This is a genomic window from Dechloromonas sp. CZR5 (assembly GCF_008711155.1).
In the GTDB taxonomy this organism is placed as follows: domain Bacteria; phylum Pseudomonadota; class Gammaproteobacteria; order Burkholderiales; family Rhodocyclaceae; genus Azonexus.
Map to the genome: position 1 here is coordinate 333,739 of NZ_VUYQ01000001.1, position 113,961 is coordinate 447,699.

Below are 113,961 nucleotides of genomic sequence, written 5' to 3' on the forward strand. Positions count from 1 at the left end.
TTGCTGTCGGGCCTGCTCGGCAACATCGGCTGCAAGTCGGACGAGTCCGGCTACTACCTCGGTGCCCGTGGTATCCGCTATTTGATCCACCCCTCGTCGCCGCTGCAGAAAAAGGCCGGCAAGTGGATCATAGCGGCTGAGATCACCGAGACGACGCGCCTGTTCGGTCGCTGCGTCGCCCGCATAGAAGATGGCTGGATCGAGAAAGTGGGCGCTCACCTTATCAAGCGCCAGTACTTCGACCCGCACTGGGAAAAGAAGGCCATGCAGGTCGCCGGCTGGGAGCGGACGACGCTCTATGGCATCGTGATCAACCCCAAGCGGCGCATCCACTACGGCCCGCTGGCGCCGGCCGAGGCGCGCGAGATTTTCATCCGCCAGGGGCTGGTCGCCGAGGAAATCGACGAGAGTTTCGCCAAGCGCTGGCCTTTCTTCCAGCACAACCAGAAGCAGATTCGCGACATCGAGAAGATCGAGCACAAGCAGCGCCGCCAGGACGTGTTGGTCGACGACGAGCTGATCTATGCCTTCTACGACCACCTGATTCCCGAAGGCATCCACAACGGCGCCACCTTCGACCACTGGCGCAAGACGGCCGAGCAGGAAAACCCCAAGCTGCTCTTCCTGGCCAAGGACGACCTGATGCGCCACTCGGCGGCCGGCGTGACGACCGAGGCTTTCCCGCATCACCTCAAGGTCGGCGGCGTCGATTACGCGCTGAGCTACCATTTCGAGCCGGGCTCTCCGAAGGACGGCGTGACGCTGACCCTGCCGCTGGCGCAGTTGAACCAGATTCCGGCGCTGCGCATGGAATGGTTGGTGCCGGGGTTGCTCAAGGAAAAGCTGGTGCAGCTGATCAAGACGCTGCCGCAGAAAATCCGCGCCAAGCTGGTGCCGGTGCCGGAATTCGTCGAGGAATTCATCGCCGCGACGGCAGGCAACGACCGCAAGATGAACGCCGGCCTGATCCCGCCGTTGATCGACTACATCCTCGAAGCGCGTGGCCTCAACGCCCGTGGCTGGGCCGTGACGCCGGACGCTTTCCGCCCCGACGCGCTGCCGTCGCACTTTTCGATGAACTACAAGCTGATCGACGAGCACGGCCGGCAACTGGACATGAACCGCAGCCTGGTCGCGCTGCGCGGCGAATGGGGCAAGGAGGCGAAGGAGGAGTTCGCCGAGCTGCACGAAACGCCATCCGAATACACGCAACTCACCGACTGGACTTTCGGCGAGCTGCCGGAGTTGATGGAGGTGCCGGTCGGCAAACAGACCGTGATCGGCTATCCCGGGCTGGTCGACGATGGCGAAACGGTCAGCCTGAAGGTTTTCGATTCAGCCGAGGAAGCCGCCGAAACGCACCGCAAGGGTCTGGCCCGTCTGTTCATGCTGCAGTTCAAGGAGCAGGTGAAGTACTTCGACAAGAACGTGCCGGGCATCACGCAGATGGGTATGCAGTACATGGCGCTGGGCACGACTGACGAACTGAAGCGGCAGATCGTCGACCTGACCTTCGAGCGCGCCTGCCTGACCGAGCCGCTACCAACCACGCCGGAAGCCTTCAAGGCGCGCTGCGGTGAGGCCAAGGCGCGGCTGGGTTTGATCATGCAGGAGGTTTGCCGCCTGGTCGGTACCATCCTGGCCGAATGGCAGGCGGTGACCAAGAAGCTGCCGGCCTTCAAGGCGCAGGCGGCGGTGGTGGCTGATATCGAGGCGCAGTTGAAGCGGCTGGTCGGCAAGCATTTCGTCGTCGATACGCCCTTCGAGCGTCTGCAGCATTTTCCGCGCTACCTGAAGGCGATCGGTGTCCGGCTCGACAAGCTGAAGGCGGCACCGGCGCGCGACGCCCAATCGATGGCCGACTACGCCAAGTTGTGGACGAACTACGAGCGGCGGGCGCTGCAACTGGCCAAGATGGGGACGGTCGATCCCCAGGTCGAGCAGTTCCGCTGGCTGCTGGAGGAATTGCGTGTCGGCCTCTACGCGCAGGAACTCCGGACACCGGTGCCGGTCTCGGTCAAGCGTCTGGAAAAACAATGGGAAGGAATCAAACATGGGTAATGCGATGCTCGCCCTGGCGCGCACCTTCGGTAACCTGCGCAGCAGAAAGGTTTGGCTCTATGTGCTGACGCCGGCCATCGTCTCGTTGCTGTTCGCCATCGGCCTTGCCGTTGGCACGCTCGGCTGGGTGGTCCAGCAGATGATGGAATTTCCACCGATGACCCTGCTGGTGGGCTGGGGGCTGGTCTGGCTGGCGCATATTCTCGCCTATCTCGGGGGCTGGATGGCGATCTTCGCCCTGGCCTATCTGGTGGCTTCGCTGCTCGCGGCCATTGTCATCATGCCGCTGATGCTGCGTCATCTGTCGCAAACCGAGTATCGCGACGTGGCGGCGATGGGGCGTGACAGCTTTGTCGCGGCGGCGCTGAACAGCGTCGGCGCCTCGCTGGTCTTCGTCGTCGCCTGGGTGGCAACCATTCCGCTGTGGCTCATTCCCGGTTTCTCGTTGCTGATTCCGCTGTTGCTGATGGGCTGGCTGAACCGTCGCACCTTCGCCTACGACGCGCTGTCGATGCACGCCACCGACAGCGAGTGGGCGAGCCTGCGGGAGGCGCACAAGGCACCGCTGTTCATGCTCGGCCTGACCATGGCGCTGCTGGCGCACATTCCGCTCCTTGGCCTGCTGGCGCCGGCGCTGGCGGCGCTGTCATTCGTCCATTACGGGCTGGAAGCCCTGCGCCGTTCGCGCGACGGCGCGGTCGTCACCATCGAGGGGGAACGTCTATGAGCCGTACCTTTGGCGCCGTGATCATCGGCGATGAAATCCTGTCGGGAAAGCGGCAGGACAAGCACTTTGCGAAAATTGCCGAACTGCTCGGGGCACGCGGCCTGCGCCTGTCCTGGGTCGAATACCTGGGCGATGACCGCCAGCGTCTGGCGGCAACGTTCAAGCGCACGATGGCGTCCGGCGATGTCGTCTTTTCCTGTGGCGGCATCGGCAATACGCCGGACGACCACACCCGACAGGCTGTCGCGGCGGCTCTCGGTGTGGGGCTGGAACTGCATCCAGAGGCTTTTGAGGAATTGAAGCTCCGCTTCGCCGGCGAGGAGATCACCGACCAGCGCAAGTTGCTGGTTACCTTTCCGGCCGGGGTGCGGATGATTCCCAACCCGTTCAACCGCATCGCCGGCTTCATGGCCAAGGAGCACTACTTTGTGCCCGGTTTCCCCCAGATGGCGCACCCGATGATCGAATGGGCACTCGATACCTTCTACAAGGCCGAATTTCAGCCGGTAACGGATACCGTGGAGAAGGCCTACCTGCTGACCGGGCCAGCTGCCTATGAGAGCGCGCTGCTCGACCTGATGGAGCGCATCGTCGCCGACTATCCGACGCTGCGCCTTTTCTCCCTGCCGTCGCTGGTCGGCAAGGAGCGTAAACACCTCGAGCTCGGGGTGGAAGGTGCTCCGGCCTTGGTCGACAAGGCGATGGCGGACATTCGAGCCGAGGTCGAACGACGCGGTATCAGCTGGAGTTGGCGGCCATGAAGCCGGCACAGCACCCGACAGCCCTGCGTACGCAGGGCTTGCTTGCCGATGCCGGTTTGCCGGTGCAGGTGGTCGAATTCGAACAGCCGACGCGGACCAGCGCCGAGGCGGCCGAAGCGATCGGCTGCTCGGTGGCGGAAATCGCCAAATCAGTCGTCTTTCGCAACAAGACGGCCGGTGGTGCGGTGGTGGTCGTCGCCAGCGGCGCCAACCGCGTCAGCGAAACCAAGGTAGCGGCTAGCCTGGGCGTCAAGCTGGGGCGGGCCGATGCCGATTTCGTCAGGGAGGCAACCGGCTATGTGATCGGCGGCGTGGCGCCACTCGGACATACCGGGCCGGTTCGGCTGCTGCTCGACCGCGATCTCCTGCAGTACGAGACGCTCTGGGCGGCGGCGGGAACGCCGTTCTCGGTGTTCCCGCTGGCACCGGCAGCCTTGCAGGCATTGACCGGGGCCGATTGGGCGGATATTCGCCAGGACTGATTCGACGGCGCTTCCGGCCACAAAAAGCCCGCGTCAGGCGCGGGCTTCGTCAAGCAAGGCGATTGGGCGCTTGCTTACTTGGCGGCTTTCTTCGCAGCAGCGGCAGTGGCGCTCTTCTTGGCCGGTGCGATGGCGGTAGCCTGGCTGGCAGCCTGGATGTTGGCTTCGGCAATGTCGGACAGCTGCTTGGCCATCGAGGTCATCTGGTCGAAAGCCTTGGTCGAGGCACCGAGCATCGACTGCATGGTGGCTGCAAACACATCGCCGCCGACCGGAGCGGAAGCCTTTGCCTTCTCGACGGCCGTTTCGGCGTTCTTCGTGAAGCTGCTGTACTGGGCTTCCATGACCGAGGTGATTTCCTTCTGCATTTCGGAAACCAGGTCATAGACGCTGCGCGAGTAGCTGACCAGCTTGTCGACGTTCGGCTGGGCCAGTTCGCTGTTCAGCTTGGCGACGGCGTTGGCATCCTTGGCGCCAAGCAGTTGCTGGGTGTTGGCAACCGTGGAGTTGAAGAATTCGCGGGAAGCCGCCATGTTGAGTGCGGTCAGGCGCTCGACGCCGTTGAAGGCGGTGCGCATCAGGGCCATCATGACTTCGGCGTTGGCTTTCTGGGCGGCGGTCAGTTGTTCGAAATTCGGGTTGCTCATCATCATCTCCAGTTTTTGAATGTGTGCTGCGGATGAAACGACAAACCCCCGCCGGAGCGGGGGTTTAAGAGGCAATTACTTCTTCTTGGAAGCGGCGGCGGTAGCGCCAACGGCCTTGACGGTGGCGTTGGTGGCGGCAGCAACGTTGGCTTCGGTGATTTCGGCAACTTGCTTGGCAGCCTTGTTCATGTTGTCGAAAGCGGAGTTGGCGGCAGCGATGGCGCTCTTGACGGCGGCGACGGCAACGTCGGAACCGGCCGGAGCGGACTTGGCAGCCTTGTCCAGCAGGCCGGCAACGGTCTTCTGGAAGTCGCCGAACTGGGCTTCGACCATCTTGGACAGTTCTTCCTGGGTCTGGGCGGAGATTTCGTAAACGCTACGCGAGTAGGCAACGGCCTTCTCGACGTTCGGCTGGGCCAGCGAAGCCTGGATGGACAGGGCTTCCTGGACGTCCTTGGCACCCATCAGGGCCTTGGCGCCGGAAACGGAATCTTCCATGACCGAACGGGCGGTGTTCAGGTTCAGGGCAGCGATGCGCTCGGCGGAAGCCAGGGCGGTGTTGGCCAGGGACAGCAGGGAATCGACGGTGGCCTTGTTGGCGGCAGCGAATTGCTCAGGGGTCGTGAACATGGGTTTATCTCCTCAGAAAAGTCATGTCGTACTACGAACTTTCGCAGCGTTGCCAACGGTTATATGTTGCGCTGCAGCATGAACTTAATTATAGGGATGATTATCCGCTTGTCAACAACAATTTTGTGCAGTGCACAATTGTTGATAAATCGATGTAAATCAGTCGCTTGAGGGTGGTGGTGAAATGCCTGTGTGGTGCTGCTGTTGCCTGCCTTGGGCGCCGGGATGGCCTATTGTTGCGGGGTGGTGGCGGAGAGGCCGCCGGAGCCCTTGAGCTGCAAGCGCTCGCCGCGGGCGGCCGGCTGTTCCGGTTCCGTATCCTTGTTCTTGGGCTGGATCACCGCGCGAACGCGTGGCGGTGCGGCACTCGGGTCGCGGGTCTCGCCGGCAGTGACCAGGTATTTTTCGTTGACGGCGTCGTACCAGATGTAATCGCCCTTTACCTGGTCTTCGCCGCTCTTGACCCAGGCGCGGTGGAACAGCTCGGCAATCTCGGTATTGGTGTTGTACTCGATCCGTTCGGCTTCGCCCTCGACGTATTCGTCCTTGCCTTCGCGCTTCTGGCGGAATCGTGCCAGGTTGCCCTTGCCGGCAAAGGCGGTGCCTTTCTGGAAGCCGTAGCGGTCTTCGGTAATGATCACGCGTTCCGCCTTGAGCACCATGGTGCCTTTGGTGATGACGACATCGCCCTCCAGGATCTGGATTTTCTTGGCATCGTCGATCGACACGCGGCTGGCCTCCAGCAGCATCGGTTTGTCGCGGTCGGCCTTTTCGGCAAGGGCGGGCAGGCTGGCCAGCAGGCAAAGAGTAAGCGTGACAAGGCGAACGGTCATGGCGTTGATCTCGGACGGATGTATTGTCCCTTGACCTGCGATTGCAGAACGAAGGTGGACTTGTTGTTGTCGATCTGGGCGCCGACGCCGGTGACCCAGGATTGGCCCTGGGTAATCTCGACGGGGCTGTTGGTGAAGGCGAAGCCGGCTTCGGTCTGGACCGTCAGGTCCGGCATGCGGGCCACCAGTTCCTGCTGCTCGGGCGTGGCGGCGCGGGTGACGCGTACGTCGTCCCACAAGTAGGCCACTTCCCCCTTCGAGGTGACTTTGGCAAATTTTGACGTCACGGTGATCTGCGGTGCATCCGGGCGATAGCTGATCAGGATCGGCGATTGCAACTCCGAGCTGTCGTCATCCGGGTAATGGACCATATAGGGGCCGGTCAGCCGATACTTGACCTGGCCGGTCTCGTCGAAGCGGCGGACGGTATAGTTTTCAGCGATCCCGTCCGGATCGTGGCGCAATTTGCCGTCATGCTTGTCGTTGCCAAGGTCGATGGCGCCTTGCAGCCAAAAGGTCAGCCCGGCCAGCACGGACAGGATGATGATCGGGAAGAGTTGGCTGGGCCAGTGCTTCATCAGGCTTCGAGGTAGGGGGCAAACGCTTCGTCGAGCTTGCCCTGGGCGCTGAGGATGAACTCGATGGCCTCGCGTACCGCGCCCTGCCCGCCGGCAGCCTCGGTAATGGTGTGCACGCGGTCCTTGACGATGGGACGGGCGTTGGCCGGGGCGATGGTGAGCCCGGCATGTGCCATGGCCGGCAGATCGATCAGGTCGTCGCCCATGAAGGCCAGCTCGGACCAGTCGAGGCAGAGTTTTTCAAGCAACTTGGCGGCGACATCGCGTTTGTTGCCGACGCCCTGAAAGACGTGGGAGACACCGAGGTCGGCGGCACGGTGCGAGACGACACCGGAATTGCGGCCGGTGATGATGGCCACCTCGATGCCGACGCGCTTGAGCAGCACGATGCCGAGGCCGTCCTGGACGTTGAAGGTCTTGAATTCGTGACCGTCGTCGGAATAGTGCAGGCCGCCGTCGGTCATCACGCCGTCGATGTCGAAGGCGACGAGTTTGATACGGGCGGCGCGGGTCTTGGCGTCCATCAGATGACCTTGGCGGTGAAGAGATCGTGCATGTTGAGGGCGCCGATGAGGCGGTTGTCGCCGTCGACCACGAGCAAGGCATTGATGCGCAGGCGCTCCATCATTTCGACGGCTTCGACGGCCAACTGGTCCGGGCCGATGGTGCGCGGATCGGGATGCATGACCGAGGCGATGTCGCCTTGTTGCAGGTCAAGCCGCTTTTCGAAGGCGCGGCGCAGGTCGCCGTCGGTGAAGATGCCGAGGATGGACTTGTCCGGTGCGGTGATGGCGACCAGGCCGAGGCCGCCGCGCGACATGGCGATGATGGCTTCCGTGATGCCGGTGGTCGGGGCCACGGCGGGAACGCGGTCGTCGGCGCGCATCACATCGCGAACGTGGGTGAGCAGGCGGCGACCGAGTGAGCCGCCGGGGTGCGAGCGGGCGAAGTCTTCCGGACCGAAGCCGCGGGCGTCGAGCAGGGCGACCGCCAGCGCATCGCCCAGTGCCAGTGCGGCGGTGGTGCTCGCCGTCGGGGCGAGGTTGTGCGGGCAGGCTTCCTGTGCGACGCCGGCATCGAGGTGAATGTCGGCTTCGCGCGCCAGCGTCGAGGTCGGTACGCCTGTCATGGCGATGATCCGGGCGCCCTGGCGCTTGAGGGCGGGCAGGATGCTCAGCAGTTCGCCGGATTCTCCCGAGTTGGAGAGCGCCAGCAACACGTCGTCGCGGGTGATCATGCCCAGGTCGCCGTGGCTGGCTTCGGCCGGATGGACGAAATAAGCCGGGGTGCCGGTGCTGGCCATGGTGGCGGCGATCTTGCGTGCGATATGTCCTGATTTGCCCATGCCGCTGACGATCAGGCGACCGTGGCAGTTGAGGATCAGTTCGACGGAACGGGAAAAATCGCCATCGAGTCGCCCCTGCAGGGCCTCCACGGCGGCCGCTTCGATGCTCAGGGTCTGGCGACCGAGTTCCAGAGCGCGTTCCGGCGAAAAGCGATGAGCGTTTAGGCTTGGGTTCATGGCAGGGCTGCGGTTAAGATGTGGGAAGTATACCTGAATCGCGAAAACGGCCCTTGAGCGCACTTTCCCTCGTCCTGTTGCTGCTTGGCGCCTCGGTCCTGGCCGTGGTCATCTTCCGGCGCTTCAACCTGCCGCCGGTGCTCGGCTACCTGTTTGTCGGCAGCGTGATCGGCCCGCATGCCCTGAACTTGATGAGCGAGATGCATAGCGCCGAGTATCTGGCGGAGTTCGGCGTCGTCTTCCTGATGTTCTCGATCGGCCTGGAGTTTTCGCTGCCCAAGCTCTATGCCATGAAGCGCATCGTGTTTGGCCTGGGCTTGCTGCAGGTTGTCGTCAGCATGGCCCTGATCGCCGGGCTGGTCATGCTGTTCGGCGTCAGTTGGCAGCTGGGCATTGCGCTCGGCGGGGTGTTCGCCATGTCGTCCACGGCGGTCATCACGAAGCTGCTGGCCGAGCGCATGCAGCTCGATTCCGCGCACGGTCGCGAAATCATGGGGGTGCTGCTGTTTCAGGATCTGGCGGTGGTTCCGTTGCTGGTCATCATCCCGTCGCTGACCCAGCCGCCGGAAAAACTCGCGGTCTTGCTCGGCATCGCCCTGCTGAAAGCGGTGGTCGTGCTGGCGGTCATCCTGGTGTTCGGGCAGCGCTTGATGCGCAAGTGGTTTCACTTTGTCGCCCGCGCCAAGTCCTCGGAGGTGTTCGTGCTCAACGTGCTGCTGATCACGCTGAGCCTGGCTACCCTCACCGAGCTGGCCGGCCTGTCGCTGGCGCTGGGGGCGTTTGTCGCCGGCATGCTGATTTCGGAAACCGAATACAAGCTGCAGGTGGAAGAGGACATCAAGCCCTTTCGCGACGTGTTGATGGGCCTGTTCTTCGTCACCATCGGCGTGAAGCTCGATCTGCATATTCTGGTCGGGCTGTGGTGGCAGGTGCTGCTTGCCGTCGTTGCGCTTCTGGTCATCAAGTCGCTGATCGTCGGCCTGCTGTCGTGGCGGCTCGGCGCTTCGCCCGGTAACGCCATTCGTTCAGCGCTCTGGCTGTGTGCTGGTGGCGAATTCGGTTTCGTGCTGCTGGGCGAAGTGATGCGTCTGCCCAGGGAAATCCAGCAGGTTGCGCTGACCACGCTGGTGCTGTCCATGCTCATCGCGCCGTTCGTCGTCCAGTACAGCGAGCGCATTGTCGTCCGCTTCGTGGCCAGCGAATGGCTGATGCGCTCGATGCAGCTGACCCGGATCGCCGCCCAGTCCATGGGCTCCGAAAAACACGCCATCCTATGCGGATTCGGGCGTAACGGCCAATACCTGGCGCGCTTTCTCGGGCAGGAAGACATCAATTATGTCGCCCTCGACCTCGATCCCGATCGGGTACGAGAGGCCTCGGCGGGTGGCGAGAGCGTCGTTTATGGCGACGCGGGACGCAAGGAGGCCTTGATGGCGGCCGGCCTGATGCGGGCCAGCGTGGTGATCGTCACCATCAGCGATACGGCGCTGGCCGAGAAGATTTTGCACCACGTGCAGGAGTTGCGGCACGATTTGCCGGTCATCGTGCGTACGGCGGATGAACGCGATATGGATCGCCTGACCCGTGCGGGGGCCGCCGAGGTCGTGCCGGAAGCGCTCGAGGCCAGTCTTATGTTGGCCTCGCACGCACTGGTTCTGGTTGGCGTGCCGATCAATCGGGTGCTCAAGCGCATCCGGCAGACCCGTTCGCAACGCTACAGCCTGCTGCGCGGCTTCTATCGCGGGATCACCGACCGCGACCACGATGAGGAAGATGAGCACCAGCCGCGCATGCACTCGGTGTTGCTGGCGGCCGGCGCCGCCGCCATCGGCAGGACGCTGGATGACCTCGATCTCGATAGCCTGAATTGCGAGGTCAGCGCCATTCGCCGCCGGGGGATACGGGCGCTGGAGCCGGCACCGGAAACGCGTCTGGAAGAGGGGGATGTGGTCGTCGTGCTTGGTTTGCCGGAGGCGGTTACCGCGGCTGAGGAGCGCCTGCTGCAGAAATGAAAAAGCCCGCCTAGGCGGGCTTAACTAAATTCTTGGTGCTAAGCATCAGAAGGCAAGACAGACAAGATAGCTTTTGCCGTCAGCGTATGCCTCGCCACTTTTCGTTGAATCGACAGTGGACTGTGCGCGGATGGTACCTTTGTCTCCTGCGCCATCGTCCAAGGTGGTATCCAATTGCTGGGCCAGCTTGCTGTTGATGCCCGACGAACAAATGTAATAGGTTCCATTCATGCCGCTAATTGGCGCGCTCATTTGAATGCCGACACTTCCACCTTCGGCGTTCGAGGGGAGGCTGGCGGTAGCTGCACTTGAAAAGTCGGTAGAGCCGGGGGCAAGCCCTGCCAAACGTACATGTTGCCAGAAGAGAACATTCTCGCTGGTTACGTCAGTGGAGTTCCAGGTGCCTTCAATTACGCCGTTGCCAGTAGCTTGGCCTGTGGCGCTGGCTTTCTTGCCTCCGGTGAAGCGTGTATCGGCATTGGGGTCATCTCCAGGAAGTCGTTTGAATTTATCCTGATAACCGTAAATGAAGACGGGAATGGTTCTAAAGTCATTGGCGAGGTTTTTAACCTTCGCACTGTTGATCAACTCCTGGCCCTTCAGCACACCGCCCAGCAACAGGCCAATAATGACCAGCACGATGGCGATTTCGACGAGGGTGAAGCCCTTTTGATGGTTTTTCATGGCATGCTCCGAATTTAACTCCTGTGCGGGTCATGCAATTTATGTGCCTATGACTTTGGGCCTAAAATTGACAATGGCTGGATGAATCTCGCCTGGGGGTGTCGAAAAGTGGACGGTGTGTCGAAAAGATGAACGCTGGATGGGGGCGGCAATTGATAAAACGGCTGGCGAACCGGCATCATCTGCTGCTGGCGGGGCATCTGTTGATGCTGCACGCCCTGGCCTTCGGTGGCTGGCAGGTGCCGGCCGTGCGTCTGCTGTGGCTGGTTGCCTTGGGGTTCTTCCTGCTCTGGCAGCCCTTCGTTGACGGTGAGCAACGTGTTAGCGGACGACAGGCCATCGCATTGTTTGGCGCAGCACTGGCCTCGACCTGGTTGCTTGGCCCCTGGCTACTCCTGATCTGGTCGGGGGCGCTTGCCGCTTCGATTGGCGGGCGGGTGATGGTGTCCGTGCAGAAGGGCGAGCGCGCAGGCTATCTGCTGGCTTTCGGGTATCTGGTTGCGCTGACCATGCTGGGGATCGTGCCGGAGATTTCCCCGGCGGCGCAGGTTGACTCCGCCCTGCGCGATGCGCTTGCCGTCTTCATGCCCTTGGCGTTGCCCCTCTTGCTGCTATTCCCGGCGCGAGCACCCCAGCGGAAATCAGGCGAGGCATTCGACTTGTTTTACGGCATGCTGGTTTTCCTCGTCCTGGCGGTGCTGGTGCTCGGGGCATTGGCCTACATTCCGATCGGCGGTACGGGGTATATCGAATCCCTGTTCAGGACCTCGATGACGGTGGCCGGCGCCTTGCTGGTGGTGGCTTGGGCATGGAATCCGCGGGGTGGCTTTTCCGGCGTCAGTTCGGCTATTTCGCGCTACCTCCTCTCTTTGGGGATGCCATTGGAGCAGTGGTTGGTGCATTTGTCACAAGAGAGCGAAAAGAACCACGACCCCGAAGTCTTCCTCGCAGCAGCGATGCAGCGATTGGCGGAAACTCCCTGGATTCTGGGTGTTTCCTGGCAGACGGGCACCGGGAAGGGAGGTGTCGGTGATACGTCGTTATTTACGCATGACTCGCACGCGGGTGATTTGAGACTGAGGGTTTTTTTCCGGAATTTTCCGTCGCCGGCCTTGCAGTGGCACGTCGACTGGCTGTTGCGCCTTGCCATCGAGTTCTATCTGGTCAAGCGCCAGAGTCAGCAGCTGCAACGGATGGGCTATGTGCAGGCCATTTACGAAACCGGGGCACGGGTGACGCACGATGTGAAAAACCTGCTGCAGTCTTTGCAGGCCTTGTGCTACGCGGCGAGCCAGCCCGGTGATCCGGCCGATGTGGCGAATCTGCTGCGCCGTCAGCTGCCTCTGGTTGCCGACCGCCTGAGGTCGACGCTCGACAAGCTGCAATCGCCGAGGCTCGAGGATGATGAGCGCCTGGATGCCCGGGCGTGGTGGTTGCGCTTGCAGGAGCGATACGCCCATGCCGACATCGAATGGCATGGGGAGCCGTATGCCGAGGAAGTGCTTCCCCGGGCCTTGTTCGACAGTGTTGCGGAGAATCTGCTGCAGAACGCGATCGCCAAGCGTCAGCGGGAGTCCGGGCTGTTCATCGATGTGACGTTTGGCGAAGAAGGACTGTCCGTTACTGACAATGGGTCGGCAATCCCGCCGGGCGTAGCCGAAGGTTTGCTGAATGCACCGGTGGCTTCCAATGACGGTCTTGGGGTCGGTCTGTACCACGCCGCCAAGCAGGCGGAGGCGATGGGCTATCGACTGTCTCTCGTGACCAACCAGAAGGGCTGCGTACTGTTCAGGCTGGCACCGCCGGTTCGGGTATCGTCGCCGACTCCTTGATTCCATTCAGGCGAAAAACCAGCGTATTTCCCTTGCCTTTTAGATAGAGATCGAGCGGTTCGGCGAATTCGAATTCGCTCTTCAGGCGCAGGTGGGTTGTGGCATCGACGTGGATCATGCCCGGTGTGCCTTCGCTGGTGATTCGGCTGGCGAGATTGACCGTGTCGCCCCACAGGTCGTAGATGAATTTCTTCTTGCCGACAACGCCAGCAACGACGGGGCCGGTGCCGATACCGATGCGTACCTCGAGGCGCATGTCGTTGACGGTGAAATCGCGATGCAGCAAGTCGCGCATGGCGATGGCCAATTCGGCGATGGCGCGCGTGTAGTTGCAGGATTCATTGTTCAGGCCGCCGGCAACCATGTAGGCGTCGCCGATGGTTTTGATTTTTTCCATGCCATAGCGTTCGGCCAGTTCGTCGAAGGAGGAGAAAACCCGGTTGAGCATGGAAAAAACCTGCTGCGGCGTCATCCCCTCGGCCAGGCGGGTAAAGTTGACGATATCCACGAACATGACCGTTACCTCGGAAAAACCGTCGGCGATGGCTTGGCTGTCATGTTTCAGTCGCTCGGCGATGGGGCCGGGCAGGATATTGAGCAACAGGCGCTCCGAGCGCCCCTGTTCCTCCTGAAGCAGGCGGTGGGTTTCCTCCAGGCTGGCTTGCAGCTTGCCCTTCTCGATGATGGCGTAGCGCAGCAGCAGATAGACGATGCTCGAGATGGCGGCAAAGTTCAGTGCGAAGAAGAAAACGCTGGTTTCGGTCGAGATTTTGTGGGCGTTGCTGACCGGGCTTCCTGCCAGGTAGTAGTCGAAAAAGCCGGAAAGGGCGGTCAGAAATATGTAGGCGATGAACCAGGCAATCGATTCCCGCGGGCCGCAGAACAGCACGGCGCCGATCGGCGCGAGCAGTCCCCATAGACTGGTGCCGCTGGCGGAAATGAAGTTGCCGATGCTCCACTGAACGACAAACGGGGCGAACAGGAAGAGCGACAACTGGGTGACACGGAACCACTCGAAATTGCCGCTGCGCAGGAAATAGAGCAGATTGGCGACGAGCAGCAACTGGAACATGAACGGCGCCGTGGCCGAGAACTGCGGGCCCATCTGTCCATAAAGGAAAAGCCAGAGCATCGAGCCTGTGCAGAAAAGACCGGTGGCGAAGACCAGCAACGATTTCTTCAGGCGCATCTCGGCATCGTCGGTCGGCAGGATGCCACCGGCACGCAGAGAGATGGAATGGGCGTGCGAACTCACGACGAAACTGTTCAGTCCGGTTTATTAGCTTGGGATAGGCAGTTTGTCAGTCGGGATAGGGCTGGTCAATAAGCTAGCGGGGGGGGCTAAGGCAGGCGGCCGGCGGCTACCATTCAACTCATCAAATTAAACAGTGGTATCCAAGTCACTTCGTCATCGTAAGTGCTGCTGTGCGTCCGGCTGACAAAATTGAAGTCCCCATTGGCATTTTCCAGTTCGTCCCCGGCGCTTCCAGGTAGTTGTGTGCCGTCTGTCCGATAACCGCCAAGCCCATTCTTACCGTGAGAGACGACAATGGCCGGAACTCCGGTTGCAATGTTTACGGCACCATCGGAAACAATGATGTTGCCGGAGGAGCAGAGAGCAAAGCTTGATTGGGTGGGGGCGGGCGACAATACGCACGGGGGGGTCGTGTTTAGCGGAATGGCATCGGAAAACTCAAGGCGAACCCGGTAGGTGAATCGTTGCCCCCATGGGTCGGTCTCCGGGAGGCCAAGCGTTCTCCAGGGAATAACACCACTTGTCCGACCCTCATCAAGCAAACCAGCAGTTGGATCGGTGTTGGCCTTTGTGGGGTCCGCCGGTGGCGGCAAACGGCCATTGGCGATGGTGTAGCCCAGGAGGGCCTCTCGAATGTCGGCCAATTGGCGACGTACCTCATTGGTACGCTGAATATCCTGCTGGGTGCCCAGGCTGATCATCATGCCGCCAGCCAAGAGCGCAAACACAATAAGCACGATAGCCATTTCGACCAGAGAAAAGCCTGAGGCCGAAAGACGGTGGATGGAGGATGAGCGAATTTTTGAATTCATGGCAGGGTAAGCACCTGTCCGTTGAGGGAAATGCTCCTGGCAATCCGATCATAGGTCACCAGCGGGAACCAGCCGTTATTCACCAAGCTGTCATACCACAAGTGAAATGGTGGAGATGCCGAGTACCAACTCGGCGATTGAATTGCGTAGAGAGGGTTTTTGTATGGAAAACCGCCAAGGTCTTGCCCGGAGTCGGAGAAGCCATCATTGTTTGTGTCAGCAAAAGGTGGGGGGGCGCTGCTGCTGGAGTAGGCGTACTGGATTTCGCCGAGAATGCGCTTTGCAATGCCGGAAAACAAGGCCGATGTAGTCAAAGGCAGTACTTTGTCGTTGAATTTTTCGCCCGATGCTCCGGAAAAATAGCTGTCATCACCATCGTTGTTGCTTGTAGTGGCGTTCCCGTCTTTATTGTCCAGATAGTCAATAACGCTATTACTGGGCCTGTTTTGCCCTGCAAGAGTAGCTCCCGGAGCAATAACAAGCGCTGCGATGCCGCCAATTCCATCTAGCGTTAGAGTCGATGTCGAATTGGTGTTGATGATGCCGCTGTCCTGGAAGGCGGGGGCGAGTACATACCAAAGGCGCTCACCCGAACTGTCCTGAAGGTCGTTCAAGCCCAGCGTTCGCCAAGGTAGCCAGCCGACAAAACTTGGGCATGGGGGCAAACCGGGAGCGTTGCCATCGCTGGTGAGTGCCGGGCAGGGCAGGCTGCCTGGCCGATTTACGTCGCTGATTGCGCGGGCTAGCAAAGCTTCCCTGGCTTGTTGAAGAATGGAAGCATCGACTGATTCCTGTGCTGACCTAGGGAAAAGGCGGTTACTTTGATTGATCAGGTAGAGCCCCGAAGCGAGTAGCAGCACGATCATCAAGCCAAGCAAGATGACACCTTTTTGCCGATATTGCAGATGGTTTGGCATCACCTGATAGTCAGTGTCCTGGCTTGACCACGATTCGCCCATTCCCAAGCAGCCCATCGCTCTGCCCGCTTTCCGGGTAATAGGTGTTACCGACAGGAACGCGTGGCGCGGGAATGCTGTTGTCCCAGTCGGCTGCGCCGTTGATCCAGCGCGTCCGGCGGCCGCTGCTGCTGCGTACCTCGCCGTTGAGCATCAGCCCGGCTTCTGTGGTGTCGGTGCTTTGCTGCCCGAACCACGGATTGCGCTGGCGTTGCTGGTCGAGGTAGGCGCGTTGCTGGGCGTCGTAGAAAAGTCGGCCCAGGGGAGGAGGCTCGGCGTTGGCGGTATTGGATAGTGCGAGCAAAAGGGGCAGGGCGAGGCGGCGCATCGTCAATTCCTTCCCGAAGGCGGGCGGGCGGTCAGCCAATCCATATCGCAATCAGCGTTCAAGGGAGCGAAGGATTCCTTGTGCTCGCCTGTGGGTGAGGCGAGTCGGCAGGTGCGCACGATGACCAGGGCGTGAGCCTCGCGCTGAATGCGCTCGACGGTACTGAGCAGGTCGCCTTCGTGCAGCAGGCGCATGCGGAGGCGTAGCGGGCTGTTGAACCAGGCATAGCCGGAGGCTGCAGTCTGGTTGAGGGGGGCTTGCGCCGCAAACTCGTATTGGAGGCCAGGGAGGCGCAGGTCGCGTTGCGTGGCGCGCAGTTGCTCCATCCAGTCGAGGCGACGCTCTTCACCAAGAATGCCGGCATCCTGAAGGCGCTTGAAAAGAAGGCTGCGCTCCTTGAGGTCGATTTCCTCGCTGCGAAATTGCCTTAGCCGTGCTTCGATTCGGGTTTTTCCTTCGGTGGCGCGATCGCGTTCCTGGGCGGCACCTCTCGTCTCGGTGTGGCTCCAGCAGGCCAGGATTCCGGCCGCTACCCAGAGTGCCAGTGTTGCGAGCAGGGGGAGCAGTAGTTTGCGGAGGTCTCGCTGCGTCAGCTTCACGAGGATTTTCTCCGCACGATTTCGATGGTGAACGGATGGGGTTTGGTACCTTCTTCGGCGCCATCGCCGCCGCGCAAGGCGCTGCCCGATTCGATATCGAGTGGCCTTTGCACGATTGAAATCGAAACCTCAGGCTGGGCGCGCAGGAGGTCTACGAAATTGTCGAATACGCCGAGCAGCTTGCGCGGATCGGTGTGCGCAATTGCGATTGAGCCGCGCACCACGGTGACCTCTTGTGCCGTCTTTTTCGTAGTGTCGTATGCAGTGTCATTCCGCCATTCGAGGCTTTCCAGTCGGATGGCCGGCATGCGTTCCAGTGCCTGGCCGAGCAGCCGGAAGGCCGGGTCGGGAAGGTTCCGTTGGCGAGCCAGTTCGGTGTATTGGTTGGTCAGCTGACGCAGGGTGTCGTTGTCGATCTCCAGTTGAGGCTGGGCGTTGGCCGTTTCCTGGTAGTGCCGGTTCAATTCGGCCTCCTTGCTCCGAAGCGTCAGCGCTTCTTCGCGGAGGGAATGGGCATCGTAGAACTGCTTGGCAGCGTACAGGCCGCTTGCCAAGAGCACGACGATACCCGTCGCCACCAATCCGTTGCGCAGTTGCGACAGACGGAAGTGGTGGCGGTGGTAGTCGTTGCCGAATTGCTGGCTTGGCGGTGCGATGGCCAGCAGTTGCATGAACAGCAGGTCGGCGCGATTGTCCTCGGGCAGGGTGTGGAGGGCGATCTTTGTCGCAGCCGTATGGTTGTCGACGATGCGGAAATTCAGCTGGCCCCGGTCGGGGCATGCCTTTTCGATGGCGGGCAGCGCCAGCGGGTGTGCCAGGATGAAGGCTGGAATGCTCTCGTCGCGGCCGATCTGGCGCTGACCGATCAGATATTGATGCAGCTTGCCTGACTCGGCGGCAAAGGCGCTGGCGATCCCGGCAATGCTGCTGTCCGACAAGGGGGCCATTCGGGAGAAGTGGGCTTGTCCATTGACCAGGTAACTGGAGCGTATCGAGTGATCTTGCTGGGTCAGCAAGAGGCAGCGGCTGCAGTTGAGTCCCAGTTTTTTCAGCAACGAACCGCCCAGTTGGGCAACGCTGTAGACCCCGGTAAGCGCAACTTCTGCTTCGGCCAGTCGTTGCAGCCAGGGCTCGAAATGGCCCGGGTTGGTCAGTGCCGACAAGAGCAGCTTCTCGTTTTTGCGCTGGGTTTTCTCGTAGCCAAGCGAGGTGGCGGTGGCCAGGGAGGTGCCCTGGAAGTGCTGGCCGATCTTGCGGGTAATCAAGGCCTGCCGGTCCGCTCCGTGCAGAAACGGAATGCTTTCGTGGGCATGTCCTTCCTCGGCAACGTTGGCCAGCAACGTGAAACGCCCCCGATTGTGCGTGGCGAGGTATTGCGCGAACAGGTTCAGGCCGTCGTCGTTGTTCTCGAAGACGCCCTCGGGCAGCAGGTTGCCCTGCTGCCAGGCAAAGGCAGAAAGACGGTGCGTATTGAGATAGAGGAGTCGGGTCTTCACGTCTTGATTTTACTGATCACATCATAGATGGGGCCAATGACCGAGAGCATGATCCAGCCCAGCAGGGCGCCCATGAAGAGCGTCAGCATCGGTTCGATGAGGGTCTGTGCCTTGCCGACCGATTCCTTGACGTCCCGGTTGTAGAAGTAGCTGACGTTGAGCAGGGCTTTATCCAGCCCCCCTGTGCTCTCGCCGATGCGCAGCATGCGGACGACCAGCGGCGGGAAAAGTCCGACATCATGAAAGGCGCTGGCGACATTGTGGCCTTCGCGAATCGATTGCTCGACGCGCTCCAGTCCGCGCCGGATAACGCCGTTGCCGACGATGTGCTGGGTGGTGCGGATCGACTCGAGGACCGGGATGCCGGAGGCGTAGAGCATGGCGAAGGTGCTGGCGAAACGCGACAGGACGATTTTTTTCAGGATGGGCCCGATGACCGGCAGGCGTAGCTTGATGCCGTCGAAACGCAGTCTCGCCAGCGGATTGGTGCGTACCATTTGCAGCCCGACGAGAAAGGCGACGATGGGGGTGGCGAGGAATAAGTACCAATAGTTGACCAGGAGGTCGGATACGAAAAACAGCAACTGGGTATGCGGAGGCAGGACATGGCCCATGTTGCGCACAAAAACCTTCAGCTGCGGCACCATGTAGATCATCAGGAAAAAGGTGGCGGCGAGCACGATGCTGGCGACGAAGGCCGGATACATCAGCAGCTTTTTGGTATGCGAAGCCAGTTCATCTTCCCATTTCAGCGATTCGCTGAGGCTGGCGAGCACATCAGGCAATTGGCCGCTCGATTCGCCAGCCCGGATCAGATTGCTGAACACCTCGCTGAAGATGCCCGGGTAGGCGGCCATCGCTTGCGACAGGGTCTGCCCCCCTTCGATGCTTTCGATCAGGCCGGCCATTACCTCGCGAAAACGCGGGTGTTCGATGGAGTCGCGCAAGTCGGCCAGTCCTTCGAGAATGGGAACGCCGGCACGGGTCAGTTGTTCGAGATGAAAGCAGAAATTGATCAACTCGGGGCGAGGCACGCCGCGGCTGCCGAACAGTGCACGCTGCTGGACGGGGTGGCCGGTCACCAGATCGAGATTCATGCGCTTGAGGCGCATCTCCAGGTCGATCAGGTTGATCGCATCAAGGCGCCCGTAGGTCATTCGACCTTCCGCGCTGACGGCCTTGTAGTCAAAGATCATCGCTACATCCGGTCGGTCAGGTCGACGACGCGGGCCAGTTCCTCCAGCGAGGTCACGCCGTCCAGGACGCGGTTCAGGCCGTCGTCGGCCAGGGTGGTGAAGCCCTGCAGCATCGCGCGGCTGCGGATCTCGTGCGTGGTGGCACGGCGGGCGATCAATTCATCGATTCCGGCATCGATACGCAGCAGTTCCATGATCGCCACCCGGCCGCGGTAGCCCTGGAAGTCGCACAACTCGCAACCGGTTGCCCGGAACAACACCGTGCGCGGTCCTTCTGCGAGCGGGCCAAGCAGTCGGATTTCGTGCGGCTCGGCGTGGTAGGGGGTCTTGCAGTGCTCGCACAGGCGGCGGATCAGGCGCTGGGCGACGATACCGATGATGTTGCCGGCCATGATGTCGGGCAGCACGCCGATATCAAGCAGGCGCGGCACGGCGCCGATGGCTGAGTTGGTGTGCAGGGTCGTGTACACTTGGTGGCCGGTCATGGCCGCACGGAAGGCCATCTCGGCGGTTTCGGCATCGCGCACCTCGCCAATCAGGATGACGTCCGGGTCCTGGCGCATCATCGAACGGATGCCGTTGGCGAAATCGAGCTTGGCGGCCTCGGCGACCGATGTCTGGCGGACCATGGCCATCGGGTATTCGACCGGGTCCTCAAGGGTCATGATATGGATGCCCTCGCTGTTGATGTGATTCAACACCGAGTACAGCGTCGTCGTCTTGCCGCTGCCGGTCGGGCCGGTGACCAGGATGATGCCCTCCGGCCGCGAGATCATCAGTTTCAGCTGGTGTAAGTGCTCTTCGGCCAGGCCCAGTTCTTCCAGCGGCACGATCCCCTTCTGGCGGTCAAGAATGCGCAGGACGATATTTTCGCCGTGGATGGTCGGCTGGCTGGCGACGCGGAAGTCGATCGGGCGCCCGGAGACGGTCAGGCCGATGCGGCCATCCTGCGGGGCGCGCATTTCGGCGATGTTCATGCCGGACAGCACCTTGATGCGTACCGTCATCGCCGGCCAGTAGGATTTATGCAGGGCGCGAATCTGGCGCAGCATGCCGTCAATGCGGTAGCGGATGCGCAGGAAGTTGGCTTCCGGTTCGAAGTGGATGTCCGACGCTTCGCGCTTGACGGCATCGGTGAGGATCGAGTCGATCAGGCGGACGACCGGCTGGCTGTACTCGTTATCCGTGGTCGACAGGCTCTGCCAGTCGATTTCACCGGTCTCGATCTCGTGCAGGATGCCGTCGATGGACAGTTCGTGGCCATAGTACTGGTCGATGGCATGGTCGATTTCCGATTCGCCTGCGAGCAGGGTGTCGATCTCGGTGCCTTCTTCCAACTGCGCGCGCACCCGGTCCAGGCCGACGATGTCGTTGATGTCGGAAATGGCCAGGGCGAGCCGCCGGTTGTGGGCATCGTAATCGAGGGGCAGCAGGTGGTGGCGTTTGGCGAGGTCGCGCGGTACCAGCTTGAGGGCCTGGGGGTCGACGGCAGCATGGCGCAGATCGATGCTCTGTTTGCCCAGGCTTTCCGAGAGCGCATGGCGCAGCGTGGCTTCGGTCACAAACCCGAGCGATACCAGCAGCTTGCCGATCGGCTGGTTCTGCTTCATCTGCTCCAGCAGGGCGATGCGCAGCTGGTCTTCCGACAGGATGCCTTCGGAGATCAGGATTTGTCCGAGCGGGCGACGCTGGAGGATGGAAGTGCTCATCGTGGACCTAACGCGGCGCTTCAGGCGTCAGTTCGCCCAGGCGTTTCTCGACCCTGGCGCGGTCGAAGGCGGCTGGCCGGCGCGCTGCTGCTTCCAGGGCCATGCGGTAATGCTGGCCGGCCAGGCGGGATTGGCGCAGATGGTCAAGGCTGACCGCCAGGTTGAACAGATAGTCCGGGTTGTCGCCATCGGCAGCAACGGCGTTGAAATAGACCTGTTGTGCTTCCGGCCAGCGGTTTTGGCGGGCGTAGAGGTTGCCCAGTGCGAAGTTCAGCGCAGCGGATTCGGGCTGGGCCGAGAGCAGGGTTTTCAAACGGCTTTCGGTGTTCTGCGGGTCCATATCCGACGCACTGCCGCCAAGTACCGCGGCTTGGGTCGCCGGATCGCTCGGGTTGGCAACCCAGGCGCGTTGGCGGAGTGCCTCGGCATCGCCAGTCCTCCCCTGACGCTGCGCGATGGCGGCCAGGGCCAGCAAGGCATCGGTATTGTTGTGGTCGTGCTGCAGGACCTGCTCGTAATCGCGGCGAGCCGAGTCGAATTCGCCACCTTGCAGGCGGGCATGCCCCCGCGACAGGGCTGGGTCGGCTTCCGGCCGGGTACGGGTCAGGCGAATCGGTGCGGCATCGGGGGGGGCGGCCTCGACGATGCGGTTCGGGGCCGGAGGCGTTTCGTGGCGAAGTGCAAAAAGTGTGCTGTCGGGGGATGCCGGCGCAGCGGGAGGCGCGGCGATGGCAGGCTGAATGCCCTGTGTTGTCGGAGTGGGCGGCGATGTAGCGGGCGGTGCCGAGTGTGCCAGTGAACCGCGATTCATGGCGTTCAACTGATACCAGACGTATGCCCCGATCGACAGGCCGGCTACACCCAGTGTGCCTAGTGCCAGCCAGAGCGGCAGGCGCGATGGCGGTGAGGCAACGGGCTGCTTCGCGGCGAAGGCGTTGCGGATGCTGTCGCGATTGGACTGCTCCACCTGCTGGTTGCGCGGCGTGGGGGGTACGGCCGGTTGGGCATCCGGTGAGGTGGCGTGGGGAAGTGGAGTGCTGGCCAGGTCGGCGTCGACGGCATCTATGTAACTGGCCAGATCGGGGAGTGGATTCGTTGGCGCACCGCTCTTGTCGCTGCTGATCGGTTCGAGGCTGAGCTTGGATTCGGACGGCGTATTCGGCGGAATGCCGAACTGCGCCCGTGCGGCCTCCTGCTTGGCTAGTTCCGCCCGCTTCAGGGCATCCATCAACAGGCTCATGCAGCGTACTCAGCGGCTCGGAACAATGTTGAAAGGCTGGGCTTCATTTGGTTGCGCAAAGAAGCCCTCATTAGGCAGATAGCCCTTCATCACGGCGTAATCGCCGTCTAGGCTGGCATCTTTTATGACAACAGGGCGCAGGAATATAACCAATTCAGTTTTTTTGGCAGCGTTGTTTCGATTGTTTGCGACTTCACCCAAAAGAGGGATTTGGCTAACTAGCGGTACTCGCTGATTTTGATAGTCGATTTTATCTTCCATCAGTCCTCCGAGAACGGCTGTGTTGCCACTGGCCACTCGCATGATTGATTCGATTTCTCGGGTTCGAATGACAGGGACGTTATTGCTGATCTTTAAGCTAGGGTTCGGGTCCGGTTGTACCCCCACCACGCTGGTAATAGTTGGGCGAATATTTAGAGTGACGGCGTCACCATCGCTAATTTGAGGCGTTACGCTTACTACAAGTCCTATCGAAACTGACTGTGGAGTGGTGGTGTAGGTTATCGTCGTGCCGACGTTTGCTGTTGTTGTGGTGTCAGCCTTTACATTGAAATAAACGTAGTTTTCTACCACCTTAAGCAGGGCTGTTTGATTGTTTAATACTGAAAGGCGCGGACTTGAGAGCACTTTCGTGGTTCCAAACGTATCAAGCATTGTGATCAAAGCATCAGGGCTTGCCGATGGGTTGGTGTATTTCAAGTTTGCAACATCTTTTGTTAGCGCATTACCAACAAAGGTGAACGTGCTGCCATTGGTTAATTTGCTCCAGTTTATGCCTTGCTGATAACCGTCATTGAGGGTTACCTCAACAATGGTTGCCTCGATCAGCACCTGGCGACGCGCCGAGTTAACGACACGGTCAACAAACTCCTGTATCCGGTCATGCTGGCGCTGTGTGGCGCGCACGGTGATCACGCCGCTTTCTGCATTCATGATCACCGATGCCGCTTCGCGGAAGGTGCTGTGGCGCACGAGTGTCGTAGCGGCACCCTGGCTGGCCGAACTCGGTGTTGGATTACCTTGTAGCGCGTTGGCTATAGTTTGTGCGGCGCGCCGACCGGTTTGCGGCAGTGCGGCAGCGCCTGTTGCGGTCTGCTCATTGTTTTGCTCATAGCTGGTTTCGCTGGAGCCTTCCGGCAGGACCTTGTCGGTTTCGCGCAGGATGTCCTTGATGTTTTTCTCAAGCGATTCCCAGAACTGGTTTTTCGACGAGTTCTCGATGCGCGTATTCGAAATGTTGCCGCCGCTGGCACCGGTCGCCGGCATGGCACCGCTTCCGGTCGGCAAGCCGGTGGCGATCTGGGTGTTGGCCGATACGGTGCCCGTGACATTGCGGGCCATATTGACGTAATCGACCTTGTAGTGCTTCAGGAAGGGCGTGTCGGGCATGACGGCTAGGTTGGGCCCGTCCAGTTCGAAACGCATGTCGACCTGCTTGGCAATTCGGGTCAGCAGCTGCGGCAGGGTCTGGTCGATGGCATTTAACGTGACATTCCCGGTAATCCCCGGGTGGATGTCGACATTCACCTTGGCATCCCGGGCCAGTGCGAAGAGCAGGTCGCGGACCGGTACATTGTTGACCACGACGCTGTAGGTTTCCGCCTTGCGGCTCGGGCGCGGTTTGGGCAAGGCGAGCGTTTGCTGGACTGGCGCGGGAATGCTGCCGGATGCCGTAGTCGGCGAATTGTCGCTATTCAGGTGTCCTTTGAGCGGCTCGCGCGGTGTCGGCGCGGCGCAGGCGGCAAGCAGGAGGGCAGTGAGCGGGGTGACGATGAATCCGATTTTCATCGGGTTATGCCTTGTCTGAACGGTATGGTCGCATGTTATTGGGCTATCGGTACGATGCTAGCACGTTCTATGGTGAAGGCGCTGCGTTGGCTGCCGGTTTGCGGCTCAATGAAGCCTGCTGACTTGTCGCGGGAAGGGCTGGATGGTCTTGATCGACTCGGGGAGCGCCTGCATGGCGGCGACGGCAGCTTCCCGGGTAGTGAAGTCGCCATAAATCACCCCGATGCGGTCGCGGCCGGAGAGGCTGGAGCGATAAGCGCGTATCTGCGTCGGCTCAAGGGAGGCCACAGCGCGTGACAGAAAGCCCTCGATTTCGCCGGTGTGCGTGGCGTCGGTGGCCAGTAACTGGATGAAGTAGTGGTTGCGCGGGGTGTTCTTTGCCCACTCTTCGTACTGGGCCAGGTGCTGGCGGGTCAGCGGGCCGAATCGAAGCTTGTCCGGGGCGGAGGAGGGGGCGGTCTGTGTTGGTGTGCCGGATACCGGCTGGGATACGGCGGGGGCAAGTTGCCTAGTGGGTTCGGGGGTGCCATGTTCGCCGGGTGTTGCAACCTGCTGTTGGCCAAGATTGAGTGTCATGACCATGAGCATGGCCGCAACGCCTGCGCCGGTCACGCCCCACAGCAGGGGTTGAAGGTTGAATGGGCGTTTTGGCTGCAGAGGCGAAAAGTGCGCATCCTGTTCGGCGGTTCGTACTTCCCCGCAATCGATTTTGTGACTTCCGGCGGAGTAGGCCGCCAGAAGGGCTTTGTCGGCAATGATGTTGATACGGCGGGAGAGCCCTTCAGAGGTGCGGGTGATCATCCGTATCGCTTCGTCGGTGAAGGGGTTGGGGCCGTGATAGCCGGCAGCTCGCAGGCGAAATTCGATGTAGGACGCGACATCGGGTTGCTTGAGCGGAGCGAGATTGAAATGCTGGGTGATCCGTTCGCGCAGCTGCCGCATGTCGGTGGCTGCCAGTCGTTCGTCGAGTTCGGGTTGGGCGAACAGGGCGATCTGAAGCAGCTTGGTCGCTTTCGACTCCAGATTGGAGAGCAGCCGGATCTCCTCCAGCGATTCGGCGGGCATGGCATGGGCTTCGTCGATGAGCAGCACGACGCGCTTGCCCTCGGCGTAGCGCTCGATCAGCGCCTCCTGCAATGCGCGGGTCAACGAGTGGGTTGCCTTGCCGTCGGTGGGAATGCCGAGTTCGTCGGCAATGGCACCGAGGATTTCCTGGCGTGACAAGGACGGATTGGCGAGGTAGAGCGTTTCGACGTTGCGCGGCAGGCGCTCGAGCAGCATCCGGCACAGCATGGTCTTGCCGCTGCCGACTTCGCCGGTGACCTTGACGATGCCTTCGTCCTGCGTGATGGCATAGATCAGGGCGTCCAGCGTCGGGCCGCGATTGGCACCGGTGAAGAAAAAGTCGGTATGCGGCGTGATGCGGAACGGCGGTTCGCGCATGCCGAAGTGTTCGAGGTACAGGCTCATTGCCGGTTCCAGCTTTCCATCCGGTTGTACAGGGTGGTGCGGTTGATGCCGAGGCGCCGTGCCGCTTCGCTCATGTTGCCGCCGCTCAGCTCGATGGCGGCTTCGATGTAGCCTTTTTGCCACAGTTCGAGTGTCGCGTCGAGGTTAAGATGAGTGCTGTGTTCGAGGTGCTGGCGCGCGGCTTGGCGCACTTCCTCGGGTTGCGCCGCATTCAGGGTGATTGCCGTGGCCGGTGGTGCCGCGCTGTCCGGGTAGTCGAGTTCGGCCCGCAGCTGTTCTGCCGTGACGGCTTGGCCGGTGTAGCGTGCCGTCAGCCTGATGGCGATGTTGCGCAGTTCGCGAACGTTGCCGGGGAAGGTGTAGTCCAGCCACAGCGATTGGGCGTCGGGTGCCAGCGTGAAGGGCTCGGCACGAGCAGTGGCAGCACAGTTCTTGCGGAAATACTCGAGCAGCAGCAGGCGGTCCAGCCCGGTTTCGCGAACCGGTGGGACGGATACCGTGAACACCGACAGGCGATGATAGAGGTCGGGACGAAAGCGTCCGGTCTTCATTTCCTGGCGCAAGTCGCGATTGGTGGCGGTGATGATCCGCGCGGTCGAAATGCGAGTATGGGTTTCGCCAACTCGCTGGTATTCGCCGTTTTCAAGAACACGCAACAGCTTCGGCTGCAAATCCAGGGGGAGTTCGCCGATTTCGTCGAGGAACAGCGTGCCGCTGTCGGCGTCTTCAAAATAGCCTGCCTTGGCCGTCTGGGCGCCGGTAAAAGCGCCCTTGGCGTAGCCGAACAGGGTCGGTTCGAGCAGGGATGGAGAGATGGCAGCACAGTTGAGTGCCAGGAACGGTTTGGCGTGACGTTCGGTCAGACGGTGTAAGTAGTGGCTGGCGACGATGTCCTTGCCGCTGCCGGACTCACCCTCGATCAGCACCGGGTAGGCCAGGTTGGCGTACTGGCCGAGTTGCAGGCGCAGGCGCTGCATGGGCAGGCTTTCGCCGATCAGGCCGCCGGGCGACTCCCCTGAGGGGGCGCTGTCAAAACGCAGTACCTGGCGGAACAGTTCGGCCAGTCTGGACGGGTCGCAGGGTTTTGCAACGAATTCGACCGCCCCCAGTGTTCTCGCGTGACGTGCGTTTTCGTCGTCGCTCTGGCCGGACAGAACAACGATCTTGAGGTCCGGATATGAAGCAAGCAGGTCGCCGATGAGTGCAAAACCCTCGTCGGGGCGGTGCGGAAGCGGCGGAAGCCCGAGGTCGACCAAGGCCAGTCGCGGTGGATTGCGGAGTTGGCGCAACAGGTTGCGGGCATGCGAACGGGAATGGCTGGTAAGGACGTCATATTCCTGCGCAAACGCAAAACTGAGCGATTCGCTGATCAGGGAATCGTCATCGACAATCAGCAGGAGCGGCTTGGCAACTGGCAACGGCGCAACATTCCATGTGAAATTTTTCCGATTATAGCCTTGTCGTTTCAGGGCGACGGCGGGGGTTCTGATAAAATCGACAAACTTTTGTTTCAGGAAAACATCTTGTCCGACGACATCCTGGTTGATATCGAGGATCTGCACTTCACTTATGACGGGCGACCGGTGCTGCAAGGGATCAACATGAAGATTCCGCGCGGCAAGGTGGTTGCCATCATGGGTGGTTCCGGCTGCGGAAAAACCACGCTGCTGCGCTGCATCGGCGGCCAGTTGCGGCCGACCGGCGGGCGCGTGCGCCTCGAAAAACACCAGGTATGCGGCATGTCGCAGGCCGACTTGTACGATCTGCGTCGCCGCATGGGCATGCTTTTCCAGTTCGGTGCCTTGTTTACCGACATGTCGGTTTTCGACAACGTTGCCTTCCCGATGCGCGAACATACGGATCTGTCCGAGGAAATGATCCGTGATCTCGTCTTGATGAAGCTGGAGGCGGTCGGTTTGCGCGGCGCGCACAAACTGATGCCGGGTGAATTGTCTGGCGGCATGGCGCGGCGGGTTGCCTTGGCGCGCGCGCTGGCGCTCGACCCGATGCTGGTGATGTACGACGAGCCCTTTACCGGTCTCGATCCGATCGCGCTCGGCGTCATCGGCCAGCTTATCCGCAAGCTGAACGATGCGCTGGGGGCGACCTCGATCATGGTCACCCACGATATCCATGAGTCGTTGCTTATCGTCGATTACATCTATTTCCTGAATGGCGGTCGCGTGGTTGCCGAGGGAACGCCGGACGAAATCCGGGCGTCGAAAGATCCGTTCGTGCATCAATTCGTCCATGCCGAGCCGGACGGGCCGGTGCATTTCGACTATCCGGCCGTGTCGGTCCGCGATGAATTCTTGAGCGGGGTGGCACGTGCTTGATCCGGTCGGGTTGTTGCGCAAGCTGGGGCATGCCGCCGTTGAACGTCTCTGGCGCCTGGGTTTTGCGGCACGCTTTTTCTGGGTAGTGCTGATGTATTCCGGCGCTTCCTTCCGGCGTTTGCCGCTGACCTTGCGTGAGATTTACTTCAGCGGCGTATTGTCGTTGTTGATTATTCTGGTTTCGGGACTATTCGTGGGGCTGGTGCTTGGCCTGCAGGGCTATGAAATCCTGCAGCGCTTCGGTTCGACAGAAGCCCTGGGGACGCTGGTGGCGCTGTCATTGACGCGTGAGCTGGGCCCGGTTCTGGCTGCGATTTTCTTTGCTTCCCGCGCCGGTTCGTCGGTGACTGCGGAGATCGGTTTGATGAAGGCCACCGAGCAGCTCAAGGCCATGGACATGATGGCCGTCAATCCGATTGCTCGCGTCGTCGCGCCGCGCTTCTGGGGAGGCGTGATTTCAATGCCCCTGCTGGCGGCCATCTTCTCGGCGATGGGTGTGCTCGGCGGCTGGCTGATCGGTGTCGTCTTCATCGGTGTTGACGACGGCTCGTATTGGTCGCAGATGCAGTCGAGCGTCGATTTTCGTTTCGATGTCTGGAATGGCATCGTCAAAAGTTTTGTTTTCGGTGTCGCGGTATCGCTGATCGCTGTCTTTGAGGGATATGACTCGGTGCCGACTGCCGAGGGGGTCTCGCGGGCGATTACGCGAACCGTGGTGACGTCGGTGCTGGCCGTGCTGGCACTCGATTTCGTTCTGACATCGTTCATGTTCCGGGGAACTTCATGAACCGTACCGTTCTCGACCTGTGGGTCGGCTTTTTCGTTGCAATCGGCATTGCCGCCGTCATGTTCTTGGCACTCAAGGTTGGCAACCTTTCGACTGCACATCTGTCCGAGACTTATGTCCTGCAGGCCAAGTTTGATAACATTGGCGGCCTCAAAGTACGTGGTCCGGTGAAAAGCGCTGGCGTTGTGGTCGGTCGCATTACCGACATCCAGTTTGATTCCGCGACTTACGAGGCCGTGGTGACCATGTCCATCGACGGCCGCTATCGTTTTCCGAAAGATACCTTCGCTTCGATCTTCACGGCGGGCCTGCTGGGTGAGCAATACATCGGATTCGATGCCGGTGGCGACGAGAAGATGCTGAAGGCGGGGGATACCATTGGCAAGACACAGTCGGCTGTGGTGCTTGAAAAGCTCATCAGCCAGTTTCTATTCAGCAAGGCAGCAGACGGACAGGACAAGAAATGACGAAAAGTCTCGGCTTATCTCCGATGCGCATGGGGCGCCAGTGGGCGCTGGGGGCGCTGCTGGTGCTGGCATGTGCGGGCAATGCACTTGCCGAGGAAAACCAGCGCGATCCTTACGAAGGGTTCAACCGTTCGATGTTCGCGGTTAACGAAGCAATCGATAAATACGCTGCCAAACCGGTGGCGCAGGTCTACGATGCCGCCGTACCGTTGCCGGTTAAAGCCGGCGTCGGCAACTTTTTCGGCAACGTCGGCGACCTGTGGATCGGCGTGAATAGTGCGCTGCAGGGCAAATTTGCCGATGCGGGCGTGGATGTCGGGCGTTTGCTGATCAATTCGACGCTGGGCATTTTCGGGCTGTTCGATGTGGCCAGCGAACTGGGTCTGGAAAAGCATGAGGAAGATTTTGGTCAGACGCTGGCGGTGTGGGGGGTTCAGGATGGCGGTTATCTGTTCTGGCCGTTCATCGGACCACGTACCGTGCGTGATACGGCGGGCTTTGGCGTAGATTCCTTCGTCGACCCGGTCTGGCGCGTGCAGCCCGTTCCCGTGCGCAACAGCATGGTGCCGCTGCGCTTTGTCGATGTTCGCGCCAGCCTGCTGCCGGCTGACAAGATTGTCGAGGAAGCTGCACTCGACAAGTACGCCTATATTCGCGATGCTTACCTGCAACGTCGCCGTAACCAGATTTTCGATGGCCGCCCGCCGCGGCTGGATGATTGATCGTTTTTCCTGCTGACCATGAAAAAAATATTTGCCCTGTTTTTTGCCGGCCTTGTTTCTACTGCGGCTTTGGCCGAGGATGCTCCGGATGCGCTGGTTCAGCGCGTGACGGAAGAAGTGCTGGAGATCATCCGCCATGACAAGGATATCCAGAACGGCAGCACCAACAAGGTGATCGACTTGGTCGACAAGAAGGTTCTGCCGCACTTCAACTTCCAGCACATGACGGCGCTGGCGCTGGGCAAGGAATGGCGCAAGGCGACACCGCAGCAACAGCAGCAGCTCACGGCCGAGTTCAAGACCCTGCTGGTGCGTACCTATTCCAATGCACTGACCAGCTACAAGAACCAGAAAGTCGTTTACAAGCCGCTCAAGATGGCGCCGTCCGATACTGACGTGCTGGTACGCACGGAGATTCATCAGCCCGGAAACAAGCCGGTGCAACTGGATTACAGCCTGGAAAAGCAGGACTCCGGCTGGAAAGTGTACGACGTGGTGGTCGCCGGGATCAGTCTGGTGACCAACTATCGCGACCAGTTTGGCCAAGAGGTCCGCAATGGCGGTATCGATGGCCTGATTGCGTCGATTGCCGCCAAGAACAAGTCTCTGGAAGCGAACCAGAAGAAATGATCGAACGACAGGACGGGCGCCTGCTGGTGATGGTGCCCATGATAATGGCCAATGCCCGCGGCCTGCTTGATGCAGGCCGTTCTGCTTTGCAGCAGGGCGAGGTGGTATTCGATTTTTCGGCGGTGGACGAGGCCGACTCGTCGGCTATTGCCGTGATGCTCGGCTGGTTGCGGGCGGCCGATGTCGTTGGCGCACGTGTGAATTTTGCCCATATTCCGGCTGGTGTGCGTTCGCTGGCCGAACTGTACGGCGTTACCGACCTCCTGCCCCTGGCCTGAAGGGCTATTCATGGTCGCCGCTGTATCCATCGTTGACGTCGTCAAGCATTTCGGGTCTTTGCGGGCCCTGGCCGGGGTGTCGCTCGATATCGAGCAAGGTGAATTCTTCGGTCTTCTGGGGCCGAACGGGGCCGGCAAGACGACGCTGATATCCTCCCTGGCAGGTTTGGTCCGTCCTGATTCAGGGGCGATCAGCGTCATGGGCCACGACGTGATCCGTGACTTTCGCGAGGCCCGCCGTTTGTTGGGGGTCGTGCCTCAGGAATTGGTGTTCGATCCTTTCTTTAACGTGCGGGAAACGCTACGCATCCAGTCCGGCTATTTCGGCATCCGCAAGAACGACGACTGGATCGACGAGATTCTCGAAAATCTCGATCTGACGAGCAAGGCCGACGTCAATATGCGTCGCCTGTCCGGGGGCATGAAGCGCCGGGTGCTGGTGGCGCAGGCGCTGGTGCATCGTCCGCCGGTGATCGTGCTGGATGAACCCACGGCGGGCGTCGATGTCGAATTGCGCCAGGGGTTATGGCAATTCATCCGGCGCCTGAATGGCGAAGGGCATACGATCATTCTGACGACGCATTATCTTGAAGAGGCCGAGGCGCTATGTAACCGTATCGCGCTGATGAAGCTGGGCAAGGTCGTGGCGCTTGATACGACCATCAATCTGATGGCCGCACACCCGGGGGCGTCGCTGGAAGAGGTGTTCGTCAGGACGCTGCAGTCATGATCGGCTTCCTGACCCTGCTTGAAAAGGAGTTCCTGCGCTTCTGGAAGGTGGCTTTCCAGACGGTCGCCGCGCCGGTTCTGACCGCACTGCTCTACCTGTTGATCTTCGGGCATGTGTTGGACGATCACGTCACCGTTCACGGTGTTCGCTATACCAGTTTCCTGATTCCCGGCCTGATCATGATGCAGGTCTTGCAGAACGCCTTCGCCAATTCGTCGTCCAGCCTGATCCAGGCCAAGATCACCGGTTCCATCGTCTTCGTGCTGCTGCCGCCGATTCCCTATGGAGCCTTTTTTGCCGCCTACGTCCTGGCGGCCGTGTTGCGCGGCCTGATCGTTGGGTTGGGCGTTCTGCTCGCGACGGTCTGGTTCGTCGACCTGAAAATGATGGCGCCGCTCTGGATCGTCGTGTTTTCCATGCTCGGCGGCGCCCTGTTCGGCGCGCTCGGCATGATTGCCGGCATCTGGTCGGAAAAGTTCGACCAGCTGGCCTCCTTCCAGAATTTCCTGATCATGCCGCTGACCATGTTGTCGGGCGTTTTCTATTCGATTTACACCTTGCCTACATTTTGGCAGGGGGTGTCGCATTACAATCCTGTCTTTTACATGATCGATGGCTTCAGATATGGCTTTTTCGGTGTCTCGGATGTGGCGCCGGAAACCAGTCTGCTGGTCGTCATTGCCTGCTTCACGGTGGTGTCCTGGGGGACGCTGAGCCTGTTGAAGCGGGGCTGGAAGCTTAGAGCCTGAGTAACATGAACCCCGAACATATCAAGCAGCTGATCCTGGCCGGCATGGCCTGCGACTTTCTCGAACTGGATGGCGACGGCCAGCATTTCCAGGCCATCGTCGTGAGCAGCGAGTTCATCGGCAAGAATCGTGTGCAGCGCCAGCAGCGCGTATATGAAACCCTGAAGGAAAAGCTGGCGACCGGCGAATTGCACGCCCTGTCCTTCAAAACCCTCACCCCGGAAGAATGGAGCGCCCAGCGTGGATAAGTTGTTGATTGAAGGGGGCAAGGTGCTCTCCGGCGAAGTGGCCATGTCCGGTGCCAAGAATGCCGCCCTGCCCATCCTGTGCGCCTCGCTGCTCACTGCCGAGCCAGTGCATTTCACCAATGTGCCGCACCTGAACGATATCTCGACCATGTTGCGCCTGTTGGGCGACATGGGCGTCGGTGTCACCATGGATGGCGTGGATGGACTGGTCCTCAATGGCGGTGGCCTGAACAACCCGGTCGCTTCCTACGAGATGGTCAAGACCATGCGTGCCTCGATCCTGGTACTCGGCCCGCTGGTCGCCCGCGGCGGCGAGGCCCGCGTCTCGCTGCCCGGTGGCTGTGCCATCGGCGCACGGCCGGTGGATCAGCACATCAAGGGGCTTCAGGCCATGGGCGCCGAGGTCAAGGTCGAACAAGGCTATGTCCATGCCAAGGCGACCCGCCTGAAGGGGGCGCGTATCTGCACCGACATGGTGACGGTGACGGGTACTGAAAACCTGATGATGGCCGCCTGTCTGGCCGAGGGCGAGACGATCATCGAGAACGCCGCCCGTGAACCGGAAGTGGTCGATCTGGCCAACTGCCTGATTTCGATGGGCGCCCGCATTTCCGGCGCCGGTACCGACGTGATCCGCATCCAGGGTGTCGACAAACTGCATGGTGCGACGCACGCCATCATGCCGGACCGCATCGAAACCGGCACCTATCTGTGTGCAGCGGCCGTCACCGGCGGCGATATCCGCCTGCTGAAAACCTCGGCTGCCTATCTCGACACGGTCGTCGACAAGCTGATGGATGCCGGCTGCGACATCACCGTCGAGCGCGACGCCATCCGCCTGGTTGCTCCGAAGCGCCTGAAGGCGGTCAGCCTGCGCACGGCGCCTTATCCGGCCTTCCCAACCGACATGCAGGCCCAGTTCATGGCCATCAACTGCGTTGCGGACGGTGTGGCAACCATTCGCGAAACGATCTTCGAAAACCGCTTCATGCACGTCAACGAATTGATGCGCCTGGGGGCCAATATCCAGATCGAGGGCAACAATGCCATCGTGCGCGGTGTCGAGCGACTGGAGGGGGCGACCGTGATGGCGACCGACCTGCGTGCCTCGGCGTCACTCGTCATTGCGGCCCTGGTGGCGGACGGCGAAACCTTGATCGACCGTATCTACCATTTGGATCGCGGCTACGAACGGATTGAGGAAAAATTGGCCAAACTGGGGGCGTCGGTCAAGCGGGTACATTGATTCTCGGTCTGTGGGGCTGCTCATTTTGTCGCAGAAAATTCATTTGCCGGGTAGGGTGTCAATGGAAAATGAAAAAAATGCTTGGCGTATTCGAAATGCTGCTCCATACTCCGGACTTCGGGATTTCCAGGCAGTGTGTTGTTCCTGCACCGTAATCGGTTTGTCAGCTCCTCGGTCTTGGCTCTCGTAATTTTTTCAATCTTTTCCAAGGAAGCTACAAATGGCAACTGGTACCGTCAAGTGGTTCAACGATGCTAAGGGTTTTGGTTTCATCTCCCCGGACGGCGGCGGTGAAGACCTCTTCGCTCACTTCTCCGCAATTCAAGGCAACGGTTTCAAGTCTCTGGTCGAAAACCAGAAGGTCACCTTCGACATCGTTACCGGCCCGAAGGGCAAGCAAGCCGCGAACATCAACAAGGCCGACTAAGTCGTCCTGCTGATCGCGAAAAGCCCGGCTTGCCGGGCTTTTTTGCGTTTACGCGACCGGTTGCACATGGCATGGGCAGCCTCCATAATCGTCGCTTTACCCCAGAAGAACGAGGAGAGACCGATGTTGCGCAGAACCTTCATCGCCACCGCCGTGGCTACCGCCCTATTGGGTGCCGCCGCAGCCCAGGCGCAGACCTACCGTGCCGAGTATCGCCTGTCGACCACGCTGGGTACAGCTTTCCCGTGGGGGCAGGCGGGCGAACGGTGGGCCGAACTGGTCAAGGAAAAGACACAGGGGCGCATCGTCATCAAACTCTATTCCGGCAACTCGCTGGTCGGCGGCGAGCAGACGCGCGAATTCACCGCCATCCGCCAAGGCGTGATCGATATGTCGATCGGCTCGACAATCAACTGGTCGCCACAGATCAAGGAACTGAACCTCTTTTCGCTTCCCTTCCTGATGCCTGATTACAAGGCGATCGACGCGCTGACCCAGGGCGAGGTCGGCAAGGATCTGTTCTCCGTGCTGGAAAAACGCGGCGACGTGATTCCGTTGGCCTGGGGCGAGAACGGTTTCCGCGAAATGTCCAACTCCAAGCGTCCGATTGCTTCGCCGGTCGACATGAAGGGTATGAAGTTCCGCGTTGTGGGCTCGCCGCTCTATAACGAAACCTTCTCGGCGCTCGGTGCCAATCCGACCCAGATGAGCTGGGCCGATGCCCAGCCGGCGCTGGCCTCCGGCGCGGTTGACGGCCAGGAAAACCCGCTGTCGGTCTTTGTTGCCGCCAAGTTACCGACAGTTGGCCAGAAATACCTGACCCTGTGGCATTACGTCGCCGACCCGCTCATTTTCGTGGTCAACAAGCAGGTGTGGAACAGCTGGACGCCGGCTGACCGCGAAGCGGTGCGTCAGGCGGCGCTGCAGGCCGGCCGTGAGAATGTGGATAAGGCGCGCAAGGGAATCGCCGGCAACGACAATGCCGTGCTGAAACAGATCGAGACATCCGGCGTGACCGTCACCCAGCTGACCCCGGCCCAACGCGATGCCTTTGTGCAGATAACCCGCCCGGTATACGACAAATGGTCGAAGACCATCGGTGCCGATTTGGTCAAGAAGGCCGAAGCGGCCATCGCCAAGCGCTGAGTCTGTTCTCGTCTCGCCGCGCTGACCGAGGTTGGCGCGGCGTTTTTGCTTTTCTAGAAATGATCCATGTCTGAATCCGACAAGGCCGCCCCAGGCGGCAAGCTGACGCTCGGCACCATCGAGCGTTTCCTGATGGCCGCCTCGATGGGCGTGCTGTGCCTGCTCACCATGGCCAACGTGCTGGTCCGTTATTTCACCGATATTTCCTTCGCCTTCACCGAGGAAATATCCGTGGCCCTGCTGGTGGTCATGACCCTGGTCGGCGCATCGCATGCCTTTGCCAGCAACCACCATATCGCCATTACCTTTTTCGTTGATCGCCAGCCTGCCCTGCACGGCGCTGCGCGCCGTTTAGCCGCTTTCTGCTCGCTGATCATGTTCGGTCTGCTCGCCTGGTATGGCGTACGGATGACCTGGGATGACTACAGTTTCGAGGTGACGTCGCCGTCGCTCGGGGTGCCGCAATGGTGGTACACCATCTGGCTGCCGCTACTCTCAATACTTATCGTGCTACGCCTGTTGGCCGTGCTGTGGCGAGGGGGCAAGTGATGGACTGGATACTCTTCGGCATCTTTATCGTCCTGATGCTCTCCGGCGTGCCGCTGGCGGTGGCCATGGGCCTGGCCGGCGTGGCGGTGGTGGCGATTGCCGATTTCGGCATGTTGTCGCTGCCGACCAATGTCTACACCGGCATTGCCAAATATCCGCTGATGGCCATCCCGGTCTTCGTCATTGCCGGCCTGATCTTTGAAAAGGCCGGCGTGGCGGCCACCATCGTACGTTTCGCGTCAGCCCTGGTGGGCCAGCGCCGGGGCAGCCTAGCCATCGTTGCCATCCTGGTGGCGATGATCCTCGGCGGCATTTCGGGGTCTGGGCCGGCCGACTCCGCGGCGGTCGGTGCGGTGATGCTGCCGTCCATGCTCAAGGCCGGCTATCCGCGCTCGTTCACGGCCGGCGTCATCGCCGCCGCCGGATCGACCGACATCCTGATTCCCCCGTCCATCGCCTTCGTCATCTACAGCCTGCTCGTGCCGCAGGCCTCGGTGCCGGCGCTGTTCGCGGCCGGCATGATTCCCGGCATCCTGTCCGGTCTGACGCTGATCCTGGTCGCCTGGTGGTTGTCGGTCAAGCATGGGTTCGAGGCCGATGTGACGGACGAACGCCCGCCGTTCTGGCAAAGCCTGAAGGAAGCCGGCTGGGGTCTGGCGGCGCCGGTGATCATCCTCGGCGGTATGCGCAGCGGTTTCTTCACGCCGACCGAGGCGGCCGTCGTCGCGGTGTTCTACGGCGTGCTGGTCGGTACGGTCATCTACCGCAGCCTGAGCTGGAAGGATATCTACAACGTTCTCGTCGAGTCGGCCGAGATTTCCTCGGTGATCCTGACTGTCGTCGCGCTGGCCAGCGTCTTTGCCTGGGCGAGCAATACGCTGGGCACTTTCGATCATCTGGCCGCCGCCCTGCTCGGCACCGGGCTGTCGGAAATCCCGATGCTGCTCAGCATTCAGCTGCTGCTGCTGATTGCCGGCATGTTCCTCGATGCCATTTCGATCTATTTCATCTTTCTGCCGCTGCTGGTGCCTATCGCCATGCACTTCAACTGGGATCTGGTGTGGTTCGGCGTGATCATCACGATGAACATGGCGCTCGGCCAGTTCCACCCGCCGCTTGGGGTGAATCTGATGGTGACCTGCCGAATGGCCGGGGTGTCGATGGAATCGACCGTGCCGTGGGTGTTGTGGATGGTTGCGGCGATGGCCGGAACGATGTTCCTGGTTACCTTTGTGCCCGATCTGGCGCTCTGGTTGCCGCGTCACCTCGGGTATTTGTAGTGCGTCTTCCCAGTCGCAGTAAGCGACGAGCAGCGCAAGGGGCGTGCAATGCGCCCCGCCAGCCCCTTGCCCTTCGGGTTTGCCGTGGCGGGCGGTCGCCGGCCTTACTCGGTTTGGGAATGGAACCACCATTTCCTGCGCCTCGTGCCTTGGCGCCCATCCCGTCACGGCAAACGCTGGCTTGCCGGTTACTGTGAAGACGCCCTATCGGCTCTGCTAAAATGGCGCTTTCGCCTTTTTAGCAAGCCTTCCCGTGACGACCATCACCATTGCCCTGTCCAAGGGCCGCATTTTCGACGAAACCCTGCCGCTGCTCGCCGCTGCGGGGATCGTGCCGACCGAAAACCCGGAAACCTCGCGCAAGCTGATCATCGAGACCAACCAGCCGAACGTGCGGGTGGTCATCGTCCGCGCCACCGATGTGCCGACCTATGTCCAGTACGGTGCCGCCGACATCGGCGTGGCTGGCAAGGACGTGCTGATCGAGCACGGCGGCGAGGGGCTGTACGCGCCGCTCGACCTGAAGATCGCCAAGTGCCGCATGATGGTCGCCATTCCGGAAGGCTTCGATTACGAGAATGCCGTCCGCCAAGGGGCGCGTCTCAAGGTGGCATCGAAATACACCAAGACGGCGCGGGAACATTTTGCCGCCAAGGGCGTTCATATCGATCTGATCAAGCTCTACGGCTCGATGGAGCTGGCGCCGCTGGCTGGTCTCGCCGATGCCATCGTCGATCTGGTATCGACCGGCGGCACGCTGAAGGCCAACAAGCTGGTCGCCTGCGAGCACATCATGGACATTTCGTCGCGCCTCGTCGTCAATCAGGCCTCGCTGAAGGTCAAGCGCGAAACCCTGCAACCGATTATCGACGCCTTTGCCCAGGCGGTGGAGAAGTAAGTCCTATGGTCGCCATCAAGCGCCTTTCTACGGTTGACGCCGATTTCAAGGCAAACATGGATGCGCTGCTCGCTTTCGAGGCAGCCGCTGATGAAGGTATCGAGCGCACGGTCGCCGGCATTCTGGCCGACGTTAAGGCGCGCGGTGATGCCGCGGTCGTCGAATACACCAACAGGTTCGACCGGCTGACCGCCGCCTCGATGGCCGATCTGGAGCTGTCGAAGAGTGAATTGCAGAAGGCCCTCGACGGTCTGCCGGCCGACCGCCGTGCCGCCCTCGAAGCAGCTGCTGCCCGGGTCAAGGCCTACCACGAGCACCAGAAGCTCGACGGCTGGTCCTACACCGAAGCCGACGGCACCCTGCTTGGCCAGATGATCACTCCGCTGGATCGCGTCGGCCTCTACGTGCCGGGTGGCAAGGCAGCCTACCCGTCGTCGGTGCTGATGAACGCCATTCCGGCCAAGGTTGCCGGCGTCAAGGAACTGATCATGGTCGTCCCGACGCCGGGCGGCGAGCACAACCAGCTGGTGCTCGCGGCGGCCTGTCTGGCCGGTGTCGATCGCGTGTTCACCATCGGCGGCGCGCAGGCCGTCGGTGCGCTGGCCTACGGCACGCAAACCGTACCGCAGGTCGACAAGATTGTCGGTCCGGGCAACGCCTATGTCGCCACCGCCAAGCGCCGGGTATTCGGCATCGTCGGCATCGACATGGTCGCCGGTCCGTCGGAAATCCTGGTCGTTTCGGACGGCTCCGGCAATCCGGATTGGGTGGCAATGGATCTGTTCTCGCAGGCTGAGCACGACGAGTTGGCGCAGTCCATCTTGATCTGCACCGACGCGGCTTTCATCGAGCGCGTGCAGGCCAGCATCGAGAAATTGCTGCCGACCATGCCGCGCCAGGAGGTCATCCGCACTTCGCTGACCAACCGTGGCGCTTTCATCCTGGTTCGCGACATGGATGAAGCGGTGGCCATCGCCAATCGCGTCGCGCCCGAACACTTGGAACTGGCGCTCGACAACCCCGATCCGTGGGTCGAGAAAATCCATCACGCCGGTGCCATTTTCATCGGCCACTACACTTCGGAATCGCTCGGCGATTACTGCGCCGGGCCGAACCACGTTTTGCCGACTTCCGGTTCCGCCCGGTTCTCGTCGCCGCTCGGCGTCTACGATTTCCAGAAAAGGACCAGCCTGATCAAGGTGTCCCAAGCAGGGGCGCAGACGCTGGGCCGCATCGCCTCGATCCTGGCGCAGGGCGAGGGCCTGCCGGCTCATGCCCAGTCGGCCGAATTCCGGCTTGATCGCTGAGGTGGCGCGCCTTGCGTGATACCTCGGCCACAGAGAGAAGCCGCCCGGACCTCCGGGCGCTTTTTTTTGCCTTTTCCACCGTCGGTTTGTCGGGGTTCGGCGGCGTGCTGCCTTTTGCGCGACGCATGCTGGTGGAGGAGCGGCAATGGCTGACGGCGGAGGAATTCAATGCGCTGCTCGGCCTTTGCCAGTTTTTGCCCGGGCCGAATGTGGTCAACCTGGCCGTCGTCGTCGGCAAGCGCTATCAAGGTGCACTGGGTGCCGTGGTCGCGCCGGTCGGCCTGCTGGCCGGGCCGATGCTGATCGTGTTCTTGCTGGCCATGCTCTACGACCGCTACGGCAGCTTGCCCCTCGCGCAAGGCATGTTGCGCGGTGTTGCCGCTGTCGGTTGCGGATTGCTGTTCGCCATGGCATGGCGCATGGGACTTGCCATCAAGGGCAAGGCACTCTTCCTGCCTTTCTCGGTTCTGGTTGTTGCGGCGATTGCCTGGCTGCGCTGGCCGATGCCCTGGGTCATGCTGCTGGGGCTGGCGCTCGCCGGTGGGCTAGCTTATATAAGGCTGGGCCGCTCGTGATCGTGGTCGCCTTGTTTCTTGAATTTGCGTTGCTATCTTTTGTCGCCTTTGGCGGCGCCACGGCGCTGCTGCCGGAGATGCATCGCGTGGTGGTCGAAAGCCGCCACTGGATGGACGATGCCACGTTTACCCACCTGTACGCCATCGCTCAGGGCGCGCCGGGGCCGAATGTCCTGGTCGTTACGCTGATCGGCTGGCATGTCGCCGGCCTGGCAGGGGCCTTGGCGGCCACCGTTGCGATGTGCCTGCCGATGAGTGTGGCCATCTACCTCCTGATCGACCGTTGGGAGGGGTTTGCTGGCGCTCGCTGGCAAAAGGCGATCAGCCTCGGGGTGGCTCCGCTTGCTGTCGGACTGATCTTTTCGGGGGCTACGTTGATCGCGCAGGCTGCCGCCTTCGGATGGGCGGCATGGCTGATCGTCGGGGCGACTGTTTTAGTCAATCTGAAGACAAAATTGCATCCGCTCTGGCTAATTGTCCTGGGCGGGGTCGTCGGCCTGTCGGGTTGGGTCTGAACGATCCGGATTCCCGGCTTTCCCGTTGGCTTCTTTGGGCAGGCGGCCTGATGGCACGTTGAGCCGCATCAGTGCGGCCAGTTCTTGGTCGTTGCCTGTCAGGTCGGCGAGCGTGTAGGTATCGAGAGCTTCGAACAAACTGTCGAAAGCCCGGGCAAGTATGTGATTCAGACGGCAGGCCGGGGCAATGCGACACCCGTTTCTTTCCGCGGAGAAGCACTCGACGATGGGGGCATCTCCTTCGCTGGCCCGGATAACGCCACCCAGCCTGATTTGATTCGGCTGGTGTGCCAGCTTGATGCCGCCCCCCTTGCCGCGAACCGATTCGACGATTCCGCTCTTCGATAGTTGATGCACAACCTTCATCAGGTGGTTTTGCGAAACGCCATAGGCGGTGGCGAGTTCCGAGATGGTTGCCAGGCGGTCCTTGGCGACGGCCAGATACATCAGTACGCGCAGCGTGTAGTCGGTGAAGGTGCTCAGGTGCATAAAGTGTCATCCGCGCTGTGCGGATTGCATTTCGTTTCCGGTGTCGGTATTTTAAAGATGCAAAAAATATACATCTTTAAAATGGGTCTCATGATACCTTTGGCAGTCTATCCCAACTCAATATGATCATTCCAACCCCAGGACGATGTCAGAGAACAAGCACAGCAAGCGCGTGATCGAGATAAAGCCCGTGCTCGATGTCGATGCAAAAATCTATCCGCGCTCGATCAAGGGGTATTTCCAGCGCTGGCGCTGGGTCATGGTCGGGCTGACCCAACTCATTTTTTACGGATTGTGCTGGCTGCCCTGGAATGGCCGACAGGCGGTCCTGTTCGATCTCGATGCCCGCCGTTTTTACCTCTTCGAGTTCGTTCTGTGGCCGCAGGACACCATCTACCTTGCCATCCTGCTGGCGCTTTCAGCCCTGGCCCTCTTTCTGTTTACAGCGGTTGCGGGGCGTTTATGGTGCGGATATACCTGTCCGCAAACGGTCTATACCGAGATTTTTCTATGGATAGAGCGACGGGTGGAAGGTGACCGCCCCAAGCGAATCAAGCTCGATGCGGCGCCCTGGTCGCCTCACAAGCTGGCGGTCAAGAGTACCAAGCATGCCCTGTGGCTGATCCTGTCGCTGTGGACTGGCCTGACCTTTGTCGGCTATTTCACGCCCATCCGCGATTTGCTGGCGAGTGCGGGCAGCTTGTCCCTCGGTCCCTGGGAAATTTTCTGGATATTCTTCTACGGCGCCGCCACCTACGGAAACGCAGGATTCCTAAGGGAGCACATGTGCAAGTACATCTGCCCCTACGCCCAGTTCCAGTTTGTGATGTTCGATCGCGACACGCTGAATATCACCTATGACCAAGAGCGCGGCGATCCACGAGGCGGACGGGCGAAAGGTATGGACCCGCGCTCGGCAGGGCTGGGCGATTGCATCGATTGCAGCATTTGTGTCCAGGTCTGCCCGACCGGCATCGATATCCGCGATGGCTTGCAACTCGAATGCATCGGCTGTGCTGCGTGTGTCGATGCCTGCGATCAGGTCATGGACAAAATGGGCTATCCCCGGGGCCTGATACGTTATTCAACCGAGAATGCCGTGCTCAGCAAGGCATCGCGGGGCGAGATAATCCGGCGAGCCTTCCGCCCACGGGTGCTCATTTATCTGGCCATATTCCTGTCGGTATCCGGTGCCACCGCCTGGTCGCTGGCCACCAAGGTGCCGCTCAAGGTTTCGGTGATCCGTGACCGGGCTGCCATGTCGCGGGAGGCTGCAGATGGCAGCATCGAGAACAGCTATACCCTGCAATTGACCAACGCCAGTGAGCAGGCACGCCGCTACCGCATTTCTGCGGACGGGCTACCTGGCCTGCGTATTGCCGATGAGCGGGAAGTGTCGGTGCCTGCGGCGGCAATTGGCGAAGCGGCGCTGGTCCTGTCGCTTGAGCAGGGGGCTGTCGGCGCCGGTGCTCACAACATTCGCATCAAGGTCGAGGATGTGACCGATCCGGCGGTGGTGGCGACCGAGTCAGCCAGGTTCTGGATGCCATAGCGGCCCCGGCACGGCTGTCTCTGGCGCTTAGCGATCCTGCTTGTAGGGATTCTCGAGGCCTGTCATCAGATCCTGAAAAACAGTCCTGATCTGGTTTTCGTCGCACTCCATCAGCAATGCATCCTCGAACGCATCCTGCGCCATCTGGCGCAGTTCTTCGAGGTTTTCGCGCAGTACCTTGATCTTCTCGGTGCAGGCGACGATGCTGCCGTCGGGGCGTTTCCAGATGGTGTCCATGGGGTCAGGCGAGAATTTCGCGCAACGCGGAGACCAGCGCCTGGCATTCGGCATCGGTGCCGACGGTGATGCGCAGGAACTGCTCGATGCGCGGCAACTTGAAATGGCGGACGATGATGCTTCGATCGCGGAGCGCCTTGGCCAGTTCCCCTGCGTCGCGCTGCGGGTGACGGACAAAGATGAAATTGGCCGCCGACGGCAGCACCTCGAAACCGAGTCCGGCCAGATTGGACGACAGCGTATCGCGCGTGGCGATGACGGCCTGGCAGCACTGCTCGAAATAGGTGGTGTCCTCCATGGCAGCAACGGCACCGACGATGGCCAGGCGGTCCAGCGGGTAGGAGTTGAAGCTGTTCTTGACCCGTTCCAGTCCTTCGATCAGGGCCGGGTGGCCGACCGCGAAGCCGACACGCAGGCCGGCCAGCGAGCGTGACTTCGATAGCGTATGCACGACCAGCAGGTTGTCGTAGCGGTCGACCAGCTTGATGGCCGATTCGCCGCCAAAGTCGACATAGGCTTCGTCAACGACGATGACCGAATCCGGATTGGCCTTGGCGATCTGTTCGATGGCGTCGACGGCGAGCAGGCGGCCGGTCGGGGCATTGGGGTTGGGGAAAATGATGCCGCCGTTCGCCTTGCCCACGTAGTCGGCCGGATTGATCGAAAAGTCGTCGGCCAGCGGCACGGTCTGGTAATCGACTCCGTACAGCCCGCAATACACCGGGTAGAAGCTGTAGGTGATGTCCGGAAACAGGATGGGCGCATCGTGCTTGAGCAGGGCCATGAAGATGTGGGCCAGCACTTCGTCCGAGCCGTTGCCGACGAACACCTGCTGTGCCGACACGCCGTGCAGCCGGGCGACGGCCGCCTTGAGCAGGTCGGAATTGGGGTCCGGGTAAAGGCGCAGACGCGCGGCATCACCGTCGAGTTCCGCCTGAATTGCCGCCAGCACCTTGGGCGAGGGCGGGTAGGGATTCTCGTTGGTGTTCAGCTTGATCAGGTTGGCGATCTTGGGCTGCTCGCCCGGGACGTAGGGGGTGAGGCCGTTGACGACCTGGCTCCAGAAGCGGCTCATGGGGAATTCACGGAAAGCTGAAAATCGGGACGAAATGGTATCATGCCCTTCCGATTCAACGTTTTGCAGCCAACCCTCATGCGGCAAGCCGAAGTTACCCGTAATACCCTGGAGACGCAGATCACCGTCCGTCTCAATCTCGATGGCACCGGCCAGGGCAAATTTGCCACCGGCGTGCCCTTTCTCGACCACATGCTCGACCAGATTGCCCGCCACGGCCTGATCGATCTCGATATCGACGCCAAGGGTGACCTGCACATCGATGCGCACCATACCGTCGAGGATATCGGCATTACCTTCGGCCAGGCGCTGGCCAAGGCATGGGGCGACAAGAAGGGCCTGACCCGCTACGGCCACAGCTACGTGCCGCTCGACGAAGCGCTGTCGCGTGTGGTTATCGACCTCTCCGGCCGTCCCGGTCTGGAACTCAATGTCGATTTCACGCGGGCGATGATCGGCCAGTTCGATGTCGATCTGGTTTCCGAATTCTTCCACGGCCTGGTCAATCACGCCGGCATGACGTTGCACATCGACAACCTGCGTGGCAAGAATGCCCACCACCAGGCCGAAACCGTCTTCAAGGCTTTCGGTCGTGCCCTGCGCATGGCGGTCACGCCCGATCCGCGCATGGCCGGCGCCATGCCCTCGACGAAAGGCACGCTGTGAGCGCTGGCTGCAAGGTCGACGGCGCCATCGCCGTCATCGACTACGGCATGGGCAATCTGCGTTCCGTGTCGAAGGCACTGGAACATGTTTCCGGCGGCAAGCCGGTCGTCGTCACGGCCGATCCGGCCGTGGTGGCGGCGGCGGAGCGGGTCGTCTTTCCCGGTCAGGGCGCGATGCCGGACTGCATGGGGGAGCTTGATGCCCGCGGCCTGCGTGCTGCCGTCCTGCAGGCGGCCCAGGAAAAACCTTTCCTCGGCATCTGCGTCGGTGAGCAGATGCTGTTCGAGCATAGCGATGAAGGCAATGTGCCGGCGCTCGGCGTATTTCCCGGCAATGTCGTCCGCTTTCCGGATGAAAAAATGTTTCTGGCCACCGGTGAGCGCCTGAAGGTGCCGCATATGGGCTGGAACGAAGTCCGTCAGGTGCCCCATGCCTTGTGGAACGGCATCGCCGACGGTGCCCGCTTCTATTTCGTGCACAGCTATTTCGTACAACCCGCCGATGCGGCTCTGGTGACTGGCACTTGCGAATATGGTGTCCCCTTTACCTGTGCGGTGGGGCGGGATAATATCTTTGCGGTTCAATTCCACCCCGAGAAAAGCGCCCGCGACGGTTTGCAATTGTTGAAAAACTTTGTCGAATGGCACCCCTGATTCGCTGTCGTCGAATTTATTCTCCTAGACTCCCATGCTGATTATTCCCGCAATTGACCTCAAGGACGGCCAGTGCGTCCGTTTGAAACAGGGCCTGATGGAAGAGGCCACCGTTTTTTCAGAAAGCCCCGCCGAGCAGGCGCGGCACTGGCTGGACAGGGGCGCGCGTCGCCTGCATCTGGTCGACTTGAACGGCGCTTTCGCCGGCAAGCCGAAGAATGCGGCGGCGATCAAGGCCATCCTGGCAGAAGTCGGCGATGAAATCCCGGTCCAGCTTGGCGGCGGGATCCGCGACCTCGACACCATCGAAGCCTGCCTCGATGGCGGTTTGTCCTATGTCATCATCGGTACTGCGGCGGTCAAGAACCCCGGCTTCCTGCACGATGCCTGCGTGGCCTTCCCTGGCCACATCATCGTCGGCCTGGATGCCAAGGACGGCAAGGTGGCGACCGATGGCTGGTCCAAGCTGACCGGCCACGACGTGGTCGATCTGGGCAAGAAATACGAGGATTACGGCGTCGAGTCGATCATCTACACCGACATCGGGCGCGACGGCATGCTGTCAGGCATCAATATCGAAGCGACCGTGCGCCTGGCGCAGGCGCTAACCATTCCGGTCATCGCCTCCGGCGGCCTGTCCAACCTGGACGACATCAAGGCGCTCTGCTCGGTTGAAGGCGAAGGCGTGGTCGGTACCATTGCCGGTCGGGCCATCTACGACGGCTCGCTCGATTTCGCGGCGGCCCAGAAGCTCGCTGACGAGCTGGGTGCCTGATGCTCGCCAAACGCATCATTCCCTGCCTCGACGTCACGGCAGGCCGGGTTGTCAAAGGCACCAATTTCGTCGGTCTGCGCGATGCCGGCGATCCCATCGAGATCGCCCGCCGCTACAACGAGCAGGGCGCCGATGAGGTCACTTTCCTCGATATCACCGCCTCGTCCGATCAGCGCGACATCATCCTGCACATCGTAGAAGCCTGCGCCGAGCAGGTTTTCATTCCGCTGACCGTGGGTGGTGGCGTACGAAAGGTCGAGGATGTCCGCAGGTTGCTCAACGCCGGCGCCGACAAGGTGTCGATGAATACGGCAGCGGTGCAGAATCCGGATCTGGTGTTCGATGCGTCGAGCAAGGTCGGCTCGCAGTGCATCGTCGTCGCCATTGACGCCAAGCAGGTGGCGCCGGGCAAGTGGCATGTGTTTACGCATGGCGGCCGCAACGATACCGGTCTCGATGCCATTGAATGGGCGAAGAAGGTCGAGGCGCTGGGGGCTGGCGAGATACTGCTCACCAGCATGGATCGCGACGGTACCAAGAATGGCTTCGACCTGCCGCTGACGCGCGGTGTATCTGATGCAGTCCGGATTCCGGTCATCGCCTCCGGCGGCGTCGGTAATCTGCAGCACCTGGCCGACGGCGTTTCCGAGGGCCGCGCCGATGCGGTGCTGGCGGCCTCGATCTTCCACTTCGGCGAATACACGGTGCGCCAGGCCAAGGAATACATGGCAGCGCGCGGTATCGAAGTCCGCCTGTGAGCGATCTCGATAATTCCCTCGACTGGCTGGCTGCCCTGAAATGGGACGCCGACGGCATGATTCCCGCCATCGCGCAGGATCAGAGCGGACGGATCGTGATGTTCGCCTACATGAACCGCGAGTCGCTGCAGGAAACGATCGCCTGCGGCAACGCGGTATACTGGTCGCGTTCAAGAAAGCGTCTGTGGCGCAAGGGTGAGGAGTCAGGTCACTTCCAGAAAGTGAAGTCCATCCGCACCGACTGCGACGGCGACGTGTTGCTGCTTTCCATCGAACAAGTGGGCGGCATTGCCTGTCATACCGGTCGGGCAAGCTGCTTCTTCAATGAATTGAAAGGGGATCGCTGGATTCCCGTTGATCCGGTTTTGAAAGACCCGAAGGAAATCTACCAATGAGCACGCATGACATCCTGCACCGTCTTTCCGAGACGCTGGCCTCCCGTCGCCATGCCGATCCGGAAAAGTCGTATACCGCCAAGCTGTTCGCCGACGGACCGGATTCGATCCTGAAGAAGATCGGCGAGGAGTGCGCCGAGTTGATCATGGCCGGCAAGGATGGCAAGCGCCTCAACATCGTTCGCGAATCGACCGACGTGATCTATCACATCCTGGTCCTGCTGGCCTTTTATGATATGGGTATCGAGGATGTGTCGCAGGAAATGCGCCGCCGTGAAGGGATTTCCGGCATCGATGAAAAGGCGTCGCGGGGCCAAAAGTGAGCGATTGTCTCTTCTGCAAGATCGTTGCAGGGAAAATCCCCTCTACCAAGGTCTACGAGGATGAGGATATCCTCGCCTTCAACGACATCAACCCCGCTCGCCCGGTGCATGTGCTGGTGATACCGAAGAAGCACATCACCTCGCTGGCGACGGCGACGGCGGAAGATACCTTCGTTCTCGGCAAAATTCTGGCCAAGGCCAATGAAATTGCGGTGGCTCAAGGCAGCCCGGATGGTTTCCGGGTGATCATCAACACAGGTCGTGTGGGGCAGCAGGAAGTGCCGCACCTGCACGCGCACATCGTGGGCGGTCCGGACCCGGTCGGCCCCATGCTGAAACGTATCTAGGAGACAAACCATGGGCAGTTTTTCCATTTGGCACTGGCTGATCGTTCTGGTCATCGTCATGCTCATTTTCGGTACCAAGAAGCTGCGTAACGTCGGCCAGGATCTGGGCGGTGCGGTCAAGGGTTTCAAGGACGGCATGAAGGAAGCGAACGCCGACAAGCCGGCGGAAGAAGCCAAGCCTGCGCAGCAGGTCGGTGGCCAGACCATTGACGTCGAAGTCAAGGAAAAGACGAAAAGCTAGGCTTTGGCCGCTGGTTGCCGGTCGCTCGCAGTGATCGGCTGGCAACGAACAACTCACTACTGACAACCATGTTCGATATCGGCTTTTCCGAATTGATGGTGATCGGCGTCGTGGCGCTGATCGTCATCGGTCCCGAGCGCCTGCCCAAGGTGGCACGTACGCTCGGCCATCTGCTTGGCCGTGCCCAGCGCTATGTCAGTGACGTCAAGTCGGACATCAATCGCGAAATCCAGCTCGACGAGTTGAAAAAGCTGCAGACGCAGGTCACCGATTCCGCCCGTGCCATGGAAGAGTCGGTACGCAAGGAATACGATTCGGCGCGTTCGGCCATCGAGGCACCGGCACAGGAAGCCGCAGCCGAGTTGCAATCCGCCGCCAAGCTGGCCGAGGGCCTGCCGCAGGTCGGCGATACGACGGGCAAACCCACCGCATGAGCGAAGTTCAGGAAGATTCTTTCATCTCGCACCTCGTCGAGTTGCGCGACCGTTTGTTGCGCAGCCTGATCGCCATCGCGGTGGTGCTTGGCATTCTGTGTCTCTATCCCGGACCGGGTGAAATCTACGACATCCTGGCCGCGCCGCTGACCAAGGCCCTGCCCGAGGGAACCAAGATGGTCGCCATCGGCGTCATCACCCCCTTCATGGTGCCGCTCAAGGTCACGGCGATGGTTGCCTTCGTATTGGCCTTGCCGTACATCCTTTTTCAGGCCTGGTCCTTTATAGCTCCCGGTCTGTATGCCCATGAGAAGCGTCTCGGCATTCCGCTGATCGTTTCCAGCACCTTGCTCTTCATTGCCGGCATGTCCTTTTGCTACTTCTTCGTATTCGGGCAGGTGTTCAGTTTCATTGCCAGTTTTGCGCCGAAGAGCATCACCCCTGCGCCGGATATCGAGGCCTACCTGTCTTTCGTGATGACCATGTTCCTTGCCTTCGGCATCGCTTTCGAAGTGCCGGTGGCACTGGTCGTGCTGGTCAAGCTCGGCATTGTGACTGTCGACAAGCTCAAGGAGTGGCGCTCCTACTTTATCGTCGGCGCTTTCGTCGTGGCTGCCGTGGTGACGCCGCCGGACGTGGTGTCGCAACTGGCGCTGGCAATTCCGATGTGCCTGCTCTACGAACTGGGCATTCTGGCGTCGCGCTTGGTCTCTCCCCGTCAGAAAGCCGAAGCGGGTGTTTCCGGTGCTCCGGAAGGGGCTACCGATGCCGAGATGGACAAGGCAGAAGAGGAATTTCGCAAGCTATCCTGAGAAGACTGCTGGTCGTCTCAGCCAGAACCGCTAACCGGCCCTGATCAGGCCGGTTTTTTTATGGGGCCCGGGCGGGTCGTCAGGGTCTTGAGCGCAGTTCCTTCCTCGAACCACCAGAGGGTTCCTGGCGCCATATCGGTCCAGGTCTCGTTGTCGGTCAGCGGCTGGGTCGCGATAACGGCAACCCGGTCGTCCGGATGGGTCAGGTCGTTGAAGTCGACGGTGACGTCCTGGTCCTTGAGGTGGGCTTCGGCAAACGGTGCCTGGCGAACGATGTGGCTGAGCTTGGTCGAGGCGTGGGCAAACAGGCAATCCCCGTTCGAGAGCAGGAAGTTGAATTCGCCGTGCCGGCTGATCTCCAGCGTCAGCTGATGGACCGCATCGAACAGTGCGCTGCGTTCGGGGATGCAGCTACCGAAGCGGCGGCGTAATTCCTGGAGCAGCCAGCAGAAGGCGCGTTCGCTGTCGGTCAGGCCGACCGGCATGAAGGTGCTATTGAGTTCTGGCGTGAAATCGAGCAGGTTGCCGTTGTGGGCGAATATCCAGTAACGGCCCCATAACTCACGGATGAAGGGGTGCGTGTTTTCCAACCCGACAGAACCCTGTGTCGCCTTGCGGATGTGGGCGATGACATTCTTCGAGCGGATAGGGTAATGGCGGACCAGTTCGGCTACCGGCGAGGTGCTCGATGGTTGCGGGTCTAGAAATAGTCGCGTGCCCTTGCCTTCGAAGAAGGCGATGCCCCAGCCATCGGAATGGACGTCGGTGCCGCCGCCGCGGGCCTGGAATCCGCTGAAGGAAAAACAGATGTCTGTCGGGACGTTGCAATTCATCCCAAGGAGTTGGCACATGGCGCGGCTTATTCCCGCTCGGTGCGCATGGCGGGGCGCTTGCCGATGCGGACCTGGAGCTCGACGATGCCCTTGTCGCGACGCAGGCGGAACGCGGAGCGCTCGTCCGGCGTGAGGGCGGCGATCAGGTCGAGCATGACCTGCGGATCCTTGACCGGCTTGCCATTGACGGAGAGCAGGATGTCGCCGGGACGGATGCCGGCGGAGTCGGCCGGGCTGCCGCGGACGACGCCGGCGATCAGCGAGCCTTCGGTCCCCGGCAGGCCGAAGGATTCGGCGAGTTCCGGGGTAATCTCCTGCGCTTCGACGCCGATCCAGCCACGGGTAACCGAGCCGGTGCGGATGATCTGTTCCATGATGCTGCGGGCGCTGGAAACCGGGATGGCGAAGCCGATGCCGAGCGAGCCCCCGCTGCGCGAGTAGATGGCAGTATTGATGCCGACCAGATGCCCTTCGCTGTCGACCAGGGCGCCGCCGGAATTGCCGGGGTTGATGGCGGCATCGGTCTGGATGAAATTCTCGAAGGTGTTGATGCCGAGGTGTGAGCGGCCCAGTGCCGAAACGATGCCCATGGTCACCGTTTGCCCGACGCCGAAGGGGTTGCCGATGGCGAGAACCACGTCGCCGACGCGCAGACTGTCTATCTGGCCGAAGGTGATGGCGGGCAGCTTGTCGGCCTTGATCTGCAGGATGGCAAGATCGGACTCCGGATCGCTGCCGATCACCTTGGCCTTGTACGTCTTGCCGTCGTTGAGCGAGACCTGGATGTCGTCGGCGCTCTCGATGACGTGGAAATTGGTCAGGATGTAGCCATTGGGGCTGACAATCACGCCTGAGCCGAGCCCTGAGTTGCGCCGGGGCTGGCCTTCGGGGCGGTCGCCGAAGAAGTGGCGGAAAATCGGGTCGTCGAAGAGCGGATGCCGCTGCTGCTTGATTTCCTGGGTGGTGTAGATATGCACGACCGACGGCAGGGCAGCGCGGGCGGCGTCGCGGTAGGAGCCGGTGGGGGTGGCCCTGACTTCATCGCTCCCTGCCGGAACTTCCTTCAGGGCGACGACGCCATGGCGTGCAGGCAGCCATTCGGGTTTCAGCGTGGAGACGACGAACAGAATGGCGAGCGCAACCGTAACCGTTTGTGCAAAAATCAGCCACAACCTCTGCATGGAATTGTCTCGAATGAAGCGTGAAGAATTGGTGGACTATCTGGATGGGCTACTGGTGCCCGGAAAGTTCCGGGATTATTGCCCAAACGGTCTGCAAGTGGAAGGTCGCGCCGAGATCGTCCGCCTCGTTGCCGGCGTTACGGCGAGCCAGGCGCTGCTCGATGTCGCGGTGGCGCGCAATGCCGATGCCATCCTGGTGCACCACGGCTATTTCTGGAAGGGTGAGGATGGTCGTGTCACCGGTATCCGGCGCAAGCGCCTGTCCAGTTTGCTGGCGAACGACATCAACTTGCTGGCCTATCACTTGCCGCTCGATGCGCATCCGGAACTGGGCAACAACGCCCAGTTGGCGCAACGTCTGGGCTGGGTGGAGGAAGGGCGCTTTGGCGAGCAGGACATCGCCTGGCTGGGTAGCCTGGTCGGGCCGGGAACCCTGGCGGAGCTGGCCGCGGATGTTGCCCGCGTGCTGGGGCGTGCGCCGCTGGTGATCGGCGAAGGCAGCAAGCTGATTCGCCGCATCGCCTGGTGTTCGGGCGGTGCCCAGAGCTACTTCGAGCAGGCCATCGCCCTGGGGATCGATGCCTATCTATCCGGCGAAATTTCGGAACAGACCGTTCATCTGGCGCGGGAAAGCGGTGTCGCCTACCTGGCTGCCGGGCATCATGCCACGGAGCGTTTCGGCGTTCAGGCGCTTGCCGAACACGTGGCACAACAGTTTGGGATCGCTTGCGAATTTGTCGATCTCGACAACCCGGTTTAATGCTTTCCCGGCATCAGCGTCGAAGGCCGTAGCCTTCTTCCTGAATGCCCAGCAGCAGGGCGATTTCCTCGACGATTTCAAGCGGGAAGCCGTTGCGCAGCCCGGCCCGGGTATCGTGCACCAGCCCGTGCAGGTAGTCGACGCCGGCCTGGGTGCCCCAGAGTCGCGTGGCTTTCTGCACGATATGGGGGTAGTCCTCCAGCGTTTTCAACCCCGAGATCGGCGTGGTCGAATCGTTCCAGTCTGCTACCTGGACGTTGAAGCGATCATGGATTCGTCCGGCCAGCGCCTCGAATTCGGGGCGCATGCCGCCGCGGCGGTAGAGGTCGAGCAGCATGCTCCAGGGGGCGATACTGGCCGGCATGGCGTGTTCGATGTGCTCGGCCAGCGTTTCCGTGGCGCCGTTGAGGCGACCGAAGGAGAGCATGATTTCGGCCAAGGCAAGGACGGAGTGTTCATCCTCGTCCCTAGCCTCGATCACTTCCGGCTCCGATGCCAAGGAGGTGTCGGATTCGGGCAGCCGTGGCACCGGGAAGTCCGTTTGGCTGGCCTCGGGGCACAAGGGCAACTCCGGCGCGATGGGCGGCGGGGGTGGCTCACTCGGAGTGGGGCGCGGAGATGCTTCACGGCGGTAGCCGGAAAACGCCAGCGGCGCTTCATCGTCGCCGGGATACCGTCGACGGCGACCGAGAAACTGCGCCATGCCGACGGATACGACGGCACCCACCGCTGCGCTGATCGCCAGTTCGGACCAGTTGGCACGCGGAGGAGGCGTTCCGGGCAAGGCATGACCAAGCGTCGGACCGGCAGCGGGCGGGGAATTGATCGACTGTGCCAGTTGCAACTGATTCTGTGCCTCGATTGCTTTGCTGGCCAGATCGAGTGCATGGTCCAGTTTGGCGACTTCCTGGGTGAGGAGGTGGAGGGTGGTTTCCAGTTTGAGCAGGCGTTCGTCGGTCTCGGCATGGCCAGCGAGCGGACTGTTGCGCTGCTTGCCGGGGAGGCTTTCCTCGGGGGCAGCGCTGAGCAGCAGGCGATCCGTTCCCCCGGCCCGGGGGGGCGGTGGGGTCGCGGCTATCGGGCGTGGCGGAGGCTGGCGTTTCGGCAGCCGGACACGGGTTCCCTCGGCCAAAGGCTGGCCGCTTGCCAGATCCGGATTGGCTTTTTGCAGGCGGTCCAGCAGACGTTGGCGTTCAGCCGGGGTTGCCGGCTCCTGGGCGTCGGCAATATCTTCCAGCGTCTCGCCTTCGCGGGCCTGCCAGGCGGCGCTCCGTCCCGTTTTTCGCGTGGGAGGCTGGGTATCGGAGGAAACCATGGCTTGCGGCAGCGCCATCGGGGCTTCCGGCATGAGCACGTACTCACGTTCGATGTCGTAGCCGCATCCGGCGCGCAGGCCGATGGCGAAGATGGGTTCGTTGACCGGCTTGCTGCCGACGATCTGTAGAATATGACCTTGGCCTCGCCGAATCAGGCGCGGTTTGGCGGCCGTGACCACCGGCAGGTCGGAGCCGCGCAGAGGAAGCATCGAGAAACAGGCAGCAACCGGCGCTTCCTCGCCATGGTTGAGGATCGGCACTTCCGCCATGATGGCTTCGCCGATTCGCGATTGCAGCACGATTTCCCCGAAGCCGACGGCGTTCGCCATGGCGGGGGAGAGCAGGGCGGAAAGTGCGACAATGCGGGTCAGTTGGCTGGTCATGATGCTTCTCGTAAGTTGTTTTTTGTGCTTTTGAGAAAAATATCACTTTGCTCGTAGTGTGCGGTGAAATATTCCACGCTGCGCCTGTCTTTGGGAGAGTCCATTCGTGCGTTACGTTTTCAATCCCCATCCTGTGACATCGCTGCCGATTGCCGGAACCGATGCCCGTTTTCCGGTGCGCCGCATTTTCTGCGTGGGCCGCAACTACGCCGAGCATGCCCGCGAAATGGGAGCGGCCGATCAGGCCGAAGGGCGCGAGCCGCCATTCTTCTTTACCAAACCGGCCGATGCGCTGGTTGGGGGTGATGGCGAGCTGGCGGTGGCCTATCCCTCGCTGACCGCGAATCTCCACCACGAAGTGGAAATGGTGGTGGCTCTGTGCGACGGGGGCGAGAATCTTGCCGTCGAGGATGTGCAGCGCCTGGTCTTCGGGTATGCGGTCGGCCTGGATCTGACCCGTCGCGATATTCAGTCGCGGGCGAAGGAAAAGAGCCATCCCTGGGATATGAGCAAGGGATTCGATCAGTCGGCCGTTGCCGGAGTCATCGCCCCGGCGGCACAATGCGGTCATCCGGCGACGGGGCGCATCTGGTTGAACGTCAATGGGCAACTGCGGCAGCAGGGAGACCTTGCCGACATGATGTGGAAGGTGCCGGACATCATCGCCAATCTGTCGACAATGGTGCGTCTGGAGGCTGGCGACCTGATCTACAGCGGTACGCCAGCCGGGGTCGGGCCGTTGCTGCGGGGCGATGTGCTGGTGGCCGGCGTGGAGGGGGTTGGCGGCCTGTGTGCCCGGATTGTCTGAGCTGGCAGTTCTCCCTATTTCGGGCGCTTGTCGATCACCCGCCTGGCCTTGCCGGCCGAGCGTTCGATGCCGCCTACCTCGACCACGTTGATCCTGGCAGATACGCCTATGTAGGATTTGATGTGGTGTTGCAGGTCGTGCGCCACGAATTCCTTTTCCGGACCGCTGGCAAATTCGAATTCGGGCTTGATTTCCACATTCACCTTCATTGAGTCCAGGTGGCCGTCGCGGCTGACTTCGATCTGGTAGTGCGGCGACAGTTTGGCTTGCTTGAGGATCAGTTCCTCGATTTGCGACGGGAAGACGTTGACGCCGCGGATGATCAACATGTCATCCGAACGGCCGGTAATGCGGTCGATCCGGCGCATCGAGCGGGCGGTGGGCGGCAGCAGGCGGGTCAGGTCGCGGGTACGGTAGCGGACGATGGGCATCGCTTCCTTGGTCAGCGAGGTGAATACCAGTTCCCCCTGGCTGCCTTCGGGGAGGACTTCGCCGGTGATCGGGTCGATGATCTCGGGGTAGAAATGGTCTTCCCAGATGACCGGGCCGTCCTTGGTTTCGGCGCATTCGTTGGCGACGCCGGGGCCGATGACTTCGGAGAGGCCGTAGATGTCGATGGCGTCGATGCCGAATGTCGATTCGATCTCGCGGCGCATCGCGTCGGTCCACGGTTCTGCGCCGTGGATGCTGATGCGCAGGTGGGTGCTGCGCGGATCGATGCCTTGGCGACGGAACTCGTCGGCAATGTTCAGCATGTACGACGGGGTGACCATGATGATGCTCGGCTTGAAGTCGCAGATCAGCTGAACCTGCTTTTCAGTCTGGCCGCCGGACATCGGGATCACCGTGCAGCCGAGCTTCTCGGCACCGTAGTGGGCGCCCAGGCCGCCGGTGAACAAGCCATAGCCGTAGGCGACATGGACGATATCGCCGGGGCGGCCGCCGGAGGCGTAGATGGAACGGGCGATCAGGTCGGCCCAGGTGTCGATGTCCTTCTTCGTGTAGCCGACGACGGTCGGCTTGCCGGTCGTGCCGCTGGAGGCGTGGATGCGGACTACCTCTTCACGCGGTACGGCAAACATGCCGTAGGGGTAGTTGTCGCGCAGGTCCTGCTTGGTGGTGAAGGGAAATTTCGCCAGGTCGGACAGTGATTTGAAATCGTCCGGGTGTACGCCCGAACGGTCAAAGGCCTGCCTGTAGTGGGGGACGTTGCGATAGACGTGGTGCAATGTCCATTTGAGGCGCTCGCCCTGCAGGGCGGCAATTTCGTCTCGGCTGGCGTTTTCGATGGCATGCAAGCCTAGTTTCATCGCGTCCCCTCCTTTGAACGATTGATTTTGGAGGGAGGCAAAAAGAAGGCGCTTGACCCAGATCAACTTGTCATTATTCGCTGTTGGGTCAAGTGCGCCGCCGTTGGCTCGGTCGCGACGTGCGACAATGCGCGCCATGTTTCGCATTGCCGTCGGCGGGCTGATCGCCCATGCCTTTCCCATCCTGGTTGCCCAGCTGGCCTCCATTGGCATGATGGTTGTCGACACGGCCGTTCTCGGGCACGTCAGCCCGGTTGATCTTGCTGCCGTTGCCATTGGGGGCGGTATCCACATTTCGGTCGTGTTTGCCCTGGTTGGCGTTCTCCAGGCCGTCGCGCCGGTCGTTGCGCATCTGCACGGCGCGGGGCACGACGATAAGGTTGCCGACGTCCTGCAACAGGGCTTCTGGCTGGCGGTGCTGCTCGCCATTCCCGGAATCCTGTTCCTGACCCATCCAGGTGCCGTCCTCGGCATTTCCAGCATGGACTCCGTCGTCGAGGCCAAGGTCCGGCAGTACCTCGGCCTGCTTGCATGGAGTTTGCCGGCCGCCTTGTTTTACCGGACTTTTTATGCCTTTTGCAATGCGCTCGGCAAGCCGCGCGTGCTGATGGCCATCGGTCTGTTGAGCCTGGCGCTGCATGCCCTCCTTGCCTGGGGGTTTGCTGCTCAGGGCTGGCTGGGCGAACCTCTTGGCGTGGCCGGTTGCGCGCTGTCGAACGTACTGGTTGGCTGGTTGGCCTGTGCCGGGGGCGCACTTTATCTGCAGCTCGGGCCTCTCGGTAGACGCTATCGGCCCTTTGCCAACTGGTCGCGGCCCCGGTGGTCGACTTGGCGGGAGTTGCTGCGTCTCGGCGTTCCGATGGGTTTTTCCAATCTGGTTGAAATCACGTCGTTTACGCTGATCAGCCTGTTTGTCGCGTCGCTCGGTGCGACGGTGGTGGCGGGGCATCGCATCGTCGCTAATCTTTCGGCCTTGACCTACATGTTGCCGCTATCGCTCGCCATCGCGACCATGGCGGCGCTCGGGCAGGCGCTTGGCGCACGGGATGCGCCGCGGGTGCGGGCAACGGTCCGTGCCGGGCTGGCCTTGTCGGCGGTCTCCTCGTCGTTGGTCGGCCTGCTGTTGTGGCTATCCGCCGAGCCGGTGGTTGCCGCCTATACCGACGATCCGGATGTACGCCTGATTGCTGTCGGTCTGGTCGGTTACGTCGCCATCTATCAATTTTTCGACGCCCTGCAGACGGTGGCCGGGCATTGCCTGCGTGCCTATCGCGTTACTTTTGTGCCGATGCTGGTCCAGACATTCTGTTTCTGGGGGATCGGTTTGCTTGGCGGCGCCTGGCTTTGCTACCGCTGGACGCCGCCGCTTGGCGTTGCCGGTTTCTGGATGGCTTCGGTGCTCAGTTTGATCTGCGCGGCAGCGTTGCTTTTGCCGCTCCTGCGCAAGGCCATGAATGCTTCGTAATGCATCCTGTAATTATGAATTTTGGCCTGATCCAGTTTTTGATCTATGTGATAAGATTTCGGGTTACAAACGGTATAACCGGGTGGGGTCGGGGGACAGTTCGGCCACTGCTCATTGCTCGCAACTCAACTAAACGCAAGGAAAGCGCATGAAAATTCACGAATATCAGGGCAAGCAAATCCTGAAGAAATTCGGCGTTACGGTTCCGCGCGGGATTCACTGCACGACCGTCGAAGACGCAGTCAAGGCAGCCGAAACCCTGGGCGGCAAGATCTGGGTGGTGAAGGCCCAGATTCACGCTGGTGGCCGCGGCAAGGGTGGTGGCGTCAAGGTCGCCAAGTCCCTGGATGAAGTGCGTCAATACGCGAGCCAGATTCTGGGCATGCAACTGATTACCCATCAGACCGGTCCGGAAGGCCAGAAGGTCCGCAACCTGCTGATCGAGGAAGGCGCCGACATCCAGCATGAATACTACGTTGCTTGCCTGACCGACCGCGCTACCCAGTCCGTCGCCATGATGGCCTCGTACGAAGGCGGTATGGACATCGAGGAAGTCGCCCACAAGACCCCGGAAAAGATCGTCAAGGTCTTCATCAACCCGTTGGTCGGCCTGACCGACGAGCAGGCCCTGACCCTGGCCAAGGGCATGGGCATGCTGGAAGCTTCCATTCCGCAGTGCGTCGATACGCTGAAGAAGCTGTACACCTGCTACATGGAAACCGATGCTTCGCTGGCCGAGATCAACCCGCTGATCCACGAAAGCAACGGCACCGTCAAGGCGATTGACGCCAAGTTCAACTTCGACTCCAACGCCCTGTTCCGCCAGCCGGAAATCGTCGCCATGCGCGACCTGGACGAAGAAGACGCCGACGAAATCGAAGCTTCCAAGTTCGACCTGGCCTACATCTCCCTCGACGGCAACATCGGCTGTCTGGTGAACGGTGCCGGTCTGGCCATGGCCACCATGGACACCATCAAGCTGTTCGGCGCCGAGCCGGCCAACTTCCTGGACGTCGGCGGCGGCGCCACGACGGAGAAGGTCACCGAAGCCTTCAAGATCATGCTCAAGAACCCGAAGGTCAAGGGCATTCTGGTCAACATCTTCGGCGGCATCATGCGCTGCGACACCATCGCTACCGGCGTCGTTGCTGCGGCCAAGGAAACTCACCTGTCCGTGCCGCTGGTTGTCCGTATGAAGGGCACCAACGAAGAGATCGGCAAGCAGATCCTGAAGGATTCCGGTCTGCCCATCATCTCTGCCGATTCCATGGCTGAAGCCGCCACCAAGATCGTCGAAGCGGTCAAGTAAGGAGCCCCGAATGTCCATTCTGATCAACAAGAACACCCGCATCATCACCCAGGGCATCACCGGCAAGACCGGCCAGTTCCACACCGAAAAGTGCCAGGAATACGCAAACGGCAAGGAATGCTTCGTCGCTGGCGTGAACCCGAAGAAGGCTGGCGAAAAGATTTTCGACATCCCCATCTACGGTTCCGTCAAGGAAGCCGCTGCTGAAACCGGTGCTACCGTTTCCGTCATCTACGTGCCGCCCGCTGGTGCTGCTGCCGCTATCTGGGAAGCCGTCGAAGCCGACCTCGATCTGGCCATCTGCATCACCGAAGGCATCCCTGTCCGCGACATGCTGATGGTGCGCAACAAGATGAAGGAAAAGGAAGCCAAGGGTGGCAAGAAGACCCTGCTGCTCGGCCCGAACTGCCCTGGCCTGATCACCCCGGACGAAGTGAAGATCGGCATCATGCCGGGTCACATCCACCGCAAGGGTCGCATTGGCGTGGTTTCCCGTTCCGGCACCCTGACCTACGAAGCCGTTGGTCAGCTGACCGAACTGGGCCTCGGCCAGTCTTCCGCCGTCGGTATCGGTGGTGACCCGATCAACGGTCTGAAGCACATCGACGTCATGAAGATGTTCAACGACGATCCGGATACGGACGCCGTCATCATGATCGGCGAAATCGGCGGTCCGGACGAAGCCGAAGCTGCCCAGTGGTGCAAGGCCAACATGAAGAAGCCGATCGTCGGCTTCATCGCTGGCGTCACCGCTCCGGCCGGCAAGCGCATGGGCCACGCTGGCGCCCTGATCTCCGGTGGTGCCGACACCGCCGATGCCAAGCTCGCCATCATGGAAGAGTGCGGCTTCAAGGTCACGCGCAACCCGTCCGAAATGGCCAAGCTGCTCAAGGCCATGCTGTAAAATTCGAGCCTAGCTCAACCCAGAAAGGCGGGCCGGGTGCCCGCCTTTTTATTTGCCCGAAGTTTCATGGAAATCGACCTCTCTTCCACCGCGTTCTGGATCGCCGTCGGCCAGATCATCCTGATCGATATCGTGCTGTCCGGCGACAACGCGGTTGTCATTGCGCTGGCCTGCCGTAACCTGTCGCCGGAGCAACGCAAGACGGGCATCTTCTGGGGCGTGGCGGGGGCTGTCGGATTGCGCGTCGTGCTCACCGTGTTTGCCGCGCTGGTCATGAACCTGCCCTGGCTGAAATTCATCGGTGGGCTGCTGCTGGTGTGGATTGCCGTGAAACTGATGCTGCCCGAGGACGAAGACGGCCACGATATCGAGCCGTCGGCACACCTTTGGGGAGCGGTCAAGACCATCGTCGTCGCCGATTTCGTCATGAGTCTGGATAACGTCATCGGCGTGGCCGGTGCGGCACATGGCAATCTGGCTCTCCTGCTGTTCGGTCTGGCCGTGAGCATTCCGCTGATCGTCTGGTCCAGCCAGCTGATCATGCACTGGATGGAGCGCTTTCCTGTCATTGTCCTGCTCGGCGCTGGCCTGTTGGGCTATGTGGCCGGCCAGATGATCTTCAGCGATCCCGGTGTACGCGCAGCGCTGCCGCCGCTGCCGGCATGGTCCGCCACGCTGGCCGGCGGGGTGGGGGCCTTGCTGGTTGTCGGGCTGGGACGCTGGCTCGAACGCCGGATTCTCGCTCGGCAGGATGTCACCATCGTTTAGGAATTTACGGTCATGGCACTCTATCTCTCGGAAGACGACGTCAAGCAACTGCTGACCATGGAACTGGCGATCGAAGGAGTGGAGTCTGCCCACCGCGATCTCTCCCTTGGCCTGGCCACCGATACGCCGCGTGTGCGCAGCCGATTGCCGCAAACGGCCCTGCATATCCTTCAGGGCGCCTTGCCTGCCCAGGGGGTGATTGGATACAAGGCCTATACCAGCAATCGCTCCGGCAACCGCTTTCATGTCCATCTTTTTGATGCCGGAAGCGGCGTGCCGCTGGCGGTCGTTTCGGCTGATTTTCTCGGCATGATGCGTACCGGGGCGGCGAGCGGAGTGGCTGCCCGCTGGCTGGCGCGCAAGGATGTCGTGGAGGCGGGCGTATTCGGTTCAGGCTGGCAGGCAGAAGGGCATGTTCGCGCGCTTTGTGCCGTCATGCCGTTGCAGTGCATCAAGGTATTCAGTCGCAAGGCCGACAGGCTCGCGGCATTTTGCCATCGCATGAGCGAACAGACGGGCGTTGCCGTCGTCCCGGTCGGGAGTCCCGAAGAGGCGGTGCGTGGCAGCGGTCTCATCGGAACGGCGACCACGACCTCGGCGCCGCTGTTCGATGCCGACTGGCTGGAGGCGGGAGCGCACATCAATGCTGCCGGCTCCAATGCATTGATCCGGCAGGAGCTTTCCGAAGCGGCGGTGCGCCGTTGCGACCTGATTGCCGTCGATTCCGTACCCACCGCGTTGGCGGAGGCTGGCGATCTTTTCCCGCTGCTTGAAAAGGGGCGTTTGCACGAACGGCAACTGCTGGAGTTGGGAGATGTCATCACCGGCCGTCGTGCCGGTCGGGAGACGAGGGAGCACATTACCTTGTTCGAATCGCAAGGCATGGCCATTCAGGATCTTGCGGTTGCCCTGCGGGTGGTAAAGCGCGCCGAGGAAAAAGGTCTTGGCATACGCTTGCCTTATTGATTCGTTTGACCGGTCGGACATGAGCGTTGAAAATGCAGGAAATGGCAGGTTTCACGCACTTCATGATGGTGCTGGCGTCAGGGATACGACAATGATCGGCAAGTTGACCGGGGTAGCATGCGGCGGAACGCGTTTCCGCAGGTGTTGGGCCATGGGCGCCAACCGGCCTTCTGCTTCGTCACCGACTGGTTTTTCCGGAAGATTGCCCAGGTGATTGCCGAGAATTGTCTCGAAATCGCGGTCAGCACCGATCCTGGGGTCATCCGCTCGCATAACGAGGATTCGGTTTTCGCAGATGCGCGTCTCGGCCTGGCCATTCTCGCCGACGGCATGGGCGGGTACAACGCGGGCGAGGTCGCCAGCGGAATGGCGACGACCCGGCTGGCGGCCGACCTCGAGCGGGTCATCAGTTCCACGGCGTTGCAGTCGGCTTGTCGGGAAGGCGATACGGCAACGATCGAGCGCCATCTGCTCAATGAAGTCAGTGCCGCGAACTTTGCCGTTTTCCATGCGGCTGCCGGTTCGTCGCGTTATGCCGGCATGGGAACCACGCTGGTGCTTGCATGGTTCCACAACAACCGGATGACTGTGGCGCACGTCGGGGACTCCCGCCTGTATCGCTTGCGCGACGAGGAGTTTGCGCTGCTGACGCGCGACCACTCTCTTTTACAGGAACAGCTGGATAGTGGCATGATTACCCCTGAGGAGGCCCGCTACTCCGGTAACAAGAATCTGGTGACGCGGGCGCTTGGGGTTGATCCCGTCGTCGATGTCGAGATCGCTAGTTTCGATGTCAGCCCGGGTGATATTGTTTTGTTGTGCTCCGACGGCCTGAATGACATGGTCGAAGATGAGGAAATCGCCTTGGCCTTGCGAACGCTCGGCGGGAACTTGCAGCTGGCCGCCGACCATCTCGTGCAGTTGGCAAACGATAACGGTGGCCGAGATAATGTTTCGGTTATCCTGATCAAGGTGCGGGACGACTTCGCGGCAGGCCGAAACTGGTGGCAGCGAGTGCGGGATATGTTGAAGTGAGATGAGGAAAGAGCAATGGCAAAACTGATCCTGTCGATGGATGGATTGGTACTCAAGGAAATTCCGCTCAACAAGGAGCGGCTGAGTATCGGGCGCAAGCCGCATAACGACATCCAGATCGACAACCTTGCCATTTCCGGCGATCACGCAGTGGTCGTGACCATCCTGGCGGACTCCTTTCTCGAAGACCTCAACAGCACCAATGGCACCCTGGTCAATGGCCAGCCGATCAAGAAACACTTTCTGCGCAACAACGACATCATCGAGTTGGGCAAATACAAGCTCAAGTACCTGGCTGACCTGCAGGCCAGTGTGGCGGCAAGCGATTTCGAGCGAAATGCGGCGATCCGTTCCGGGCAGCTGAAGATGCCCTCCGAGTTGCAACTGGAGCCAGGCGATACGATCACGCGCTCGAGCGTCGGTCTTTCCTCCGTACCCAAACCGCCATCTCCCCTGCCGGGTGCGGCCATCCAGCTGCTCAACGGCCCCAATGCCGGCAAAGAGCTGGAACTGACCAAGACCCTGACGACGCTTGGCAAGCCGGGCTTGCAGGTGGCCGTCATCGCCAAGCGGCCGCACGGCTTCTTCATCACCCATGTCGAGGGCCGCCAGTTTCCCGTGGTCAATGGCCGCAGCCTTGATGCCCAGGCCTATCCGTTGGGTGATCACGACGTGATCGAGATCGCCGGCATCAAGATGGAGTTTTTCCTGAAGGGATAGCTAGCTGGCGAGAGTCGGATAACCGATTTTCGTTTACCGACAGTGTGAGTTATTTCACATTGTCGGCTGGGCTGCTTGAGAGCCGAAGATTAGAATTCCGTTTTGACATGGGCGCTGCCGTGCTGGCGAGGCGCAAACGATCGATCGGAACATGGCAGGCAAAACTCAGGTATCCAGAGCATGAAGCTGCGCGTACTCGGCTGTAGCGGCGGTATCGGTGGCCGGCATTTGCGAACCACCTCCTTTCTGGTCGACCACGATATCCTGATCGATGCCGGTAGCGGTGTGACCGAGCTGTCTGTTGCCGAGCTTGCAGCAATCGACCATGTGTTTCTGACGCATGCGCATCTCGATCACATCCTGGCCTTGCCGCTGCTGATCGATGCGGTTGGCGGCCAGCGCGACAAGCCGGTGCTGGTTTACGGCGTACCGGACGTTATCGCTGCGCTACAACAGCACATTTTCAATTGGTCGATCTGGCCCGACTTTTCCCGCTTGCCGGACGAGGCGAATCCGTGCGTACGCTTTGTCCCGATTGAAATGGGCCAAGAGGTTTGCCTGGGTGAGCGGAAAATCACGCCCCTGCCGGTTGCCCATACGGTACCCGCAGTCGGGTATCGGCTCGATTCCGGACAGGGCAGCCTTGTATTTTCCGGTGACACCGGGCCATGCGAGGCGTTCTGGCTGGCGGTACGGGGTATTCCGAACCTCCGCTACCTGCTGGTCGAATGCGCCTTCTCCAATCAGGGCTGCGACTTGGCCGCCCTCTCCAAACATCTGTGCCCACGCCTGCTCGCCCAGGAATTGCGCCATCTCGAGGGCGGCTACGAACTGTTCATCACCCATTTGAAGCCCGGTGAAAGCGAGCGGACCATGCAGGAAATTGAAAGCAGCCTGGGTGGGGTCAATCCGGCGATGCTGCGGAACGATCAGGTATTCGCGTTCTGAAGTGATGCGCCTGGGCCAAGGAGCTGGTCGACTCAATTCGGCAGTGTGTTCATGGTTTTTTCGACGCCCCCGTTGGCTGCGCGGTGTCCGGGGCATGCCATTTTTACGCACTCTCTGCTCAGGAGGGGCTACGCCAGCACGGGGTGTCCGTAGTGCTGGTGCGCACCAATCCAGGGTGGCTTACGCTGCGGTGCTTGGATTCAATACCGCGCGGCAGAAAGCTTTTACCGCCGTGTGCTTCGCCACCCGTGTACCGAGGCGTTGATGCCGACACCGCAAATCTGCCGGACGTCGACTCAGTGCGCTTGTTGATTTTGTTGTATTTGGTAAGCTGGTCGATATTCATGCCGCATTCTGTCAGATTGACGTGCCGAAAATTGTCATGCGTTTGCCGGCAGGGATGTGTCTTTTTTTGTTTGTATAATTTGGCGTTTGTTAATTCATTGAATTTAAATTGTTTTATTTTGTCGTTGTGTGTGCGTCCATGGCTGGCATGGCCTGGCACGGAATCTGTATTAAGTAAGACAAGCGGCATTTCCCGCCTTTCACTTAAAGGAGATTCAAATGAAGCGCGCACAACAAGGTTTCACCCTGATCGAACTGATGATCGTTGTTGCCATCATTGGTATTCTGGCTGCCATTGCCCTGCCGCAGTATCAGCAATATACTCAACGCTCGGCAAACAACGCCTGTCTGGGCGAAGCCAAGGCATACATGAGTGCCGCAGTTGCTAACTTGGCGAATGATGTTGCCGCACCTGTCTGGGCCGGCACAGCTTGTTCGGCAATCAGCGCAACGCCTGTGACCGCTGATTACACAGGTAACCTGCCGATTAACTTTACGGTCAATGCGCGTGGTAACCGCAGCACGCGTTGCTTTGCCGGCAGCGGTCTCTGCGAACTCAACTGATCCCAACTGCGGCAGTTTGTAAGAAGCCGGAGCAGTTGCTCCGGCTTTTTTTATATATACGCTTGGTGTTGTTGAATACTATTGGGCAGACGCAAAATGATCATTGGCCGTGGCTACTGAGAGCATCCAAATGAAAACTAGGCAAACAGGCTTTACGTTGATCGAGTTGATGATAGTGGTTGCCATCATCGGTATCTTGGCTGCCATTGCACTGCCTCAGTACCAGACCTATACCCAAAATGCTGCCGATGCAGCGTGTACCGCCGAGGCGACGGCCATTTCTCGCTCCGCTGCGGCGGCGCTGTCGAACGATGATACCGCCTTGTTGGCCAATGTGGCGATATCGGCATGCGACACCGGAGCCCCCCCTCTGACACTCGCGGCTGCAAATAATGTCAATGCTCAGTTCCGCAATGCGGCGCGAGGCAGAAGAGTAATCGTCTGTGATTTCACCGCCGGAACTTGTCGCTGATGACGCGATGCAACGTCTTTTTCGGTATTGACGAGCGTAACTGAGCGTTTGTCGTTGGGAGGCATGCTCTTGTAGCGCGTGCCTCAGCCTGTCGCCCGGCGCGATGGGATTGGTTGATATTCAAACCGGGGCGGGTACATGCAGCGGCGACCATCGGTTTATGGTCGTGTCCAGCGCTGCCAGCAACATGTTTTGTCGTCCGGCAATCCAGCCAGTGAAAATGCCATGTCGGTAATTATCGAATGCCACGTCGGCCAGCGATAGGGCCGTTACATGGTCATTGATGAGCCCTAATTCATCCTGGAGTTGCGACAGCTCTGCCAGATAAGGCTTGAGCTTTCGCTGCGACAACAGCGGCGCAAAAAATTCCAGCGTATAGCGCAGTTTCTTGAAAGCAATCCGCATTTTGTGACGTTCGCCGGCGGTCAGTTCGGTGTGGTGGATAGCCAGTTTTCGCGCCTTGCGGGCGTGTAGTGAAATTTGCTGGCGGGCGAAGTCTTCGAGGGGAATGGGCAGGCTTTGGCTGACGGTGTAGACCGCGGCCGTAAATTCAAGCAGCAGGCGTGGATATTCCCGGGTGGCGAGCAGGCCGATGATCGATTTGCGGGCGCTTTGGGTTTTGCGCTGTGCGGCCTTGCGCAGGTGCTTGATGTCCTTGTCGTCGGGGAAGGCTGCGGCGATGGGGGGGAGTGTTTCTTCGAGAAATACGTCCCAGTTGCGCGCCTCGCCCAGTGCACTGCCCAAGGTCTGCCAGGTCTGGCCGTAGGTGGCGACGAACTCCGGGGGCAGAACCGGGGCGAAGAGCTTGATGGCTGAGCGCAGACGGCGCAGGGCGACGCGGGCTTGATGGACGAATTCCGAATCCTTGCTATGCAGTAGCCCTTGTTCATTGCGCTGGAAGTGTTCTAGGCAGTTCAGCGCGATACAGCGGAAGGCCTCGACGGGGGTCTGACCGGCGTGTACGGCCGGTGGCTTGGCCTTGAAGGGGCGTAGCGGGGTGTCGAGAAACAGGTTGTAGCCACGCTCCGCCTTGCTGGCGATGGCGGGTTGCAGGTGATGGTCGATCTGAAGTTGGCGGGTCAGCCAGAATATGTCCTCGACCTTGCCGGAGAGGAGTTCCAGTTCGATTTCGCAGATCGGCGTGCGTCGGCCGCGACTTTCGATGTGGCCACGGTCGATGACCAGTTCGATCAGTGATTCGCCGAACGGCACCTGCCAGCTCTGGCGCTTGAAATCGGTGGTGAAGACCGGCCCCAGCTTGTCGATACGGGCCTCGAGGAAGTTGCGGAATTCGGCATTGTCGACATGGCTGAAATCGAAGGTGCCGGGCGTTGCCTGGGTTTCCCACTCGCTGCGCATGGCCAGGCCGCCGCTGGCCGGCTCGGCTGATTTGACGGTGCTCAGCCATTGCCAGCCTTTTTTGCGGAAGCGGACAGCGATGCGGCGTTGGTGCAGTTCCAGTTCCGGCGTGTCGAAATAGGTGTTGAGCAATTGCTGCTTGTGCGACGCGATATTGGCGAGCAGCGGGTGTCGGGCGAGTTTGCCGGCCGCTTTCGGGCTCAGTTGCAACTTGAGTTCGATTTCGGTGCTCATCGTTCAATTCCTCGGGATGGCCGGACCGGTGGCGCCATCGAAGCCGAGTTCGGGCAGGGTGGCGAGTTCTGCGGCGGTCTGGACGCCTTCGGCAATGACCGTCAGACCGATGTTGTGGGCGATGCTGCACAGTCCTTTGAGGAACGCCTGGTTGCCGCTCTGGCTGTCGATGGCGCGAATGAAACTGCCGTCGACCTTGAGGTAATCGAGGCCCATGCCGTGCAGGCGGCCGATTTCACTGAATTGGCGGCCGAAATGCTCGATGCCGAGGCGGCAGCCCAGCGGGCGCAGTGCGTCGCAGAAGACCTGGAAGGCAGCGAAGTGCTGGAAGGCGCCGATTTCGGAGACTTCAAGCCACAGGCGGGGGGCCAGCTCCTTGCGGCTGCCGATCAGGGCCAGCAGGCGGGCGCGGAAGGTGGTGTCGATGATCGACTCGCCTGAGAGATTGACGGCCACTGCCGGCGCGCCGGCGGCAATGCGTTCGAGGGCGAGGCGGGCGGCGGCGAGGTCGAGTTCGGTGGTCATCGCCAGACGCGACGCCATGGGCATGAAACTGCCGGCGGTCAGCCATTCGCCGTCGTCGCTGGCCTTCAGGCGCAGCGGGCATTCGAGATGGAGCAAATGGCCGCCGCTGCCGGCGACCGGGAATTCGATCAGGCGCAGGCGCTGGGACTGGATGGCGCCATCGAGCAGTTTCTTCCAGTCGGCATTCGAGGTGGCTTGTTGGTCGCTTTGGCTATCCGCCTGCTGCCAGGCCAGCCCGCTCTGGCTTTCGGCAGCGGCCAGCGCAGCATCGACGCGGGAGAGCAGGTTGCCGGCCGATTGGTCGTGCAGGTAGCTGCCGCTGGCGATATGGCCGATGCGTTCGCTGTCGATCAGTCCGGCAGCCGCCAGATCATTGAGCAGGCGCAGCAGTTTTTCGGCAAATGGCGAGGCATCCTGTATGCCGGGAACAATCAGGGCGAAATCGGCTCCATTGAGTCGGGCCGCTGCGGCATTCGGGCTTTCTCCGGCGATGCCGGCGAGTGCCTGGCCGATGCGGCGCAGCAACTCGTCGGCCGTTTCGCGTCCGGCCCGTCGGTTGATGCCGGCCAGATCGGCCAGGCGCAACATGAGGAGCGTGCCGTGCGGGGCCGCGTCGTCGTCGCTCAGCGCCGAGGCGAGCTGGTTCATGAAATAGGCGCGGTTGGCGAGTCCGGTCAGCGGGTCGAGGTTGGCTTCGCGGCGTACCTGCTCAAGGCGGGCGGCCTCTTCGGCGAACATGGCTTTGAGCCGGTCGACCATGGTGTTCATGGCGCCGGCCACGCTCTTCAGTTCGGGAATTTCCGGCTCGGGCAAGCGGATGAAGCGGCGTTCGCTGATCGCTTGCGCCTGGCTGACGACGGCATCAAGCGGGCGCTTGATGCGGCGCAGCAACTGCATGCCGAGCAGGCCCATGATGGCGCCGGCCAGGGTGAACCAGCCGAGCAGCTTGAAGGCGCCCTTCCACAACTCCTGGTAGGCGAAGTGGTTGTGGCTGACCAGTTCGATGGTGGCGAACTGGTTCCAGCCGTTGCTGATCTGGGCCTGGCCCGGCACCGAGGCGATGGGGAAGATGCGGACGAACCAGTCGGGTACGCTGCCGGCGAGCGATGGGCTGGTCTTTTCGATCATCGTCTTGCCATTGGGGTCGGTCAGGCGGACGACGGCGTACTGGCCGCTGTCGAAGAGAGCGGCGACCTGCAATTCGATGGTCACCGGATCCTTGTCGAGCTGCGAGATCGACAGGGCAAGCGAGGCGGCGTTGTCGTTGTTCTTGATCGCCAGCTGCTGTTCCAGATAGTGGCGGGCGGTCAGCATGCTGGCCAGGAAGCTGCCGGCAAAGGCGATGACGGTGCTGGCGATGACGGCAAGCCAGATTTGTCTGAATAGGGACATCTTCGTTTTACCTCACTGGAAGCCTTCGGCGCGCGCCCGGGTCAGCAAGTCCTGCCAGCGGGACAGGTTGCTCTTGCTGGTCGTGTTGCCGGTGCCCATCCACAGGCCGGCGCCGTTGAAACTGAAAATCGGGAGAAGGTCACCGCGCTGCGAAGCGGGGACGAGGTTGGTGTTCAAGTTGTCGAGAATGATCGGGTCGGCCGTTGGCGTCGGGTAGTAGGCGAGCACCATGTGGGCGATCTGGATGGTCGTTCCCTGGCTGGTCTGCGCCGCCTTGACGTAGACCAGGCGCAACTTGTTGATCGGGATGCCCATTTCGAGCAAGGAGTAGTACTTGGCGATCGAGTAATCCTCGCAGTCGCCGCGGCCCTGGCCGATCAGCTCAAGAGGCGTGGCCCAGTAGTCGCTCTGGCCCCAGACCGACATGTCGTCGTCGAAGGCGATGCGGCGGTTGAAGAAATCGTTGACCCGCCTGAGCTTCTCCTTTTCGGAGAGCTTGTGTCCTTCACCGACGGTTTGCTGCCATTCGCGCAGCAGCGCGACCTGGCCTTGCCCAAACCGGCTGGTCAGGAGCTGCTGCAGATGGTCGAAGTCCCAGCCCAGCGCGGCCGGCAGGCCGCTCAGCCACAGGCTAAGGAGGGTGGCAGCGGCGACCAGCAGGCGGAGAACGGCGGTTCGGGCAGGCAATGGCAGGCGTCAGGTCGTTGCGGGAGTGGGCGGGAAACGAAAGCGCGACAGCGGGGAGATCGAACACCTGGCGGATTATTACCCATGGGGGCGATAAGGGGGAGGCCGGATCGCGTTTCCGGCGGTGAGGCTCCGGCCGCCGGGGGGGGCTTAATTGCCGGCTTCGACGTCGGCGATGAAGACATAACCCTGGGAGCGCAGGGTCTTGATGAAGCTGCTGCCATCGGGCTGGTTGCCGAGCACGCGCCGGATCTGGCTGACATGCACGTCGATGATCCGGTCGTAGGGCATGTATTCCCGTTTCAGAACGCGCGACAGGTGTTCGCGGGAAAGCGTTTGGAAAGGGTGTTCGAGAAACGCCAGCAGCAGGGCGTATCCGGATACCCCCAGCGCTGCCGCCGCTTCGCCGGGGCGGGTCAGTTCCCGCGAAGCGGTATCCAGCGTCCATTCGCCAAAGTGCAGGCGGCGCAGATCGCTGCGCGAAACCGGCGCCGTGCGCTGGGTCCGGCGCAGCAGGCTGCGCACGCGGGCAAGCAGTTCGCGCATGTTGCACGGCTTGGGAAGGAAATCGTCGGCGCCGATCTCGATCCCGATGATGCGCTCGATTTCGTCCGAGCGCGTCGAGTGGATGAGGACGGGAATGTCCGAGGTCTGGCGCAACTGGCGCAGCAGCTCGAGGCCGTCGCAATCCGGCAGGCTGAGATCGAGGATGATGACATCCGGTGCCTGATCCAGCAGCGGCCACATGGCGGCGCCGGTGGCCGCGTGGATACTCTCGATACCCGCTGTCGCCAGGGTCGCATTCAATACATGGCGGGTGCCGGGATCATCTTCAACGATAAGCGCAGTCTGGCGCATGATTGTTTTATTGCCATCCAGAAAGAAGGGATTGTAATCGAAGGTAAACAAAAGGATGGGGTTTGCGATTCGTTAACACGGATACGGAATACGGAGCGAGAATACGGGCCTGCCTCGTATTGAAAATGAATTTGGAATTTTTTTGGAGTCCATGGTGGTTCCCGATTCTCTTGATGGGTTTGACGTCTCCGCGGCGGTTGGCCGCATGCTGAATCAGCCGACGCTGTGGTGGCAGGCCGTCGGACTGTTCGTCGCGCATTTTGCCGACTGGGAGGCGGCTTGGCGAGACAGTATCGGCGACGACCCGCTTGAGCGGAAACAGGTTCATGCCCTGCGCAGCGCGGCAGCCAATGTCGGCGCACATGAAATCGCGGCCAGCGCCGGGGTGCTTGAAGCATGCTTGCTGGCGCGTCTGGCCGGCGGTACGGACGGCATTCCCGAGGCCATGCGCGCGCGCCTGCTGACAGATTTTCGCCATGCCTGGCAGGTGGCCGCAGATGCCCTGGAGAGAAGCCAGCCAGAGGGTATGCCACGATGAGCGGGCAGACTTCGGTTTCGCTGCGTACCAGGCTGGCGCGGATCAATTTCGTCGTTCTGACGCTGGCCGTCCTGCTGCTCACGGTTTTCGTCGCCTTTACCTCGGCCTGGATGAGTATCAAGGGGCGGGTGGACGAGGTTTATCAGCGCATTGAACTCTTGCGCGAAGGCACGCCCCCGGTCTTGCGCATTGCCGACGAATCGGCCGCCGCCGGTCTGTTGGCGGCATGGCGGACCATGCCCTATCTGGAACAGGTCGGCGTGTTTCGCGGGGACGGCTCGCTGCTTGCCCGCGATGGCCGTGATGACGAGTATCCGCCGGATTTTCTGAGCGATCCTGTCGCCGGTCATCACTATTCCTGGCGGCGTATCGATTTCCTGACCCCGGTCGAGGTGGGCGACCATCCCAAGGGCTGGTTGCGGGTGTCCGTCGATCTGAGGCAACTGTACCGGCAATTGCTCGGCTATCTCGGGTTGATACTGATCGAGATGCTCGCTGCACTGGCGATTGCCCAGCATCTGCAGTCCCGGCTGGTTGGCCGGCTCGTCGAGCCGTTGCAGGAACTGACCGGGCATATGGCCGATGTCTCGGTGGGCCGGCTCGATGCGCGTGCAGCCGATAGTCCGGTGACCGAAATCGGACAGCTGGTGAACGGATTCAACCAGATGCTCGAGCAGATTCGCGAACGGGATCATTGGCTGTCGGCGCATCTGGGCAACCTGGAGCAGATCGTCGAGCAGCGCACACGCGAACTGCGTCTGGCCAAGGAGGCTGCCGAGGCGGGTAGTCTGGCGAAAAGCGAGTTCCTGGCGACGATGAGCCACGAGATCCGGACGCCGATGAATGGCGTGCTGGGGATGACCGAATTGCTGCTCAATACGGAATTGACCGCCAGCCAGCGTCAGTTCGTGGAGGCCGTGGCGCACTCGGGTCAGCATCTGCTGGGGATCATCAACGACATTCTCGACTTTTCCAAGATTGAAGCCGGCAAGCTGGAACTCGATTGCGCCGATTTCGACCTGCAGGCCATGCTGGCGGAGTTGCAGGAAATCTTTGCGCAATCAGCCGGGCGCAAGGGGCTGGAATTGCTGTCCGATCTGCCGCCCGGGGGCAGTCTGGTGGTGCGCGGCGATGCGCTGCGTCTGCGTCAGGTGGTGACCAACCTGCTGGGCAACGCCATCAAGTTCACCGAGCGCGGCGAAGTCCTACTGCGTCTCCAGGCAAGCGAGAGCGAGGCTGACCAGCTGGCGCTGGTGCTGACGGTCAAGGACACCGGACCCGGCATACCGCTCAACGCCCAGAAACGGATATTCGAGCACTTCCAGCAAGCCGACGGCTCCACCACTCGCAAGTACGGCGGTACCGGGCTGGGGCTGGCGATCTGCCGGCGGCTGGTGGAGATGATGGGCGGGACGATCGAAGTCGATAGCGTTCCCGACCACGGGGCGTCATTCGTCGTCCGGCTCACCCTGCCCGGAGGCACCTTGCCGATCCCGACCGAACGACCTGTGCGGCACCGCGAGGCGCAGGTGGCGGATGGCACGAATGCGGAGGCTTCCGTGAAGCTACGGGGACGCGTACTGATCGCCGAGGATAACGAGAGCAATCTGATCGTGGCACGCGCCCAGTTGCTGCGCCTCGGGCTCGAGGTGGTTGTCGCGGACGACGGGCAGCGGGCGCTCGATATCCTGGCCCAGGAGAGGGTGGATGCGGTGCTCATGGATTGCCAGATGCCGGTGCTCGATGGTTATGCGGCGACCGAAATCCTGCGCCAGCGCGAAGCCGGTACCGGAAAACGCCTTCCGGTCATTGCCCTGACGGCCAACGCCATGCGCGGCGATCGCGAGCGCTGCCAGGCGGCGGGGATGGACGACTATCTGGCCAAGCCTTATAGCGGTGAGGCGCTGCAAGCCATCCTGGCGCGCTGGCTGCCTGTCGAACGGCGGCGCGCGGCCAAGGGCGAGCAGATACCGCCATTCGGCGCGGGGCGCAAGGAGCAGCGCTTGTCGGAGGAGCCGGCAATCGATCGGGCGGCCTTCGAGAAAATCCGGGCGCTGTCGCCCAATGGCGGAGACGAACTGGTGATCCAGGTCGTGCAGGCCTACCTCAAGGCGGCCGAACGTGAGCTTGCCAAGCTGGAGCAGGGCCTCGCCGATGTCGACGCCACGCTGCTGGCCAAGGCCGCGCATGCGCTGAAATCGAGCAGCTTCAATGTTGGGGCGGCGCGTTTGGCGACGTGCTGCAAGGCGCTCGAAGAGGCCGCGCGGGAGGGACGCTGGAACGAAATCCCGGTCGCTGCCGAGGCGGCCCGTGCCGCATGGCGGCGTGCCGAGGTCGCACTGGGCGCCTTGTTGACGGAGCTGGGCAAATGAGTCGTCCGCCCTGGCGCATCCTCGTTGCCGACGACGACCCGACAGCCGTGCTGCTGTTTCGGGCCGCGCTTGCCGGGGGCGATTTTCTGATCGAGGTGGCGGGCGATGGTGACGATGCACTGGCGATGTTTCGCCAGAGCGCCTTCGATGCCGCCTTGCTCGACGTCGAGATGCCGGGGCTGGATGGCACCGAGGTCTGTGCGGCCATCCGGCAGAGCCACGGTCCGGCGTTTCCGGTTTTCCTGATTACCGGGCGGGGAGGCGATGCTTTCTTGCATCGCGTTCGTTCCCTGGCGGCCCGCCATGTGGAGAAACCCGTCGATTGGGCCGCACTGCCCGGAATGTTGCGCGAGGCGCTCGGCGAACCACCCGGCTGAGCCGCCGTTCTCGTCTTGCTCGCATCCGACCCGGGCCCTGCCGTGCTCCTGCTCCGGGCTTATGGCAGAATCGGGGGAAAATGGCCGCAAGGCTGCGTACTGTCGGTACGGACAAGGGGGGAACATGAATTTTCAGACCGCGACACGGAGCCTGCTCTGCGGGCTGTTGATGGGGGTGCTGGGCGCGATTTCGGGGGCGAAAGCTCAGGAAGTGCGTGCCTTGAGCAAGGGGCAGGTGCTGTATCTCCCCGTCTATTCACACATGCTGTATGGCAACCTGGGGAAAAGCGGCAAGGCCTCGACGGTGCTCCTGTCGACCCTGGTCAGCATCCGCAATACCGATCCGCGGCGGCCGCTGCGGATTCTGTCGGCGAAGTATTTCGATACCCAGGGCAAGTTGCTGGGGGAACGCGTGCCGAACGGGGCCGTTATCCCGCCGCTCGGCACGCTGGAGTTGTTCGTCGAACTGAATGATGCCTCGGGCGGCTCCGGGGCGAATTTCATCATCAAATGGGACGCTGACCAGCCGGTCAATCCGCCGCTGATCGAGGCCTTGCATGCCAACATGGACGGCGGCAAGGCCGTCATCTTCATGACGCAGTCGGTGCCTATCGCGGAATGAGCAAAAGCGGTGGTGTGACCACGATAGGCACCATGCAGGCTGGCTACATCCTGCGGCTGCTCTATCTCGCCATCGGTGCGCTGGTGTTCGTGCACCTGTTCGGCACGATCGGCTACATGGTGCTGACCGAGCACAAATACTCGTGGTTCGACTGCTTCTACATGACCTTCATCACCGTCGCCACCATCGGCTTCGGCGAGATCATCGACATGTCGAGCAACCAGCCGGCGCGCATGCTGACCGTGGTGATCGGCATCCTCGGTGCCGGCAATCTGTCTCTGCTCTTTTCGGTCGTTACCGTCGCCCTGCTCGAAACCGACCTCAATGGAACCCTGCGGAGAAAACGCATGGAAAAAGCAATCAAAAAACTCAAAGGCCACTTCATCCTGTGCGGCTACGGCCGCGTCGGGCGCAACATCGCGCACGAACTGGAGGCGACCAACCGGCACTTCGTGGGTATCGACGAGGATTTGCAGCGGCTGGAAGACTACAAGGAAAGAAATCCCGGGTTCCTCTACCTGCATGGCGATGCCAGCGACGACGATGTCCTGCTGGCCGCCGACCTGGCGGATGCCCGCGGGCTGTTTGCCGTCACCGGCGACGATTCGCGCAATCTGATGATCGTCATCACCGCCAAGCAGTTGAAGCCGGAATTGCGTGTCGTTGCCCGCTGCACCGAGCAACGCAACATCGAAAAGATGCGCAAGGCCGGGGCCGACGCCATCGTTTCGCCCGACTTTACCGGCGGCATGCGTATCGCGTCGGCGATGATCCGTCCGCATGTGGTGTCCTTTCTCGACGAAATGCTGAAGTCGGAGAAGAATCTGCGTGTCGAGGAGGTGGCGGTGCCGGCCGGGTTCATTCCCAAACCCCTGGGTTCGCTGAAGCTGCGCAGCGCCAATTACGTGTTGCTCGCCGTGCGGGAGCGCAACGGCGGGTGGCAATTCAATCCGGACAAGAATTTCCTGCTCAAACCCGGATTCACCTTGATCGCGATGGCCAGCCCGGTCGGGCGCATCGAGATCGAACAGCTCTTGATCGAAACGGCCTCGTAACCGTATTTTATCCATCGCTGCATTTGCAGCATCTATCTGTGAGGGAAGAAGCATGACCAAAGCGCTGTTGTTCATCCTGGCCGGAATCGCCGCTAGCGGTGCCGCGCAGGCCTCCGAGGAACTGGCCAAGGCCAAGAATTGCCTGACGTGCCACGCGGCCGACAAGAAGATCGTCGGACCGTCCTACAAGGACATCGTCGCCAAGCGCGCCGGCGAAAAGGGCGCCGAGGCGTCGCTGGCCCAGAAGATCAAGGCCGGGAGCAAGAACGAGTGGGGCACTGTTCCCATGCCGCCCAATAATGTGAGCGATGCAGAGGCCGCCACGCTGGCTAAATGGGTCCTGGGTCACAAGTAAGCACTGCCCGGCGGCCGGGTGCCCGCCAATGACCGCACCCATAAAAACAATATTCCCTGAGAGAGAAGATGCTGAACCTGACCCCCGCGCAAATGCGCCGCCGCTGGCTGGCTCTGGGCATTGTAGCCCTGGCCTATGTGCTGTCCTTCTTCCAGCGTTTCGCGCCGGCAGGCATCGCCAATGACCTGGCGGCCGCTTTCCAGACTTCGGCGGCCTCGCTCGGCGTACTGGCAGCCACCTATTTTTATGTTTATACCGTCATGCAGGTGCCGACCGGCATGCTGGCCGATACCCTGGGGCCGCGGCGCATCCTGGTGCTGGGCGGGGTGGTTGGCGGGGTCGGCAGTTTCCTGTTCGGGTTTGCGCCGTCGCTCGACGTCGCCCTGTTCGGTCGCACCCTGATCGGCCTCGGGGTGTCGGTGACCTTCATCGCCATGCTCAAGCTGATCGCCGTCTGGTTCGAGGAGAACCGGTTTGCCACCATGGTCGGTATCTGCATGCTGATCGGCAACCTGGGTTCCGTGCTGGCGGGGGCACCGCTCTCGGCCGTGGCGCAGGCGACGGGCTGGCGCGGCGTGTTCATCGGTGTCGGGGCGCTTTCCCTGGTGCTGGCCGCGCTGTGCTGGCTGATCGTCCGCGACCGGCCGGAGCAGCCGGATGGTGTGCCGGGTGTGGCTCCCCGGTTCGACCGTACCGTCTTGTTCAATAGCCTGTTTTCGGTCGTGCGCAATCGCGCGACGTGGCCGGCCATCCTGGTCAATACCGGAACCTGCGGCGCCTTCTTCACCTTTGCCGGTTTGTGGACCGTTCCTTACCTGATGCAGGTGCACGACATGGCGCGTCCGGTGGCGGCCTCGCACCTGTCGCTGTGGTTCGGCGGCTTTGCCGTCGGTTGCCTGTTGCTGGGCACGCTGTCGGATCGTCTGGGGCGGAGAAAGCCGGTCATCATTGTCGCCAGCCATGTTTATGCGGCGGTCTGGTTGTGGCTGCTGTCCGGGATTCGTCTGCCGATCGAGTTCTCCTACGCCATGTTTGGCTTGCTGGGTGTGGCGACGGCCGGCTTCTCCCTGACCTGGGCTTGTGCCAAGGAGGTCAATCCGCCCATGCTGTCGGGGATGTCGACCAGCGTGACGAACATGGGCAGCTTTCTGGCCGCCGCCTTGTGTCAGCCCCTGGTCGGTTGGGTGATGGACCTCGGCTGGCAGGGTGAGATGATGGCGGGTGTCCGTGTCTACGATCTCGCGGCATGGCGCGGCGGATTGGGGGTGGCCGTTGTCCTGGCCCTGGCCGGTGCGTTGTGCAGCTGGTGGATTGTCGAGACGCGCTGCCGCAATATCTGGAAGCCGGCTTGATTCGATCGGGCTGAAAACCCAAGACAAATCAACGCCCTTGGGGCGTATCGGCTTGCATTGCCATCATGAATTAGAGTATTCTTATATTCATGAACGCATATGCTTTTCATCCTTTCGTGTGGGGCTTGTCCCTGTTCACCATGGTTGCGCTGGCGGCCGAGCCGGTGTCGGTCGTCACCGTGCGACCGCATGCCGTCGATCTGAGCTTCCCGGCCGATGCGGTCGTCGAGGCCGTCCAGCAGAGCACGCTCGGTGCCCGGCTGGCCGGCCGCATCCTGGAAGTCAGGGCCGATGCCGGCCAGGTGGTGAACAAAGGGGACGTGCTGATGCGCCTGGATGCGCGCGAGGCGCTCGAAGCGGCACGGGCCGCCGATGCCGTTCATGCCAATGCCAAAGTGCACTACGAACGCCAGCAGCAGCTCAAGGCGCAGAAATTCGTGAGCCAGGCGGCCGTCGACAAGGCGAAGGCCGATCTCGATGCCGCCGCGGCCAATCGCACGGCCGCTGCCGCCGGCCAGAGCCATGCCACCATCGTGGCGCCGATGGCCGGCGTGATTGCCCGTCGCCATGCCGAGGTGGGTGATATGGCGATGCCCGGAGCGCCGTTGTTCACGCTCTATCAGCCGGGCAGCTTGCGCGTGACGGCCAATATTCCGCAGTATCGCCTGAAGGATATGCGCGCCGTCAGGACGGCACGGGTCGAATTTCCGGAGTTGGGCAAATGGGTGACGGCGACCTCGGTCCAGATACTGCCGACCGCCGATGCGGCAACCCATGTCTCACCGGTGCGGATCGGCTTGCCGGCGATGCCGGAGGCGATTCCCGGGATGTTCGCCCGCGTGCATTTCGTGACCGGGCAGGCCGACAAGCTGACCGTTCCATCGGCCGCCGTGCTGCGTCGCGGCGAGGTGTCCGCCGTGTACGTGCAGGCCGCCGATGGTCGCTTCTCCTTGCGCCAGCTTCGCCTGGGCGAAACGGTGGGGCATGCCGAAATCGAGGTTCTGGCCGGCTTGACCAGCGGCGACAAGGTGGCGACTGATCCGGTCCGGGTCGGCATCCAGCTCAAGTCGGGCCAATAAGCCGTGTCCGCCGACAAGAGTCCGCTGGGGATTTCCGGGCGCATCGCCGCCATATTCCAGGCGTCGCGGATGACCCCCTTGCTGGCGCTGGTCGCCTTTCTGATGGGTCTTTTTGCCACGCTGGTCACGCCGCGCGAGGAGGAGCCGCAGATCGACGTCACCATGGCCGATGTGCTGATCCCGTTTCCCGGTGCTTCGGCCAAGGATGTCGAGAATCTGGTCGCCCGGCCCGGCGAGCAGGTCCTGTCGCGTCTGCATGGGGTCGAGCATGTCTATTCCATGTCCCGCCCGGGCATGGCGGTGATTACGGTGCAGTTCGATGTCGGGGTGAAATACAACGATGCAGTGCTGCGCCTGTACGACACGGTGCATTCCCATCGCGACTGGCTGGCGCCTCATCTGGGCGTGCAGGAACCGGTCATCAAGCCGCGCGGCATCGACGACGTACCCATCCTTTCCCTGACCTTCTGGACCGCCGATGCCGGGCGCTCGGCCTTCGAGCTGCAACAGGTGGGGAGGGCGGTCGAGACCGAACTCAAACGCATCAAGGGAACGCGGGACGTATCCACGCTGGGTGGTCCGGAGCATACGATCCGGGTGTTGATGGACGCCGAGCGGATGAGCGCCTACGGGGTGACGCCGCAGGATCTGGCGGGGGCGCTCAAGGTATCGAATGCCTTGCAGTCGTCGGGCAGCCTGACGACGGGCAATCGCGAGGTGCTGGTGCAGACCGGTACCTATCTGGAATCAGCCGGCGACGTGAAGCAACTGGTCGTGGCGGTGCGCGGCGACGAAAAATCGCGCAAGCCGGTATTCATGAGCGATGTGGCGACGGTGGAGGACGGCCCCGACCAGCCGCGACGCTATGCCTGGTTCGGCAATCGCGAGGGCGAATTCCCGGCGGTCACCGTGCAACTCTCCAAGCAGCCGGGGGTCAATGCGGCCGATGTGGCCGGGGCGGCGGTGGCGAGGATCGCCTCCTTGCGCAATACCGTGATTCCGGAAGGCGTCGAGGTCACGGTTACCCGCAATTACGGCGAGACGGCGACCGAAAAGGCGCAGAAGCTGATCGGCAAGCTGATTTTTGCGACGGCTTTCGTGGTGGCACTCGTCTTCTTCGCGCTGGGGCGACGCGAGGCGTTGATTGTCGGCATTGCCGTGACCCTGACGCTCGCGGCAACGCTGTTCGCATCGTGGGCCTGGGGTTTTACGCTCAACCGGGTGTCGTTGTTTGCACTGATTTTTTCGATCGGGATTCTGGTCGACGACGCGATTGTGGTTGTTGAGAACATTCACCGCTGGCAGGCCCTGTATCCCGACAGGAAACTCACGGAAATCATTCCGGGCGCCGTTGACGAAGTGGGCGGTCCGACCATCCTGGCGACCCTGACGGTCATCGCCGCCCTGCTGCCGATGGCCTTCGTGACCGGGTTGATGGGGCCTTACATGAGCCCGATTCCGATCAATTCCTCAATGGGCATGGCCATTTCGCTGGCGGTGGCATTTGTCGTCACCCCCTGGCTGGCGGCCCGGTTCATGAAGGCCGCGGGCCATGCGCCGGGCGGCCAGCAGGCTTCCCGGCTCGACGCCAGGCTGGATTCGACCTTCCGCAAGCTGCTGACGCCTTTCCTCGATCCGCTCACTGGCGGCGCAGCGCGGCTCAAGCTGGCGCTTGCCGTGGTTTTGCTGATTCTCGGTTCGGTATCGCTCGCCTGGTTCCAGCTGGTCGTTCTGAAAATGCTGCCCTTCGACAACAAGAGCGAGTTCCAGGTCGTGCTCGACATGCCGGTCGGTACGCCGGTCGAGGAAACGGCACGCGTCCTGCACGAAATCGGCGGTGAACTCGCCAGGGAGCCCGATGTCGTGAATTACCAGGCATATGCCGGCACGGCCAGTCCGATCAATTTCAATGGCCTGGTACGCCAGTATTACCTGCGTGCCGCGCCGGAAAAGGGCGACATCCAGGTCAATCTGGCCGACAAGCACCATCGCTCGAAGCAGAGCCACGAGATCGCGGTGGCGGTTCGCGAGCGCATCGAGGCTATCGGCAAGGCCAACGGCGGTGTTGCCAAGGTCGTCGAGGTGCCGCCGGGACCGCCGGTCATGTCGCCCATCGTCGCCGAAGTCTACGGCCCCGATTACGCCGGCCAGATGGCGGTCGGCAAGCAGGTGCGGGCGGCTTTCGAGCAGACGGCCGATGTCGTCGCTGTCGACGACTATATCGAGGCAGATGCCCGCAAGGTGGTGCTGCATGTGCTGCAGAGCAAGGCGGCGCAACTCGGCGTGGCGCAGAGCGATATCGTCGAGGTGGTTGGCATGGGGCTGGCTGGCATGGACGTGACGCCTGCCCGCAATGCAGATTCCAAGCACGAGGTTCCGGTACGCATTGTCCTGCCGGCGGAGCGGCAGTCGTCGCTCGACGCCTTGCTGAAGCTTCGCGTGCGCTCGCGCGACGGGCAGCTGATCGCGGTTTCCGAGTTGGTCGAGGTGCGCGATGTGCCGCGCGAAAAGACGATTTACCACAAGAATCTCCTGCCGGTGGTCTATGTCGTCGGCGACATGGGCGGCCGGCTCGACTCCCCGCTCTACGGCATGTTCGACATTCGTTCGAAGATCAACGGCATGACTCTCGACGAAGGGGGGACCCTGGGCGAATGGTTCATCCGCCAGCCGCCGGACCCGTACGCCGGGTATAGCGTGAAGTGGGATGGCGAATGGAAGGTGACCTATGAAACCTTCCGCGACATGGGGATCGCTTATGGCGTCGGCCTGATCCTGATTTACCTGCTGGTCGTCGCGCACTTCGGTTCGTATTCGGTCCCGCTGATCATCATGGCGCCTATTCCGTTGACCATCATCGGTGTGATGCCGGGGCATGCATTGTTCGGCTCGCAATTCACCGCCACGTCGATGATCGGCATGATCGCGCTGGCCGGGATCATCGTCCGCAATTCGATCCTGCTGGTCGATTTCATCAAGCAGCAGGTGGCTGGCGGCATGAACCTCCGCGATGCCGTGATCCAGTCGGCCGCCGTGCGCGCCAAACCGATCGCGCTCACGGCGCTGGCCGCCATGCTCGGCGCCTTGTTCATTCTCGACGATCCGATTTTCAACGGCTTGGCGCTGGCGCTCATCTTCGGGATTCTGGTGTCCACGCTGCTCACCCTCGTGGTGATTCCCGTGCTCTATTTTTCAGTCTTCGGAAAGGACCATTCATGACTATCGAACGCATTATCCGGATCATGGCCGGCGGGTTCATCCTGTTGTCGTTGGCGCTGGGTGTCGAAGAAAGCCCGCTGTTCGTCTCGCGGTGGTTCCTCGCGTTCACTGCCTTCGTCGGCTTCAACTTGCTGCAAAGCGGCTTCACGGGGTTCTGCCCGCCGGAAAAACTACTGAGCCGGATGGGCTTCCGGAAGGGCAATGGCGGCGCTTGTTGCGAATAAGCAACGCCGTGGAAAGTGTTTCAGGTCAAGGATTAACAGTTTTTCCTAAGCACTTGTTGTATATGTGTAATGTCTTTTTTGCACTGCGCAATTGATTTAGGCTGAAAGTCATATTTTTCTCGGCTACACTGCCAGCCATGTTCATGTTCCGGTAGCCGAATTTTGCGTGTCAGCCCGACCTTTTCCGGTCGAAAATATGGTCTCGTTGCCTGCGTGGCGCTTCTTCTGGTGTGGAGCCTGATCGGCCACCACCTGTGGATGCTCGCTTACTCCGCCAAGTCAGGAGGGGTGCTGTCGGCGCTCGGGAACCTTCGTGCCGATCTGCCCAGAGTGGGTTTCATTCTGGTGCTGGGGGGATTGCTGACGCTGCTGGTCTGGCAGGCATGGCAGCACATGCAGCGCGCCGGGTTCGAGGCCTCGGCCCGGCTGGCCTTGCAACGGCTGATCGTCGATCACGCTTCGGAAGCCATGATGCTGACCGACAGTGCGCAACGCATTCTCTCGGTGAATGCCGCGTTTACAGCCATCACCGGCTACCCCGCCGAAGAGGTCATCGGCCTGACGCCTACCCGTCTCAGCGCCGGGCATCAGGGCTTGAACGGACATCGCAACGTCTGGGACTTCGTCGCCGAAAATGCCTACTGGGAGGGCGAGCTGTGGGATCGGCGCAAGGACGGCACCCTCTATCCCAAGCAGATGCGTATCACGGCCATTTGCCAGGATGGCGTGCATATCTCGCACTATGTCGCAGTTTTCTGCGATGTCAGCGAGAGCAAGGCACAGGCCCAGCGCCTCGAATATCTGGCCCGCCACGACCCGCTGACCAACCTGCCCAATCGTCTGGCGCTGGATGCCCATCTGCTCAAGACAATCGAGGGGGCGGTGCCGGGCATCGACCGCATGGCCCTGCTGGTCATCGATCTCGACAATTTCAAGACGGTCAACGATTCGCTCGGCCATCCTTCCGGAGACCGCTTGCTGGCCGAACTGGCGCGCCGGCTCGCTGCGAGCATGGATCAGGCCAGACGCCTGTTTCGCCTGGGTGGCGACGAGTTCGTCATCTTCATCGAGCAACTGGATAACGAAGAAACGGTCGTCGAACTGGCTGACCGCTTGATCAAGCTGATCAGCGAGCCCTGCGACATCGATGGGCATGTCCTGCACATGACGCCCTCGATCGGTATCAGTCTTTACCCCGAGGATGGACGGAATGGGCAGGCGCTGATCCGCAACGCGGATACGGCCATGTATTACGCCAAGGCCCATGGACGAGCCAATTACAAGTTCTTCACCGAACCGATGAACGCGGCGGCGACCAAGCGCCTGCATCTGGAAAGCGAGTTGTGGCGTGCGCTGGCCGAGAATCAGCTGGTCCTGTACTACCAGCCGCAGGTTGACCTGCTGAGCGGCAAGGTGGTCGGTGTCGAGGCGCTGGTCCGTTGGCGCCATCCGCAGCGCGGCCTGATCGGGCCTTCGGAATTCATTCCGGTTGCCGAAGAGTGCGGTCTGATCCTGCCCCTGGGGCACTGGGTCCTGCTCACCGCCTGCCGCCAGGTCCGTTCCTGGCTGGATCAGGGGGTGGACATGGGCGAGATGGCGGTCAATATCTCGGCGCACCAGTTCCGCCAGCCCGAATTCACGCGCTCGGTGCGAGCCATCCTGGCCGAAACGGGGATCAGTGCCGGGCGGCTGGAGCTGGAAATAACCGAAAGCACCGTCATGCACGGCGTCGACGAGGCGATCCGGACGCTGGCCGAGCTCAAGGACATGGGCATCAAGCTGGCTATCGACGATTTCGGCACGGGTTACTCGTCGCTGGCCTATCTGCGCCGTTTCCCGCTCGATCGCCTGAAAATCGACCGTTCCTTCCTGGCCGATGTCGAGAGCGATCCCGATGCCGCGTCGTTGGTGACCTCGATCGTGTTGCTCGGCCGTTCGCTCGGCTTGCAGCTCGTTGCCGAGGGCGTCGAGAACTTTGCCCAGGCCGAATTCCTGCGCACGCTGGAATGCGAGCGGGTGCAGGGTTTCCATTTTTACCAGCCGGTGTCGGCTGAAGAAGTCGTCGGTTTCGGCGGGTTTGGCCTGTTCAGGGCGCTTCCTGCCTGAGCGGCCTTGACCGTGCCCGGCGGTCGCCTAAAATTCGTGGCTTCTCGACTGGGAGTTTTCTATGAAGATCGGATTCATCGGCCTCGGTATCATGGGGCGCCCCATGGCGCTCAACCTCATCAAGGGGGGGCATGAGGTAAGCGTCTGGGCGCGCCGCGCCGAGTCCATGCAACCGCTGGTCGCCGCCGGCGCGCGGGCGGCGCTCGACCCGGCCGATGCGGCGAAGGGCAACGAACTGGTCATTTCCATGGTGGCCGATGCGCCGGATGTCGCCGAAGTCATGCGCGGAGTAGCCCGGGGCGCCGAGCCGGGGCTGGTGGCGGTGGATATGAGCACCATCGCGCCCGGGGCGGCTCGCCGGATCGGCGAAGAGTTGGCGACTGCCGGGATCGATTTCGTCGATGCCCCGGTGTCGGGCGGCGAAGTCGGCGCCGTCGCCGGCACCCTGTCGATCATGGCCGGCGGCTCGGAAGCCGGCTTTGCCAAGGCCGGCCCGGCCTTCGCCTGCATGGGCAAGAACATCATTCACGTGGGCGCATCAGGGGCCGGTCAGGTCGCCAAGGCGGCCAACCAGATCATGACTGGCATGGGCGTGCTGGCCGTAGCCGAAGCGCTGGCCTTTGCCGCCAAGAACGGTGTCGATGGCGGCAAGGTGCGCGAAGCGCTGCTCGGCGGTTTTGCCTATTCGCGCATTCTCGAAAACCATGGCCAGCGCATGCTCGACCGTAATTTCAAACCCGGGTTCAAGAGCTGGATGCACGAGAAGGATCTCAATATCGTGATGCAGACAGCGCATGAACTCGGTCTCTGTCTGCCCGGTTCGGCGGCGACGGCGCAGATGTTCAACGCCATGGTCGGCAGCGGCCACGGCGAGGAGGACTCCATCGCCGTGCTCAAGCTGCTGGAAAAGCTGTCGGGTCAATCGTCGTGAAAATTGGTTTCATCGGCCTTGGCGTCATGGGGCGTCCGATGGCCTTGCATCTGCAGCGGGCAGGACATGAGCTTTTCGTCTGGGCGCGTCGTCCGGCCAGCGTGGGGGATCTGCCGGCGACCGTATGCGCCACGCCCGCCGAGCTGGGCAGGCATTGCGAGGTGGTGTTCACGATGGTCACCTCGAGCGCCGATGTCGAAGGCGTCGTGCTTGGCGAGCAGGGTCTGATTGCCGGCATGGCGCGGGATTCGGTGGTGGTCGACTGTTCGACCATTGCCCCGGATGTCGCCCGGCGCATCGCGGCCAAGCTCGGGGAACAAGGCATTCACATGCTCGATGCGCCGGTTTCCGGCGGTGCGCAGGGGGCCATCGATGCCACTCTTGCCATCATGGCCGGGGGCGAAGCGGCTGTCCTCGAGCGGGTCCGGCCGCTGCTCGAGTGCCTGGGGCAGCGTATTGTCCATATCGGGCCGAACGGTGCCGGGCAGGTCGCCAAGGCCTGCAACCAGATGATCATGGTGGCCGCCATCCAGGCGGCAGCCGAGGCCATGCGGCTGGCGGCTGCATCCGGCGTCGATTGCGGCAAGGTGCGCGAGGCGCTGGCCGGCGGCTCGGCCGCATCGCGCGTCCTCGACGTGATGGGCGACCGCATGGTGCGGCGCGACTTCGCGGCCGGCATCGAGGCCCGCCTGCATCACAAGGATTTCGGACTGGTGCTCGAAGCCGCCAGGCAGAGCGGTGTGCCGCTGCCGCTGGCGGCCGTCGTCGGCCAGCAACTCAATGCCTTGATGGCCCAGGACTGGGGGCGCGACGATACCGCGTCGTTGCTGCGCGTGCTGGAGTTGCTGTGAGCCAGATCGCGCAGCTCTCCGAAGCCGAGATCGAGGCGCGTTTCCATATCGTCGGCCAACGTCCGGTAGCGTTCACGCTGGATGGCTTTGCCCGCGAAAAGACCGGATTTTCAGTCCAGTTCGATCATGGCGGGGAAATGTTCCTGACCACCTTGCTGGCCGTCCTGCCCGAGAAGCGGATGCTGATCTTCGACTGCAGCGGCAGTCCGGAGATCAACCGGCGCTTTCTGCAGAGCGAGCGCAGCATCTTCGTTGCACAGCCGGGCGGGATTCATGTCCAGTTTGTCGGCGGCCAGGCGCGTGAGGTCCTTTACGGAGGAAGCCGGGTGTTTGCCATCGCCTTGCCGGATCGTATGGTTCGTTTGCAGCGCCGCGAGTTTTTTCGTATCGATACGCCACGCGTCAAGCCGTTGCAGTTTTACGGCCGCCTGCCGGGCGGCGGTTTGCTGGTCCTGGCGGCGCACGATATCTCGGTGGCGGGAATCGGGCTCGGCGCCGCCGTGTTGAGCGATGATCTGGTCAGCGGCCTCGTGCTTTCCACCTGCCATTTCTCCCTGCCGGAAGACAAGCATGATCTGCTGTTCAGCGCGACCGTGCGGCACATCACCGAACAGGACGCCCGGGGCGGCTTCAGGCAATGGCGTATCGGCCTGCAGTTCAACGATCTGCCACGTCCGGCGGAGGCCAGGGTGCAGCGCTACATCACCCATCTCGAGCGGGAGCGGCACGAGCTTTCCTGAGCCGCCGCGCAGCGGCGCCCGCTCAGGCCGCCGTTCAGCAGATGTCGCAGCGATGAATCTCCACCGTCACATGCATGATCTCCTCGTGCACACCGAGTGCCTGGCGAATCTGCAATGGCGTCAGGTCGGCATCGTGGGTCAGCAAACTGAGCGCGCAGGCATAGGCGCCGTTGCCGACGCGCCAGACATGCAGATCGGTCAGCTGGGTTTTGCCGGATGTCGGTAGCGCGGCGATGACCTCGCGGATTTCGTCGACCACCGGATGATCCATCTCCCGGTCGAGCAGGACGCGGCCGCTCTGCACGATCAGGTTCTTCGCCCACAGCGCAACCAGCACCGCACCGACCAGCCCGGTCGCCGGATCGAGCCAGGCCCAGCCCCACAGCCAGCCGCCGGCGAGGGCGGCAATCGCCAGCACCGAGGTCAGTGCATCGGTGATCACGTGGATGTAGGCGGCCTTGAGGTTGAGATCGTGATGGTGGCCGTCGTGGCTGTGGCCGTGAGTGTGGTCATGCCCATGATCGTGGCCGTGGTCGTGCGCGCCGCCGAGGATCAGGGCGCAGACGAGATTGACCAGCAGGCCGAAGACGGCGACGCCCATCGCCTCGGCGTAATGGATCGGTTGCGGCGACCACAGACGTTCGAGCGAGCCGAAAACCATCGCGCCGGCCACGCCGAGCAGGACGATGGCGCTGGTGTAGCTAGCCAGTACCTCGATTTTCCAGGTGCCGAAGGCGAAGCGGGGATCGTCGGCGTACTTGCGCGATGCCGAATAGGCGAAGGCCGACAGGCCGATGGCCAGCGCGTGCGAACTCATGTGCCAGCCGTCGGCGAGCACGGCCATCGAGTTGAACCACCAGCCGGCGACGATTTCCACCAGCATGGTGGCGATGGTGATCCACATCACCAGGCGGGTGCCACGCTCGGCGGCTGCGTTGCCTGTGCCGTACTGGTGCCGGTGCGCCCAGCGCGAGAGATCGTGGCCGGCGCTCATTGCTGTCCGTAGCCGGCGAATCGGACGAGGACCTCGGCCATTTCTCCGGCCGACAGCAGGAGCGGTTCGCCCAACTGGCTGGCACGCCAGTATTGTTCGCACAACTCTTCCAGCTCGACGGCGAGGGCGAAGGCCTCGTCCAGGTCGCGGCCGGCGACAAGCATGCCGTGGTTGGCCAGCAGGCAGCCCCGGCGATCCGCCATGGCGGCCATGGCCGCAGCCGAGAGCTCGGGCGAGCCGAAGAGGGCGTAGTCGGCGCAGCGGATCGTATCGCCGCCGAAGCGGGCGATCATGTAGTGGAAGGGCGGGATGTCGCGGCGCAGGCAGGCCAGGCTGACGGCGAAAGGCGAGTGGGCGTGGAGCACGGCGCCGACTTCCGAGCGGGCGGCGTAGAGATCGCGGTGAAAGCGCCATTCCGACGACGGCTTGCGCGCGCCGACGTGCGAACCGTCGAGCGCCATGAGCGGGATGTCATCCGCCGTCAGCGCCGCGTAGGGCATGCCGGTCGGCGTGATCAGAAAGCCGTCGCCGTCGCGCACGCTGACGTTGCCCGAGGTGCCCTTGTTCAGCCCGGCCGGGCGCATGGCCCGGGCGGCAGCGATCAGTTCGAGGCGTGGGTCAGTCACCGGCGTCCTCCGGGTAGAGGGCGAGCAGGCCTTCGCGACTGGCCGCGCAGACGCCGCGTTCTGTGATGATGGCCTTGACCAGCCAGTTCGGCGTGACGTCGAAGGCCGGGTTGGCGACATCCTCGCCAGCCGGCAGCTGGCGCAGGGCGGCGGGCTGGGCGTGCCGGTCGAGGCCATGCACCAGGCGGAACTCGTCGCCGTCGCGTTCCTCGATCGGGATGTCTGCACCTTCGCGACAGGCGAAATCGATGGTCGAGCGCGGCGCGGCGACATAGAAGGGAATGCCGTTGTCGGCGCAGGCCAGCGCCTTGAGATAGGTGCCGACCTTGTTGGCGACGTCACCGTTGGCGGCAATGCGGTCGGCGCCGACAATCACGGCATCGACCTTGCCCTGGCGCATGAGCAGGCCGGCGGCGTTATCGGCGATCAGGGTGTGCGGCACGCCGTGCTGCTCCAGTTCCCAGGCGGTGAGCAGCCCCTGGTTGCGCGGCCGGGTTTCGGATACCCAGACATGCAGCGGCACCCCGGCATCGTGGGCGGCGTAGACCGGCGACAGGGCGGTGCCCCAGTCCACCGTCGCCAGCCAGCCGGCGTTGCAGTGGGTCATGATGTTCAATGTCTTGCCGTCGGCGACGATCAACTCGTTCCATAGCTTCAGGCCGTGCTGGCCGATGGCTGCGTTCTGCGCCACGTCTTCCTCGGCGATGGCCGCGGCTTCGGCCCAGGCAGCGTCGCAGCGTGCCTCGGGGGCGAGCGGGCGGAGCCGCCTGTCCATGCGGGCCAGCGCCCAGTGCAGATTGACCGCGGTCGGCCGGGTCGCGCCGAGCTGGCCGATGGCTTCAGCCAGGCGCCTGTCGGAGGCTTTGAAGTCGAGCGCAATGGCCAGCCCGTAGGCCGCTGTGGCGCCGATCAGCGGGGCGCCGCGCACCTGCATGGCGCGGATGGCGTGCGCCGCCTCGTCCAGTGTGGCGACACGAACCCAATGCAGCGCATGCGGCAGGCGGGTCTGGTCGATAATGTCGATGACGCGCCGCTCGGGATGGGCGCGCAGGGTGCGAGTGGGAATGCCGTCGATGTTCATGGGGCGAATTTTGGCATAGCCGCCGGATTCCGGGCGGCTTGTTCGTCGGCCGATGAACCGATAGGGCGTCCGGCGGTCAATCCGTGCGCGCAGCGAAGGCTGCTTGCTGCGTCTGTCGGGTTTTCCCTGAACGATATTTCCGTCAAGACGCTCGGTGAATGACGGGATTGATGATAAAAACGAAAGTAACAACCGGAAAGGATGCATGGAACACAATATTTCCCTGATTACGACCCTGGCCGCCGGTTTTGGCGTGGCCCTGATTCTTGGATTCGTGGCCGAGCGCATCAAGCTGCCGGCGCTGGTGGGCTATCTGGTGGCGGGTATCCTGATCGGACCGGCAACGCCCGGTTTCGTCGCGGACATGCACTTGGCCGCCCAACTGTCCGAAATCGGCGTGATGTTGCTGATGTTCGGTGTCGGGCTGCATTTTTCGCTGGGCGACCTGTTGGCGGTCAAGCGCATTGCCGTTCCCGGCGCGGTGGTGCAGATGACATGCGCCACCCTGCTCGGACTGGGCGTGGCGCTCGCCTGGGGTTGGGAATGGGGGCATGGCCTGCTGTTCGGCCTGTCGCTTTCCTGCGCCAGCACCGTCGTCCTGCTCAAGGCGCTCGAGGCACGCGGCGTGCTCGACAGCATGAACGGGCGAATTGCCGTCGGTTGGCTGGTCGTGGAGGACCTGGCCACCGTGCTCGTCCTAGTGCTGTTGCCGCCGCTGGCCGGTGTGCTGGGCGGCGAGGTCGGATCCGCCGCGGCCAGCCAATCGGTCGGCCTGACGGTGGCGAAAACGTTGCTGGAAGTCGGCGTGTTTATCGGCCTGATGCTGGTGGTCGGCCGCAAGGTGATTCCCTGGCTTCTCTGGCAGGTGGCGGGCACCGGTTCGCGCGAACTGTTTACCCTGGCCGTGGTGGCGGCGGCCATCGGGATAGCCTATGGTGCGGCGTCCCTGTTCAACGTTTCCTTTGCGCTCGGCGCCTTCTTTGCCGGCATGGTGATGCGCGAATCGAAATTCAGTCACCGGGCCGCGGAAGAGTCCTTGCCGCTGCGCGATGCGTTCTCGGTGCTGTTCTTCGTCTCGGTCGGCATGCTCTTTCAACCGGCCATCCTGCTCGAGGAACCGCTGCGCGTGCTGATCGTCGTCGCCATCATCATGCTCGGCAAGACACTGGCCGCGCTGGCTATCGTGCTGGCTTTCCGCTATCCCCTGAATACCGCGTTGACCGTGGCCGCCAGCCTGGCCCAGATCGGCGAGTTTTCCTTCATCCTGGCCGGTCTGGGCCAGGCACTGGGGCTGATGTCGGCCGAGGGGATGAGCCTGGTTCTGGCCGGCGCCCTGATCTCGATCGCCCTCAATCCGGTGATGTTCTCGGTCATCGAACCCTTGCGCCGCTGGGTCCTCGGCAGATCGCCGGTGGCGCGCAAGCTTGAGGAGCGCGACGATCCGTATGCCGAACTGCCGACGAGCACCGAACGCAAGTATCTCGAACGCCAGGTGGTGCTGGTCGGTTATGGGCGTGTCGGCCAGCGCATCGCCGATGAGTTGCTGCAGCGGAATATCCCCTTCATCGTCGCCGAACAGAACCGGGAATTGGTGGAAGCCCTTCGCGAACGGGGGATTCCGGCCGTGTCGGGCGATGCGGCGGAACCTTCGGTACTGATCCAGGCGCATGTCGCCACCGCTTCCATGCTGGTCGTCGCCACGCCCGACCCGATCGACGTGCGGAAAATGGTGGCCACGGCGCGGGCGCTGAATCCGGAGATCGACGTTGTCTTGCGTACGCACAGCGAGGTGGAGTCCGAACTGCTGCGCCGGGAAAAACTGGGCACCGTTTTCCTCGGCGAGGAGGAGTTGGCGCACAGCATGGCCGGCCACGTTTTGCGGCGCAGCGAGGAAAAGCTGGGTCGCTGATTGTCTGGGTATTTCGTGCAAGGGAGAGCGCATATGACGAAATTGAACCGCATCGTTGCCGCTACCGACCTGTCGGCGCCGGCGCGCCATGCCGTCGAGCGGGCCGCCATGATTGCCGTCGACAAGGATGCCTGCCTGACCCTGATCCATGTGGCGAGCCAGGCCCCGCTGGCGCAGTTGCGGCAGTTGCTGGGCACAGGCGACGAGCGCGTGGCGGAGGCCCTGCAGGCAACTTTGCGAGAAGCGATGCGCGATCTGGGTGAGTCGGTTCGCCAGCGCTTTGCGGTCGCGCCAGCCATCGACCTGTCCACCGGCGACCTGCTGCCCGCCCTGTTGGCCCGTGTCGATGCCGCCCAGGCGGATTTGTTGGTCCTGGGGGCACGGGGCGCCAGTTTCCTGCGCCATATCCTGCTGGGTTCAACCGCCGAGCGGCTGCTCAGTTCGGCACGTCCGCCGGTCCTGGTGGTCAGGCTGCCGCCCCATGAGCCCTACCGCTGCGTCTTGGTTCCCGTCGACTTTTCGCCGGTTTCCCTGCGTTCCCTGAAGCTTGCGGCCGAGATCGCTCCCGGTGCGGTGGTGACGGCAATGCATGTGTTCGAGGTGCCTTTCGAAGGCCAGCTGCGTTATGCCGGGGTCGACGAGGCGAAAATCGAACACTATCGCGCACGGGCCGCCGCCCAGGCGCAGGCGGATCTGGCCGGTTTGCTGGAGCAAAGCGGCATCGAGCCCGGCCGGCTGCGCCTGGTGGTGGTCAACGGCGACGTATCGCAACGCATTCTCGAATACGAGCAGGAACTGGACTGCGAGTTGATCGTGGTCGGCAAGCACGGTGCGGGCGTTTTCGAGGAACTGCTGATCGGCAGCACGACCAAGCACCTGCTGGCCGAGTCGCAGAGCGACGTGCTGGTCGTCACCTGAGCGGGGCGCGGCGCCCGCACCTTCCTGTGGCATAGTGCCCGTCTCGTCTTTTCAGGGTCCGACGATGGAAACCAAGGTTCGTATCGACTCCCGCTTCCCGAGCATGGGAACGACCATCTTCACTGTCATGTCGCGCCTGGCCGCCGACTGCGGCGCCGTCAACCTGTCGCAGGGCTTTCCCGACTTCCAGGCCGAGCCGGAGCTGTTCGATGCGGTGCATCGCCACATGCTCGCCGGACGCAACCAGTACGCGCCGATGGGCGGTTTGCCGGAGCTGCGCCAGGCCATCGTCGACAAGGTGGCTGCCTTGTACGGCCCGCGTTTTGATGTCGAGTCCGAGGTCACGGTGACGGCGGGGGCGACGCAGGCCATCTTCACCGCTGTCGCCGCCTTCGTCAGGCCCGGCGACGAGGTGATCGTCTTCGAGCCGGTCTATGACAGCTATGTGCCGGCGATTGAAACAGTCGGCGGCAAGGCGGTCCATGCGCAGCTGAAATTTCCCGACTACACGCCCGATTGGGAGCAGGTGGCGTCCCTGATCACGCCGAAGACGCGGATGATCATGCTCAATTCGCCGCATAATCCGACCGGCAGCCTGCTGACCGGGGCCGATCTCGACCGGCTGGCCGACCTGCTGCGCGGCACCGACATCGCGATCCTGTCCGACGAGGTCTACGAGCACATCCTGTTCGACGGCGAGCAGCACGCCAGCCTGTGCGCTCACCCGGAACTGGCGGCGCGCAGCCTGGTCGTTTCCAGCTTCGGCAAGACCTATCACATCAACCGCGAGTGTTAATGTATTGACTTGCACCCCGTTAGTACTAATGTGTGGACATGTAGATTGAACGGGGTTTGTTTTGAAATATACGAGAGAGCCTTTGGAAGGCTGCCCAGCAGGGCAGCCGACCCACGCCGAAGGGCAGCAGCCCGTAGGCGTGTTGGTGGAGAGTCAGAGGGACCAAAGGGTTCTTGACTGGCTTATCTCAGAGGTCGGCGCTGAGTCCGTTGCTGCTGCATGTGGCCGGCTTGCCGGGCGTCGTCGTCCATACCCATCGAATCTCGCCAAGGTACTTGGGCTTTTGCCCCCGCCTGAACTCTCGCTTGCCTCACCAGATGATGTCCGGCGTCGCTTGGCTGATTGCAAGGCATTACTCAGGGCGGGAAAGTGATGACTAACAAATGGTCACCTCCGATTCACTCCATGACTGGGGAGGGAAGCGTGGGGACCGAAGCTGTCGCCCAAAAAATTCGCTCAGATTTGTGCAGTGATGGCTAATCGCGCTACCGGCCCACGGGGCATTGCCAAGCGGTTTTGGTTCAGCCGATCTACGCTCTACAACGTCGCTGCTGTGACCTAAAGGGGGCCGTAGCATGGCGCGCTTGGAGTACATTGACTACAAGCCTTGGCGGGAAGGAATGGATAAGGATGACGTCAACGCCTTTGTCCTCGATCCGACGGGTAGAGCAATTAGCCGATTGCCTCAAATCTTCTGGGAGAGTGGCGAAGGCTGGGCAGAAGCTAACCATTGGCTCCTTGAGAAAGCCACGACGGTTGGCATCAAGATCAAGACCGTCGTGTCCTTGGGCAAGCACCTATATAGCTATGCAGTCTTCCTGGAGAACCCACAGGAGGAGCGGGAGAGACTCGACTGGCGGCATTTCCCTGTCCGTCTTGCCGACCGCGCCGTCGTGCAATTCCGTGGCCATGTAATCAAGCAAATCGAACGCGGAAGCCTCGCATCGACCACAGCTCGGGCGCGAATGTCAGCCCTAATTCAATTTTACCGTCACGCAGCAGCGCACGACTTCGTCACACCTGAAACGCCGATGTGGAACGAGAAGTCGGTCGTTCTACCGTACTACGACTCGATTGGATTCAAGCGTGCGCTCGTCCGTATCAAGACCGATCTTTCCATCTCGAACCGCGCTCGGCCAGGAACCACCTTGGAAGATGGTCTTCTCCCGTTGTCCGAGTCGCATATGACGGAACTTCTGAAGTTCTCATCGTGCTCTCAGACGATTGAAATGCACCTCATGCTCACCATCGGGTTCTTCACGGGGGCAAGGATAGAGACTATCACCACACTGCGAATCGAAGACCTCGAACAGGCCTGTCCCGATCCCTCCATCAAAAACTTTTTTCTCATTCGCGTTGGCCCGCCCACTAGCGTTGCCACGAAGTTCAGTGTCGAGGGAGACCTCTTGGTTCCCGACTTCCTGCTTCGCGCCCTCAAGGAGTATGGGTACTCCACTGAGCGGTTGAAGCGGGAAGCCAAGGCGGCGCCAGAGTATCGCTCAGTCCTCTTCCTCACGAGCCGTAGCAGGCCCTACTCTGGCGAGTCACAGCGACGGCTTATGACCGACCTGCGCCGCGACGCCATCCGCGCTGGGCTCAAGTTCATGCAGCGCTTTAAGTTTCACTCGACCCGGGCCACTTATGGCACATGGCTCATGAAACTCACCTTGGCGGTTACTACCGTGCCCGCCGCAATCGAATTCGTGAAGAACGCCATGCTGCATAAGGATGAGGCAACGACGATGAGGTATGTAAGGTTCCTCGAAGTCACAAAGGGCAAGCAGGAAGCGTCTGCGGCGTTTTCCGCAGCCTTCACTGGCTTGCATAACAGGAACTGGGATCAATTCAGTGCGTGACGTCTTCCGCATTCCCGACCTGTCCTTCCCGAAGATGAGTTATGGGGAGATGGAAACCCCATGGGACCTCAGGGCGCTTCTGTACCGGGGCGGTGCGGCAGCGCGGCGGAACAAGGTTTTGGAGATGATCGACACCGGCAAGCTTGGCGATCCGATGCCGGAGCGGCTCGAACTCGTACAGAGAATTCATGAATCCATCGACGACAGGTTTGTCGGCGGTGGCAGTCCGAGTACGGTAGACGCTTCGATTGAGGCAGTACGCCGCCTGTTCGCGTGGGCGGACCAGGCCGGACAACAACTTACACTTGACACCATCGAGGCGATCTACCTTCACTGGACTGACGCCATGGACCATCGCTCGCGTGTCGTCCGCGACCTATCCCAAGATTCCGCATATCAACAAGCTGCCGTTGTTGGCACACTTCTCGATCGAACGTTGGAGAGGCTCACTCCAATTATCGAGGGGACGCGAATAAAGAGATCGCCTCAGCGCAAGACGGCGCACGGGATTCAAGCGGAGAAACAGAACCTGCAGGACACCTTCGCCTTTGGCCATCTGCTTCAGGACATCTGCGACGGCTTGCCAGCCAATGTAGTACTCAATGGTTCCCTTCCAGTGCTTATCCCGTTGCGCAACGGAGGGCAACTGGTTGAATGGTCCGGATATACAAGGGCTAAGGTGGTGGCAGAATTGCCAAATCGCATTTTGGATAGCTCCTCGAAGCGTTACAAAGCCAAAAAGTCCCGCGAGAGATGGGCTGTCTTCGAAAGCGACTGCACTCTGCGGACTCGCTTCCCCTTAGCTAACTTACGCATCATGGCCGAGTTACATATGTTCGTCGGCCAGACCGGCATGAACCTTGCGCAGGTGTTCCAACTGAAGCTGCGCCACTTTTGGTACGCGAGCCACCTAGATGGCTACCAGGTTAAGGACCGAAAGTGCCGCAGGGGCGGAGAGGTGCTGTTCGAAATCTTCAGGGAGTACAAGCCACATTTTGAGCGCTACCTTGCTTGGCGCCGTGAGCTTTTTCCGGACTCTGACCTGCTTTTTCCCTTGGTGATCATTTATGGTCGCTCCGAAAAGAAGGCTCCCTCATTCGAGCGACTGCGCGGGGTATGCAAGACGCTGGGGGGGCCATACATACCGCCGGCCGCTCTGCGCAACACGAGGGTGAACTGGCTTCTGCGCCGCAGTGGGGACCCTGACTTGACGGCTGAAATGGATCAGCACACCAAGGAAACCTTGCTGGACGTTTATCAGCGGCCGAGCCTTCAGCGCGCGATGGGCGAGGTGATGCGCTTTTGGGCCAAGAGCGACCCGGCGCTTTCGCGCACCGTCCCGGCCGCACCAGGGGAATGCGACGGCCAGCCAGTACCAATGAAAAACACGCCTAAGGATGCCACCGTGCCGGACTGTATCCAAGCGTCCGGGTGCCTCTGGTGCGAGCACCACCGGGACATCGACAGCCAGGACTATTGCTGGTCCTTGGCGTGCTTCAGGCACCTCAAGGTCATCGAGGTCAGTAAGTGGCACGCACCTTTGGGCTCCAGGCAAACACACCCTGCCGAGTTCGCCATCGACCGTATTTCAGGCAAGCTGCGCTGGTTCTATGAATCCAACTCGAAGCGCAGGGGCTGGGTCGACGAAGCCATGGCGCGGGTGGAGGAAGGTAGCTACCACCCTGATTGGAAACGCCTGATTGAAGACATGGAGGGGGCAGCATGACCGATCCACTGGAAGAGTTCCGCCTGCGCATCAAGTGCGATTGGATAACCCCATCCCATAGGTGCTACCGCCCGCCAAGCTGGCCGCCGCCTGGCGATTGGCCGGTGATCGAAGACCGCGACGGCAAAACCGTTTCGTGCTGGAAGGATTCGATATGGGACTTGTCGCCGTTTGCGGGCTTTCCGTTCCAATTGAACTTCGGTGACGGGCCCGACAATAGCCGCTCTGTTCCGCTCGATCCAGCTAATGCTGAGCTGCTGCGACGCGTTGTGGGCTGGCACATGTTTGGCCCTCGGGCGGTCCGGTCCGTAGAGTCTTTGGGCGATGTCTTCACTTACCTTCGAAGCATCTTTGTGTTGTGCAGCCACAATAGAATCTTGGTGAGCGAACTGATGCGTTTCCCAAAGGTGCTTAAACAAGTGCCAGCCAGGATAGCTCCCAGCAGGTACGATATGGCCATTGCCAGCCTGCACCGCCTTTGGGACGTGCGCGATAAGATTGGTTTTGTCTTGGTCGATCCGGGCGGCATCAAGCAGCTCGTGGCCGCGCGGCCCGACCACGTCAAGGTACAGACCGCCTACATCCCGCCGCGCATCTGGACGTACCAGATGCAACGTTTGCGCGAGTGCCTGGATGACTTCCTTTCGCACCGCCAGAAGGTTGAGGACTGCTTCAACTTCTGTTTGGATGTCTATTCCAACAACGCCGGTTCGCTGGAGGCGGCGGTAACTAAGCGGATTGGCAGTAGATATACCCCATTTGGTAAGACATGGAAGTGTGCCACTACGATCGCTGGGCGCGAGATTCGGGTGTGCGGGACATTCCGTGCGACGGCCGAACGCTTTGGAATCGACGGCCTTCTGGATCGTTGGGTGGTCATCCCCGATCAAGAGATGGACGTATCAAAACTGAGCGCGTACCTAACGCTAGTCCAATATGCAGGGCTCGCCTACATAGCCAATTTCACCCTTCAGCGCATCAAGGAAGCATCCTCGCTTCGCGCCGATTGTCTGCTTTGGGAGGAGGACCCCAAGCTGGGGCGCGTGCCCATTATTGTCGGGGAAACGACCAAGACTGACCCGGATTCAGATGCATGGTGGCCAACCAGCCCGAGCGTCAAAGTGCCCGTTTCTGCCATGTCCTGCATTGCTCGCCTTCGTATGCGATGCGCTGCGGAGAACCCCAAGATCGGAGTGGCCAAGGTTGATCAGGACAATCCTTATCTATTGTCCAGGTCGGACGAGCCGTGGTCGGGCACGCAGGCCGTTCCCTACACGACACGACCGCTTCCAAAAGCTTATTCCTTGCTTATCGCGGACTAGCCTTTGCAACTATGGTCAACAACCATGTTTTCAAGTTCGTTAGCGTTGCAAATTTCTGGCGAGACCGTTCGGCAGGCCAACTGCAAAGCTCACAGAGCATACTGCAGGCGCTGTTCCTTCAAGTGGCGCAGTCTGCTGCAGACTGGGCCGCATGGATGCAGGCGTTGTTCAAGTTTCCAGGCAACAACTCCTTCATGGACGCCGCCTTGGCCACGGTGTTGCAGCAGTTGTCGCAAGAGCACTGGCTGGCATTCTTCCAAGCGTTATCGCTGGGCTACTCACACAGAGCGGCAGCGCCGGTTGCAAATATCCTCATCCCATTTGCGAATTCGGCCAACTCAGGAGAAAAGGCCTCGATTTGGGCCTCCGCATACAAAGTGTGGTCTGACTGGAGCTACAGCCAGTATGAAAGTAACAGCGCAATGTTCGCACCAGCCGCTTGTGCTTTGGACTTTCCCGTAGCTATGTACTACGCGTCCCTGCCAAGGGATGAGCGTTTGGCGGAGGAAAGTAGTCTTCTCGAAGCAATTGAGACGGTGGAACAAAAGTGGTTCAACTCTGTGACGGACCTGGTAACAGAGAGAAACCGGCTCAAATCCCGCCTGCGTCTAGTGCAGCACGGGATTGAGCTTGCAAATGGGAGTAACCAGGCGCTGCCACCGCCCATTCAGCCTGATGCAGACCTTTACGCCCAGATAAGGTATCACTATCACGACGTTAATAACTTTTGAACCGTGACTTGGCCGCAACACTTTTCGATAACGGCATTCGACGAGTTGCAGACTGAAATCGAGGGAAGGGAGACCAAGAACATGAAAAATGGAATGGCGATAGACAAAAAAGCAGTCGCCCGCGCAGCCCGTGCGCCTCTTGAGGCGTACTACAAGGCTGTGGAGGCCACCGGATATGACGGGAGCACGGAGAGACCGGGCGACTGGGAAACGAACGAAGAACTCGCTAACGCCATATGGAAATCAAAGTACGTTTCTCAACATCTAGACTGGCTCTATGTGGTTGAGCTTGTCCATATCGTGCTTGACAGCAATCCGCCATTGAAGCCAGATGCGTTTGCCGAAGAGCTGGAAAAGTTAATTGCCGCGACCGCAGACCAGCGCGACTATCTGGTAATTTTTCCGTTGAGCTTCAAGCCCGCTATGAGCCTTAGCTTTCTAGGCGCTCCAAAGCCCGTGGTCAAGAGCAAAGTAATTGGAAGATTCACCATTTCGCCCGCGGTATCGTCGTCCAAGGCGCTCAACAAGATTGTCGCGAAACACGGATGACGTTGCAAGAGTCTTTTGGGGTGTTCCCGAGAAGATAGTTTTGTCTTTAGCGGTCGAGGCGCTCCCCGTCGACCCTACTCTCGCATTTCTGCGCCCAATACGGCCGTCATGGTTGCCTAACCTGGGCAAGCAAGTTGCGGCGGACGTCACTTCGGTGGAAGCGTTCATTCACAGTACGCTCGATGCCTTAGCGGCTGCTCAACCCGGTGCTGTGGTACTCGCTTTAGTGTCGCCGATCTATGTGGACAATCAAGAAATTGTGGAGTTATCCATTGTACGGTGGCGTCAGTGGGGGACAACTCCCATAAATGCCCGCGACTTAGCTGCTCGCTTTTTCCGCAGTCAGGAACGCGGAAAATACGGCGTTTGCCAAGCCCCCAAATGGGGACTGACGACTATCGTGCCGACGGTCGACATTCAGAGCGCCCTAGACCATGAAACGAATGCCGCACCAATGGCCGCCGTATATGGGTTCAACCGGATTGGGTATCTTCAGAAAGACCTGTACCCTTCCCGCCTTTACTACCCAGTCATGACTGGTCTCGACGACGATCTCACCGTAGAGCCGACGGGAAGCAAGTTAAGCATTTCGGCTACGCACGGATTGGTGGCAACAGCCTGCTACTGGAACGCCGGCTGGTCTCCAGGCCATCCTAGCCAGATTAGCGGGCTCTGCGGCACAGCGCTGGTCGGTACGGCGGACAGCCTTCACTCCAGAGAAGAGTTTGCTCCGGACCGGCACTTCTATCTTTGGAGGGTAACTCGCCTAAGGCGTTCAAGCGGCTACGGCATCTTTACTGAAGACGACCCTGAATGTGGCATCATCCCGCAGCACGCTCATACCGCCTGAGTTGCAGGAAGGTGTCCCATGTTTCGTCTTCTCGTAAATGTGGTAACTGCGGAGTAGAAGAGACGCAATAGACAAGACTGCTAGGAGCAAGGCGGTTGCAGCCAAGGGTAGAGCCCCAGATCAATAGGTGTATCTGGTTGTTGTCGAAAGTCCGCAAGCTGCGGCAACCGTTGTGCTGCCCCAATGCCCGGCCGCAATGGCGAGCGTGCTTTTGTTGTCTGGTCACAGGATCCGCTGGACCCAGCGTCACGAGCGACGCAAAATCAAGTATGGACATAACGCCATGGAAATGGCTGCTATTAACGACAACTCCATGGACATCCATACAAACCCTTCGGCGCTCTACCCGAAAGGGTTTTTGAGATGTCCATAGGTAGCGCATTCACGGGTGACTGGTCACCGGCTGGAAAATCGGTTACGTGGTCGGCCCGGCGGCGTTGATGGGCGAGTTCCGCAAGGTGCATCAGTTCAATGTCTTCACCGTGCACGCGCCGTCGCAACTGGCCATCGCCGAGTACATGCAGGATGCTTCCCGTCATCTCGGGCTGGCGGCCTTCTATCAGGAAAAACGGGACAGTTTCCGCCACTTGATGGCGGAGACTCCGTTCGAGTTGCTGCCATGCCGCGGCACCTACTTCCAGCTGGCCCGTTACGACCGGGTCTCGGATCTGCCGGATCGCGCCTTCGCCGAGTGGCTGACACGCGAAGTCGGGGTGGCGGTGATTCCGGTATCGGCGTTCTATGCCGATGGGCGCGACGACAAGGTGGTCCGCTTCTGTTTCGCCAAGCGCGACGACACGCTGGTGGCCGCTGCAGAGCGGCTTTGTAAAGCTTTGTAGGGAAAGCTGAAATTATGAAAAACGCTTGACCGGATTTTGCCCGGAAGAGAATAATCGCCGCATCCTCAACCCTCTATAACCCCATATCAACGGAGAAAATACCATGGGAATGATTCAGGAATTCAAGGAGTTCGCGGTCAAGGGCAATGCGATGGATCTCGCGGTTGGCGTGATCATCGGCGGTGCCTTCGGCAAGATCGTCGACTCCATCGTCGGTGACCTGATCATGCCGATCATCAGCCGTGTCGTCGGCAAGCTGGATTTTTCCAATCTTTTCATCATCCTTGGCGACAACCCGAACAATCTGGCCACGCTGGCCGATCTCAAGAAAGCGGGTATTGCCGTTTTCGCCTACGGTTCCTTCCTGACCATCCTGGTCAACTTCGTTATCCTGGCCTTCATCATCTTCATGATGGTCAAACAGATGAACCGCTTGCGCAAGGCCGAGCCCGTGCCGGAGCCGGCTGCCCCGGTCACGCCGGAAGACATCGTCCTGCTGCGCGAAATCCGCGATTCGCTGAAGAAGTAAGCGTCGCCCGCTCAGAAAAAAAGCCGCCCTCGGGCGGCTTTTTTCATGAGTACCGCCCGGTTCAGCCGAAAACGGTATGCCACAGCCCGGTCACCGCCGCGATGTGGTGTTCCACTTCCTCCCGGGGAATCGGGGCTTTCGGGTTGGCCGAGAGGCGCTTGGCGTGCTGCAGGCGGCGGAATTCGCGGTAGGCGTTGCCGGCCGCCTTGGCCTGGCCCGGTTCGATCAGGCCCAGTTCGCCGGCTATGCGCAGGAGGGCGATATTGCCCAGATTGCCCGTCAATTCGGCGTGCTGGTGAGCGTGGCCGAGAATCAGGTACTGCACGATGAATTCAACGTCGATGATGCCGCCGGGGTCATGCTTGAGGCCGAATCCGGTCTCGCTTTTGGTGGCGTGGGCATCGATCATCTTGCGGCGCATGGCGACGACCTCTTCCTTGAGCTTGGACAGGTCCCGCGGCTGGCGCAGGATTTCGACGCGGATCGCCTCGAAGCGCTGGCCGACCGCCGGGTCGCCGGCGCAGAAGCGGGCGCGGGTCAATGCCTGGTGTTCCCAGGTCCAGGCGTTCTTGAGCTGATAGTCGCGGAAGGCATCGACGGAGACCGCAAGCAGACCGGAGTCCCCGTTTGGACGCAGGCGGAGATCGGTTTCGAACAGGATGCCGGCCGGTGTCTGGCTCGACAGCCAGGTATTCAGGCGCTGGCTGAGCCGGGTGTAGTGCTCGGCGGCTTCCTGGTCGTCATCGTCGTAGAGATAGACCAGGTCGAGATCGGAGGCGTAGCCCAGCTCCTTGCCGCCCATCTTGCCGTAGCCGATGACGGCGAATTGCGGCGTGTCGCGGTGGCGTTTCCTGATGGTGCTCCACACCAGCGGCAGGGTCTCCTGGACCAGCGTGTCGGCCAGTTCGGTCAGGTGGTCGGACAGGCGCTCGATCGTCTGCAGGCCGGCCAGGTCCTGGGCCAGCAGCCGGAAAACCTGGCCATGGTGCATTTCGCGCAGGATGTCCATCTCGCGTTCGGTATCGCCGGCGTGCTGGGCCAGGTTGGCGCGCAGGCTTGTACGGAAGCCGCTCCAGTCGGTGGCGATTTCGTACAGGCGCGGATCGAGTAGTTCGTCGAGCAGCAGCGGGTAGCGATTCAGGTAGTCGGCAGCCCAGTGCGAGGCGCACATCATGTCGGCCACCCGGCGCAGTGCCATCGGGTATTGCTGGAGCAGCGCCAGATAGGCGCCGCGCCGGGAGATTCCCTCAAGGAAGCTCAGGCCGCGCACCAGCGTGGTGTCGGGGTCCGGCGTCGCGCCGGCGGCTTCGAGGAGGCGCGGACCGACGGCGTCGAGGCGCGACCGGTTGGCCGAGGGGAGTTGCTGGTAGCGGCTGGCGTTGCGCAGGTCGGCGAGGCGCACGATGGCGTCGCGTGGCTGCCGGAATCCGAGGTTGCCGAGCGTCTCGACCGCGCTGTCGTCATCCAGCTGACCCTGCCACAGCCCGGTCAGCGGATGTTCCCCGGCCTCGGGGTCGGAGAACACGGCTTCAAAGTGCCGGCTGACGATGTCGCGATGCCTGCCCAGCACCTCGGCCATGGCCGCCCAGTCGGCAAAGCCCATGCTGCGGCCGATTTTTTCGCGTTCGGCGGGATCCGTCGGGAGCATGTGCGTCTGCTTGTCCTCGACGTACTGCAGGCGATGCTCGAGTCGGCGCAGAAAAACATAGGCGGTGTTCAGTTCGCACTCGGTGTCCTCCGAAATCAGCTTGCGTTCGGCGAGCAGCGAAAGGACTTGCAGGGTCGGGCGGATCTGCAGCGCCGGGTCGCGGCCGCCGCGAATCAGCTGGAAGACCTGGGCCATGAACTCGATTTCGCGAATGCCGCCGGGGCCGAGCTTGACGTGGTCAGCCATGTCCTTGCGGGCGACTTCGCGGCGGATCTGGGCATGCAGGTCGCGCATGGCGTTGATCGCGCCGAAGTCCAGGTATTTGCGGAAGACGAAGGGGCGGGCGATCTTCTGCATGGCCACCACCCAGTCCGCCTGCAGGTTGTCGCCGGCGTTCATGGTGCGGGCCTTGATCCAGGCGTAGCGTTCCCATTCGCGGCCCTGCGTGATGAAGTAGTTTTCCAGCGCGTCGATGGAGCAGACCAGCGGGCCGGAGTCGCCGTTCGGGCGCAGCCGCATGTCGACGCGGAAGACCTGGCCGTCGGCCGTGATGTCGCCGAGGGCCTGGATGACCTTCTTGCCCAGACGGTTGAAGAAGTCGAAGTTCTCGATGCACTTCCGGGCGCCGGCCGTATCGCCTTCTTCCGGGTAGATGAAGATGTAATCGACATCGGACGACACGTTCAGCTCGCGGCCGCCGAGCTTGCCCATGCCGATGACCATCAGGCGCAGCGGCCGGCCCTGGCTGTCGAGCGGTTCGCCGTAGGTTTCCACCAGCTGCCGGTGATAGTGGTCGAGGGCGAAATTGGTGGTGACGTCGGCGAGCAGGGTCATGCATTCGACGATTTCCTCGAGCGGCGCCAGTCCGCACAGGTCGCGCAGCACGAGGTGGGCCATGGTCCGGTGGCGCAGGCGGCGCAGGGTCGAGCGCACCGCCTCGTCGTCGGTCAGGGGCTGGCGCAACGGCACCATGAGCAGCGCTTCGTCCAGCGGCCGCTCCCAGGTGGCGGCCAGTTCGGGAATCAGCTCGGGTCGGGCGTTGAGCAGGGTGGTGAGGTAGCGGCTGTGATCGAGGGCCGGCTGCCAGCGGGGATCGAGCGTGATGTCCATGATGTTGGGGCGGCCAATTGGCCGAAAAGGTAGAATGTCATCTTTTGCGATTTCCTGATTGTAGTGACCTATTACCCCCAATGGCAAAGCGGTTTGGCCGGTGAGTGAGCCGTCAGGCCCGAATGCCGGCGTGATTTCTCCGGACGTGCGTGCGGCGGCTTATCACCGCTTGCACTGGCTGTGGCCGATTCTGGCCAGGCCGGCTGTCGCACGCGGATTGCGTTGGGGCGGCTGGCTCGTTTTTGCGGCGTGGCTGGCGTTCACCGTACTGGTGCTGGCCTTGCGCTTCGTCGTGCTGCCCAAGGTGGCGGATTACCGCGACGATATCGAACGTGCCGCCAGCAAGGCGGTTGGGCAGGCCGTCAGCATCGGCCGTATCGAGGCGCGCTGGCAGGGCCTGAATCCGGACCTCGTGCTCGATGACGTGGTGGTGGCCGATCGGCAGGGCATGCCGGCTTTTTCACTGGCGCGCGTCGAGGGCGTGATGTCGTGGCAGACCTTGTTGCGTCTGCGTCCGACCTTGTCGCTCCTGGCTTTCGACGGGCCGGTCCTGCATGTTCGCCGGGAGACGACGGGAAAACTGACCATCGCCGGCATGGATACCGAGGGCGAGAGCGATCCGGCGTTTGCCGAATGGGTTCTGGACCAGAAACGCATCCGCATTCGTGACGCCACCATCGTCTGGGAAGATCGCTTGCGCAAGGCGCCGCCGCTGGTGCTCGAGGATCTGCAGTTTGCGCTGGACAATAGCGGCCGCCGGCACCGTTTCGGTCTTTCGGCGGCGCCGCCATCCCATCTGGCGGCGCGGGTCGATATCCGCGGTGAGGTTCGGGGCGATCTGGGCGATGCGCTGGAGAAGCTGACCGGCAAGCTCTTCGTCGAACTGGATTATGCCGACCTGGCGGGATGGCGGGCCTGGGTCGATTATCCCGTCCTGCTGCCCCAGGGGCGCGGGGCATTGCGGGTGTGGGGCGATCTCGGCGACGGGGCCGGCAAGGTGACGGCCGACGTCGCGCTCGAGGAATTGCGCATCCGGCTGGGGCGCAAGTTGCCAGAATTCGATCTGGCCAGCATGCGCGGCCGTCTGGAGGGACGATACGAGGCCAGCGAATGGGCCCTGGCCGGACACAAGGTCGAATTGCTGACGCAGGACGGCATACGCGTCGCGCCCACCGATTTCAAGCTGGAATGGCGTCAGAATCCGCAGACGATGGTTGTCAATGGCAACGCCAGCGCCAGTTTTCTCGATCTCGGCATACTGGCCCGGTTGGCCTCGTACATGCCGCTCGATGCCAAGAGCCGCGAGCTGCTCGAACGTCACAAGCCGCAAGGACGGGTTGCCGAATTGCGGACGAGCTGGACGCTGGATGACGAAACGCTCCGGAAATACAGCCTGAAAACGACTTTCCGCGACGTGGGCCTGGAAGCCGGCGGCTATTTCCCCGGTGCCGCGGGCGTGTCCGGCAGCGTCGAGCTGACCGAGAAAGGGGGCGAACTGTTGCTCGATTCGGGCAAGTCCAGCCTATCGCTACCGGCCATCTTCCCGGTCCCCGACATTGCGCTTACCCAGTTGAAGGCCAAGGCGAGCTGGAAGAATACGGCAGAGGCCATCGACATCCGTCTCGACAAGCTGGAGTTTGCCGGGCCCGATGCTGCCGGTTCGGCGCAGGGCGTCTATCGTTATACCGGCGAGGGCCCGGGCGAGATCGATCTGACGGCGAAGGTGGACCGGGCGGAGGCCACCGCCGTCTGGCGCTACATGCCGCACGTGGTCAATGCGGATGCGCGTGCCTGGATTCGGCACGGCATCGTCGCCGGTCGCGGCTACGACGGCAAGCTGGTGCTCAAGGGCAATCTGCAGGACTTTCCCTTCCGTGACGGCAAGGGCGGAAAATTTCTGGTCACCGCCAAAGCCGCCGACGCCAAGGTGGATTACGTGCCGGGCTGGCCGGCCATCGAAGGTATCGAGGCGGACATGAGCTTCGATGTCGGGATGAAGATCGCCGCCAGCAAGGGACGCATTCTGGGGGCTCACCTGTCCGGCGTCGATGTGCGGATTCCGGATTTCGAATCGCACGAGGAAATGTTGCATGTACGCGGCCTAGCCCAGGGGCCGACGGCGGAATTCCTGCGCTTTATCGAGAAAAGCCCGCTGGCCGAAACGCTCGACCATTTCACCGACGGCATGAAGGCAGCCGGTAACGGCAGCCTGAATCTGGAACTCGATATTCCCCTGCGCCACGCGCAGGATACAAAGATGCGCGGCGATTACCGCTTCCAGAACAATCAGTTGCAGCCGCTGGCCGGGCTGCCGCCGCTGACCCAGGTCAATGGCCGCCTGCAATTGACGGAAAGCAGCGCGACGGCGCAGGACATCAACGGTCGGGTATTCGGCGGCCCGCTCAAGGTGCAGGTCCGCAGCGTGGGCGACAAGGTGGGCATCCAGGCCAGTGGAGCGGCGCAGATCAAGGAGGTGAGCAATCACTTCGGGTGGCCGCTGATCAACCATCTGGTTGGCGGTGCCGGCTGGAAGGCCGATATCAATATCCGCAAGAAGAATGCCGAAGTGGTGGTTGAATCCGATCTGGTCGGTGTCAGTTCTCCCTTGCCGGAGCCCTTGAACAAGACGGCGTCGACACCGCTTCCGCTGCGCGTCGAGCAGACGCGTCCGGATGCCCAGCGCGAGCAGTACCGGATTACCCTGGGCAAGGTCGGGCAAGGCGTGATGATCCGCCGCGGGGAGGTCTGGGAACGCGGCGTCTTCGCCGTCGGCGATGCAGAGCCGCGCTTGCCGGACAAGGGGCTGGCCATCCGGGTGGCTACCTCCAGGCTCGATGCCGATACCTGGAAAAATTACCTGCCGGATAGCGCGAACGGTGTTTCCGCCGACCCCGGCGGACTGGCGCTCAGCGTGCTGTCGCTGAAGACGCCGTTGCTTCGCGTGTTCGAGCGGGACTTCAGCAATGTGGAGACAAACTTGCGGCCACGCGACGGAGGCTGGCAGATCGGGCTCAACACGCGGGAAGCAACGGGTGAGCTGTTCTGGAAACAGGCAGGCGAGGGCTGGGTCGAAGGGCACTTCCGGCGTCTGGTGCTCAAGCCCTCGGCCGAGATAGGTGAGGGCGGGGCAACCTTGATCAATACCCTGCCCGGCATGAGCCTGATTGTGGACGATTTGCAGATCGGCGACCGGGCGTTGGGACGGCTGGACTTGAAAGCACGCAATGACAAGGGGGCCTGGAATCTGGATGCCGTCAGCCTGCAGAACCCCGATGGCGCCTTGAAGGGCAAGGGTGTCTGGGTCAATGCCGGGCGCCACCAGACGCGCCTGGATTTCGAACTGACGGCGAAGGATGTCGGGCGCTTGCTCGACCGACTGGGCTATGCCGATGCGGTGCGTCGCGGCAGCGGTACGCTGAACGGCAACGTGCAATGGAATGGACCGTTGACCGGAATTCATTACCCCAGCCTGGACGGGCAGCTGTCGGTCAATGTTGCGAAGGGGCAGTTCAACAAGTTGGAGCCGGGCGTCGGCAAGCTGCTCGGCCTGATTTCGCTGCAATCCCTGCCGCGGCGGCTGACCCTCGATTTTCGCGACATCTTCAGCGACGGTCTCGCCTTCGACAGCATCGAAGGCAAGCTCGCCGTACGCAAAGGCGTGATGCGGACGCTCGAACCCTTGCGCATCAACGGCCCCGCCGCCCAGATCGAAATGACCGGGGAAACCGATCTGAAGACGGAGAGGCAGGACATGCAGGTTGTCGTTCGGCCGGAAGTGGGCGGGCTGGCGGCGGTCGGAACGGCAGCGCTGGTGAATCCGGTGATCGGGGCTGCCGCGCTGGTCGCCAACACCGTGTTGCAGAAACCGCTCAATCGCCTGTTCAGCTATCGTTATCATGTCACCGGAACCTGGGCAGACCCCAAGGTCGACAAGGCCGGCGAGTCGTCGCAGGAAGTCGGGCCGAAGGCAACAGAGGAGGACAAACAGTGAGCAAGCAGAATTGCCGGATGGCCGCCTTGCAGATGGTTTCCGGACCGCGCGTCGCGGAAAACCTTGCGGTTGCGGGAAGGCTGGTCGAGGAGGCTGTGGCGCAAGGGGCGCAACTGCTCGTCCTGCCCGAGTATTTTCCGATCATCAGCGCAGCAGATGCGGACCGGGTTCGTGCCAGCGAAACCTTCGGACATGGCCCGATCCAGTCATGGCTGGTCGAAACGGCGCAACGCCACGGCATCTGGCTTGTCGCCGGTTCGATTCCGCTGGCTACCTCGTCCACGGACAAGATGCGCAATGCCAGCCTGGTCTATAACCCGGCCGGCGAATGCGTCCAGCGCTACGACAAGGTGCATCTGTTCGGTTTCAGGAAGGGGGAGGAGTGCTATGACGAAGCGAGTTTCATCGAGGCCGGCGACCGCGTCGCGGCGGTCGATACCCCTTTTGGCCGCATCGCGCTGTCGATCTGCTACGACCTGCGTTTTCCGGAGCTGTACCGCGCCTTGGCGCCGGTCGATCTGATCCTGGTCCCGGCGGCCTTTACCGAAACGACAGGCCGGGCGCACTGGGAAATCCTGCTGCGTGCCCGGGCCATCGAGAACCAATGCTATCTGCTTGCTGTCGGACAGGGCGGGACGCATGAAAGCGGCCGCATGACACACGGTAACAGCATGATCGTCGACCCGTGGGGCGAAATCCTCGATCGCAAGCTCAAGGGCCCGGGCGTGGTCATCGCCGACCTGGATCACCAACGCATTGCCGACATCCGCGAGAGCCTGCCGGCGCTCGCTCACCGCAAACTGTAAGGAAGCTTCATGACTCAACCGAGCGCCCTGGCGCAAGCCGAATCCCTGCTGCTCACCCCCTTCTCGCTGACCGAGGGCGATCTTTCGCGGACCTTCGGCCAGATATTGAAAAACCAGGTCGACTATGCCGACCTCTATTTCCAGTATTCCCGCTCCGAGGCGTGGAGCCTCGACGAGGGCATCGTCAAGTCGGGCAGCTTCAACATCGACCAGGGGGTTGGCGTACGCGCCATTTCCGGCGAGAAGACGGCCTTCGCCTATTCCGACGACATCAGAGCCCGGGCACTGGGCGATGCCGCCAATGCCGTGCGCGCCATCGCGACGGCCGGGCAGTCGGGCAGCCTGCCCGCCTTGCAGGCGATCAAGGCGAGCCGCTCGCTGTACGTGCCCAACGACCCCATTGCCTCGCTGCCGGCCGAAGCCAAGGTCAAGCTGCTCGAACGTCTGGAAGGTTATGCCCGGGCCATCGATCCGCGCGTCGTTCAGGTGATGGCCTCGCTGGCCGGCGAATACGAGGTGATCCTGGTTGCCGGCTCCGACGGTCGGCTGGCTGCCGATATCCGCCCGCTGGTGCGCTGCTCCGTGTCGGTCATCGTTGAGGAAAACGGCAAGCGGGAACAGGGTGGTGCCGGCGGCGGCGGCCGTTTCGATTTCGGCTATTTCGACGATGAAATCCTGCAGCGCTACGCCAGGGAGGCCGTGCATCAGGCCGTGGTCAACCTGCATGCCGAACCGGCACCGGCCGGTCAGATGACGGTCGTCCTCGGCTCCGGCTGGCCCGGCATCCTGCTCCACGAAGCGGTCGGCCACGGTCTGGAGGGCGACTTCAACCGCAAGGGCAGTTCGGCCTTCAGCGGCCGCATCGGCCAGCGCGTGGCGGCCAAGGGCGTTACCGTGATCGACGACGGCACGATCAGCGACCGGCGTGGTTCGCTGAATTTCGACGACGAAGGCAACCCGACCCAGCGCAATGTGCTGATCGAGGACGGCATTCTCAAGGGCTACATGCAGGACAGCCTGAACGCCCGCCTGATGGGTGTTGCCCCGACCGGCAACGGTCGTCGCGAATCCTTCGCCCATCTGCCGCTGCCGCGCATGACCAACACCATGATGCTGGCCGGGCAGCACGACCCGCAGGAAATCATCGCCTCGGTCAAGAAGGGTATCTATGCCGCCAACTTCGGTGGCGGTCAGGTCGATATCACCAGCGGCAAGTTCGTTTTCTCGATGAGCGAGGCCTATTTGATTGAAGACGGCAAGGTGACCCGACCGATCAAGGGGGCCACCCTGATCGGCAACGGTCCGGATGCGCTGACCCGTGTGTCGATGATCGGCAACGACCTGCAACTCGATCCGGGCGTCGGTACCTGCGGCAAGGATGGGCAGAGCGTTCCGGTCGGTGTCGGGCAACCAACCCTGCGGATCGATGGACTGACGGTGGGGGGTACTGCATAATATCCACTTGCAATGTAAGGGAATTGTTATGCGCTCGTTACTCGCGGCTGCGGGGCTTGTTTTTGCCAGTTTTTCCGTGTTGGCTCAACCGGGAACGCTGGAACGTCTGAAAACGCTACAGGCTGATCCGGTTGCACTGAAGGCCGCTGTCGAGGCCGGCAGGAAAGCATCTTTCTTCTGTGCCAACTGCCACGGGGAAACCGGCATCAGCAAGATGCCGGAAGTTCCCAATCTGGCCGGGCAAAATCCTTCCTATCTACTTGAGCAGATACGGAAGTTCGGTAGCGGCGAGCGCAAGGATCAGTTCATGGAAGGGCTGATCAAGGTGCTGAAGGATGAAGAGCGGGTACAGATAGCGCTGTTCTTCGCCAGTCAGGGGGCGGCCCGTTCCAAGGCCGATGCCGGACAAGTGGCGCGTGGCAAGGAATTGTTCGCCAAACTGTGTACCCGTTGTCACGGCGACGGTGCGCATGGCAACGACCAGTACCCGCGTCTGGCCGGCCAGAATCTTGTTTATCTGCAGACCTCGATCACCCGTTACCGCGACGGTACGGGCGTTCGCAACAATCAGCTGATGTCGATTGCGACGGCAACCCTGAAGAACGATGACATTGTTGCAATCGGGAACTATCTTACCCAATTGCCTTAAGCTAAATTGTCATGCGTATGTTACGGCGTTGATACAAATCATTGTGGTCGTCTATGGGTAGCGGATAAGCTCCCGGTTCATCGAGAATTTTCGAGGAGGTCTTCTTGAAGACTGTGCTGGGTATCTTTATCGCTGTTTTCCTCGGCTTGGGTGTCGACGCAGCCCAGGCTCAGATTAACGACATCAATTCGGCAATCAACAAGGCCGGTCGGCAGCGCATGCTGTCGCAGCGCATGGCCAAGGCCTATTTCCAGGTCGGCCAGGGCGTTGAGGTCGAGCGCAGCAAGAAGGTGCTCGACGCCTCGGTGGCGACCTTCGACCGTCAGCTGGTGGAATTGAAGAACTACGCCCCAACGCCCGACATCAAGGCGACCTACGTCAGTCTTGAGCAGTCCTGGCTGGACTACAAGGACTTGTTGGTCGGCAAGAATCCGTCCCAGGATGGTGGACGCAAGGTTCTGGCACTCTCCGAAGAGGTGCTGACCTTGGCGCATCAGGGGACTGTCCAGCTGGAAAAACATTCAGCCTCCACGGCGGGCCGCCTGGTCAATATTTCGGGGCGTCAGCGCATGTTGTCCCAGCGCATGGCCAAGTTCTATCAGGCCAGCGCTTGGGGCGTGAATGACGCCAACAGCACCGCCAATCTGGAAAAGGCCCGCAAGGAATTTTCCGCTGCGCTGGCTGAGCTCGGTGCGGCACCGGCCAATACGCCGCAGATCAAGGATGGTCTTGAGCTGGTCAAGCAGCAATGGTTCTTCTTTGAAAATGCCCTGGGGCAGAAGGTTGGTGCCGACAAGCGCCCGCAAACCGCCGTCGCCACTACCAGTGAGCGCATTCTGGAAGAAATGGAAGGCGTCGTCGGCCTGTACGAAAAGCTGCCCCGGTAATCAGAAAAGACTGAGCTGGCGTATCGGGCCGCTTGCGTCGGGTGCCGGCGGGACAAAGCGCGTGGTGTCGAGCGCCGGCCAGTCGCGCTTCAGTTCAAGCCGGCGGCAGGCCAGTTCGAAGCGCTGGCGCAAGAGGTCGGCAAAGTGTCCGAGCCCGGTCATGCGGCTGCCAAAATTCGGATCGTTGATGCGTTGTCCGCGCAAGTCGTAGAGGACTGACATCACGCGAGCCGCTTTTTCCGGTGCATGCCATGTCAGCCAGTCGCGGAACAGCGTGGCGACTTCGTACGGCAAGCGCAGGACGGTGTAGCGCGCACTGCCGGCGCCATGGTTCCTGGCCCTGGCGAGCAGGTTTTCGAGTTCCTGGTCGTTCAGACCCGGGATCAATGGCGCGACGAATACGCTGACCGGGATGCCGGCGGCAGCCAGTTTTTCCATTGCTTCCAGGCGTGCGTGGGGCGCGCTGGCGCGCGGCTCGAGTTGCCGCGCCAATGTTCCGTCCAACGTGGTCAGCGAAATGGCGACGTGCGCCAGGTTCTGTCTGGCCAGTTCGGCCCACAGATCGGTGTCGCGAACGATGAGTGACGATTTGGTGACGACGCTGACCGGGTGCTGCGTTTCCAGCAGGATTTCCAGGATGCGCCGGGTCAGGTTTTCCCGGCGTTCGAACGGCTGGTAGGCATCGGTCGCCGTGCCCAGTGCAATGGGCGTGCAGAGATACCCCGGTTTGGCCAGTTCAGCACGCAGCAGACGTGGGGCGTCGGGCTTGGCGAATATCTGTGTTTCGAAATCGAGGCCTGGCGACAGGCCCAGCCAGGCGTGCGTGGGCCGGGCATAGCAATAGATGCAGCCGTGTTCGCAGCCGCGGTAAGGATTCAGCGACTGATCGAAGCCGAGATCGGGTGATTCGTTTTGGCTGATGATGCGCTTGGCGTTGTCGACCAGCAGACGTGTTTGCGGCAGCGAGGCGGCAGCCTGTTCCCAGCCGTCATCGACGGCTTGGCGGGTTTCCGTGCTGAAGCGGTGGGCGACGTTGGCTGCAGCGCCGCGTCCCTTGATCGGGCGGTCCGGAATTTCAGGCGAAGGGTCAAGATCATGTTCGGCCATCGACATCCGGTAGAATGCCGTTTTTTCAGCATTTTTTGAATGGGTCTGGTCATGACGACGCCGCACAGCACACAATCGAGCAAACCGAATACCGACGACGTTCGCATCAGGGAGATCAAGGAGCTGGTCCCGCCCGCCCACGTCTTTCGCGAGTATCCGGTTTCCAGCCGGGCGGCGCAGACCACCTACGATGCCCGCCAGGCCATCCATCGCGCCCTGCATGGTGCCGATGACCGTCTGCTGGTCGTTATCGGCCCGTGCTCGATTCACGATTACGACCTGGCGATGGATTACGCGAAGAAGCTGGCCAAGGAGGCCGAGCGCTTTGCTGACGACCTGATCGTCGTCATGCGCGTCTATTTCGAGAAGCCGCGCACCACGGTGGGCTGGAAGGGTTTGATCAACGATCCTCGCCTCGACAACACCTTCCGCATCAACGAAGGCCTGCGTCTGGCGCGTCGCATCCTGCTCGAGGTCAATGAGCTGGGCCTGCCGTGCGCGACCGAATTCCTCGATACCATCACGCCGCAATACACCGCCGACCTGATTGCCTGGGGCGCCATCGGCGCCCGCACCACCGAGTCCCAGGTGCATCGTGAGCTGGCTTCGGGCCTGTCCTGCCCGGTTGGCTTCAAGAACGGCACCGACGGCAACATGCGCATCGCCGTCGATGCCATCCGCTCGGCCAATTCGCCGCACCATTTCCTGTCGGTGACCAAATCCGGTCATACCGCCATCGTGTCGACCATGGGCAACGAGGATTGCCACGTCATCCTGCGTGGCGGCAAGGAGCCGAATTACGATGCGGCCAGCGTCGATGCCGCCTGTCAGGAAATCGCCAAGGCTGGCCTCGCTGCTCGCCTGATGGTCGATTTCTCGCATGGCAACAGCCGCAAGCAGTTCAAGCTGCAAATGGAGGTCTGTGACAGCGTCGCCGAGCAGATTGGCGGTGGCGAAGAGCGCATCGTCGGCGTCATGGTCGAGTCGCATCTGGTCGAAGGGCGTCAGGATCTGTCGCCGGACAAGCCGCTGACCTACGGCCAGAGCATTACCGATGCCTGCATCAACTGGGACGACAGCGTCGCGGTCATGGAAAAGCTGGCGGCAGCGGTACGCGCTCGCCGGGTGGCCGAGGCGGCCGAGTAATCGGCGGTTTTCGGGGCGATTGCTAAAATTCCGGCTTTCGCCCATTGGGTGGCGAAGTGCTGTGTTAGAATTCGCCCCGGCGGGTCTCCCCGCATTGCAGGGTGGTGAACCTGGTCAGGTCCGGAAGGAAGCAGCCACAGCCATTGACTGCAAGTGCCGGGGGTTAGGCTCGCCATTTTCATTTTTCCTCCATCGGTGTGGGGCGCAT

At 61.5% G+C, this 113,961-nt stretch carries 110 protein-coding genes, 1 other RNA gene and 5 pseudogenes (2 of these 116 cut by a window edge); 80 read left to right on the forward strand and 36 right to left on the reverse strand.

All coding sequences use genetic code 11. From position 1 onward, the window contains the following. The 4 genes in view from hrpA to F1002_RS01655 are tightly spaced (each overlapping or abutting the next) and all read left to right on the forward strand, a layout consistent with a single transcriptional unit that may run on beyond the window. Window positions 1–2,061 carry the 3' portion of an ATP-dependent RNA helicase HrpA gene (gene hrpA / locus F1002_RS01640; protein WP_223879419.1) on the forward strand. Its footprint begins 1,887 nt before the window's first position, so only the last 2,061 of its 3,948 coding nucleotides appear in the window; its start codon lies off the left edge, out of view; it ends in the stop codon at window positions 2,059–2,061. Further along, window positions 2,054–2,788 (forward strand): EI24 domain-containing protein, encoded by a 735-nt coding sequence (locus F1002_RS01645; protein ID WP_150427289.1) that lies wholly within the window; start codon window positions 2,054–2,056, stop codon window positions 2,786–2,788. The genes hrpA and F1002_RS01645 overlap by 8 nt, the downstream gene beginning before the upstream one ends. Further along, on the forward strand, window positions 2,785–3,549 hold the full coding sequence (locus tag F1002_RS01650; protein ID WP_150427290.1) for a molybdopterin-binding protein: 765 nt from the start codon (window positions 2,785–2,787) through the stop codon (window positions 3,547–3,549). The genes F1002_RS01645 and F1002_RS01650 overlap by 4 nt, the downstream gene beginning before the upstream one ends. Continuing rightward, the gene (locus tag F1002_RS01655) at window positions 3,546–4,031 is read left to right on the forward strand and encodes a YbaK/EbsC family protein (RefSeq protein ID WP_150427291.1); all 486 of its coding nucleotides are present in this window, start codon (window positions 3,546–3,548) and stop codon (window positions 4,029–4,031) included. The genes F1002_RS01650 and F1002_RS01655 overlap by 4 nt, the downstream gene beginning before the upstream one ends. A 74-nt stretch (window positions 4,032–4,105) precedes the next feature. Here F1002_RS01655 and F1002_RS01660 read toward each other — a convergent pair whose 3' ends face one another. The 6 genes from F1002_RS01660 to F1002_RS01685 all read right to left on the reverse strand — a co-directional run bounded on the left by F1002_RS01660 (window position 4,106) and on the right by F1002_RS01685 (window position 8,241). Then, a complete protein-coding gene (locus F1002_RS01660) occupies window positions 4,106–4,678 on the reverse strand; it encodes a phasin family protein (RefSeq protein WP_150427292.1) in 573 nt (190 codons plus the stop codon). 75 nt (window positions 4,679–4,753) lie between these two features. Next, complete coding sequence (locus F1002_RS01665; protein ID WP_150427293.1) at window positions 4,754–5,308, reverse strand: phasin family protein; 555 nt, start codon at window positions 5,306–5,308, stop codon at window positions 4,754–4,756. 230 nt (window positions 5,309–5,538) lie between these two features. Continuing rightward, entirely contained in the window at window positions 5,539–6,141 is a 603-nt protein-coding gene (lptA, locus tag F1002_RS01670; RefSeq protein WP_150427294.1) for a lipopolysaccharide transport periplasmic protein LptA, read from the reverse strand. Beyond that, a complete protein-coding gene (gene lptC, locus F1002_RS01675) occupies window positions 6,138–6,719 on the reverse strand; it encodes an LPS export ABC transporter periplasmic protein LptC (protein WP_150427295.1) in 582 nt (193 codons plus the stop codon). The genes lptA and lptC overlap by 4 nt, the downstream gene beginning before the upstream one ends. Then, complete coding sequence (locus tag F1002_RS01680; RefSeq protein WP_150427296.1) at window positions 6,719–7,243, reverse strand: HAD family hydrolase; 525 nt, start codon at window positions 7,241–7,243, stop codon at window positions 6,719–6,721. The genes lptC and F1002_RS01680 overlap by 1 nt, the downstream gene beginning before the upstream one ends. Continuing rightward, window positions 7,243–8,241, reverse strand: coding sequence for an SIS domain-containing protein (locus tag F1002_RS01685; protein ID WP_150427297.1), 999 nt, complete (start codon window positions 8,239–8,241; stop codon window positions 7,243–7,245). The genes F1002_RS01680 and F1002_RS01685 overlap by 1 nt, the downstream gene beginning before the upstream one ends. A gap of 53 nt (window positions 8,242–8,294) precedes the next feature. On the opposite strand from F1002_RS01685, the gene F1002_RS01690 reads away from it, so the two are divergent. Beyond that, window positions 8,295–10,253 carry a monovalent cation:proton antiporter family protein gene (locus tag F1002_RS01690; RefSeq protein ID WP_150427298.1) on the forward strand — a complete coding sequence of 653 codons (1,959 nt, stop codon included), beginning with the start codon at window positions 8,295–8,297 and terminating at the stop codon, window positions 10,251–10,253. 45 nt (window positions 10,254–10,298) lie between these two features. Here F1002_RS01690 and F1002_RS01695 read toward each other — a convergent pair whose 3' ends face one another. Beyond that, a complete protein-coding gene (locus tag F1002_RS01695; RefSeq protein WP_150427299.1) occupies window positions 10,299–10,937 on the reverse strand; it encodes a prepilin-type N-terminal cleavage/methylation domain-containing protein in 639 nt (212 codons plus the stop codon). Window positions 10,938–11,065: 128 nt separating this feature from the next. Between F1002_RS01695 and F1002_RS01700 the strand changes: the two genes are divergently transcribed. Beyond that, window positions 11,066–12,769 (forward strand): HAMP domain-containing sensor histidine kinase, encoded by a 1,704-nt coding sequence (locus F1002_RS01700; protein ID WP_191090274.1) that lies wholly within the window; start codon window positions 11,066–11,068, stop codon window positions 12,767–12,769. On the opposite strand, the gene F1002_RS01705 is transcribed toward F1002_RS01700, so the two are convergent. The 12 genes from F1002_RS01705 to F1002_RS01760 form a co-directional block, all read right to left on the reverse strand. Continuing rightward, on the reverse strand, window positions 12,726–14,024 hold the full coding sequence (locus F1002_RS01705) for an adenylate/guanylate cyclase domain-containing protein (protein WP_223879420.1): 1,299 nt from the start codon (window positions 14,022–14,024) through the stop codon (window positions 12,726–12,728). The two genes, F1002_RS01700 and F1002_RS01705, sit on opposite strands and share 44 nt — an antisense overlap. Before the next feature lie 113 nt (window positions 14,025–14,137). Next, window positions 14,138–14,836 (reverse strand): type II secretion system protein, encoded by a 699-nt coding sequence (locus tag F1002_RS01710; RefSeq protein ID WP_150427301.1) that lies wholly within the window; start codon window positions 14,834–14,836, stop codon window positions 14,138–14,140. Further along, window positions 14,833–15,753 (reverse strand): hypothetical protein, encoded by a 921-nt coding sequence (locus F1002_RS01715; RefSeq protein ID WP_150427302.1) that lies wholly within the window; start codon window positions 15,751–15,753, stop codon window positions 14,833–14,835. Before F1002_RS01715 ends, F1002_RS01710 begins: the two co-directional genes overlap by 4 nt. A 10-nt stretch (window positions 15,754–15,763) precedes the next feature. After that, window positions 15,764–16,120: a hypothetical protein gene (locus tag F1002_RS01720; protein ID WP_150427303.1), complete on the reverse strand. Its 357-nt coding sequence runs from the start codon at window positions 16,118–16,120 to the stop codon at window positions 15,764–15,766. Between the two features lie 2 nt (window positions 16,121–16,122). Further along, window positions 16,123–16,719, reverse strand: a complete 597-nt coding sequence (locus F1002_RS01725; RefSeq protein WP_150427304.1) for a hypothetical protein — start codon at window positions 16,717–16,719, stop codon at window positions 16,123–16,125. Then, entirely contained in the window at window positions 16,716–18,215 is a 1,500-nt protein-coding gene (locus F1002_RS01730) for a hypothetical protein (protein WP_150427305.1), read from the reverse strand. Before F1002_RS01730 ends, F1002_RS01725 begins: the two co-directional genes overlap by 4 nt. Further along, the gene (locus tag F1002_RS01735; protein ID WP_150427306.1) at window positions 18,212–19,411 is read right to left on the reverse strand and encodes a type II secretion system F family protein; all 1,200 of its coding nucleotides are present in this window, start codon (window positions 19,409–19,411) and stop codon (window positions 18,212–18,214) included. Before F1002_RS01735 ends, F1002_RS01730 begins: the two co-directional genes overlap by 4 nt. Window positions 19,412–19,413: 2 nt before the next feature. Beyond that, complete coding sequence (locus F1002_RS01740) at window positions 19,414–21,120, reverse strand: GspE/PulE family protein (RefSeq protein WP_150427307.1); 1,707 nt, start codon at window positions 21,118–21,120, stop codon at window positions 19,414–19,416. A 7-nt stretch (window positions 21,121–21,127) separates the two neighbouring features. Then, window positions 21,128–22,360: a tetratricopeptide repeat protein gene (locus F1002_RS01745; RefSeq protein ID WP_150427308.1), complete on the reverse strand. Its 1,233-nt coding sequence runs from the start codon at window positions 22,358–22,360 to the stop codon at window positions 21,128–21,130. A gap of 9 nt (window positions 22,361–22,369) precedes the next feature. Next, window positions 22,370–24,148 carry a pilus (MSHA type) biogenesis protein MshL gene (locus F1002_RS01750; protein WP_150427309.1) on the reverse strand — a complete coding sequence of 593 codons (1,779 nt, stop codon included), beginning with the start codon at window positions 24,146–24,148 and terminating at the stop codon, window positions 22,370–22,372. 105 nt (window positions 24,149–24,253) lie between these two features. Further along, window positions 24,254–25,618 carry an AAA family ATPase gene (locus tag F1002_RS01755; protein WP_150427310.1) on the reverse strand — a complete coding sequence of 455 codons (1,365 nt, stop codon included), beginning with the start codon at window positions 25,616–25,618 and terminating at the stop codon, window positions 24,254–24,256. After that, window positions 25,615–27,036, reverse strand: coding sequence for a sigma-54 dependent transcriptional regulator (locus tag F1002_RS01760; RefSeq protein ID WP_223879421.1), 1,422 nt, complete (start codon window positions 27,034–27,036; stop codon window positions 25,615–25,617). Before F1002_RS01760 ends, F1002_RS01755 begins: the two co-directional genes overlap by 4 nt. Before the next feature lie 105 nt (window positions 27,037–27,141). Here F1002_RS01760 and F1002_RS01765 point away from each other — a divergent pair, with 105 nt between their 5' ends. The 18 genes and pseudogenes from F1002_RS01765 to F1002_RS01850 all read left to right on the forward strand — a co-directional run bounded on the left by F1002_RS01765 (window position 27,142) and on the right by F1002_RS01850 (window position 40,508). Next, entirely contained in the window at window positions 27,142–27,954 is an 813-nt protein-coding gene (locus F1002_RS01765) for an ABC transporter ATP-binding protein (protein WP_150427311.1), read from the forward strand. Further along, entirely contained in the window at window positions 27,947–28,741 is a 795-nt protein-coding gene (gene mlaE / locus F1002_RS01770) for a lipid asymmetry maintenance ABC transporter permease subunit MlaE (RefSeq protein WP_150427312.1), read from the forward strand. The genes F1002_RS01765 and mlaE overlap by 8 nt, the downstream gene beginning before the upstream one ends. Beyond that, the gene (gene mlaD, locus F1002_RS01775; RefSeq protein WP_150427313.1) at window positions 28,738–29,208 is read left to right on the forward strand and encodes an outer membrane lipid asymmetry maintenance protein MlaD; all 471 of its coding nucleotides are present in this window, start codon (window positions 28,738–28,740) and stop codon (window positions 29,206–29,208) included. The genes mlaE and mlaD overlap by 4 nt, the downstream gene beginning before the upstream one ends. Further along, entirely contained in the window at window positions 29,205–29,930 is a 726-nt protein-coding gene (locus F1002_RS01780) for a VacJ family lipoprotein (protein ID WP_150427314.1), read from the forward strand. The genes mlaD and F1002_RS01780 overlap by 4 nt, the downstream gene beginning before the upstream one ends. An 18-nt stretch (window positions 29,931–29,948) precedes the next feature. After that, window positions 29,949–30,560 carry a phospholipid-binding protein MlaC gene (locus F1002_RS01785; protein ID WP_150427315.1) on the forward strand — a complete coding sequence of 204 codons (612 nt, stop codon included), beginning with the start codon at window positions 29,949–29,951 and terminating at the stop codon, window positions 30,558–30,560. Further along, entirely contained in the window at window positions 30,557–30,838 is a 282-nt protein-coding gene (locus tag F1002_RS01790) for a lipid asymmetry maintenance protein MlaB (RefSeq protein WP_150427316.1), read from the forward strand. The genes F1002_RS01785 and F1002_RS01790 overlap by 4 nt, the downstream gene beginning before the upstream one ends. Before the next feature lie 10 nt (window positions 30,839–30,848). Continuing rightward, window positions 30,849–31,535: pseudogene (locus F1002_RS01795) on the forward strand (ABC transporter ATP-binding protein); the annotation flags it as partial. Window positions 31,536–31,564: 29 nt separating this feature from the next. Further along, the gene (locus tag F1002_RS01800) at window positions 31,565–32,317 is read left to right on the forward strand and encodes an ABC transporter permease (RefSeq protein WP_150427318.1); all 753 of its coding nucleotides are present in this window, start codon (window positions 31,565–31,567) and stop codon (window positions 32,315–32,317) included. A gap of 5 nt (window positions 32,318–32,322) precedes the next feature. Further along, complete coding sequence (locus F1002_RS01805; RefSeq protein WP_150427319.1) at window positions 32,323–32,565, forward strand: BolA family protein; 243 nt, start codon at window positions 32,323–32,325, stop codon at window positions 32,563–32,565. Next, window positions 32,558–33,811 (forward strand): UDP-N-acetylglucosamine 1-carboxyvinyltransferase, encoded by a 1,254-nt coding sequence (murA, locus tag F1002_RS01810; protein ID WP_150427320.1) that lies wholly within the window; start codon window positions 32,558–32,560, stop codon window positions 33,809–33,811. Before F1002_RS01805 ends, murA begins: the two co-directional genes overlap by 8 nt. 220 nt (window positions 33,812–34,031) lie before the next feature. After that, window positions 34,032–34,238, forward strand: a complete 207-nt coding sequence (locus F1002_RS01815) for a cold-shock protein (RefSeq protein ID WP_150427321.1) — start codon at window positions 34,032–34,034, stop codon at window positions 34,236–34,238. Between the two features lie 123 nt (window positions 34,239–34,361). Then, the gene (locus F1002_RS01820) at window positions 34,362–35,384 is read left to right on the forward strand and encodes a DctP family TRAP transporter solute-binding subunit (RefSeq protein WP_150427322.1); all 1,023 of its coding nucleotides are present in this window, start codon (window positions 34,362–34,364) and stop codon (window positions 35,382–35,384) included. A 66-nt stretch (window positions 35,385–35,450) separates the two neighbouring features. Then, complete coding sequence (locus tag F1002_RS01825; protein ID WP_150427323.1) at window positions 35,451–35,933, forward strand: TRAP transporter small permease; 483 nt, start codon at window positions 35,451–35,453, stop codon at window positions 35,931–35,933. Then, window positions 35,933–37,213, forward strand: coding sequence for a TRAP transporter large permease (locus F1002_RS01830; RefSeq protein WP_150427324.1), 1,281 nt, complete (start codon window positions 35,933–35,935; stop codon window positions 37,211–37,213). The genes F1002_RS01825 and F1002_RS01830 overlap by 1 nt, the downstream gene beginning before the upstream one ends. Window positions 37,214–37,466: 253 nt before the next feature. After that, window positions 37,467–38,111: an ATP phosphoribosyltransferase gene (hisG, locus tag F1002_RS01835; RefSeq protein ID WP_150427325.1), complete on the forward strand. Its 645-nt coding sequence runs from the start codon at window positions 37,467–37,469 to the stop codon at window positions 38,109–38,111. Window positions 38,112–38,116: 5 nt separating this feature from the next. Beyond that, the gene (gene hisD, locus F1002_RS01840) at window positions 38,117–39,418 is read left to right on the forward strand and encodes a histidinol dehydrogenase (protein ID WP_150427326.1); all 1,302 of its coding nucleotides are present in this window, start codon (window positions 38,117–38,119) and stop codon (window positions 39,416–39,418) included. Window positions 39,419–39,429: 11 nt separating this feature from the next. Beyond that, window positions 39,430–39,993, forward strand: a complete 564-nt coding sequence (locus tag F1002_RS01845) for a chromate transporter (protein WP_150427327.1) — start codon at window positions 39,430–39,432, stop codon at window positions 39,991–39,993. 29 nt (window positions 39,994–40,022) lie between these two features. Further along, the gene (locus tag F1002_RS01850) at window positions 40,023–40,508 is read left to right on the forward strand and encodes a chromate transporter (protein ID WP_255584430.1); all 486 of its coding nucleotides are present in this window, start codon (window positions 40,023–40,025) and stop codon (window positions 40,506–40,508) included. Here the strand turns inward: F1002_RS01850 and F1002_RS01855 are convergent. Further along, complete coding sequence (locus F1002_RS01855) at window positions 40,464–40,997, reverse strand: Rrf2 family transcriptional regulator (protein WP_150427329.1); 534 nt, start codon at window positions 40,995–40,997, stop codon at window positions 40,464–40,466. The genes F1002_RS01850 and F1002_RS01855 overlap by 45 nt on opposite strands. A 145-nt stretch (window positions 40,998–41,142) precedes the next feature. On the opposite strand from F1002_RS01855, the gene ccoG reads away from it, so the two are divergent. Beyond that, a complete protein-coding gene (gene ccoG, locus F1002_RS01860; RefSeq protein WP_150427330.1) occupies window positions 41,143–42,549 on the forward strand; it encodes a cytochrome c oxidase accessory protein CcoG in 1,407 nt (468 codons plus the stop codon). 27 nt (window positions 42,550–42,576) lie between these two features. Here ccoG and F1002_RS01865 read toward each other — a convergent pair whose 3' ends face one another. Together F1002_RS01865 and hisC are read right to left on the reverse strand one after the other, a co-directional pair. Continuing rightward, the gene (locus F1002_RS01865; protein ID WP_150427331.1) at window positions 42,577–42,786 is read right to left on the reverse strand and encodes a hypothetical protein; all 210 of its coding nucleotides are present in this window, start codon (window positions 42,784–42,786) and stop codon (window positions 42,577–42,579) included. A gap of 4 nt (window positions 42,787–42,790) precedes the next feature. Then, window positions 42,791–43,861 carry a histidinol-phosphate transaminase gene (gene hisC / locus F1002_RS01870; RefSeq protein ID WP_150427332.1) on the reverse strand — a complete coding sequence of 357 codons (1,071 nt, stop codon included), beginning with the start codon at window positions 43,859–43,861 and terminating at the stop codon, window positions 42,791–42,793. A 78-nt stretch (window positions 43,862–43,939) separates the two neighbouring features. On the opposite strand from hisC, the gene hisB reads away from it, so the two are divergent. The 10 genes from hisB to tatC all read left to right on the forward strand — a co-directional run bounded on the left by hisB (window position 43,940) and on the right by tatC (window position 49,265). After that, on the forward strand, window positions 43,940–44,527 hold the full coding sequence (gene hisB / locus F1002_RS01875) for an imidazoleglycerol-phosphate dehydratase HisB (RefSeq protein WP_150427333.1): 588 nt from the start codon (window positions 43,940–43,942) through the stop codon (window positions 44,525–44,527). Further along, window positions 44,524–45,180, forward strand: coding sequence for an imidazole glycerol phosphate synthase subunit HisH (gene hisH, locus F1002_RS01880; RefSeq protein ID WP_223879422.1), 657 nt, complete (start codon window positions 44,524–44,526; stop codon window positions 45,178–45,180). The genes hisB and hisH overlap by 4 nt, the downstream gene beginning before the upstream one ends. A gap of 34 nt (window positions 45,181–45,214) precedes the next feature. Beyond that, window positions 45,215–45,955: a 1-(5-phosphoribosyl)-5-[(5-phosphoribosylamino)methylideneamino]imidazole-4-carboxamide isomerase gene (gene hisA / locus F1002_RS01885; protein WP_150427334.1), complete on the forward strand. Its 741-nt coding sequence runs from the start codon at window positions 45,215–45,217 to the stop codon at window positions 45,953–45,955. After that, entirely contained in the window at window positions 45,952–46,713 is a 762-nt protein-coding gene (gene hisF, locus F1002_RS01890; RefSeq protein WP_370452107.1) for an imidazole glycerol phosphate synthase subunit HisF, read from the forward strand. Before hisA ends, hisF begins: the two co-directional genes overlap by 4 nt. Beyond that, window positions 46,710–47,108: a phosphoribosyl-AMP cyclohydrolase gene (hisI, locus tag F1002_RS01895; RefSeq protein ID WP_150427336.1), complete on the forward strand. Its 399-nt coding sequence runs from the start codon at window positions 46,710–46,712 to the stop codon at window positions 47,106–47,108. The genes hisF and hisI overlap by 4 nt, the downstream gene beginning before the upstream one ends. After that, a complete protein-coding gene (locus F1002_RS01900; protein ID WP_150427337.1) occupies window positions 47,105–47,431 on the forward strand; it encodes a phosphoribosyl-ATP diphosphatase in 327 nt (108 codons plus the stop codon). The genes hisI and F1002_RS01900 overlap by 4 nt, the downstream gene beginning before the upstream one ends. Beyond that, a complete protein-coding gene (locus F1002_RS01905; RefSeq protein WP_150427338.1) occupies window positions 47,428–47,778 on the forward strand; it encodes a histidine triad nucleotide-binding protein in 351 nt (116 codons plus the stop codon). Before F1002_RS01900 ends, F1002_RS01905 begins: the two co-directional genes overlap by 4 nt. Before the next feature lie 10 nt (window positions 47,779–47,788). Continuing rightward, window positions 47,789–48,019 (forward strand): Sec-independent protein translocase subunit TatA, encoded by a 231-nt coding sequence (gene tatA, locus F1002_RS01910; protein ID WP_150427339.1) that lies wholly within the window; start codon window positions 47,789–47,791, stop codon window positions 48,017–48,019. 68 nt (window positions 48,020–48,087) lie between these two features. Next, window positions 48,088–48,453 carry a Sec-independent protein translocase protein TatB gene (tatB, locus tag F1002_RS01915; RefSeq protein WP_150427340.1) on the forward strand — a complete coding sequence of 122 codons (366 nt, stop codon included), beginning with the start codon at window positions 48,088–48,090 and terminating at the stop codon, window positions 48,451–48,453. Next, complete coding sequence (tatC, locus tag F1002_RS01920; RefSeq protein ID WP_150427341.1) at window positions 48,450–49,265, forward strand: twin-arginine translocase subunit TatC; 816 nt, start codon at window positions 48,450–48,452, stop codon at window positions 49,263–49,265. Before tatB ends, tatC begins: the two co-directional genes overlap by 4 nt. A 44-nt stretch (window positions 49,266–49,309) precedes the next feature. Here tatC and F1002_RS01925 read toward each other — a convergent pair whose 3' ends face one another. Both F1002_RS01925 and F1002_RS01930 read right to left on the reverse strand, forming a co-directional pair. Next, entirely contained in the window at window positions 49,310–50,116 is an 807-nt protein-coding gene (locus F1002_RS01925) for a class II glutamine amidotransferase (protein WP_150427342.1), read from the reverse strand. Between the two features lie 8 nt (window positions 50,117–50,124). Further along, entirely contained in the window at window positions 50,125–51,279 is a 1,155-nt protein-coding gene (locus F1002_RS01930) for a Do family serine endopeptidase (protein WP_150427343.1), read from the reverse strand. A gap of 13 nt (window positions 51,280–51,292) precedes the next feature. Here F1002_RS01930 and F1002_RS01935 point away from each other — a divergent pair, with 13 nt between their 5' ends. Continuing rightward, window positions 51,293–52,039, forward strand: a complete 747-nt coding sequence (locus F1002_RS01935) for a Nif3-like dinuclear metal center hexameric protein (RefSeq protein ID WP_150427344.1) — start codon at window positions 51,293–51,295, stop codon at window positions 52,037–52,039. A gap of 13 nt (window positions 52,040–52,052) precedes the next feature. Here the strand turns inward: F1002_RS01935 and F1002_RS01940 are convergent, their stop codons facing one another. Beyond that, window positions 52,053–53,738 carry a FimV family protein gene (locus F1002_RS01940; RefSeq protein WP_150427345.1) on the reverse strand — a complete coding sequence of 562 codons (1,686 nt, stop codon included), beginning with the start codon at window positions 53,736–53,738 and terminating at the stop codon, window positions 52,053–52,055. A gap of 106 nt (window positions 53,739–53,844) precedes the next feature. Between F1002_RS01940 and F1002_RS01945 the strand changes: the two genes are divergently transcribed. Beyond that, window positions 53,845–54,546 (forward strand): fumarylacetoacetate hydrolase family protein, encoded by a 702-nt coding sequence (locus F1002_RS01945; protein WP_150427346.1) that lies wholly within the window; start codon window positions 53,845–53,847, stop codon window positions 54,544–54,546. A gap of 14 nt (window positions 54,547–54,560) precedes the next feature. Here F1002_RS01945 and paaK read toward each other — a convergent pair whose 3' ends face one another. After that, a complete protein-coding gene (paaK, locus tag F1002_RS01950; RefSeq protein ID WP_150427347.1) occupies window positions 54,561–55,856 on the reverse strand; it encodes a phenylacetate--CoA ligase PaaK in 1,296 nt (431 codons plus the stop codon). Between the two features lie 127 nt (window positions 55,857–55,983). Here paaK and F1002_RS01955 point away from each other — a divergent pair, with 127 nt between their 5' ends. The 8 genes from F1002_RS01955 (at window position 55,984) to F1002_RS01990 (ending at window position 63,971) form a co-directional block, all read left to right on the forward strand. Beyond that, window positions 55,984–57,321: an MATE family efflux transporter gene (locus F1002_RS01955; protein WP_150427348.1), complete on the forward strand. Its 1,338-nt coding sequence runs from the start codon at window positions 55,984–55,986 to the stop codon at window positions 57,319–57,321. Between the two features lie 148 nt (window positions 57,322–57,469). Then, entirely contained in the window at window positions 57,470–58,630 is a 1,161-nt protein-coding gene (sucC, locus tag F1002_RS01960; protein ID WP_150427349.1) for an ADP-forming succinate--CoA ligase subunit beta, read from the forward strand. A 10-nt stretch (window positions 58,631–58,640) separates the two neighbouring features. After that, window positions 58,641–59,534, forward strand: a complete 894-nt coding sequence (gene sucD, locus F1002_RS01965) for a succinate--CoA ligase subunit alpha (protein ID WP_027457755.1) — start codon at window positions 58,641–58,643, stop codon at window positions 59,532–59,534. Between the two features lie 66 nt (window positions 59,535–59,600). Then, entirely contained in the window at window positions 59,601–60,302 is a 702-nt protein-coding gene (locus tag F1002_RS01970; RefSeq protein WP_150427350.1) for a TerC family protein, read from the forward strand. Window positions 60,303–60,314: 12 nt separating this feature from the next. Next, window positions 60,315–61,268 carry an ornithine cyclodeaminase family protein gene (locus F1002_RS01975; protein WP_150427351.1) on the forward strand — a complete coding sequence of 318 codons (954 nt, stop codon included), beginning with the start codon at window positions 60,315–60,317 and terminating at the stop codon, window positions 61,266–61,268. 210 nt (window positions 61,269–61,478) lie between these two features. Further along, complete coding sequence (locus tag F1002_RS01980; protein WP_223879423.1) at window positions 61,479–62,303, forward strand: Stp1/IreP family PP2C-type Ser/Thr phosphatase; 825 nt, start codon at window positions 61,479–61,481, stop codon at window positions 62,301–62,303. A 15-nt stretch (window positions 62,304–62,318) separates the two neighbouring features. Beyond that, window positions 62,319–63,023 carry an FHA domain-containing protein gene (locus F1002_RS01985; RefSeq protein ID WP_150427352.1) on the forward strand — a complete coding sequence of 235 codons (705 nt, stop codon included), beginning with the start codon at window positions 62,319–62,321 and terminating at the stop codon, window positions 63,021–63,023. Window positions 63,024–63,203: 180 nt separating this feature from the next. Continuing rightward, entirely contained in the window at window positions 63,204–63,971 is a 768-nt protein-coding gene (locus F1002_RS01990) for a 3',5'-cyclic-nucleotide phosphodiesterase (RefSeq protein ID WP_150427353.1), read from the forward strand. A gap of 118 nt (window positions 63,972–64,089) precedes the next feature. Here the strand turns inward: F1002_RS01990 and F1002_RS01995 are convergent, their stop codons facing one another. After that, window positions 64,090–64,506 carry a hypothetical protein gene (locus F1002_RS01995; protein WP_150427354.1) on the reverse strand — a complete coding sequence of 139 codons (417 nt, stop codon included), beginning with the start codon at window positions 64,504–64,506 and terminating at the stop codon, window positions 64,090–64,092. A gap of 29 nt (window positions 64,507–64,535) precedes the next feature. Between F1002_RS01995 and F1002_RS21465 the strand changes: the two are divergent. Both F1002_RS21465 and F1002_RS21130 read left to right on the forward strand, forming a co-directional pair. After that, a pseudogene (locus F1002_RS21465) lies at window positions 64,536–64,646 on the forward strand (prepilin-type N-terminal cleavage/methylation domain-containing protein); the annotation flags it as partial. Between the two features lie 364 nt (window positions 64,647–65,010). Next, window positions 65,011–65,113, forward strand: a pseudogene (locus F1002_RS21130) (prepilin-type N-terminal cleavage/methylation domain-containing protein); the annotation flags it as partial. Between the two features lie 359 nt (window positions 65,114–65,472). On the opposite strand, the gene F1002_RS02010 reads toward F1002_RS21130, so the two are convergent. The 4 genes from F1002_RS02010 to F1002_RS02025 form a co-directional block, all read right to left on the reverse strand. Then, window positions 65,473–66,945, reverse strand: coding sequence for a CYTH and CHAD domain-containing protein (locus F1002_RS02010; RefSeq protein ID WP_150427357.1), 1,473 nt, complete (start codon window positions 66,943–66,945; stop codon window positions 65,473–65,475). Between the two features lie 3 nt (window positions 66,946–66,948). Beyond that, a complete protein-coding gene (locus tag F1002_RS02015; protein ID WP_150427358.1) occupies window positions 66,949–68,862 on the reverse strand; it encodes an EAL domain-containing protein in 1,914 nt (637 codons plus the stop codon). A gap of 12 nt (window positions 68,863–68,874) precedes the next feature. Next, complete coding sequence (locus F1002_RS02020; RefSeq protein ID WP_150427359.1) at window positions 68,875–69,549, reverse strand: transglutaminase-like cysteine peptidase; 675 nt, start codon at window positions 69,547–69,549, stop codon at window positions 68,875–68,877. A gap of 150 nt (window positions 69,550–69,699) precedes the next feature. Beyond that, entirely contained in the window at window positions 69,700–70,407 is a 708-nt protein-coding gene (locus tag F1002_RS02025; RefSeq protein ID WP_150427360.1) for a response regulator transcription factor, read from the reverse strand. Between the two features lie 205 nt (window positions 70,408–70,612). On the opposite strand from F1002_RS02025, the gene F1002_RS20910 reads away from it, so the two are divergent. The 14 genes from F1002_RS20910 (at window position 70,613) to F1002_RS02090 (ending at window position 86,228) form a co-directional block, all read left to right on the forward strand. Then, window positions 70,613–70,945 carry a hypothetical protein gene (locus F1002_RS20910; RefSeq protein WP_191090276.1) on the forward strand — a complete coding sequence of 111 codons (333 nt, stop codon included), beginning with the start codon at window positions 70,613–70,615 and terminating at the stop codon, window positions 70,943–70,945. Beyond that, entirely contained in the window at window positions 70,942–73,317 is a 2,376-nt protein-coding gene (locus F1002_RS02030) for an ATP-binding protein (protein ID WP_191090277.1), read from the forward strand. Before F1002_RS20910 ends, F1002_RS02030 begins: the two co-directional genes overlap by 4 nt. After that, window positions 73,314–73,694: a response regulator gene (locus F1002_RS02035; protein ID WP_191090278.1), complete on the forward strand. Its 381-nt coding sequence runs from the start codon at window positions 73,314–73,316 to the stop codon at window positions 73,692–73,694. Before F1002_RS02030 ends, F1002_RS02035 begins: the two co-directional genes overlap by 4 nt. A 124-nt stretch (window positions 73,695–73,818) precedes the next feature. Continuing rightward, the gene (locus F1002_RS02040; protein ID WP_150427363.1) at window positions 73,819–74,316 is read left to right on the forward strand and encodes a DUF3124 domain-containing protein; all 498 of its coding nucleotides are present in this window, start codon (window positions 73,819–73,821) and stop codon (window positions 74,314–74,316) included. After that, window positions 74,313–75,371, forward strand: coding sequence for a TrkA family potassium uptake protein (locus tag F1002_RS02045; protein ID WP_150427364.1), 1,059 nt, complete (start codon window positions 74,313–74,315; stop codon window positions 75,369–75,371). Before F1002_RS02040 ends, F1002_RS02045 begins: the two co-directional genes overlap by 4 nt. A 52-nt stretch (window positions 75,372–75,423) precedes the next feature. Continuing rightward, the gene (locus F1002_RS02050; RefSeq protein WP_150427365.1) at window positions 75,424–75,726 is read left to right on the forward strand and encodes a c-type cytochrome; all 303 of its coding nucleotides are present in this window, start codon (window positions 75,424–75,426) and stop codon (window positions 75,724–75,726) included. A gap of 68 nt (window positions 75,727–75,794) precedes the next feature. Next, complete coding sequence (locus tag F1002_RS02055; protein ID WP_150427366.1) at window positions 75,795–77,078, forward strand: MFS transporter; 1,284 nt, start codon at window positions 75,795–75,797, stop codon at window positions 77,076–77,078. 89 nt (window positions 77,079–77,167) lie between these two features. Further along, window positions 77,168–78,157, forward strand: a complete 990-nt coding sequence (locus F1002_RS02060) for an efflux RND transporter periplasmic adaptor subunit (protein WP_223879424.1) — start codon at window positions 77,168–77,170, stop codon at window positions 78,155–78,157. A 69-nt stretch (window positions 78,158–78,226) separates the two neighbouring features. After that, window positions 78,227–81,376 carry an efflux RND transporter permease subunit gene (locus tag F1002_RS02065; protein ID WP_150427922.1) on the forward strand — a complete coding sequence of 1,050 codons (3,150 nt, stop codon included), beginning with the start codon at window positions 78,227–78,229 and terminating at the stop codon, window positions 81,374–81,376. After that, window positions 81,373–81,600, forward strand: coding sequence for a DUF2892 domain-containing protein (locus F1002_RS02070; RefSeq protein WP_150427368.1), 228 nt, complete (start codon window positions 81,373–81,375; stop codon window positions 81,598–81,600). The genes F1002_RS02065 and F1002_RS02070 overlap by 4 nt, the downstream gene beginning before the upstream one ends. Window positions 81,601–81,813: 213 nt before the next feature. Further along, window positions 81,814–83,706, forward strand: coding sequence for a bifunctional diguanylate cyclase/phosphodiesterase (locus F1002_RS02075; protein WP_150427369.1), 1,893 nt, complete (start codon window positions 81,814–81,816; stop codon window positions 83,704–83,706). A 61-nt stretch (window positions 83,707–83,767) separates the two neighbouring features. Next, window positions 83,768–84,637 carry an NAD(P)-dependent oxidoreductase gene (locus F1002_RS02080; protein WP_150427370.1) on the forward strand — a complete coding sequence of 290 codons (870 nt, stop codon included), beginning with the start codon at window positions 83,768–83,770 and terminating at the stop codon, window positions 84,635–84,637. Then, on the forward strand, window positions 84,634–85,488 hold the full coding sequence (locus F1002_RS02085) for an NAD(P)-dependent oxidoreductase (RefSeq protein WP_150427371.1): 855 nt from the start codon (window positions 84,634–84,636) through the stop codon (window positions 85,486–85,488). Before F1002_RS02080 ends, F1002_RS02085 begins: the two co-directional genes overlap by 4 nt. Next, window positions 85,485–86,228, forward strand: a complete 744-nt coding sequence (locus tag F1002_RS02090; protein WP_150427372.1) for a flagellar brake protein — start codon at window positions 85,485–85,487, stop codon at window positions 86,226–86,228. Before F1002_RS02085 ends, F1002_RS02090 begins: the two co-directional genes overlap by 4 nt. A 34-nt stretch (window positions 86,229–86,262) precedes the next feature. Here the strand turns inward: F1002_RS02090 and dmeF are convergent, their stop codons facing one another. From dmeF to mtnA, 3 genes are read right to left on the reverse strand one after another with little or no spacing between them, the layout of a single operon-like run. After that, the gene (gene dmeF, locus F1002_RS02095) at window positions 86,263–87,222 is read right to left on the reverse strand and encodes a CDF family Co(II)/Ni(II) efflux transporter DmeF (protein WP_150427373.1); all 960 of its coding nucleotides are present in this window, start codon (window positions 87,220–87,222) and stop codon (window positions 86,263–86,265) included. After that, entirely contained in the window at window positions 87,219–87,806 is a 588-nt protein-coding gene (locus F1002_RS02100; protein WP_370452108.1) for a class II aldolase/adducin family protein, read from the reverse strand. Before F1002_RS02100 ends, dmeF begins: the two co-directional genes overlap by 4 nt. 34 nt (window positions 87,807–87,840) lie before the next feature. Continuing rightward, entirely contained in the window at window positions 87,841–88,929 is a 1,089-nt protein-coding gene (gene mtnA, locus F1002_RS02105) for an S-methyl-5-thioribose-1-phosphate isomerase (protein WP_150427375.1), read from the reverse strand. Window positions 88,930–89,134: 205 nt separating this feature from the next. On the opposite strand from mtnA, the gene ybaL reads away from it, so the two are divergent. From ybaL to mscL, 11 genes and pseudogenes are all read left to right on the forward strand, one after another. Further along, window positions 89,135–90,838, forward strand: coding sequence for a YbaL family putative K(+) efflux transporter (ybaL, locus tag F1002_RS02110; RefSeq protein ID WP_150427376.1), 1,704 nt, complete (start codon window positions 89,135–89,137; stop codon window positions 90,836–90,838). Between the two features lie 33 nt (window positions 90,839–90,871). Continuing rightward, window positions 90,872–91,756 carry a universal stress protein gene (locus tag F1002_RS02115; protein ID WP_150427377.1) on the forward strand — a complete coding sequence of 295 codons (885 nt, stop codon included), beginning with the start codon at window positions 90,872–90,874 and terminating at the stop codon, window positions 91,754–91,756. Window positions 91,757–91,820: 64 nt separating this feature from the next. Further along, a pseudogene (locus F1002_RS02120) lies at window positions 91,821–92,537 on the forward strand (aminotransferase class I/II-fold pyridoxal phosphate-dependent enzyme); the annotation flags it as partial. Window positions 92,538–93,172: 635 nt separating this feature from the next. After that, on the forward strand, window positions 93,173–94,408 hold the full coding sequence (locus tag F1002_RS02125; protein WP_191090279.1) for a site-specific integrase: 1,236 nt from the start codon (window positions 93,173–93,175) through the stop codon (window positions 94,406–94,408). Next, window positions 94,401–96,134, forward strand: a complete 1,734-nt coding sequence (locus F1002_RS02130; RefSeq protein WP_150427379.1) for a site-specific integrase — start codon at window positions 94,401–94,403, stop codon at window positions 96,132–96,134. The genes F1002_RS02125 and F1002_RS02130 overlap by 8 nt, the downstream gene beginning before the upstream one ends. Beyond that, window positions 96,131–97,456, forward strand: a complete 1,326-nt coding sequence (locus tag F1002_RS02135; RefSeq protein WP_150427380.1) for a hypothetical protein — start codon at window positions 96,131–96,133, stop codon at window positions 97,454–97,456. The genes F1002_RS02130 and F1002_RS02135 overlap by 4 nt, the downstream gene beginning before the upstream one ends. Before the next feature lie 11 nt (window positions 97,457–97,467). After that, window positions 97,468–98,187, forward strand: a complete 720-nt coding sequence (locus F1002_RS02140) for a hypothetical protein (RefSeq protein ID WP_150427381.1) — start codon at window positions 97,468–97,470, stop codon at window positions 98,185–98,187. An 81-nt stretch (window positions 98,188–98,268) separates the two neighbouring features. Continuing rightward, entirely contained in the window at window positions 98,269–98,736 is a 468-nt protein-coding gene (locus F1002_RS02145; protein WP_150427382.1) for a hypothetical protein, read from the forward strand. A 40-nt stretch (window positions 98,737–98,776) separates the two neighbouring features. Next, window positions 98,777–99,586, forward strand: a complete 810-nt coding sequence (locus F1002_RS02150; protein ID WP_150427383.1) for a hypothetical protein — start codon at window positions 98,777–98,779, stop codon at window positions 99,584–99,586. A 395-nt stretch (window positions 99,587–99,981) separates the two neighbouring features. After that, window positions 99,982–100,425, forward strand: a pseudogene (locus F1002_RS02155) (aminotransferase class I/II-fold pyridoxal phosphate-dependent enzyme); the annotation flags it as partial. Between the two features lie 103 nt (window positions 100,426–100,528). After that, entirely contained in the window at window positions 100,529–100,954 is a 426-nt protein-coding gene (gene mscL, locus F1002_RS02160) for a large conductance mechanosensitive channel protein MscL (RefSeq protein ID WP_150427384.1), read from the forward strand. A gap of 61 nt (window positions 100,955–101,015) precedes the next feature. On the opposite strand, the gene glnE is transcribed toward mscL, so the two are convergent. Next, a complete protein-coding gene (glnE, locus tag F1002_RS02165; protein ID WP_150427385.1) occupies window positions 101,016–103,712 on the reverse strand; it encodes a bifunctional [glutamate--ammonia ligase]-adenylyl-L-tyrosine phosphorylase/[glutamate--ammonia-ligase] adenylyltransferase in 2,697 nt (898 codons plus the stop codon). A gap of 100 nt (window positions 103,713–103,812) precedes the next feature. Here glnE and F1002_RS02170 point away from each other — a divergent pair, with 100 nt between their 5' ends. From F1002_RS02170 to F1002_RS02190, 5 genes are all read left to right on the forward strand, one after another. Further along, entirely contained in the window at window positions 103,813–107,703 is a 3,891-nt protein-coding gene (locus tag F1002_RS02170; RefSeq protein WP_191090280.1) for a YhdP family protein, read from the forward strand. Then, the gene (locus F1002_RS02175; RefSeq protein WP_223879425.1) at window positions 107,700–108,509 is read left to right on the forward strand and encodes a carbon-nitrogen hydrolase family protein; all 810 of its coding nucleotides are present in this window, start codon (window positions 107,700–107,702) and stop codon (window positions 108,507–108,509) included. Before F1002_RS02170 ends, F1002_RS02175 begins: the two co-directional genes overlap by 4 nt. A gap of 9 nt (window positions 108,510–108,518) precedes the next feature. After that, entirely contained in the window at window positions 108,519–109,964 is a 1,446-nt protein-coding gene (tldD, locus tag F1002_RS02180) for a metalloprotease TldD (RefSeq protein WP_150427387.1), read from the forward strand. Between the two features lie 28 nt (window positions 109,965–109,992). Next, the gene (locus F1002_RS02185; RefSeq protein WP_150427388.1) at window positions 109,993–110,613 is read left to right on the forward strand and encodes a cytochrome c; all 621 of its coding nucleotides are present in this window, start codon (window positions 109,993–109,995) and stop codon (window positions 110,611–110,613) included. Between the two features lie 113 nt (window positions 110,614–110,726). Next, window positions 110,727–111,500: a type IV pili methyl-accepting chemotaxis transducer N-terminal domain-containing protein gene (locus tag F1002_RS02190; RefSeq protein WP_223879465.1), complete on the forward strand. Its 774-nt coding sequence runs from the start codon at window positions 110,727–110,729 to the stop codon at window positions 111,498–111,500. Here F1002_RS02190 and F1002_RS02195 read toward each other — a convergent pair whose 3' ends face one another. Further along, window positions 111,501–112,607, reverse strand: coding sequence for a PA0069 family radical SAM protein (locus tag F1002_RS02195; RefSeq protein WP_223879426.1), 1,107 nt, complete (start codon window positions 112,605–112,607; stop codon window positions 111,501–111,503). Between the two features lie 39 nt (window positions 112,608–112,646). Between F1002_RS02195 and aroG the strand changes: the two genes are divergently transcribed. From aroG to dnaX, 3 genes are all read left to right on the forward strand, one after another. After that, window positions 112,647–113,753, forward strand: a complete 1,107-nt coding sequence (gene aroG, locus F1002_RS02200; protein ID WP_304522903.1) for a 3-deoxy-7-phosphoheptulonate synthase AroG — start codon at window positions 112,647–112,649, stop codon at window positions 113,751–113,753. A gap of 78 nt (window positions 113,754–113,831) precedes the next feature. Then, window positions 113,832–113,930: signal recognition particle sRNA small type (gene ffs, locus F1002_RS02205), an RNA gene on the forward strand. A gap of 29 nt (window positions 113,931–113,959) precedes the next feature. Further along, on the forward strand, window positions 113,960–113,961 hold a 2-nt sliver of the coding sequence (gene dnaX / locus F1002_RS02210; protein ID WP_150427391.1) for a DNA polymerase III subunit gamma/tau. The gene runs 1,630 nt beyond the window's last position; just 2 of its 1,632 coding nucleotides fall inside the window; its start codon straddles the right edge of the window (only 2 of its three bases are visible, at window positions 113,960–113,961); the stop codon falls past the right edge of the window.

Coding starts and splice junctions, on each gene's coding strand:
- F1002_RS02035 (WP_191090278.1), top strand. CDS start 73,314: ATGAGTCGTCCGCCCTGGCGCATCCTCGTTGCCGACGACGACCCGACA.
- F1002_RS02080 (WP_150427370.1), top strand. CDS start 83,768: ATGAAGATCGGATTCATCGGCCTCGGTATCATGGGGCGCCCCATGGCG.
- F1002_RS02025 (WP_150427360.1), bottom strand. CDS start 70,407: ATGCGCCAGACTGCGCTTATCGTTGAAGATGATCCCGGCACCCGCCAT.
- F1002_RS02145 (WP_150427382.1), top strand. CDS start 98,269: ATGAAAAATGGAATGGCGATAGACAAAAAAGCAGTCGCCCGCGCAGCC.
- F1002_RS02040 (WP_150427363.1), top strand. CDS start 73,819: ATGAATTTTCAGACCGCGACACGGAGCCTGCTCTGCGGGCTGTTGATG.
- F1002_RS01710 (WP_150427301.1), bottom strand. CDS start 14,836: ATGAATTCAAAAATTCGCTCATCCTCCATCCACCGTCTTTCGGCCTCA.
- F1002_RS01865 (WP_150427331.1), bottom strand. CDS start 42,786: ATGGACACCATCTGGAAACGCCCCGACGGCAGCATCGTCGCCTGCACC.
- ybaL (WP_150427376.1), top strand. CDS start 89,135: ATGGAACACAATATTTCCCTGATTACGACCCTGGCCGCCGGTTTTGGC.
- aroG (WP_304522903.1), top strand. CDS start 112,647: ATGGGTCTGGTCATGACGACGCCGCACAGCACACAATCGAGCAAACCG.
- F1002_RS02115 (WP_150427377.1), top strand. CDS start 90,872: ATGACGAAATTGAACCGCATCGTTGCCGCTACCGACCTGTCGGCGCCG.
- F1002_RS01925 (WP_150427342.1), bottom strand. CDS start 50,116: ATGTGCCAACTCCTTGGGATGAATTGCAACGTCCCGACAGACATCTGT.
- F1002_RS01815 (WP_150427321.1), top strand. CDS start 34,032: ATGGCAACTGGTACCGTCAAGTGGTTCAACGATGCTAAGGGTTTTGGT.
- F1002_RS01785 (WP_150427315.1), top strand. CDS start 29,949: ATGAAAAAAATATTTGCCCTGTTTTTTGCCGGCCTTGTTTCTACTGCG.
- F1002_RS01995 (WP_150427354.1), bottom strand. CDS start 64,506: ATGCCGCTTGTCTTACTTAATACAGATTCCGTGCCAGGCCATGCCAGC.
- F1002_RS02055 (WP_150427366.1), top strand. CDS start 75,795: ATGCTGAACCTGACCCCCGCGCAAATGCGCCGCCGCTGGCTGGCTCTG.
- F1002_RS01780 (WP_150427314.1), top strand. CDS start 29,205: ATGACGAAAAGTCTCGGCTTATCTCCGATGCGCATGGGGCGCCAGTGG.
- F1002_RS02100 (WP_370452108.1), bottom strand. CDS start 87,806: ATGCGCCCGGCCGGGCTGAACAAGGGCACCTCGGGCAACGTCAGCGTG.
- F1002_RS02030 (WP_191090277.1), top strand. CDS start 70,942: ATGAGCGGGCAGACTTCGGTTTCGCTGCGTACCAGGCTGGCGCGGATC.
- F1002_RS01685 (WP_150427297.1), bottom strand. CDS start 8,241: ATGAACCCAAGCCTAAACGCTCATCGCTTTTCGCCGGAACGCGCTCTG.
- F1002_RS01700 (WP_191090274.1), top strand. CDS start 11,066: ATGAACGCTGGATGGGGGCGGCAATTGATAAAACGGCTGGCGAACCGG.
- F1002_RS01650 (WP_150427290.1), top strand. CDS start 2,785: ATGAGCCGTACCTTTGGCGCCGTGATCATCGGCGATGAAATCCTGTCG.
- F1002_RS01735 (WP_150427306.1), bottom strand. CDS start 19,411: ATGATCTTTGACTACAAGGCCGTCAGCGCGGAAGGTCGAATGACCTAC.
- F1002_RS02015 (WP_150427358.1), bottom strand. CDS start 68,862: ATGTCCCTATTCAGACAAATCTGGCTTGCCGTCATCGCCAGCACCGTC.
- F1002_RS02185 (WP_150427388.1), top strand. CDS start 109,993: ATGCGCTCGTTACTCGCGGCTGCGGGGCTTGTTTTTGCCAGTTTTTCC.
- paaK (WP_150427347.1), bottom strand. CDS start 55,856: ATGAAACTAGGCTTGCATGCCATCGAAAACGCCAGCCGAGACGAAATT.
- F1002_RS01745 (WP_150427308.1), bottom strand. CDS start 22,360: ATGAGCCTGTTGATGGATGCCCTGAAGCGGGCGGAACTAGCCAAGCAG.
- mscL (WP_150427384.1), top strand. CDS start 100,529: ATGGGAATGATTCAGGAATTCAAGGAGTTCGCGGTCAAGGGCAATGCG.
- F1002_RS01750 (WP_150427309.1), bottom strand. CDS start 24,148: ATGAAAATCGGATTCATCGTCACCCCGCTCACTGCCCTCCTGCTTGCC.
- F1002_RS01935 (WP_150427344.1), top strand. CDS start 51,293: ATGAAGCGTGAAGAATTGGTGGACTATCTGGATGGGCTACTGGTGCCC.
- F1002_RS01660 (WP_150427292.1), bottom strand. CDS start 4,678: ATGAGCAACCCGAATTTCGAACAACTGACCGCCGCCCAGAAAGCCAAC.
- mlaD (WP_150427313.1), top strand. CDS start 28,738: ATGAACCGTACCGTTCTCGACCTGTGGGTCGGCTTTTTCGTTGCAATC.
- tatA (WP_150427339.1), top strand. CDS start 47,789: ATGGGCAGTTTTTCCATTTGGCACTGGCTGATCGTTCTGGTCATCGTC.
- F1002_RS01800 (WP_150427318.1), top strand. CDS start 31,565: ATGATCGGCTTCCTGACCCTGCTTGAAAAGGAGTTCCTGCGCTTCTGG.
- F1002_RS01900 (WP_150427337.1), top strand. CDS start 47,105: ATGAGCACGCATGACATCCTGCACCGTCTTTCCGAGACGCTGGCCTCC.
- F1002_RS01930 (WP_150427343.1), bottom strand. CDS start 51,279: ATGCAGAGGTTGTGGCTGATTTTTGCACAAACGGTTACGGTTGCGCTC.
- F1002_RS20910 (WP_191090276.1), top strand. CDS start 70,613: ATGCTGAATCAGCCGACGCTGTGGTGGCAGGCCGTCGGACTGTTCGTC.
- tatC (WP_150427341.1), top strand. CDS start 48,450: ATGAGCGAAGTTCAGGAAGATTCTTTCATCTCGCACCTCGTCGAGTTG.
- sucD (WP_027457755.1), top strand. CDS start 58,641: ATGTCCATTCTGATCAACAAGAACACCCGCATCATCACCCAGGGCATC.
- F1002_RS02070 (WP_150427368.1), top strand. CDS start 81,373: ATGACTATCGAACGCATTATCCGGATCATGGCCGGCGGGTTCATCCTG.
- sucC (WP_150427349.1), top strand. CDS start 57,470: ATGAAAATTCACGAATATCAGGGCAAGCAAATCCTGAAGAAATTCGGC.
- F1002_RS01855 (WP_150427329.1), bottom strand. CDS start 40,997: ATGCACCTGAGCACCTTCACCGACTACACGCTGCGCGTACTGATGTAT.
- hisD (WP_150427326.1), top strand. CDS start 38,117: ATGGTCGCCATCAAGCGCCTTTCTACGGTTGACGCCGATTTCAAGGCA.
- F1002_RS01695 (WP_150427299.1), bottom strand. CDS start 10,937: ATGAAAAACCATCAAAAGGGCTTCACCCTCGTCGAAATCGCCATCGTG.
- F1002_RS02125 (WP_191090279.1), top strand. CDS start 93,173: ATGGATAAGGATGACGTCAACGCCTTTGTCCTCGATCCGACGGGTAGA.
- F1002_RS02135 (WP_150427380.1), top strand. CDS start 96,131: ATGACCGATCCACTGGAAGAGTTCCGCCTGCGCATCAAGTGCGATTGG.
- F1002_RS01940 (WP_150427345.1), bottom strand. CDS start 53,738: ATGACCAGCCAACTGACCCGCATTGTCGCACTTTCCGCCCTGCTCTCC.
- F1002_RS01830 (WP_150427324.1), top strand. CDS start 35,933: ATGGACTGGATACTCTTCGGCATCTTTATCGTCCTGATGCTCTCCGGC.
- glnE (WP_150427385.1), bottom strand. CDS start 103,712: ATGGACATCACGCTCGATCCCCGCTGGCAGCCGGCCCTCGATCACAGC.
- ccoG (WP_150427330.1), top strand. CDS start 41,143: ATGTCAGAGAACAAGCACAGCAAGCGCGTGATCGAGATAAAGCCCGTG.
- lptA (WP_150427294.1), bottom strand. CDS start 6,141: ATGACCGTTCGCCTTGTCACGCTTACTCTTTGCCTGCTGGCCAGCCTG.
- F1002_RS01990 (WP_150427353.1), top strand. CDS start 63,204: ATGAAGCTGCGCGTACTCGGCTGTAGCGGCGGTATCGGTGGCCGGCAT.
- tldD (WP_150427387.1), top strand. CDS start 108,519: ATGACTCAACCGAGCGCCCTGGCGCAAGCCGAATCCCTGCTGCTCACC.
- F1002_RS02195 (WP_223879426.1), bottom strand. CDS start 112,607: ATGGCCGAACATGATCTTGACCCTTCGCCTGAAATTCCGGACCGCCCG.
- F1002_RS01680 (WP_150427296.1), bottom strand. CDS start 7,243: ATGGACGCCAAGACCCGCGCCGCCCGTATCAAACTCGTCGCCTTCGAC.
- hisB (WP_150427333.1), top strand. CDS start 43,940: ATGCGGCAAGCCGAAGTTACCCGTAATACCCTGGAGACGCAGATCACC.
- hisC (WP_150427332.1), bottom strand. CDS start 43,861: ATGAGCCGCTTCTGGAGCCAGGTCGTCAACGGCCTCACCCCCTACGTC.
- F1002_RS01970 (WP_150427350.1), top strand. CDS start 59,601: ATGGAAATCGACCTCTCTTCCACCGCGTTCTGGATCGCCGTCGGCCAG.
- F1002_RS01720 (WP_150427303.1), bottom strand. CDS start 16,120: ATGCGCCGCCTCGCCCTGCCCCTTTTGCTCGCACTATCCAATACCGCC.
- F1002_RS02010 (WP_150427357.1), bottom strand. CDS start 66,945: ATGAGCACCGAAATCGAACTCAAGTTGCAACTGAGCCCGAAAGCGGCC.
- F1002_RS01655 (WP_150427291.1), top strand. CDS start 3,546: ATGAAGCCGGCACAGCACCCGACAGCCCTGCGTACGCAGGGCTTGCTT.
- F1002_RS01820 (WP_150427322.1), top strand. CDS start 34,362: ATGTTGCGCAGAACCTTCATCGCCACCGCCGTGGCTACCGCCCTATTG.
- mtnA (WP_150427375.1), bottom strand. CDS start 88,929: ATGAACATCGACGGCATTCCCACTCGCACCCTGCGCGCCCATCCCGAG.
- tatB (WP_150427340.1), top strand. CDS start 48,088: ATGTTCGATATCGGCTTTTCCGAATTGATGGTGATCGGCGTCGTGGCG.
- F1002_RS01975 (WP_150427351.1), top strand. CDS start 60,315: ATGGCACTCTATCTCTCGGAAGACGACGTCAAGCAACTGCTGACCATG.
- F1002_RS02045 (WP_150427364.1), top strand. CDS start 74,313: ATGAGCAAAAGCGGTGGTGTGACCACGATAGGCACCATGCAGGCTGGC.
- F1002_RS02060 (WP_223879424.1), top strand. CDS start 77,168: ATGAACGCATATGCTTTTCATCCTTTCGTGTGGGGCTTGTCCCTGTTC.
- dmeF (WP_150427373.1), bottom strand. CDS start 87,222: ATGAGCGCCGGCCACGATCTCTCGCGCTGGGCGCACCGGCACCAGTAC.
- F1002_RS01715 (WP_150427302.1), bottom strand. CDS start 15,753: ATGCCAAACCATCTGCAATATCGGCAAAAAGGTGTCATCTTGCTTGGC.
- lptC (WP_150427295.1), bottom strand. CDS start 6,719: ATGAAGCACTGGCCCAGCCAACTCTTCCCGATCATCATCCTGTCCGTG.
- hisA (WP_150427334.1), top strand. CDS start 45,215: ATGCTGATTATTCCCGCAATTGACCTCAAGGACGGCCAGTGCGTCCGT.
- F1002_RS01665 (WP_150427293.1), bottom strand. CDS start 5,308: ATGTTCACGACCCCTGAGCAATTCGCTGCCGCCAACAAGGCCACCGTC.
- F1002_RS01755 (WP_150427310.1), bottom strand. CDS start 25,618: ATGAGCCTGTACCTCGAACACTTCGGCATGCGCGAACCGCCGTTCCGC.
- F1002_RS01985 (WP_150427352.1), top strand. CDS start 62,319: ATGGCAAAACTGATCCTGTCGATGGATGGATTGGTACTCAAGGAAATT.
- F1002_RS01825 (WP_150427323.1), top strand. CDS start 35,451: ATGTCTGAATCCGACAAGGCCGCCCCAGGCGGCAAGCTGACGCTCGGC.
- F1002_RS02140 (WP_150427381.1), top strand. CDS start 97,468: ATGGTCAACAACCATGTTTTCAAGTTCGTTAGCGTTGCAAATTTCTGG.
- F1002_RS01790 (WP_150427316.1), top strand. CDS start 30,557: ATGATCGAACGACAGGACGGGCGCCTGCTGGTGATGGTGCCCATGATA.
- F1002_RS01805 (WP_150427319.1), top strand. CDS start 32,323: ATGAACCCCGAACATATCAAGCAGCTGATCCTGGCCGGCATGGCCTGC.
- F1002_RS01740 (WP_150427307.1), bottom strand. CDS start 21,120: ATGAGCACTTCCATCCTCCAGCGTCGCCCGCTCGGACAAATCCTGATC.
- F1002_RS02065 (WP_150427922.1), top strand. CDS start 78,227: ATGACCCCCTTGCTGGCGCTGGTCGCCTTTCTGATGGGTCTTTTTGCC.
- F1002_RS01645 (WP_150427289.1), top strand. CDS start 2,054: ATGGGTAATGCGATGCTCGCCCTGGCGCGCACCTTCGGTAACCTGCGC.
- F1002_RS02050 (WP_150427365.1), top strand. CDS start 75,424: ATGACCAAAGCGCTGTTGTTCATCCTGGCCGGAATCGCCGCTAGCGGT.
- F1002_RS01955 (WP_150427348.1), top strand. CDS start 55,984: ATGCGCGCCATGTTTCGCATTGCCGTCGGCGGGCTGATCGCCCATGCC.